At 49.9% G+C, this 115,343-nt stretch carries 90 protein-coding genes and 2 pseudogenes (2 of these 92 only partly in view); 32 read left to right on the forward strand and 60 right to left on the reverse strand.

Annotation, left to right across the window (positions count from 1 at the left end; all coding sequences use genetic code 11):
* Positions 1–2,101, reverse strand: partial view of an ATP-dependent RNA helicase HrpA gene (gene hrpA / locus SPK40_RS04210; RefSeq protein ID WP_248140354.1) — the 5' portion only. 1,823 nt of this gene lie to the left of the window's left edge; 2,101 of the gene's 3,924 nt are visible here — the first part of the coding sequence; its start codon is at positions 2,099–2,101; the stop codon falls past the left edge of the window.
* Positions 2,102–2,304: 203 nt separating this feature from the next.
* Between hrpA and SPK40_RS04215 the strand changes: the two genes are divergently transcribed.
* The 4 genes from SPK40_RS04215 (at position 2,305) to SPK40_RS04230 (ending at position 7,369) form a co-directional block, all read left to right on the forward strand.
* Positions 2,305–2,763, forward strand: coding sequence for a tellurite resistance TerB family protein (locus tag SPK40_RS04215; RefSeq protein ID WP_248140355.1), 459 nt, complete (start codon positions 2,305–2,307; stop codon positions 2,761–2,763).
* Between the two features lie 329 nt (positions 2,764–3,092).
* On the forward strand, positions 3,093–4,781 hold the full coding sequence (locus SPK40_RS04220; protein ID WP_248140356.1) for an NAD-dependent malic enzyme: 1,689 nt from the start codon (positions 3,093–3,095) through the stop codon (positions 4,779–4,781).
* A 173-nt stretch (positions 4,782–4,954) separates the two neighbouring features.
* On the forward strand, positions 4,955–5,692 hold the full coding sequence (locus SPK40_RS04225) for a SanA/YdcF family protein (protein ID WP_330959534.1): 738 nt from the start codon (positions 4,955–4,957) through the stop codon (positions 5,690–5,692).
* Between the two features lie 306 nt (positions 5,693–5,998).
* Positions 5,999–7,369 (forward strand): SLC13 family permease, encoded by a 1,371-nt coding sequence (locus SPK40_RS04230; protein ID WP_330959535.1) that lies wholly within the window; start codon positions 5,999–6,001, stop codon positions 7,367–7,369.
* Positions 7,370–7,512: 143 nt separating this feature from the next.
* On the opposite strand, the gene SPK40_RS04235 is transcribed toward SPK40_RS04230, so the two are convergent.
* Positions 7,513–8,487, reverse strand: a complete 975-nt coding sequence (locus SPK40_RS04235) for a Gfo/Idh/MocA family protein (RefSeq protein ID WP_330959536.1) — start codon at positions 8,485–8,487, stop codon at positions 7,513–7,515.
* A 248-nt stretch (positions 8,488–8,735) separates the two neighbouring features.
* Between SPK40_RS04235 and SPK40_RS04240 the strand changes: the two genes are divergently transcribed.
* On the forward strand, positions 8,736–9,818 hold the full coding sequence (locus SPK40_RS04240; protein WP_330959855.1) for a ketoacyl-ACP synthase III: 1,083 nt from the start codon (positions 8,736–8,738) through the stop codon (positions 9,816–9,818).
* Positions 9,819–9,895: 77 nt separating this feature from the next.
* Here SPK40_RS04240 and SPK40_RS04245 read toward each other — a convergent pair whose 3' ends face one another.
* The 5 genes from SPK40_RS04245 to SPK40_RS04265 all read right to left on the reverse strand — a co-directional run bounded on the left by SPK40_RS04245 (position 9,896) and on the right by SPK40_RS04265 (position 15,772).
* The gene (locus SPK40_RS04245; protein WP_330959537.1) at positions 9,896–11,155 is read right to left on the reverse strand and encodes a DEAD/DEAH box helicase; all 1,260 of its coding nucleotides are present in this window, start codon (positions 11,153–11,155) and stop codon (positions 9,896–9,898) included.
* Between the two features lie 103 nt (positions 11,156–11,258).
* Positions 11,259–12,173 (reverse strand): N-acetylglucosamine kinase, encoded by a 915-nt coding sequence (gene nagK / locus SPK40_RS04250; protein ID WP_330959538.1) that lies wholly within the window; start codon positions 12,171–12,173, stop codon positions 11,259–11,261.
* A gap of 139 nt (positions 12,174–12,312) precedes the next feature.
* A complete protein-coding gene (locus tag SPK40_RS04255) occupies positions 12,313–13,044 on the reverse strand; it encodes a tRNA-uridine aminocarboxypropyltransferase (protein ID WP_330959539.1) in 732 nt (243 codons plus the stop codon).
* Between the two features lie 67 nt (positions 13,045–13,111).
* The gene (locus SPK40_RS04260; protein ID WP_330959540.1) at positions 13,112–15,172 is read right to left on the reverse strand and encodes a methyl-accepting chemotaxis protein; all 2,061 of its coding nucleotides are present in this window, start codon (positions 15,170–15,172) and stop codon (positions 13,112–13,114) included.
* Between the two features lie 246 nt (positions 15,173–15,418).
* Positions 15,419–15,772, reverse strand: coding sequence for a DUF3802 family protein (locus tag SPK40_RS04265; protein ID WP_248141645.1), 354 nt, complete (start codon positions 15,770–15,772; stop codon positions 15,419–15,421).
* A 290-nt stretch (positions 15,773–16,062) separates the two neighbouring features.
* On the opposite strand from SPK40_RS04265, the gene SPK40_RS04270 reads away from it, so the two are divergent.
* Complete coding sequence (locus SPK40_RS04270) at positions 16,063–16,422, forward strand: glutaredoxin family protein (protein ID WP_330959541.1); 360 nt, start codon at positions 16,063–16,065, stop codon at positions 16,420–16,422.
* Positions 16,423–16,576: 154 nt separating this feature from the next.
* Positions 16,577–17,713, forward strand: coding sequence for a ParB/Srx family N-terminal domain-containing protein (locus tag SPK40_RS04275; protein ID WP_248140365.1), 1,137 nt, complete (start codon positions 16,577–16,579; stop codon positions 17,711–17,713).
* 33 nt (positions 17,714–17,746) lie between these two features.
* Here SPK40_RS04275 and SPK40_RS04280 read toward each other — a convergent pair whose 3' ends face one another.
* From SPK40_RS04280 to SPK40_RS04315, 8 genes are all read right to left on the reverse strand, one after another.
* Positions 17,747–18,118: a TonB-dependent receptor gene (locus tag SPK40_RS04280; protein WP_248140366.1), complete on the reverse strand. Its 372-nt coding sequence runs from the start codon at positions 18,116–18,118 to the stop codon at positions 17,747–17,749.
* Between the two features lie 197 nt (positions 18,119–18,315).
* On the reverse strand, positions 18,316–19,080 hold the full coding sequence (locus tag SPK40_RS04285; RefSeq protein ID WP_330959542.1) for a GNAT family N-acetyltransferase: 765 nt from the start codon (positions 19,078–19,080) through the stop codon (positions 18,316–18,318).
* Between the two features lie 64 nt (positions 19,081–19,144).
* Positions 19,145–19,783, reverse strand: coding sequence for an HAD family hydrolase (locus SPK40_RS04290; protein WP_248140368.1), 639 nt, complete (start codon positions 19,781–19,783; stop codon positions 19,145–19,147).
* 44 nt (positions 19,784–19,827) lie between these two features.
* Positions 19,828–20,202: an STAS/SEC14 domain-containing protein gene (locus tag SPK40_RS04295; RefSeq protein WP_330959543.1), complete on the reverse strand. Its 375-nt coding sequence runs from the start codon at positions 20,200–20,202 to the stop codon at positions 19,828–19,830.
* Positions 20,203–20,317: 115 nt separating this feature from the next.
* Positions 20,318–20,839, reverse strand: coding sequence for a GNAT family N-acetyltransferase (locus SPK40_RS04300; protein WP_330959544.1), 522 nt, complete (start codon positions 20,837–20,839; stop codon positions 20,318–20,320).
* A gap of 248 nt (positions 20,840–21,087) precedes the next feature.
* Entirely contained in the window at positions 21,088–21,684 is a 597-nt protein-coding gene (locus SPK40_RS04305) for a hypothetical protein (RefSeq protein WP_248140371.1), read from the reverse strand.
* A 230-nt stretch (positions 21,685–21,914) separates the two neighbouring features.
* On the reverse strand, positions 21,915–22,361 hold the full coding sequence (locus tag SPK40_RS04310) for a YaiI/YqxD family protein (protein WP_248140372.1): 447 nt from the start codon (positions 22,359–22,361) through the stop codon (positions 21,915–21,917).
* Positions 22,362–22,445: 84 nt separating this feature from the next.
* Positions 22,446–24,041, reverse strand: coding sequence for an ABC-F family ATPase (locus SPK40_RS04315; RefSeq protein WP_330959545.1), 1,596 nt, complete (start codon positions 24,039–24,041; stop codon positions 22,446–22,448).
* A 28-nt stretch (positions 24,042–24,069) separates the two neighbouring features.
* On the opposite strand from SPK40_RS04315, the gene SPK40_RS04320 reads away from it, so the two are divergent.
* Positions 24,070–24,288, forward strand: coding sequence for a hypothetical protein (locus SPK40_RS04320; RefSeq protein ID WP_330959546.1), 219 nt, complete (start codon positions 24,070–24,072; stop codon positions 24,286–24,288).
* Between the two features lie 360 nt (positions 24,289–24,648).
* Entirely contained in the window at positions 24,649–26,088 is a 1,440-nt protein-coding gene (locus tag SPK40_RS04325) for a glyceraldehyde-3-phosphate dehydrogenase (RefSeq protein ID WP_330959547.1), read from the forward strand.
* 164 nt (positions 26,089–26,252) lie between these two features.
* On the opposite strand, the gene SPK40_RS04330 is transcribed toward SPK40_RS04325, so the two are convergent.
* The 9 genes from SPK40_RS04330 to SPK40_RS04370 form a co-directional block, all read right to left on the reverse strand.
* A complete protein-coding gene (locus tag SPK40_RS04330; protein ID WP_330959548.1) occupies positions 26,253–26,453 on the reverse strand; it encodes a hypothetical protein in 201 nt (66 codons plus the stop codon).
* A gap of 58 nt (positions 26,454–26,511) precedes the next feature.
* A complete protein-coding gene (locus tag SPK40_RS04335) occupies positions 26,512–28,740 on the reverse strand; it encodes a TonB-dependent receptor (protein ID WP_248140132.1) in 2,229 nt (742 codons plus the stop codon).
* Positions 28,741–28,902: 162 nt separating this feature from the next.
* The gene (locus SPK40_RS04340) at positions 28,903–30,219 is read right to left on the reverse strand and encodes a lysine N(6)-hydroxylase/L-ornithine N(5)-oxygenase family protein (RefSeq protein WP_330959549.1); all 1,317 of its coding nucleotides are present in this window, start codon (positions 30,217–30,219) and stop codon (positions 28,903–28,905) included.
* A 10-nt stretch (positions 30,220–30,229) separates the two neighbouring features.
* A complete protein-coding gene (locus SPK40_RS04345) occupies positions 30,230–31,984 on the reverse strand; it encodes an IucA/IucC family protein (RefSeq protein WP_330959856.1) in 1,755 nt (584 codons plus the stop codon).
* On the reverse strand, positions 31,984–32,886 hold the full coding sequence (locus SPK40_RS04350) for a GNAT family N-acetyltransferase (protein ID WP_442957554.1): 903 nt from the start codon (positions 32,884–32,886) through the stop codon (positions 31,984–31,986). Before SPK40_RS04350 ends, SPK40_RS04345 begins: the two co-directional genes overlap by 1 nt.
* Before the next feature lie 19 nt (positions 32,887–32,905).
* Positions 32,906–34,696, reverse strand: a complete 1,791-nt coding sequence (locus tag SPK40_RS04355) for an IucA/IucC family protein (RefSeq protein ID WP_330959551.1) — start codon at positions 34,694–34,696, stop codon at positions 32,906–32,908.
* 196 nt (positions 34,697–34,892) lie between these two features.
* The gene (gene fhuB, locus SPK40_RS04360) at positions 34,893–36,896 is read right to left on the reverse strand and encodes a Fe(3+)-hydroxamate ABC transporter permease FhuB (RefSeq protein WP_330959552.1); all 2,004 of its coding nucleotides are present in this window, start codon (positions 36,894–36,896) and stop codon (positions 34,893–34,895) included.
* A complete protein-coding gene (locus SPK40_RS04365; protein ID WP_330959553.1) occupies positions 36,896–37,789 on the reverse strand; it encodes an ABC transporter substrate-binding protein in 894 nt (297 codons plus the stop codon). The genes fhuB and SPK40_RS04365 overlap by 1 nt, the downstream gene beginning before the upstream one ends.
* A 21-nt stretch (positions 37,790–37,810) precedes the next feature.
* Positions 37,811–38,578, reverse strand: coding sequence for an ABC transporter ATP-binding protein (locus tag SPK40_RS04370; RefSeq protein ID WP_330959857.1), 768 nt, complete (start codon positions 38,576–38,578; stop codon positions 37,811–37,813).
* A gap of 176 nt (positions 38,579–38,754) precedes the next feature.
* On the opposite strand from SPK40_RS04370, the gene SPK40_RS04375 reads away from it, so the two are divergent.
* Positions 38,755–39,981: an MFS transporter gene (locus tag SPK40_RS04375; protein WP_330959554.1), complete on the forward strand. Its 1,227-nt coding sequence runs from the start codon at positions 38,755–38,757 to the stop codon at positions 39,979–39,981.
* Between the two features lie 89 nt (positions 39,982–40,070).
* On the opposite strand, the gene SPK40_RS04380 is transcribed toward SPK40_RS04375, so the two are convergent.
* The 4 genes from SPK40_RS04380 to ppsA (SPK40_RS04395) form a co-directional block, all read right to left on the reverse strand.
* The gene (locus tag SPK40_RS04380) at positions 40,071–40,412 is read right to left on the reverse strand and encodes a hypothetical protein (protein ID WP_330959555.1); all 342 of its coding nucleotides are present in this window, start codon (positions 40,410–40,412) and stop codon (positions 40,071–40,073) included.
* A 19-nt stretch (positions 40,413–40,431) separates the two neighbouring features.
* Complete coding sequence (locus SPK40_RS04385) at positions 40,432–40,797, reverse strand: hypothetical protein (protein ID WP_330959556.1); 366 nt, start codon at positions 40,795–40,797, stop codon at positions 40,432–40,434.
* Positions 40,798–41,160: 363 nt separating this feature from the next.
* Positions 41,161–41,880 (reverse strand): hypothetical protein, encoded by a 720-nt coding sequence (locus SPK40_RS04390; RefSeq protein WP_330959557.1) that lies wholly within the window; start codon positions 41,878–41,880, stop codon positions 41,161–41,163.
* Between the two features lie 371 nt (positions 41,881–42,251).
* Entirely contained in the window at positions 42,252–44,615 is a 2,364-nt protein-coding gene (gene ppsA, locus SPK40_RS04395; protein ID WP_330959558.1) for a phosphoenolpyruvate synthase, read from the reverse strand.
* 220 nt (positions 44,616–44,835) lie between these two features.
* Between ppsA (SPK40_RS04395) and ppsR the strand changes: the two genes are divergently transcribed.
* Positions 44,836–45,669 carry a posphoenolpyruvate synthetase regulatory kinase/phosphorylase PpsR gene (gene ppsR / locus SPK40_RS04400; RefSeq protein WP_330959559.1) on the forward strand — a complete coding sequence of 278 codons (834 nt, stop codon included), beginning with the start codon at positions 44,836–44,838 and terminating at the stop codon, positions 45,667–45,669.
* Between the two features lie 281 nt (positions 45,670–45,950).
* Positions 45,951–46,697: a hypothetical protein gene (locus tag SPK40_RS04405; protein ID WP_248140112.1), complete on the forward strand. Its 747-nt coding sequence runs from the start codon at positions 45,951–45,953 to the stop codon at positions 46,695–46,697.
* A gap of 332 nt (positions 46,698–47,029) precedes the next feature.
* On the opposite strand, the gene fruA is transcribed toward SPK40_RS04405, so the two are convergent.
* Genes fruA through fruB form a run of 3 tightly spaced genes read right to left on the reverse strand, consistent with a single transcriptional unit; the run spans position 47,030 to position 50,938 of the window.
* Entirely contained in the window at positions 47,030–48,772 is a 1,743-nt protein-coding gene (fruA, locus tag SPK40_RS04410; RefSeq protein ID WP_330959560.1) for a PTS fructose transporter subunit IIBC, read from the reverse strand.
* A gap of 13 nt (positions 48,773–48,785) precedes the next feature.
* A complete protein-coding gene (gene pfkB, locus SPK40_RS04415; RefSeq protein WP_330959561.1) occupies positions 48,786–49,778 on the reverse strand; it encodes a 1-phosphofructokinase in 993 nt (330 codons plus the stop codon).
* A gap of 14 nt (positions 49,779–49,792) precedes the next feature.
* Positions 49,793–50,938 (reverse strand): fused PTS fructose transporter subunit IIA/HPr protein, encoded by a 1,146-nt coding sequence (gene fruB, locus SPK40_RS04420; RefSeq protein WP_330959562.1) that lies wholly within the window; start codon positions 50,936–50,938, stop codon positions 49,793–49,795.
* Between the two features lie 276 nt (positions 50,939–51,214).
* Here fruB and cra point away from each other — a divergent pair, with 276 nt between their 5' ends.
* The gene (cra, locus tag SPK40_RS04425; protein ID WP_248140104.1) at positions 51,215–52,201 is read left to right on the forward strand and encodes a catabolite repressor/activator; all 987 of its coding nucleotides are present in this window, start codon (positions 51,215–51,217) and stop codon (positions 52,199–52,201) included.
* A gap of 9 nt (positions 52,202–52,210) precedes the next feature.
* On the opposite strand, the gene SPK40_RS04430 is transcribed toward cra, so the two are convergent.
* The 3 genes from SPK40_RS04430 to SPK40_RS04440 are packed head-to-tail and all read right to left on the reverse strand — an operon-like array spanning position 52,211 to position 56,521.
* Entirely contained in the window at positions 52,211–53,404 is a 1,194-nt protein-coding gene (locus SPK40_RS04430; protein WP_330959563.1) for a lipocalin-like domain-containing protein, read from the reverse strand.
* Complete coding sequence (locus tag SPK40_RS04435; RefSeq protein WP_330959564.1) at positions 53,404–55,869, reverse strand: ABC transporter permease; 2,466 nt, start codon at positions 55,867–55,869, stop codon at positions 53,404–53,406. The genes SPK40_RS04430 and SPK40_RS04435 overlap by 1 nt, the downstream gene beginning before the upstream one ends.
* Positions 55,850–56,521, reverse strand: a complete 672-nt coding sequence (locus tag SPK40_RS04440; protein WP_330959565.1) for an ABC transporter ATP-binding protein — start codon at positions 56,519–56,521, stop codon at positions 55,850–55,852. Before SPK40_RS04440 ends, SPK40_RS04435 begins: the two co-directional genes overlap by 20 nt.
* 305 nt (positions 56,522–56,826) lie before the next feature.
* Here SPK40_RS04440 and acsA point away from each other — a divergent pair, with 305 nt between their 5' ends.
* The 5 genes from acsA (at position 56,827) to SPK40_RS04465 (ending at position 62,197) form a co-directional block, all read left to right on the forward strand.
* Positions 56,827–58,599 (forward strand): acetate--CoA ligase, encoded by a 1,773-nt coding sequence (acsA, locus tag SPK40_RS04445; RefSeq protein ID WP_330959566.1) that lies wholly within the window; start codon positions 56,827–56,829, stop codon positions 58,597–58,599.
* On the forward strand, positions 58,596–59,585 hold the full coding sequence (pdhA, locus tag SPK40_RS04450) for a pyruvate dehydrogenase (acetyl-transferring) E1 component subunit alpha (protein WP_330959567.1): 990 nt from the start codon (positions 58,596–58,598) through the stop codon (positions 59,583–59,585). Before acsA ends, pdhA begins: the two co-directional genes overlap by 4 nt.
* A 23-nt stretch (positions 59,586–59,608) precedes the next feature.
* Complete coding sequence (locus SPK40_RS04455; RefSeq protein WP_330959568.1) at positions 59,609–60,592, forward strand: alpha-ketoacid dehydrogenase subunit beta; 984 nt, start codon at positions 59,609–59,611, stop codon at positions 60,590–60,592.
* Positions 60,592–61,884: a dihydrolipoamide acetyltransferase family protein gene (locus SPK40_RS04460; RefSeq protein ID WP_330959569.1), complete on the forward strand. Its 1,293-nt coding sequence runs from the start codon at positions 60,592–60,594 to the stop codon at positions 61,882–61,884. The genes SPK40_RS04455 and SPK40_RS04460 overlap by 1 nt, the downstream gene beginning before the upstream one ends.
* A 67-nt stretch (positions 61,885–61,951) precedes the next feature.
* The gene (locus tag SPK40_RS04465; protein WP_248140088.1) at positions 61,952–62,197 is read left to right on the forward strand and encodes an acyl carrier protein; all 246 of its coding nucleotides are present in this window, start codon (positions 61,952–61,954) and stop codon (positions 62,195–62,197) included.
* Positions 62,198–62,226: 29 nt separating this feature from the next.
* Here SPK40_RS04465 and SPK40_RS04470 read toward each other — a convergent pair whose 3' ends face one another.
* On the reverse strand, positions 62,227–64,944 hold the full coding sequence (locus tag SPK40_RS04470; RefSeq protein ID WP_330959570.1) for a cation-transporting P-type ATPase: 2,718 nt from the start codon (positions 64,942–64,944) through the stop codon (positions 62,227–62,229).
* Positions 64,945–65,216: 272 nt separating this feature from the next.
* Between SPK40_RS04470 and ppsA (SPK40_RS04475) the strand changes: the two genes are divergently transcribed.
* The gene (ppsA, locus tag SPK40_RS04475; protein WP_330959571.1) at positions 65,217–67,679 is read left to right on the forward strand and encodes a phosphoenolpyruvate synthase; all 2,463 of its coding nucleotides are present in this window, start codon (positions 65,217–65,219) and stop codon (positions 67,677–67,679) included.
* Between the two features lie 46 nt (positions 67,680–67,725).
* Here the strand turns inward: ppsA (SPK40_RS04475) and SPK40_RS04480 are convergent, their stop codons facing one another.
* The 13 genes from SPK40_RS04480 to rsuA form a co-directional block, all read right to left on the reverse strand.
* The gene (locus SPK40_RS04480) at positions 67,726–68,577 is read right to left on the reverse strand and encodes an FAD/NAD(P)-binding protein (RefSeq protein WP_330959572.1); all 852 of its coding nucleotides are present in this window, start codon (positions 68,575–68,577) and stop codon (positions 67,726–67,728) included.
* Complete coding sequence (locus SPK40_RS04485; protein ID WP_330959573.1) at positions 68,567–69,616, reverse strand: 4Fe-4S dicluster domain-containing protein; 1,050 nt, start codon at positions 69,614–69,616, stop codon at positions 68,567–68,569. Before SPK40_RS04485 ends, SPK40_RS04480 begins: the two co-directional genes overlap by 11 nt.
* Before the next feature lies 1 nt (position 69,617).
* Positions 69,618–71,708 carry a formate dehydrogenase subunit alpha gene (gene fdhF / locus SPK40_RS04490; protein WP_330959574.1) on the reverse strand — a complete coding sequence of 697 codons (2,091 nt, stop codon included), beginning with the start codon at positions 71,706–71,708 and terminating at the stop codon, positions 69,618–69,620.
* Positions 71,709–71,828: 120 nt separating this feature from the next.
* Positions 71,829–72,665 carry a formate/nitrite transporter family protein gene (locus tag SPK40_RS04495; protein WP_330959575.1) on the reverse strand — a complete coding sequence of 279 codons (837 nt, stop codon included), beginning with the start codon at positions 72,663–72,665 and terminating at the stop codon, positions 71,829–71,831.
* A 350-nt stretch (positions 72,666–73,015) separates the two neighbouring features.
* The gene (locus SPK40_RS04500; protein ID WP_330959576.1) at positions 73,016–75,490 is read right to left on the reverse strand and encodes a DEAD/DEAH box helicase family protein; all 2,475 of its coding nucleotides are present in this window, start codon (positions 75,488–75,490) and stop codon (positions 73,016–73,018) included.
* Positions 75,483–76,151: a hypothetical protein gene (locus SPK40_RS04505; RefSeq protein WP_248140073.1), complete on the reverse strand. Its 669-nt coding sequence runs from the start codon at positions 76,149–76,151 to the stop codon at positions 75,483–75,485. The genes SPK40_RS04500 and SPK40_RS04505 overlap by 8 nt, the downstream gene beginning before the upstream one ends.
* Before the next feature lie 1,070 nt (positions 76,152–77,221).
* Positions 77,222–78,970, reverse strand: coding sequence for a GMC oxidoreductase (locus tag SPK40_RS04510; protein WP_330959577.1), 1,749 nt, complete (start codon positions 78,968–78,970; stop codon positions 77,222–77,224).
* Positions 78,971–79,241: 271 nt separating this feature from the next.
* Positions 79,242–80,168, reverse strand: coding sequence for a ribose-phosphate diphosphokinase (locus SPK40_RS04515; protein ID WP_330959578.1), 927 nt, complete (start codon positions 80,166–80,168; stop codon positions 79,242–79,244).
* Positions 80,165–81,673 (reverse strand): thymidine phosphorylase family protein, encoded by a 1,509-nt coding sequence (locus tag SPK40_RS04520; RefSeq protein WP_330959579.1) that lies wholly within the window; start codon positions 81,671–81,673, stop codon positions 80,165–80,167. Before SPK40_RS04520 ends, SPK40_RS04515 begins: the two co-directional genes overlap by 4 nt.
* Before the next feature lie 456 nt (positions 81,674–82,129).
* The gene (locus SPK40_RS04525) at positions 82,130–83,527 is read right to left on the reverse strand and encodes an MATE family efflux transporter (RefSeq protein WP_330959580.1); all 1,398 of its coding nucleotides are present in this window, start codon (positions 83,525–83,527) and stop codon (positions 82,130–82,132) included.
* A gap of 195 nt (positions 83,528–83,722) precedes the next feature.
* Positions 83,723–84,379 carry a DUF2913 family protein gene (locus SPK40_RS04530; RefSeq protein WP_330959581.1) on the reverse strand — a complete coding sequence of 219 codons (657 nt, stop codon included), beginning with the start codon at positions 84,377–84,379 and terminating at the stop codon, positions 83,723–83,725.
* Between the two features lie 32 nt (positions 84,380–84,411).
* Positions 84,412–85,602: a Bcr/CflA family multidrug efflux MFS transporter gene (locus SPK40_RS04535; protein ID WP_248140064.1), complete on the reverse strand. Its 1,191-nt coding sequence runs from the start codon at positions 85,600–85,602 to the stop codon at positions 84,412–84,414.
* Positions 85,603–85,944: 342 nt separating this feature from the next.
* Entirely contained in the window at positions 85,945–86,634 is a 690-nt protein-coding gene (gene rsuA, locus SPK40_RS04540) for a 16S rRNA pseudouridine(516) synthase RsuA (protein ID WP_248140062.1), read from the reverse strand.
* Positions 86,635–86,936: 302 nt separating this feature from the next.
* On the opposite strand from rsuA, the gene SPK40_RS04545 reads away from it, so the two are divergent.
* Both SPK40_RS04545 and SPK40_RS04550 read left to right on the forward strand, forming a co-directional pair.
* Positions 86,937–87,431 (forward strand): GNAT family N-acetyltransferase, encoded by a 495-nt coding sequence (locus SPK40_RS04545; RefSeq protein WP_248140060.1) that lies wholly within the window; start codon positions 86,937–86,939, stop codon positions 87,429–87,431.
* A 160-nt stretch (positions 87,432–87,591) separates the two neighbouring features.
* A complete protein-coding gene (locus tag SPK40_RS04550) occupies positions 87,592–89,361 on the forward strand; it encodes a DEAD/DEAH box helicase (RefSeq protein WP_330959582.1) in 1,770 nt (589 codons plus the stop codon).
* A gap of 32 nt (positions 89,362–89,393) precedes the next feature.
* On the opposite strand, the gene SPK40_RS04555 is transcribed toward SPK40_RS04550, so the two are convergent.
* Both SPK40_RS04555 and SPK40_RS04560 read right to left on the reverse strand, forming a co-directional pair.
* A complete protein-coding gene (locus SPK40_RS04555) occupies positions 89,394–90,347 on the reverse strand; it encodes an alpha/beta hydrolase (RefSeq protein ID WP_330959583.1) in 954 nt (317 codons plus the stop codon).
* Between the two features lie 152 nt (positions 90,348–90,499).
* Positions 90,500–90,946 carry a cupin domain-containing protein gene (locus SPK40_RS04560; protein WP_330959584.1) on the reverse strand — a complete coding sequence of 149 codons (447 nt, stop codon included), beginning with the start codon at positions 90,944–90,946 and terminating at the stop codon, positions 90,500–90,502.
* 569 nt (positions 90,947–91,515) lie between these two features.
* Between SPK40_RS04560 and SPK40_RS04565 the strand changes: the two genes are divergently transcribed.
* Both SPK40_RS04565 and SPK40_RS04570 read left to right on the forward strand, forming a co-directional pair.
* Positions 91,516–92,427 (forward strand): AraC family transcriptional regulator, encoded by a 912-nt coding sequence (locus SPK40_RS04565; RefSeq protein WP_330959585.1) that lies wholly within the window; start codon positions 91,516–91,518, stop codon positions 92,425–92,427.
* 275 nt (positions 92,428–92,702) lie between these two features.
* Positions 92,703–93,830 (forward strand): annotated as a pseudogene (locus SPK40_RS04570) (multidrug effflux MFS transporter).
* 109 nt (positions 93,831–93,939) lie between these two features.
* Here SPK40_RS04570 and SPK40_RS04575 read toward each other — a convergent pair.
* The 3 genes and pseudogenes from SPK40_RS04575 to SPK40_RS04585 form a co-directional block, all read right to left on the reverse strand.
* Positions 93,940–94,635, reverse strand: a pseudogene (locus SPK40_RS04575) (LysR substrate-binding domain-containing protein).
* Positions 94,636–94,668: 33 nt separating this feature from the next.
* Positions 94,669–94,833, reverse strand: coding sequence for a LysR family transcriptional regulator (locus SPK40_RS04580; protein ID WP_330959586.1), 165 nt, complete (start codon positions 94,831–94,833; stop codon positions 94,669–94,671).
* A gap of 256 nt (positions 94,834–95,089) precedes the next feature.
* Positions 95,090–97,138, reverse strand: a complete 2,049-nt coding sequence (locus SPK40_RS04585) for a TonB-dependent hemoglobin/transferrin/lactoferrin family receptor (RefSeq protein ID WP_330959587.1) — start codon at positions 97,136–97,138, stop codon at positions 95,090–95,092.
* Between the two features lie 343 nt (positions 97,139–97,481).
* On the opposite strand from SPK40_RS04585, the gene rplY reads away from it, so the two are divergent.
* A complete protein-coding gene (rplY, locus tag SPK40_RS04590; RefSeq protein ID WP_036752233.1) occupies positions 97,482–97,760 on the forward strand; it encodes a 50S ribosomal protein L25 in 279 nt (92 codons plus the stop codon).
* A 78-nt stretch (positions 97,761–97,838) separates the two neighbouring features.
* Here rplY and SPK40_RS04595 read toward each other — a convergent pair whose 3' ends face one another.
* Positions 97,839–98,090 (reverse strand): DUF1289 domain-containing protein, encoded by a 252-nt coding sequence (locus tag SPK40_RS04595; protein ID WP_330959588.1) that lies wholly within the window; start codon positions 98,088–98,090, stop codon positions 97,839–97,841.
* 422 nt (positions 98,091–98,512) lie between these two features.
* Between SPK40_RS04595 and SPK40_RS04600 the strand changes: the two genes are divergently transcribed.
* The 5 genes from SPK40_RS04600 (at position 98,513) to SPK40_RS04620 (ending at position 103,634) form a co-directional block, all read left to right on the forward strand.
* Positions 98,513–99,604 (forward strand): TRAP transporter substrate-binding protein, encoded by a 1,092-nt coding sequence (locus tag SPK40_RS04600; RefSeq protein WP_330959589.1) that lies wholly within the window; start codon positions 98,513–98,515, stop codon positions 99,602–99,604.
* A gap of 71 nt (positions 99,605–99,675) precedes the next feature.
* Entirely contained in the window at positions 99,676–100,200 is a 525-nt protein-coding gene (locus tag SPK40_RS04605; RefSeq protein ID WP_330959590.1) for a TRAP transporter small permease subunit, read from the forward strand.
* Positions 100,201–100,210: 10 nt separating this feature from the next.
* The gene (locus tag SPK40_RS04610) at positions 100,211–101,494 is read left to right on the forward strand and encodes a TRAP transporter large permease (protein WP_330959591.1); all 1,284 of its coding nucleotides are present in this window, start codon (positions 100,211–100,213) and stop codon (positions 101,492–101,494) included.
* A gap of 138 nt (positions 101,495–101,632) precedes the next feature.
* The gene (locus tag SPK40_RS04615; protein WP_330959592.1) at positions 101,633–103,021 is read left to right on the forward strand and encodes a cache domain-containing protein; all 1,389 of its coding nucleotides are present in this window, start codon (positions 101,633–101,635) and stop codon (positions 103,019–103,021) included.
* Complete coding sequence (locus SPK40_RS04620; RefSeq protein WP_330959593.1) at positions 102,993–103,634, forward strand: response regulator transcription factor; 642 nt, start codon at positions 102,993–102,995, stop codon at positions 103,632–103,634. Before SPK40_RS04615 ends, SPK40_RS04620 begins: the two co-directional genes overlap by 29 nt.
* Here the strand turns inward: SPK40_RS04620 and SPK40_RS04625 are convergent.
* Positions 103,631–106,033, reverse strand: coding sequence for a DNA polymerase II (locus SPK40_RS04625; RefSeq protein WP_330959594.1), 2,403 nt, complete (start codon positions 106,031–106,033; stop codon positions 103,631–103,633). The two genes, SPK40_RS04620 and SPK40_RS04625, sit on opposite strands and share 4 nt — an antisense overlap.
* A 19-nt stretch (positions 106,034–106,052) precedes the next feature.
* A complete protein-coding gene (locus SPK40_RS04630) occupies positions 106,053–106,826 on the reverse strand; it encodes a nucleotidyltransferase domain-containing protein (protein ID WP_248140033.1) in 774 nt (257 codons plus the stop codon).
* 200 nt (positions 106,827–107,026) lie between these two features.
* Here SPK40_RS04630 and SPK40_RS04635 point away from each other — a divergent pair, with 200 nt between their 5' ends.
* Positions 107,027–107,353, forward strand: a complete 327-nt coding sequence (locus SPK40_RS04635) for an HI1450 family dsDNA-mimic protein (RefSeq protein WP_248140031.1) — start codon at positions 107,027–107,029, stop codon at positions 107,351–107,353.
* 87 nt (positions 107,354–107,440) lie between these two features.
* Here the strand turns inward: SPK40_RS04635 and emrD are convergent, their stop codons facing one another.
* The 4 genes from emrD to SPK40_RS04655 form a co-directional block, all read right to left on the reverse strand.
* On the reverse strand, positions 107,441–108,649 hold the full coding sequence (gene emrD, locus SPK40_RS04640; RefSeq protein ID WP_330959595.1) for a multidrug efflux MFS transporter EmrD: 1,209 nt from the start codon (positions 108,647–108,649) through the stop codon (positions 107,441–107,443).
* A 301-nt stretch (positions 108,650–108,950) separates the two neighbouring features.
* Positions 108,951–109,550: a GTP cyclohydrolase II gene (locus SPK40_RS04645; protein WP_248140027.1), complete on the reverse strand. Its 600-nt coding sequence runs from the start codon at positions 109,548–109,550 to the stop codon at positions 108,951–108,953.
* A 281-nt stretch (positions 109,551–109,831) separates the two neighbouring features.
* On the reverse strand, positions 109,832–111,127 hold the full coding sequence (locus SPK40_RS04650; protein WP_330959596.1) for an alpha/beta fold hydrolase: 1,296 nt from the start codon (positions 111,125–111,127) through the stop codon (positions 109,832–109,834).
* A gap of 366 nt (positions 111,128–111,493) precedes the next feature.
* Positions 111,494–112,696, reverse strand: coding sequence for a patatin-like phospholipase family protein (locus tag SPK40_RS04655; protein WP_330959597.1), 1,203 nt, complete (start codon positions 112,694–112,696; stop codon positions 111,494–111,496).
* A 360-nt stretch (positions 112,697–113,056) separates the two neighbouring features.
* Here SPK40_RS04655 and SPK40_RS04660 point away from each other — a divergent pair, with 360 nt between their 5' ends.
* Positions 113,057–113,683 carry a hypothetical protein gene (locus tag SPK40_RS04660; protein ID WP_330959598.1) on the forward strand — a complete coding sequence of 209 codons (627 nt, stop codon included), beginning with the start codon at positions 113,057–113,059 and terminating at the stop codon, positions 113,681–113,683.
* Between the two features lie 385 nt (positions 113,684–114,068).
* A protein-coding gene (locus SPK40_RS04665; protein WP_330959599.1) for a sodium-dependent transporter crosses the window boundary here: on the forward strand, positions 114,069–115,343 show its 5' portion. Its footprint extends 207 nt past the window's final position; the window shows 1,275 of its 1,482 coding nt (coding positions 1–1,275); it begins with the start codon at positions 114,069–114,071; its stop codon lies off the right edge, out of view.

Consider the following 115,343-nt stretch of genomic DNA (forward strand, 5'->3'; position numbering starts at 1 on the left):
TCCATTCCGGCTGAATTTTGGCTGCAATACGTCCCCAGAGTTTCGAGGTTTCAACCAGCTCTGCCACCATGACCCATTTCGGCTGTTTCTTAAAAATGCCTGAGCCGGGGAAGATATTGAACCGGGCATTCCGCGCGCCCTGATACTCATTCTTCTCCTGATCTTTCTGACCGATATGCGACAGCATCCCCGCCAGCAGCGCCGTATGTACAGCCGGGTAACTGGCTGGTTCATCGTTATGACGCAATTTCAGCTCACGGACCACCTGGTGAACCTGGAAGTAGATATCCTGCCACTCACGGACCCGTAAATAATTCAGATAATCACTTTTACACTGCTTACGGAACTGATTGCCCGACAAGGCTTTTTGCTGTTCTTTCAGGTAATCCCACAGGTTCACAAAGGTCAGAAAATCCGAATCTTTGTCATAAAAACGGCGGTGTTTTTCATCCGATGCCTGTTGTTTTTCCAGAGGACGTTCGCGAGGATCCTGAATCGACAGCGCAGATGCAATAATCATCACTTCCTGCAAAGCACCATGCTTCGGCGCTTCCAGAACCATTCGTGCCAGACGCGGGTCAATCGGCAGCTTTGCCAGCTGACGGCCAACTTCCGTTAAACGCTTCCGCGGATCTTTGGCATTTGCATTGATAGCGCCCAGCTCTTCCAGCAGACGTACGCCATCCTGAATGTTGCGGTTATCTGGCGGCTCAACAAATGGAAAAGCCTGAATATCACCCAGCCCGATGGCTGTCATCTGCAGAATAACGGATGCCAGATTGGTCCGGAGAATTTCCGGATCCGTAAATTCCGGACGGGACAGAAAGTCTTCTTCAGAGTACAGACGGATACAGACACCCGCTGCAACCCGGCCACACCGGCCTTTACGCTGGTTTGCACTGGCTTGCGAGACTGGCTCAATCGGCAATCGCTGAACTTTGGTGCGGTAGCTGTACCGGCTGATCCGGGCTGTACCCGGGTCAATTACATACCTGATGCCCGGAACGGTCAGTGATGTTTCAGCCACGTTGGTCGACAAGACAATCCGGCGGCCGCTGTGTGACTGGAACACCCGGTTTTGCTCGCTGGCAGACAGTCGTGCGTACAACGGAACAATTTCAGTATGTTTCAGGTTTCGTTTGCTCAGTGCATCGGCAGTATCACGAATTTCCCGCTCACCGTTCATGAAGATCAGGATATCGCCCATGCCTTCATCACACAGCTCATCCACAGCATCAAAGATTGCCTGCAGTTGGTCGCGATCGCTGTCGTCACTGTCATCCATCACCGGACGGTATCGGACTTCAACCGGATAAGTCCGGCCAGAAACTTCAATAATCGGCGCATTACTGAAATGCTTCGAAAAACGTTCCGGATCGATCGTCGCCGAGGTAATGATCACTTTCAGATCCGGGCGTTTTGGCAGCAGATTCTTCAGATAGCCCAGAATGAAATCGATGTTCAGGCTGCGTTCGTGGGCTTCATCAATAATGATGGTGTCGTACTGATTCAGATACTTATCATTCTGAATTTCTGCCAGCAAGATACCATCGGTCATCAGCTTGACCTGAGTTTTATCAGAAACCTGATCGTTAAACCGAACCTTATAACCAACGGTTGAGCCCATTTCACAGCCCAGTTCCTCAGCAATACGGTTGGCAACGGAACGGGCCGCCAGGCGTCTTGGCTGCGTATGACCAATGGTACCAGTCGTCCCCAGACCCAATTCCAGACAGATTTTCGGCAACTGCGTGGTTTTACCCGAACCCGTTTCACCGGCCACAATCACGACCTGATGGTCACGGATGGCTTTCGCGATGTCGTCTTTTTTCTGACTGACCGGCAATTGTTCCGGATAAGTAATCGCCGGACAGCTGTTCCGGCGGATCTCAACGGACTGCATTGAACGTGCAATGTCCATCGCAATTTCATCGAACACGGCATGTCGGGCCTGTTCGTTCTTAATTTTTGCCGCGCCCTGCACTCGTTTGAGCAGACGGAAGCGATCCCGGATCAGGCAATCTCGAATGGCGGCTTTCAATGTTTTTTCACTGTTGCGAACTTCTGTTCGCTCAGATTGAGGCGTTGTAGACTGAGTCAAGTGAATTCCTGCTTGTATCAGTAAGTCGTTCAGGTAAGGAAAACAAGAAGTAACCTGAACATGCTCTTCGTAAAACTGGCGCGATTCTACCACAGACTTCTGTATTCATCAGGCCAGCATCAACATGAAACTCAACAATCTCTTGCTTTTCTTCTGACAGGGCTGCAATGATAAATAGGTAAGTAACTAAAAGGAAAATGGCTATGTTCCAGCAATTGCGTATTCTTTTTCGCCAGATCATGAATGATGGCAGTGATGATGGTGCTGTTGATACACCAGCCCTCCATCTTGCAATCGCGTCGTTGCTCTGTGAAGTTGCCAATGCGGACCATAACCGGGATCCCAACGAAGAGACTGCAAAAATCCACCTGCTGATGAAATTGCTCGAAACAGATGATATTCAGGCCAGGACATTGCTGCATGAAGCGCAGACCCGAAGCGAACAGTCGGTCTCGGTGTATGAGTTCACCAGCAAGCTACGTTCTTTATCCGCAGACGATCGCTATCGTCTGATTGAAGCCATGTGGCAGGTCGCTTTCGCAGACGGTATTTTGGATCCGCTGGAAGAAGCCGTTATCAGGCAGGTTTCAGAGCTGATTTACGTTGACCACGCAACGTTTATCAAAGCCAAATTCTCTGCCCAGGCTGGCGCCTCAGAATAGTCCCGCATTATTCTGTTGATGCGACAGAAGCAAACTGAACGGGTGAAGGCAGAGTATATTTCTGACAATCACCCCAATAACCAACTGCAACGACACCAATCGACCTGAAAACAGCAAATTACCCCACCCAAGAAACAAATATCGAACTTTTATCCTACGATATGGACATTTTTGTGCTGAACTTTGATTTGTTCAACAAAAGTTGAAAATGTTGATCATTTTAACAATATTTTTGAATTTTCTCTTTGAATATAGTGGTTGTTAGGACTACGATGTGCCACTCAATAAAAAGAAATGCCAAAATTTCAGCCGAAAACAGAGTCTATTACATGAAAGACGATAAAAGACCCCTATATATCCCCTACGCCGGTCCGGCCCTGCTAGAAACTCCTCTCCTGAATAAAGGAAGTGCGTTCTCAGTCGAAGAAAGAATGTTCTTCAACCTGGAAGGCCTGCTGCCAGAAGCCATTGAAAGTATTGAAGAACAAACAGAGCGTGCTTACCAGCAATACCTGAAGTTTGATAATGATATGGATAAGCATATCTATCTGCGAAACATTCAGGATACCAATGAGACCCTGTTTTATCGACTGGTTGAAAATCATATCACTGAGATGATGCCAATCATCTACACCCCGACTGTTGGCGCCGCTTGTGAGAATTTCTCCAACATTTACCGCCGTGGTCGTGGTCTCTTTATCTCCTATCCGAACCGTGATCGCATTGAAGATATGCTCAACAATGCATCCCGCCACAACGTAAAAGTGATCGTGGTGACCGACGGCGAACGAATCCTTGGTCTGGGTGATCAGGGCATTGGCGGTATGGGTATTCCGATTGGTAAGCTGTCTCTGTATACCGCCTGTGGCGGGATCAGCCCGGCCTATACCCTGCCAGTTGTTCTGGATGTGGGTACGAACAATCCGCAGCGCCTGTCTGACCCGATGTACATGGGCTGGCGTCATACCCGGATTACCGGCAAAGAATACGATGACTTTGTTGATGAATTTATCCAGGCAGTGAAACGCCGCTGGCCAGATGCGCTGATCCAGTTTGAGGATTTCGCACAAAAGAATGCGATGCCATTGCTGGAACGCTACAAAAACAAAGTCTGCTGCTTCAATGATGACATTCAGGGAACGGCTGCCGTCACTGTCGGCTCTCTGCTGGCTGCATGTAAAGCGGCTGGCAGCAAACTGTCTGAACAACGTGTCACCTTCTTGGGTGCGGGTTCAGCAGGCTGCGGGATTGCAGAAGCCATCATTGCACAAATGGTGTCTGAAGGAATTTCTGAGAAACAGGCGCGCAGTCAGGTCTTCATGGTAGATCGCTGGGGCTTACTGCTGGACGACATGCCAAATCTGGTCAATTTCCAGAAGAAACTGGTTCAGACCCGTCAGAGTGTAAGCGAGTGGGAAACCGATGACAGTAACATCTCCCTGCTTGATGTTATGCGTAATGGCAAACCAAACATTCTGATTGGCGTATCTGGTGTACCAGGCCTGTTCAGTGAAGATGTGATTCGTGAAATGCACAAACACTGTGAGCGTCCGATCATTTTCCCGCTGTCGAACCCGACCAGCCGTGTGGAAGCCATGCCTGCCGATATCATCCGCTGGACAGACGGACAGGCGCTGGTGGCAACTGGTTCTCCATTCGAGCCTGTCGTCTATAACGGCAAAACCTACCCGATTGCCCAATGTAATAACAGTTACATCTTCCCGGGGATCGGACTGGGTGTGCTGGCTGTCGGCGCACGCCGCGTCACCGATGAAATGCTGATGGAAAGTAGCCGTGCGCTGGCTGAGTGTTCACCGCTGGCAATTAACGGCACTGGCGCATTGCTGCCACCACTGGAAGATATCCAGAATGTATCTCGCCATATTGCATTTTCCGTGGCGAAGAAAGCGGTTGCACAAGGTAAAGCGCCGAAGAATACAGATGAGCGTATCAGAGAAAAGATTGAAACGAACTTCTGGGAATCCGGCTACCGTCGTTACAAACGGACATCATTCTGATAAATATGCTGCACGTTTGATGAAAAACCCGCCAATGGCGGGTTTTTTGTTGAATCGCTCACCAATCCAGCGAAATCGCCATCATGTATGACCAGATTTTTACACAACATTATCAACGGATTAAGGTACACTTAATGAAATAAATTGAGGTGATTTATGCATTTTAGACCATTATGAAGCTGCGTTCAGTTCTGCGATTTGCAGCCATCTTTCTCATCGTTCTCTTTGGATTGTTTCTGGTACTCGACCGTTGGGTAGCAGCGACAACAGCTGATCGTATCTACACAGAAACAGCGGAAGTGCCTGCACGGACCGTTGGTCTGGTTCTGGGAACCAGTAAATACATTGCCCACAACCTCAACCCTTATTACAACTTCAGAATGGATGCTGCTGTCCGGCTGTATCGGGAAAAGAAGATCCAAATCCTGTTGCTCAGCGGCGATAATGCACACCGCTCATACAATGAGCCCTGGACCATGAAACGTGACCTGCTGAAAGCCGATATTCCTGATGAAGCCATCGTCCTCGACTATGCTGGTTTCCGGACACTGGACTCTGTCATTCGCGCCAAAGATGTCTTTGAAGCCAGCAGCCTTACCTTCATCACCCAACAGTTCCATTGCGAGCGAGCCCTGTTTATTGCCGCCCACAAAAATATTGATGCTATCTGTCTCGCGGTCCCTCAGCCCCGCGGACTGGCTGGTTTTAAGATCAGACTCAGAGAAGTATTTGCCAGAGTGAAAGCCTGGCTGGACCTTTACATTCTGGACGAACAGCCCCGTTTCCCGGGTCCGAAGGAACCTATTTTCAGTCAGCCATCTTTTGCTGAACCTCAGCAAGAGCCGGCGTCACCCGAGCCAGTCCTGCCGCCGCTCCGGCAAGAGCCAGTCCCACCCGGTCAGCAACAGTAAGCGACGGAAATCGCTCAGGCTCAAGACGTTACACTTTTCGGCATGACCTGAAACAGGCAGAACCTGTCTAGCTTTCATCCAACCGGCAGCACCCCATAACTACAGTTTTGACAATAGTGGGTGGATTCCCACACATTCAAAAAACACCACGTCACAAAAGCTGCCTCTTCTCACCTGAGCGCCCACAAACGCGTTAACAAACGATTAAAAAAATGCAACATTTCACACCGACGACACAAAGTGATCACAAATTCGCTTCGTGAATAACCGACATATGATAACAACAGTCAATCTGAAGGAACCTCTATGACAGCCTTAGCACTCACACTGAAACAGTGGCTGTTTGATCGAAACAGCCTGATTCTGCTCGCAGATATCGCCCTCTTTTTTGTTCTGCTCAATACACTGCCCGTTGATAAAAACGTCGCAACAGGTTTGAGTATTCTCGCCTTTGTCGCCGTGTTATGGCTGACAGAAGCCGTCCACGTCAGCATTACCGCTTTGCTTGTTCCCCTTTTGGCGATTGGTTTTGGCGTGTTCAACACCTCTGTTGCACTGGGTAACTTTGCCAACCCGATTATTTTCCTGTTTCTGGGTGGTTTTGCACTGGCTGCAGCACTGCGAAGCCAGGAACTGGATAAAGCCATTGCAGATAAAGTTCTGCTCATGGCAAAAGGTAAAATGTCTGTCGCTGTTTTCATGTTATTTGGTGTCACAGCCGGTCTGTCGATGTGGATCAGTAACACCGCAACGGCTGCAATGATGCTGCCGCTGGTGCTGGGTGTTCTGGCAAAAGTGGATGCCAAAAGCCAGCGCAATACCTATGTATTCGTCCTGCTGGGTGTGGCATATTGCGCAAGTATTGGCGGTATCGCAACACTGGTCGGCAGCCCGCCGAACGCGATTGCCGCAGCAGAAGCCGGTCTGAGCTTTACTGACTGGATGATGTTCGGCCTGCCAGTCACCATTGTTATGTTGCCACTGGCCGTCACGGTTCTTTACTTCCTGCTGAAACCGGATCTGAACCACACCTTCGAACTGGACCACAAACCCGTGGCGTGGACGAATGGTAAAAAAATTACGCTGGCAATTTTCATTCTGACCGTTTGTCTGTGGATTTTCAGTAAGCCAATCAATGCCATGCTGGGCGGACTCAGCAGTTTTGATACGCTGATCGCGCTGTTTGCTATTGCGCTGTTAGGTGCCTCACGGGTCGTGGAATGGAAACAAATCGAGAAAACCACAGACTGGGGTGTACTGCTGCTGTTCGGGGGTGGTATCTGCCTGAGCAATGTACTCAAACAAACGGGAACCAGTGTCTTCATGGCGAACAGCCTGAGCGGCTTCCTTGATCAGGCCGGTATGCTGTATTCCATTCTGGTGATTGCTGCTTTCGTCATTTTCCTGACCGAATTTGCCAGTAACACAGCCAGTGCGGCGCTGTTAGTCCCAGTATTCGCATCAGTCGCAGAAGCGCTCGGTGTATCTCCGGTTCTTCTCTCTGTCCTGATTGGTGTGGCTGCTTCTTGTGCCTTCATGCTGCCGGTTGCAACGCCGCCAAATGCCATTGTGTTCGGTTCAGGCCACATCAAACAGAAAGAAATGATGCGCGCCGGTGTTTACCTGAACATCGTCTCCATTGCATTCCTGACCGCCGTGGCTTACTTCTTCTGGTAACCACTTCGCATAGCATCATCACAAGATCCCCTGCCGTTTCGACGCAATCACATCGAATCGTCAGGGGATTCATACTCATGCTTTTAACAATCTCTTCGATTTCCGGTGGCCAGACGGCCACCTTTTTTAACGCCTGATTTCTATTAATCCGCTGGATAACGAACACCAATGATATCCCGGGCTTTCGTCATCACACTGTGAACAATACGGCTGCGCTCCAGTCCTGAATGCGCGTACATTTCATCTTCGATTAACTGGGCAAATGCCGCGGCTTCATACTGCATGGTATTTTTTGCCTGATATCGTGACAACGTCACCTCCGGTTCATCTTTCCGGTAAATTACGACCTTTTTGCAATCCGCGATCGCATCAATCACCAGAGTGCCCTGCTCGCCCTGAAGCTCACAAGGGAGCATACTGTCGCTGACCTTCGAGTGACTGATCACCGCATCAAAGTCGCCATAGTGCAAAACAAGTGTGCCATGCGCGTCCACTCCGGAGTCCAGTAATGTTCCCTGAGCGGTAAAACTCATCGGCTCGCCAAACAATGCAATCGCCACGCTCAATGGGTACACCCCAATATCCATCAGAGAACCATTCGAAAATTCAGGGTTAAAGGTGTTCGGATTTTCACCATTGAGGTATTTGTCATAACGGGATGAATACTGACAAAAATTAAAATAGGCTTTCCGCAGACGGCCGATTTTATTCAGACTGTTACGAATCACTTCAAAATTGGGAATATAGGTTGTTTTCAGTGCTTCAAACAGAACGACATTGTGTGCTTTCGCCAGTGCAATCAGTTTGTCCACTTCTTCAATATTCGAAGCCATCGGCTTTTCAACAATGACATGCTTCCCGGCCCGGATAAACAGCTCTGCCTGCGCGGCATGCAGTGAATTGGGGCTGGCAATATAGACGGCATCAATCAAATCACTGTTTGCCATGTCTTCAAGCTGGTCAAAGCAATGTCTGATGCCATGTTTTCTGGCAAAGTGCTCGGCATGCTCTATTGTTCTTGAATAAACAGCTGTCGGATTCAATTTTCCGGTTTGCAGCACAGCCTCAATAAAGCGGTCTGTGATCCAGTTTGTGCCAATGGTGCCCACGCGTATCATGACTTCAAGGTTCCTGCTGACAATTTTATTCATTTCATTATGCATGGAAGACACTGCGCGTAAACGCCAACGCTTTGATAATGAGCACAAATCTCTGGCCTGATTGCTTGGAGTCACCCAGTGCTTGGAGTAAGATAACAAACTGCATGTAAACTCTTTCGACGATGTTCCTGCATTTTAGCGCAGAGAAGACACCCGAATTCATAATCAGGCTTATCAATTGCCTGAAATCATAATCAAAACAGAGAATCGCTATGTACCACGCTGAAATTACCGGTTGGGGCAAGTGCCTCCCTCCCGCAGTACTGACCAATGATGAACTCAGTCAGTTTGTCGATACCACTGATGAATGGATTCAGACCCGTACCGGTATCCAGGAACGTCGAATCAGTCATGTTGACACGTCCAAAATGGCCGAAGTTGCAGCGACACACGCACTGGCGGCAGCTGGCCTGACTGGCAGTGACCTGGATTTGATCATCATTGCGACCTGTTCTCCGGATACCTTACTGCCAAACATTGCCTCTAAAGTCGCGCGCGAACTGGGAGCTCAACAAGCTGCAGCATTTGACATAAACGCTGCATGCACCGGCTTTCTGTACAGTCTGGAAACCGCAACACGTCTGATTCAGCTGGGAAATTACCGTCATGCGCTGGTCATTGGTGCTGAGCGTCTGTCCTGGCTGATTGACTGGAGTAAACGTGATACTGCCGTGCTCTTTGGTGATGGTGCCGGTGCGGTCGTCCTGAGCCGGACTGAAGAAAACACTGGTCTTCAGGAGTCGCAACTGGGCTGTGATTCTGAAGGGCGTGATGTACTGGCGATTCCAGATTTCGGGACATCTATGGATCGTTTTGATCCGGATCCGGGACACTTTACATTTAACTTTGTCGGCCGTGAAATTTTCCGCCGGGCTGTCCGCGGCATGGGCTCAGCCGCCAGCACTGTCCTGGAGCGTGCAGGACTAAGTAAAGAAGACATTGATGTTGTGATTCCTCATCAGGCGAATAAACGCATTATTGAAGCGCTCTGCGATCATACCGGCATTCCGTTAGAGAAAGCTTTTGTGAACATTCACCGTTACGGCAATACCTCTGCGGCCACCGTGCCGATTGCGTTGTGCGAAGCCGTCGAGCAAGGGTTCATCAAACCAGGCAATACGATCCTGTCTGCAGCTTTTGGTGCGGGCCTGACCTGGGGTGCCAGCATTATCCGCTGGGGCCAACGTGTCACACCAATCGCCCAGTCTGACGCGGCACTGCCGCCTTGCGAGCAAAGCGCCAGAGAAATCATGCAAAACGCAATTGATCATTGTACCGGTGTGAAATAAATCTGTTTCCGCCTCTTATAAAAAAGCCACTCAAATCTGAGTGGCTTTTTTCATGTTTCATATCAGCATGGCACAGCTTAACGTCTTGCTGAGCGCTTGCCCCTGCCCTGATGGACTTTGAGCTGCTTCTTCATGCGACGCTTATCTGCCGAGCGTCCTTTCGGGGCATGCTCAGGCGGTGCAATCGAGGGATCCGGTTCATAGCCTGCCAGCCATTCCTGAGGCAAACGGGTATCCAGCAAATCTTCAATGGCTTTCAGCGCCCATTCTTCATCCAGACTCATCAGCGACACTGCCAGACCTTCACTGCCCGCACGGCCTGTTCGCCCGATACGATGCACGTAATCCTCTGCCTGAAACGGCAGATCGAAGTTCACGACATATGACAGCTGCTCAATGTCCAGTCCGCGCGCTGCAACATCTGTCGCAATCAGTGCACGGATCTGGCCTGATTTGAAATCATCCAACGCCCGCTGTCTGGCCCCCTGGCTTTTATCACCATTGATCGATGCCGCTTTGATGCCGTCCAGTTTCAGCTCTTTAACCAGCGCATCGGAGCCTTGCTTGGTTTTGGTAAACACCAGTACCTGATCCCAGTTCCGGGAACCAATCAGATAGGCCAGCAACTCAGCTTTACGATGCTTATCAACCGGATAAACAATCTGCTTCACGGTTTCTGCCGTGGTGTTGGCTGGTGTCACTTCTATGACTTCAGGTTCTTTCATCATCCGGTAAGCCAGTTCTTTCACGGCTTTCGAGAACGTCGCAGAAAACAGCAATGTCTGACGCGGTGCTTTCATCCGTTTCAGAATCCGCTGAATCTCTTCCTTGAAGCCCATATCCAGCATGCGATCCGCTTCATCGAACACCAGATAGTTCACCTGACTGAGATCAAGGTTGCCCACATGCGCGTGATCCAGCAACCGTCCCGGTGTGGCAACCACTATATCCGGTCTTGCTCTCAGTGCTTTGGTCTGCACACTCATGCTGGTCCCGCCGTAGACGGCTACAGATGTCAGCGATAAATCATCGGCATAAGCGGCCAGATTATCCTGAACCTGCTGAGCCAGTTCCCGGGTCGGGGTCAGAATTAATGCCCGGACAGGTGCGGCATGGTTATCACGCTGTGGCAACTCAGACTGAATCAGCATTTGTTGCAGCAAAGGCAAACCATAAGCGGCGGTTTTTCCTGTGCCAGTCTGTGCAGCCGCCAGCACATCTTTACCTGCAAGCACCGCAGGAATCGCCAGTTGCTGCACCGGCGTCGGCTCGGAAAACCCTTGCTTTGCAATTGCAGATAAAATTTCAGCCTGAAGCCCTAACCCGGAAAACGCCATATTGCCGCCCTGAATACGAAAAAGCAGGGATTTTATCCCTGCTGGTTCAACTTGCCAATAAAAAAGCACCCGCCCGGGTGCTTTCAACCTTTACGAACTGCGATCAGGCTGTTTTGATATTCAGGAATGCCGCACCGCGAACACCACCAGCATCACCGTGTTTGGCTTTGATGATTTTCGGTACACGTGCCACAGACAGCAGATGTTTTGGCAGGCGCTTCGGCAAAGCTTCATACAAGTAATCAAAGTTCGACAGACCGCCACCCAGCACAACCACGTGCGGATCAAGGCCGGTCAGCAAGCCGCCCAGACAAATCGCAAGTAATTCGACAAACCGTTCCACGTGCTCAACGGCTTTCGCTTCGCCTTGTCGGAAATGCTCAATGATCTCAATTGCCGGAACTTTTTCACCATAATAATGGGCATAGAGCTGTTCAAAACCACGGCCTGACAGGTAATTATCGATACAGCCTTTATTATCGCAACCACAGGTGAACAACGGTGCTTTCTCACCCAAATGGAACCAGGCATCAATAGGCAGACGGGTATGGCCCAGCTCGCCGGCCACATGATTCTTCCCGGAGAACACTTTGCCATTGAAAACGAGCCCACCGCCGAATCCTGTTCCCAGAATCAGCCCCAGCACGGATGGCTCATCACGCAGCGCTTCATCCCATGCCTCTGACAAAGCAAAACAGTTAGCATCGTTATCAATACTGACGCTTCGACCAAGACGGTTTTCCAGGTCCCGACGTAAATGACGGCCTTTGGCCGCAGGAATGTTCGACGTCAGCACCGTGCCATCTTCCGCATCTTCCATGCCGGGAATGCCGATACCAATCTGACCTTCACAGTCAAAGGTTTGATCTGATTTTTTGATCAGCGCCACCAGCGTATCAATCAACGCTTCGTAATCATCGCCAGGCGTTGCAACACGCTCTGTTGCAACACGTTCCAATTGTTCGTTGAAAGCACCAAATTCAATTTTGGTTCCCCCAACATCGAAGCCGTAATACATTGTTGTCTCCATTATTTTACGCTGTGAAAATTATCCATACATCCGGGTCTACAGACTGTGATAGATGCCTTATTTAGTTATCAATCAATCAGCGTCAGCGCACATTTAGTGAAAGCAAGTCCTGAAAGCACGGGCAAAATCACTCCACTGCCATTTCCGGCTGAAATTCCTGTTGTAACTGCCGGATAGCTGAATCCTCGGGTAACGGACGATTCAGCTTACCCGCCAGATAACTTTCCCGGAACACATCAAACCAGAGGTCCAGAATTCTGGCATTCTCCTGCTCACCAAAAACATCGACGATACGGGCCGCCACCTCTGCCGTCCCCAACTGATTATCTTTCACCGCTTCACGAACCTGATAACGGGACCGCGACTCCGGAGAAATTGACAGCATTGGGAATTGATTGAGATACGGACTTTTCCGGAACATCTTTTTGGCTTCCGCCCAGCTCCCGTCCAGCAGAATAAACAATGGACGTTTTCCTGGTGCCAGCGTCACTTCTTTTGCCACACGTTCAGGCTCGCCATACTCTGCCGGAAAAATCACGTATGGCTGCCACTGCGGATCAGCCAGGACTTCAAGCATGGCCGGATCAGGCTCAGTGCGAGACCAAATGTAGGCAAATGTATCAGGAAACAGATCGGCAATCAGACGGCCAGTATTGCTGGGCTTCAGTACTTCGTCATCGTACATGATCAGCATGAAGGCAGCTTCAGATTCAAGCTGAGGCTTGAGCTCACAAATACACAGGTGCTCTCGGAGCATACAGAATTTACAGCGTGCGACCTTACCGCCCCGGGCCAGAAATGGACGAGTCGAACGCGCCAGGCGTGCGTCATAGAGGCTATGTACAGCGTGTATACGCATTGCAATATTATCCGGAAATAAAAAACGCCAGCATTCTACTGGCGTTGCTTATCCGGTGACAAGGCACTCAGAAAGGTTTCTGCGGTTGATCTTCCTGAATCTGATAACGGGTGAGCATCTGCCGTTGCTCACGGGCAATCGCGGCCACTTTGCCGGCTTCTTCAACCAGCGTCGACAATTGCTGGTTATTCAGATTCGCCTGAGCCGCAACGCCCTCTACACTGCGGCCAACTTCGACAGAGGCATTTTCCTGTTGCTGCGTTGCCGCGGAGATCGTAATGACCTTGTCGGTGATTCGGGCAATCGCGCCCTGAATGCTGTGAATTGCAGACTCGACTTCTCCACTCAGCGAAATCGAAGCCGTCATTTCACTCCGGCTTTCCTGCATGGCCGTATTTGCATCCCGGGCAGCCCGGTGCAGCTCTTCAATAGTCAGACGAATCGACTCCGTTTGCTGACTGGTCTGACTGGCCAGTTTGCGAACTTCATCCGCCACCACGGCAAAACCACGGCCCTGATCGCCCGCCCGGGCTGCTTCAATAGCAGCGTTCAATGCCAAAAGGTTGGTGTTATTCGCAATCGCGCTGATCAGTTCGACCACTTCCGTGATTTTATTCACGTGCTCGTCCAGTGAAGACATGCAGGCTTCATTGCGCGCAAACTGAGCATCCAGCGCCTGCAAGCGATCGGTACTGCGGCTGATAATCGCCACGCCATCTTGTGCCAGCGTATTTGCCGCTTCCGCTTCCGCTTCCGACTCTGTTGTACTGAGAGCGATTTCCTTGATGGACGCTTCCAGCTCAGTAATCGCCGCCGCAATGGCACTTAACTGATCACTTTGCTGGCTCAGGGCCTGGCGCGACTGTGCTGAGGCCGTCTGACTGCGTTCCGCTGCCTGCATCAGCGTCTGGCTGTTATGATTCAGCTGAGACATCGCATGGCTGTTCGTTCGGTTCGACTGATTCAGCAGACAGGCTAACTCTGCAAATTCGCGCGGTGCGTTCTCATCGGCAACGGCCGTCAAATCTCCCTGACTGTTTGCTTTCACCACATCATCCAGTCGCTGCAGTGACCGGTGCACGGTTTTACTCACCCAGACCCCACTGGCAACAGCAATCAGCAAACCAGCGACACTCAGCATGACAAAAATCAGTTTGGCATTTTCTCCCGCAGTCAGAACACCCTGTTCGCTTTGCTGCATCATCCGGGCTGCACCATCCTCCAGCGTATTCAACTGCTGCATGATTTGGCTGACCTGAGCTTTCGCCTGTCCTGCTTTCTGCGATTGTTCCTCAATCAGCCTGAGGGTTTGAAGCTTTAACGCAACCATACCCTGTTCTGAAAACAATCCCTGTACCATTTCGAACGGCACCGTCAGGCTGGCATATTCCGAGATTTCCGGGTTGACGCGATTGAGTTCTTTCCAGGCAAATTGCATCCCGGATAAGTTCGTACGTTTCAGATCCTTCGCAAGGTTTTCTGCTTTCGACAGATCATTCTCGAAGAGTAAAGCAACCATGTTGGTTCCCATCTCCTGCGAATGATTGATAAAATTCGTCACATGCCCCATGGCCGACTGATCACCGGCATACAAGCCAATGCTGATCCGGCTCATTTCGGAGCGGACCGATGTGATCGCGTAGTTCATGGTCGCTTTATCAGTTTCTAATTTCGACTGGTTGGTAAGAATTTGTTGCTGGGTCTGATAAACCGAATCGACCAGCAGATGAAATGCAGCCAGATCCTTCCTGAAATCTTTTACATTATCAGACAGCCATTCAATGCTGTTTTCCGTTGCCAGGTTTTCCAGTTGAGCCACTGCGTCTTCAACTTTCTGTTCATGAGAATTCAAAGATGCCAAAGCGGTATCCAGATTTTCCAGCGAAGTACTGTTCATCAACTCTGTAAGACTTTGCGCAGCAGCCAGCGAACCTTTCACCATTTCTGCATTTAATGTTGCAACTGGTAATGCCTGCTGGCTCAGCAGCCCAAACTGGGCTGAAACACGATTCAGACCCTGATTTCCGAAAAAAGACAGCAATCCGCCGATGATCACCAACAGCAGAAAAACTGACTGAATTAAAAACACGACAGACAGCCTTGTCTGATGTGAACGTTTTCTTGTCATGATGAACCTTTGTCGATGTCAGAATTGCTGGCTGTTCGCTTCTGGTGCATCACACGGTATCGGCCAGACAATTGTGATCTTATTCTCATTTATTCCCGTCGATAAAATACGCAGGGAATATGACAAATTCATGTCAACTGACAAAAAAGTACAATAAGCACGGATAGTTAGGACTTTGATAAAACAGAAAAAAGCAGCACTTGGCTGCTTTTTTGATACGTTTCTTAACAAATACGAGGAAAGATTTCAGGCGATTGAAGTTTGCTCACTGATGACACTGTCAAACAGGTTTTTCACCAGACTGATATAGTCTTCCAGGAATGTAATCTGCTCAATACCCGGATGCTTGAGCCACAAGCCCCCCAAAATTTCTGTCATATCTTCCAGAACAGCATCCGCTTCCTGCATCAACTTGAACCGAAAATCTGGTTTCAGATCCGGGTTCTGGCCAAAAACAGCCATGAGGTTGGTAGCGATCAGATCCGTGACAACATTTTCTACGGTTTCTTCACACACATCCGTACCTGACGCTTCAAACACACTCAGGTGCTCCGTAAAGTACTCGATTAATGCGTGATAACCTTCAGACTCAACAACCATATTCTTTGCTTTGTTCATCCAACACTACCCCGGATCATAGTGTCTCTTCTCCTTTTTTCAAGCTTGCTGATGTCAACTGTGCACAAGTTAACTATTTTAATTATCAGTAAGAAAAGGCTAATTTAGCTGGCACAGAAATCATCAACAGAACGAGTAATTTCCCGTCCAATTCGCCAATACTTTGACACTCTCCGGCAGGTTTTCCCGACTCATTTACCCGGATGACGTAGCCGTGCGCATTGAGATACAATCCCGGCTTCAAAATCAGAACCACAGAGAAGTACAACACGATGAAAATGATTCGCTGGATTCTTGGCCGAGTGATCCTGTTACTCAATGCCCTCTTTTCCCCAAAAGCAATGAAACGAACACAAGCTGAGCAACAGTCCGTCAATCTGGCTGTGGAACAGCTTCACCTGTATCAGTTTGACGCCTGTCCGTTTTGCGTCAAAGTCCGCCGTCAGGCAAAACGGCTGGCTTTACCGCTGCAAACCCGTGATGCCAAAAAGCCTGAATTTGAACAGGAACTGGTCAATGGCGGCGGTAAACGAAAAGTGCCTTGCCTGCGTATCGAAAAAGAAGATGGCCAGATTGAATGGATGTATGAATCAAACGATATTATCCGCTATCTGGAACAACGCTTCGCCTGAACCTATTTATCCCGGCTCCTGGCCGGGATGAACTGCCACAGTTTTGACATCAGTCTGATACGTCCCCACCCGAACTTCAGTATTATTTCTTATACATTCAACCATTAGCAGTTTGCTACACTCAATTTGCCACGATGACTAGTAAGGAGTCCCCATGCGATTACATCGTATAGCCTGCTTCTTCGCCCTTTTTCTGAGTTCTGCGATCACGACGCCGACTTTCGCAGCACAGGATGAAAAAGCCGTATCAGAAACTTCCTCCCAGGCTGCAAGCGATGACAACGCAGAAAAAAGCATCAAGGTGGGCGATGTTCTGACCGTGAAACTCGACGAAATTCTGCCAACACAGCCGGTTCTGGCCTACGACAGAATTTTTGCCAGTCTGGGACGCTATGAGGCACGTCCTGCGCAGCTTTATGATGACCTTTGTTTGACCAATGGCGGACAAGGCATACAAAGCTGGGATGATAATTCCAAACCCACAGATCTGGAGAGCTATCACTGTAAGAAACCGTTCGGCAGTCAGGAAGATGCCCTGCCGACCGTGCTGGTCGCGCCAGACGGAAAAACACTTTATCTGCTTTCCGGCCATCATATTCTCTCGACCTTCTGGGATATGCCCAATGGTGGAACCAGTGTTCCGGTGCTGGTCAAAGTGACACATAATCTGGCCGGGGATGATATTGATGAGAAATGGGATGCCATGAAACAAGCCGGGCAAATCTGGCTCTATAATACGCGCGGTGAACAAATCAAGCCTTCTGATCTTCCCCAGTACCTTGGAATGAAACAGCTAAAGCATGATAAATATCTGTCACTGGTGTTTTTCCTGCGCAATATTGCCTATAACGACCCAGATAAAGACTATCCGACCGTCAACCCGCTGATCCGGCCGATGTCGATCCCATACCTTCAGTATTACTGGGCACAGTATTTACAGAAGAAAATGAAAATTTCTCAGTATGATCTCAACGATCCTGAAGAATATGCCGAAGCGTTAAAGAAAGCAGCAGACATCATCGTGAATACGCCGGCTGATGAAGATATTGCTTCCTCGGGAAAAACGGCCAAAGCACTGGGTAAATTTGATGAAGTGAACACGAAAGTTCTGGAATCCCTGCTCTCCCGGCCATCATCCAGCTGGGGTTACGCCATGGCTTACCGCTTAAGGGTGAAAGAAGAATCCACACCTAAGCGTGTACTGGAAGAGCAAAAAGCAAAAGAAGCTGCAGAAAAAGCGAAAAAGGAAAAAGCTGCTGGCACTCAAAAGAACCCCACAGAGAGTCAGTGACAATCCGATAAGGCGAAGCATTCTTCGCCTTTTTCATTTTCCTGAAGTCAGGAACAACACTGTCATTAAGATCATCCCGATTAATACCGCAACAGAGGCAAGTGCAAGCACAGGATCAATGACTTCTATTGCAATGAAGTTCCCGTACAAAAGAAACAGACCCACCACCAATACCAGAACCCCAACCTGGTGAATCAGAAACTGAATTTTGGCTAATCTGCCGGATCCATTCGTCAGCCATAACCGGTGGCATAAACCGTAAATGAAAGAAACCACGAAGGCTGCAAGCATGATATGGGCATGAGTCACCATCTGACCATGATTATTGGATGCTGCCATATAAATCCCCAGACTCATGCCCAAAATTGCGTATATCAAACCTGAAATCACATATTTTCTGTCCATCTTACCTCCGCCTATTCACCACAAGACGTACTCAGAAGCGCTCTGTTTTCCTGATACAGCTTAGATAGAAAACAGGACGCAGGCTGACTAATTTTTGATTCAAATATCAACCAAACAGCTGGAACACAGACTTGGTTTCTCAGGACAGAAGCTTCAGAACGAGCGGTTAAAGCTTTCCTCAGAGATGATGGGCTAAGTTAAGGCTGGTAAATATAAGGCACCGTTTCAGCAATCAGAGAAAAGCCATATTTTTCAACAATTGGCTTGCTCATTGGAGACGCATCGATCGTTAAATATCGTTTTCCTCTTTTTTTTGCATCCTGAATCCGTTTTTGCAGTAAAGCGGTGTAGTAACCTTTACCCCGGCATACTTCCAGGGTGCTTCCACCCCAAATACCAGCAAACGGGCTATCGTCATTAAAGATAATCCAGGCGGAGCTGACAGGAACACCCTGCTCATAAATGACATATATAGAAACGGTATCAGGTTGCGTCTGCTTCAGATAATGCAGGTTCGCCAAATGATGGCTCTGATCAGTTTTCCAGACCTTTTCCTGGACGGCCATTGCATCCTGAATCCCTTCAAGATCATGCACTTCTGTAATGATATTTTGTGCACTATCCGCCACATTCACGGCAGCCAGATCCAATACCATGAAAGCCTCTGAGGTTTCACGCTGAAATCCATGCGCAATCAGGTGTTCACCGATATTCGCAGGCGTATCCGTGCTGTAAGTCTTCCATTCAAACTGAGCTGAATACTGTGAAAAATAAGCGACTTCCCTCTGAATGACGGTATCCAGTTCAGTTTCCGGTAAATCATAAAAAGAAATAAACCCACCCTGACCGGTATCGGAACGAAATCTGACCACACCATGAGATGAGGATTTGATAAACCCCGGTATCTCAATATCAATCCGCTCGCACTGATTGTAAACCGACATCACTTCCTTTGAATCCATAGCAACTTCCGTCATGCTTTTCTCTGAAAATGTTCACGCCAACCACCCCATTGAATGTATCGAGTCAGGAGGCAATAAAGCGGAGTAACTTATCCATGTCGTGATAATCATTAATCATCTGGGCATGTTTTACTTTTTGCCCGACAATCACCAAATTCACCCCCAGTTCCTGACAGGCTTTCAGATCCCATACCGCGTCACCAAAATAGGTCAGTGGTAAATCGTCTTTATCCCCTGCTTTTTCTCTGGCCATCAGCATGATCTGCGTGCGGGCATAATGATCATTTGAAGAAGCCAGATGCAGATTCTCTGTGTAAAAACCGGCAGATTGCAATTTCAGTAATGCGGTTTCCCCCCAGCCGCCCGTGGCGACGGACACCAGAAACCGCTCGTCTGCCAGCAAATGATGAAAGAATGCTTTCGCCCCACTCACTTCCTGCGCCGGACGATGATTCAGGCGAGACTGAACGTTTTGAATGAATTCCACCTTCACTCGCTTTTCCAGGCTGATTAATTCTTCTTCCGGTGCCTGATTTGCAATAAATGTACGCAGAATACCCCGGTCTGTGATATGCGGATAGTTCTCCCATCTGCGGTTCAAATCCAGCCCGGTGACCGTTTTCACAGCCATCAGAAAGCAGTGCTCATCGAACTCACAAGACTGAATCAAAGTTCCGTCTACATCAAACATCACATGATACATACAAACAACAATTATCCTTATTTCACGCTGCATTCCGCGCTTGTTTATTCCGGGGCATATTCTAACCAGGTTACAGCGTCCTCCCGCTGATCCCGGCTGAATGCTTTAATCGTTAACCCGGGCATCAATGTGCCTTCCAGCTCACTGATTTTTTTGACCCAATTCTGATCAGACAACACTGCAGCCCGATCGAATTTTCGGATGAACCCCATCATGGCAGGAATTCGGGACAGTTCGACACCAATGGCACCCAGGGAAGGCAAATGGTAATCCACAACATCAAACAACATTTTACCGTGTTCAATTTCAGCAGATTTGTCCAGAAGCTCATCCAGTGCCAGCCCCATCGTCTGGGAATCCAGCTTGCCGCTCATTGCAATGTCCAGCCGATCATTCCCGACCTTTTCCACACTAAACATGCTGCACCTTTCTGTGGCTGTGAATTCAGTAAGTATGATTCATCACCACAAATCAGGCTATCGCTGACGCGTGAAAAACAAATTCCAGCCGATACAACGGCTTCAGGCTCAGGAATCAGACCTGCCGTTGTGAATACCATTGTTTTGCCAGCAAACCAAATAATGCCGAGTCGGAAACCCGGCCATCGACAATCCATCTCTCCGGTAAATATCCTTCTTGCTCAAAGCCAAGTTTTTCTAGCAATCTGGCCGAGCCAATATTTTCCGGATCAATCTCTGCTTCAATCCGATTCAGTTGCATTGCCTCAAATCCGAAATGCAGTAACGCTGAAACAGCCTCAGAGACGACCCCTTTCCCCCAGGAGGATTGTGCAACACCGAAACCCACTTCTGCTCGGCGAGACGTGGGGTGGATATTAAATAACATGCATTTTCCCAGCAAATGATGATCCGATTTATCACAAATACCAAAGACCAGTTTTTCCGGTTCATCTAAAGAAGCTTTCGATGCCAAGATATAGTCATGCGCTTCTTCAATAGACTGCCATGGACTGCCATCCCAGTATTTCATAACTTCAGGGTCTGAAAAAATATCAAACAAAGGACCCGCATCACTCATGGTCAGCGGACGCAGCACCAATCTTTCCGTTGTTAACTGAAGCATTCCCTATGTCCTTCGCTCTATTTCTCTGTAAGGTGGTTTCTTACGGCTCAAAAATGAAACCTGTTGTATATCACAGAAGTATATTCAGCCTCAATTATTTGGTTCAAAAATTAAAGCTTAGCGAGAAATAAAAATATTGATGCTGCTGAAGTACAAAAAAACCGGAAGAGAAGATGTTGATCAACATTTCTCTTCCGGTTCTCGAAAATTAAAAGGCAATTTTAGAAAGTAAAGCCCAGATTCAGACCAAACCCACTGCCGTCATATGAAAGATCAGTGTCTTTTACTTCATAATCAATCTGGGTATAACGAGCGCCTATTACGAAAGCATTGTCATTTTCCAGAGGAACCCGGTATTCATAATGGACAATAAAGCCAAGGCTATCTTCAAACTCAACCGTACCATTTGAGCCAAAGCCATAACTATTTACATCCCACTCGTATTCAACACCCGTGTGGTAAGTTGCGCCAACACCAAACTGGTGCCGCCCGTACCCTTTTAACAGCAATAAATCCAACGGAAAACGGTCGAACGTGATATCACCATTTGACGCACTGGCACTGGAAAATTTATAGCCAATGGTTCCACGTAATTTCAGTTCATCTTGCAAAAAGTAATCTACGCCACCAAAAATTGACAGGCCTTCACCTGTTTTTACCTTGGTTGAATCACCATTGGTATAATAAGCTTCAACCAGGGTCTCACCACCAAAGTCGTAACCGGCTCCAATGATAAAATCTACTTTTGCCATGGATTGACTGGAAACCATGAACGCAGACATGCCGAGAGCGGCAATGAAAATATTTTTCTTGAGCATTGATAACCACATTTAAATCATGAAAAAGATATAACCTGCTTGAAGTGCGCTTTCCATAATATCCAGCATAAAATCCAGATACACCGCAACCACAAGCCCCGCTATTCTATCAAGAAACGAATATTTCAATCGTAGTCATGATTAAAAATGTGGGTGTGCTCAAACATGCATAAAATACATTCAACATTCAGGCGCAAGTTATTTGCAACCTGAATAAATCTTGTGAGCTATTATTTGTTTTTCGCAAGAAAACTATCAAGCTTGTTTGCGAACTGCTGACGGTCGGCCTGACTGATCGGTGCCGGGCCGCCAGTCTGAATACCACTGCTGCGCATGGTTTCCATAAAATCCCGCATTTGCAACCGCTGTTTAATTGTATCTTTTGTATACATTTCACCGCGCGGATTTAACGCATGTGCTCCTTTGGTGATAATCTCATCTGCCAGTGGAATATCTGCTGTAATGACCAAATCCCCCGGCTCGGTGTGCTGAACAATATGATTGTCAGCGACATCAAAGCCAGACATCACCTGAATCGCCCGAATATGAGGCGATGGCGGCACACGAATCGCATGATTTGCCACAAGCGTCGTACTGACGCCAACACGGTTTGCTGCCCGAAAAATGATCTCTTTAATCACATTCGGGCAGGCATCTGCATCAACCCATATTTTCATGTCAAATCCTTACATTTTTTGTCTTGATTTGTCAGCATAGAAAAAAGCCGCCAACGCTGGCGGCTTTTTCATAATATCTTTTACTCAGCTCTCGATGCCTTGCTTGCGCAGGTACTCATCGTAAGTCCCGTGGAAGTCATTCACGCCTTCCTTGGTAATTTCGATAATACGGGTTGCAATCGAGGAAACAAACTGACGGTCATGAGAAACAAACATCAGTGTGCCTCGATAGTTTTCCAGAGCCAGGTTCAACGATTCAATAGATTCCATATCCATGTGGTTGGTTGGTTCGTCCATCAGCAGGATGTTTGGTTTTTGCATGATCAGTTTACCAAACAGCATACGACCCTGCTCACCACCTGAAATCACACGAACAGACTTTTTAATGTCGTTCTGGGAAAACAGCATACGGCCCAAAATACCGCGAACCGTCTGCTCATCATCCCCTTCATTCTTCCACTGGCTCATCCAGTCCAGCAGGTTGATGTCCATATTGAAGTCAGCAGAATGATCCTGTGCGTAGAAACCGATGTTGGCATTCTCAGACCATTTCACCATGCCAGCCATTGGCGCCATCGCACTTGCCAGTGTATTCAGGAAAGTAGACTTACCGATACCATTCTCACCGATGATCGCAATACGCTCACCGACTTCAACCATCAGGTTAACACCATTGATCAAAATGTTCTCGCCGTAGCCTTGTTTCAGACCTTCCACTTCCAGTGCATTCCGGAACAGTTCTTTTTCCTGCTCGAAACGAATGAATGGGTTCTGACGGCTTGAAGCTTTTACTTCTTCCAGCTGAATCTTATCAATTTGTTTCAGACGGGAAGTCGCCTGTTTCGCTTTCGAGGCGTTTGCAGAGAAACGGCTGACGAAAGTATTCAGTTCAGCAATCTGAGCTTTCTTCTTCGCATTGTCTGCCAGCAGACGCTCACGCGCCTGAGTTGCTGCGACCATGTACTCATCGTAGTTACCCGGGAACGTACGCAGTGCACCGTAATCCAGATCCGCCATGTGAGTACACACAGTATTCAGGAAGTGGCGGTCGTGCGAAATGATAATCATGGTGCAGTTACGCTGCATCAGGACCTGCTCTAACCAACGAATCGTGTTGATGTCCAGGTTGTTCGTCGGTTCGTCAAGCAGCATGATTTCCGGGTCAGCAAACAGGACCTGAGCCAGCAGAACACGAACTTTCAGGCCTGGTGCGACTTCACTCATCAGACCAAAATGCAGATGCTCCGGAATCCCCAGACCCAGCAGCAGTTCACCCGCACGTGCTTCCGCGGAGTAACCGTCCATTTCTGCGAATTCAGTTTCCAGGTCAGCAACACGCATACCGTCTTCTTCTGACATTTCTGGCAGCGAGTAAATACGGTCACGCTCGGCTTTGATTTCCCACAGCTCTTTGTGACCCATAATGACGGTATCAACCACTGTGAATTCTTCAAATGCGAACTGATCCTGACCCAGCTTTGCCATGCGCTCGTTCTGATCTTTATTGACCACACCAGCCGAAGGCTCCAGCTCTCCACTCAGAATTTTCATGAACGTCGACTTACCGCAACCATTCGCGCCAATCAGACCGTAACGGTTACCCTCGCCGAATTTGACGGAGATGTTTTCAAACAGTGGCTTATCGCCAAACTGCATGGTGATGTTCGCTGTTGTGATCAAAATAGGTTCCTACAACAAAAAATCAGACATGAAAAAAGCTGCCAGATCGCCGGCAGCTTTTTGTTGGAATATTGGCGCCATCTTAACAGATGACGTGAGTTTTATCACGCTTTGTCTTCTTCAACTGAATCTTCCGGTGATGACCCAAAAGAACCAAAAACGAAACCAACTGAATATGAGCCGCTTGAAACGCTTCTTTTCCGTCTACATGGTGAAAAACCACCCAGGCAAACGATACCTTCAGTGAATTTTGCGACAATTTTCCCTTGTCTTGCAGGCTGCGACTGAAACAAGCTCATTTTTTTGTAAAAGAACTAACTTTTGTAAAGGATTGAGCGAGTGAAACCAATTTTTCTTGTTTTATTACAATCATCCTAATAATCCGCTAAAAATAAGTAATTTCTGACATCACAGTTTTTTCAGCATATCCCACTGCGTTAATGATAAAGATCACAAGTTACAAAAGATCAGGATCACAATTACAAGCAATTAATTTTACTAGGATAATAATGTAACGACCGTTACAATCCCTGCCCATAAAAACGATAACAGTTCACAGGATAAATCCCTGTTTTTCTTCCCTATATGTGAAAGGTCCTAAGTAAAGATGAGTCCGGAAAAATACCTCCTCGACTGGCAAACCAGCCAAACAAATGCTGAATCCATCTCACCAATTCTTGGCCAGCTATACCGGCAAAAAGGCGTCGAAGTTCTGTTGTTCGGTCGTCAGATCGTCAATGCTTCTGTCATTGAACTGATTAAAGCCCACCGTATCGGTAAACGTTACACAGAAACAGAAATCTCGCCTTCCCTGACTCTGCCAATCATTGAAAAACTCAACCATCTGGACCTGTCCCCTTGCCGTATTGATGTTGGCCAACTGGCGAGCACTTACTGGAAAGAACACCAGGATGAAAATGGCCTGGATGATTTTCTGCAAGCGGCTCTGGCTGACTCACTGAGCAGCACAGAATCTTTGCAGTCACGCGATGTCGTGCTGTACGGTTTTGGCCGTATCGGCCGCCTGCTGGCGCGTCTGCTGATTGAAAAAAGCGGTGCAGGATATCCGCTGCGCTTACGTGCCATTGTGGTTCGCGGCGGTAAAAACGGTGACTTGGAAAAACGTGCCAGCCTGCTGCGTCGTGATTCAGTTCACGGCCAGTTCAACGGCAGCATCACCGTGGATGAAGAGCGCAAAGCGATCATTGTCAATGGTAACTACATTCAGGTTATCTATGCGAACAGCCCTGCAGAAGTGGATTACACCACTTACGGCATCAATAATGCGCTGATTGTTGATAACACCGGTATCTGGCGTGATGCTGCAGGCTTGAGCCAGCATCTGAAATGCCCGGGAGCTGCGAAAGTGCTGCTGACGGCGCCTGGCAAAGGTGAAATCAAGAACATCGTCTTTGGTGTGAATGAAACTGACATCCTGAGCGAAGATACAATTATCTCTGCGGCAAGCTGTACCACCAACGCAATTACCCCTGTCCTGAAAGCAGTCAATGACAAGTACGGCGTTCTGAACGGCCACATCGAAACCGTTCACTCTTACACCAATGACCAGAACCTGATTGACAACTTTCACTCCGGCGAGCGTCGCGGCCGTTCTGCGTCACTGAACATGGTTCTGACCTCAACAGGCGCAGCAAAAGCCGTTGCGAAAGCACTGCCTGCGCTGGCTGGTAAACTGACGGGTAACGCGATTCGCGTGCCGACCCCGAACGTTTCGATGGCTGTTGCAAACCTGAACCTGAACACTGATGTGTCTGCAGAAGAACTCAATATCTATCTGCGCAATGTTGCTCTGAATTCTGCCCTGTCAGGTCAGATTGATTACACTCAGTCCACTGAGATTGTCTCCAGCGATATCGTCGGTTCCCGCCATGCTGGTGTTGTAGACGGTGCTGCAACTATTGCTCAGGACAAGCGCTGCGTACTTTACATCTGGTATGACAATGAATTCGGTTACAGCTGCCAGGTCGTTCACTGTATGGAACAAATGATGGGTGTTCGCTATCAGACCTTCCCTGCACTGAAATAACGTATTCTACCTATAATAATTATTTCTCTTGCTGAACATTTGCCGCCCGGGATGAACTCACCCAGGCGGTTTTTTTATTCCTGTTTAAAAGAAACACTGCCTGATTACCCTGAAAAATCTGCCAAGATCTTTCTATATCTGCTGTCCTATTTAATCTGAGCTGTTCAAGCTGAGCTACCATCAAGAATATTTTCAATGTCTGGATTTCTTCCCTGTAAACCAGCATTTTCTGCAAGTATAAAATGCAGTGATGCTGGTTTGTAGCGAGAGACCAGCCACTGAATATCACCGCAACAAACCACCAGCTCGATTGATGAAAGAGAAAGAGCCTCAGCTTTACTGCTTTTTTGAAAATAGAAATACAAAAAAACCGCCCGGCATAACCGGGCGGTTCATTATTAAGACCTTCAAGTCGAACTGGCCTTAGAACTTCACCTGATAGTTCACAGTGTAAGTACGGCCACGGCCTTTGTAATCAAAGATTTCAGCTGGGCCATAGCTGGCATACAAACCTGATGCACGCTGTCCCCAAATCGTACTGTATTCACGATCCAACAGATTCTGAATACCAAAACCCAGGCTACCGACAGGCAACTGATAACTACCAACCAGATCCAGGGTGGTGTAACCGTAAATTTCTTTGCCTGCGTCATCCTTCAAATTAAATGTTGTCTGGCTTTGCAGTTTCAGTGCATAGCTATCTTCGAACCAAGCCAGCCATGCACCTGCTTTCGAAGAGCTCGCATAGTTAATGGATTGTTTTACCCAATCGTCATTCGCATTCTGCACTTCAGATTTAACCAGGTGTCCATTCACACCCGCTTGCCAAGCATCACTCAACCAGTAAGAAGCCTGACCTTCCCAACCATAGACACGCGTCTTATCATCAGAAATTTCAATATTCAGCGTCTTCTTATTGGCGCTGACTTTCTTATCAGATTGTGAGTAATAAACGGCTGTCTGGATATTCAGGTCGCCGCTGTCATGACGATAACCGACTTCATAACTGTTGGTTTTAATCCCAGACAACCTGGAATCATCCACATTGATGCTGCCAGTCAGATTGTAATGACCATTGGCATCAGGGCCAGAATACGTGCCGACACCGTAATATTTTGCTGGATCAGACAGATCAAAGCCCTGTGCGAAGTTAGCCCAAACCTGATCCGTATCAGTCAGGTGATAGATAGTGCCTAAGTTCAACAAGCCAATATCGTAATCTGTTTCACCGCCGGGAACCGGATCAGCAGAAGTACCCGTGCCATGCGCAATAGCAACCTGCGTACCGGTAGCAACAAAGTCATCTACTTTATTCTTCATATACTGGAAGCGATAACCACCTTCCACACTCCAGTTTTCGGTGATTGCATAATCCGCCTGAACGAAACCAGCAATAGAAGACACTTCGGTGCCCGGATAACGGCCAATCATAGACGCTTTCTTGTTCACCAGACCGCCAGAGTTATAGCTCGTCTGACGATCGAACAGCATCTGATTACTATCTAGCTTGTCGATGTAACCGTCGACACCATAAGTTAGCGTCAGGTTTTCCAGCGACTTGATCATCGCCGCACGCAGACTGATCACGTCCGTTTCCTGCTCAGATGCCGCTAAATAGGTACTATAGATGAAAGGAATAAAGCTCAAAGTTTCATGACGGTATGATGCCTGAACCAGTAACTCGTGGCCCAGGAAATCCGAATGAATGTAGTCTGCATTGAGCATCCAGCGTTCTGTTGAACCTTGGCGATCCGACTCAAACCCGTCCCGGACTTCAATCAGGCTCTTATCACCAGGATTACCGGTAATATTTTTATTTACACCAGCCAGATCCTGACCAAAGTAAATACCATACGGGCTGTCTTGCTCGCTGCTGTAGTATTGCGCCAGCAGATTGATGGTCTGAGTGTCTGTCGGCGTGATAGACAATGTACCCAATACATCAATGACTTCATTAAACTGAACAGAACCCTGAGTAATGTCCGGCACAACGATATCGCCATTCGCGTCGTAATAACCTTGGGTTTCGCCATAAACCACAGAGGCACGACCTTTCACCAGATCATTGCCACCGCTAACTGACTGAGCCAGTTTGTAATCGAAATCATCACTGCTGTTAAAGCCAGATGTGGTGTTGACATAACTTTCAAATTGCAATTCAGTGCTGTCTGCTTTCTTCGTGACGATGTTAATCACACCGCCCGTCGCGCCTGCACCATAGATTGACGTTGCACCTGAAAGAATTTCGATGCGATCAATATTGAACGGATCGATAGAATCTAACTGACGGCTGATCAGACGGGAAGAGTTCAGAGAAACACCGTCAATCATGACCAGCATCGGACGACCACGCAGGTTTTGTCCGTAGTTAGTCCGGCCCTGGCTGCTGACATCCATTGACGGCACGGCTGCGGCAAGAATCTCACCCAGGTTTTTACCGCCCCGATATTCCTGTTCGATTTGCGCGCTGTCGACATACCAGACAGTGCCCGGAATATCGCTGATCGCTTTTGGTGCGCGGCTGGATACCACGACCATTTTCTCTTCGGTTGTCTTGTAGTCTTGAGCAAATACTGAACTGGAAACAAACGCTGAAGCAGCCACCGCAGCGGCCACTGTCGTCAATTGAAACATCCCTTTTTTCACTGCCATTGTAATCACTTTATATTTTTAGATAAGGTTTAAACAAATAAGTTTGATAATAATACTCATTTGCCACTTTATTTCCATATCTGACGTTAAAAAAGTTCAATTTATTTGTATGTTTTTAAGGCCTTATCTTTTATATGGTTATCAATAAGGCCTAAGCGTTTCTTAAGACGCTTTGGCATACTCAGTCACCAGGCTTTCTGTCACCCACTCAATCATGCCCTTGTCGCTGCCGATATCGAATACCGGTTTCTGGCAAAGCTGGTTGATGATTCGTGCGCTTCGCCACGCCATCAAACTCAGTTGAGGTTCTGCAATACCGTGGCTGTGCATACCGGCATTCACAGCAAAAATCTTGTTTTTCGCGCTGCCTTCCCACTTCAGTTCAAAGTTTTCCGTCATGCCATAGCGGCCATTTTCATCCAGTTCCAGCAGCGGCATGATGGATTTCAGGCACTGCGGGTATGGCGCACTAAAACCGGTAGCCAGAATGATAATGTCGGCTTCGTGCATTTCTGCCTGCTGACTCAGGGCATTCAATGCCTGAACAGAGAAACCACCCGCATGACTCTCCAGTGCACTCATGGAACGATGCGGCAGCAGACGCACCCACTTATCTTCTTTCAGAACATCAAATCTGTGGTAAAGCTCGCGGTAAATCGACAGTAACGCAGCTTGCGTAATGCCATCTGACGTCAGTTTTTGTGCGTCAATTTCTGACCGCTTCACAGAAGTATCTAATCCCACGAAAGTCTCGACGTACTCCGGCGTGAAAAACTCATTGGTGAAAGCAGCTTCATCCAGCGGCTGGAAGTTTGAGCGGCGAGACAGCCAATCCAGGCTTTTCACTTTGCCCCACTTACCGTTCAGGACATTCAGGAAGATATCGGCGCCACTCTGACCACCGCCGACAATCATCACGCGTTTGCCGGTAAAGTCGCGTTCGCGCAAACCCATTTCCGCAGCATGGAACACTTTGTCACTGATGTGTGGCTTCGCGCATTCAGGAATCGATGGCACTTTCCCGGTACCAATACACAGGTTTTTTGCCAGATACGATCCCTGACTGGTCTGAATTTCGAACGCTTCTCCGGTGTACTCAATGTGCTCTACGCGAGAATCGAATTGAACATTCGACAATTGATGGGCTGCCCAGGCCAGGTAATCAGAGAACTCATGACGGCTGATACAATTCAGTTCGGCAGACAGGAAACGGTAAAACTTCTTCTGACTCACAAGATATGACAGGAAAGAATACGGACTTTGCGGATTCACCGCAGTCACCAGATCTTTCAGGAACATGGTCTGCATATTGGTGTTTTCCAGCAGCAGTCCCGGATGCCATGAGAATGATTCACGACCTTCGAAAAAGCAGGTATTCAGATGCGTATTTGTCTCCAGCAGTGCCGCGACACTCAGGTTAAACGGCCCGACACCCACACCCGCCAGATCCAGACATTCTTTGTGATTATTCAGTTCCATGGTTCATTCCTTATTGTTCTTGGGCCAAAAATAGAGGGTTATCCAGCATGTCATCCATGTCCGGCAACATACGGGAAGCACTGCTGTCGGTGCTGTGTCTGAACTTTGCCAGATTCAGACCGATACGCAGGATACGCGGCTTAAACAGATCCAGTCGTTCAAACCGTTCTGCAAGTTCTGGGTGCTGGTTGATATGAGACTGAATCCGGTCACCCAGCAAGCGATAGAATTGCTGCTCGGTGAAACCAAGTTTTTCTACCAGTGGAGAGATAAACCGCAGCACAGTCACAAAGTGGCCTGTCTGAAGATCGTGAATAATCAGTTCTTCCGGCAGACGAACGGTGGCGGCTTTCACTTGCGGATGCAGTGATGCCTGCTCCGGCAATTCCCTTTCCACCAAGCGCATATCACCCTGGAAATCTTTCAGCAGAATGCGTTTCGGGGCATGATTTTCCATCACAATCGTAATGTTCTGACCATGCGCAATCAGCGAAACACCATATTTGGTCAGTAAGTGGTAGAACGGGATCACCACAGCATCAAACAGACGGGTCAGCCATGCTTCCGCAGAGAGTCCGGACGCCGCAATGTACTCACCAATCAGCGGATTCCCCTGTGAATCCGACTCCATCAGGGCTGCCATCAGAATGGCTGACTCGTTTTCTTTGAGTTTGGAAGCCAGCGATTCACGCCAGATCACACCCAGCAGTTCATGGTAACGGTAAGGCGCTTTTTCCAGTTGCCGGTAATCCGCCTGAGCGGCATAAGCCGATGCCGGTTCCTGCAATACTTCAGCACCTTTGCTGACCAGTAGCGGATCCGTTTGGAAGACCTGATCAATCCAGTCAGACGCCAGTGGCCCCGCCAGAATATAACGCCCCGGAATCCCGCGATAACAGGAAGTATTCATGATGGTTAGTGGCAATTTGATGTCATACCCCTGAGGGCGGGATACATTGCTCAGCGTCCGAATCGAGAGCTGCGGCAGGAAATAATCCCCGAACTCCCCCAAATAAAGCAGCGCTTTCTCCGCGATTTCACGAATAAACAGCAGAGAGAGCTTCTGAGACCATTGCCACGGGTGAACCGGGATCAGGGTATAGTCCTGCGGATTCACTTCAAACGCACTGAATGCCTGAGCCAGTTTTTCCTGCTCAACTTCAGTCATGGCTGAATCAATCAACTGCTCCCAGCGCGTCGTTTCATTGGTCGACTGCTGTAAAACAGACTGATGAACAGCCACCCAGCCCAGTTGAAATGCACGCTGTGATTCTGGCGCGTACAAATCCAGATCGTCGCTACCCCATCCTCTGCGGCCTTTATTGAAGGCGAATTTCGGATGACCGTTGAAATAAGTCTGCTGCAATTCACAACTCAGATTTGCCAGATCCTTGGCGGTCATGGCCTGCTTTTTCACGGCCAGTTTGCAATCACCCAGTAAAGTCGCATTCAGATCTTCAAAGTGTTCCGCCATGGCTTCATCCGGCATATTCAGCAATTGCTGAATATCCATCATGAACTGAGTTGCCAGTACCGGTTCGGTTGCAGGGAAACGGGTGACCGATTCAGGTTCAATAACAATCTGTCCCCAGATATTCGCTTTCCCCCGGAATTGGTAGCTGACACCTTCATCCAGATTCAGCACAAAGCCCTGTGCCGTCTCTTCAAAGCGGAATGCCTGCTCGTATGCAAATTCACTGATCATTTTCGCCACAATCGCCCGGTTCGCCTGCGGCCAGTGTTGTTGTAGTGCCTGCTGAATCATCACCACTGCTCTCCAAAGAATGCGCCGCGCTCCAGCATCAGAAGTGCCGAACGTTTGTGCGGGAAGTTGAACTCAAACAGCTTCCGGTAGCCGACGGCCTCAATACGGTTAAACAAGCGCTGGTTATCCGCACGGGGCTCCAGAACAATTCGGGTTGTACGCACATCATCAATGAACAGGTAATGGCTGATCGCACGCATCCAGCAGTTGAAAAAGCGCGGACCACGGAACTGTTCCTCACCCACAAGCAGGTGAATGCCCCGGTCATACGGCTGCACATCATAGTAAGGTGCCAGCCGGTCTTCGCTCACCCAGTAGGCTTCGATATAACCAAAGGCTTCTCCATTGAACTCACCAATCAGCGGAATAATATGCGGATCGTTCAGGCGCGATTGTGCGAACTCAGCCAGTTTTTCTTTGCTCCATGCCTGCTCCCAGAAGTGTGCAACCCGCGGATCATTCATCCAGCGGACAAACACATCCAAATCTCTTTCCATATCAAAGACCCGGAAAGACACTTCTGCATCGGCCTGATGGTCAAACCGCTTATAAACCGTCCCGGCCGGCATTTCGGGACGCATCGGATGGTGGCGATGCTGATTGTTCGACTGCACTTCAACAAACGGGAACCGGCTCGAAGGTGTATGCAGATGCCATTGCTCCGGCATCTGATAAAACACCGATTTGTACAGTAGATTGCCTTCACACAACGGCAGGATCGCCGACAACTGAGCCTGCAAATCCTGCGGTGCTTCCAGCAGGAAACGATCACGTTCCGGCTGGTGACTGAACTCAGCGTCCAGATCGTTCATCAGTTGTGCTAATGCCTGAGGATTCTCCAGATCATGCGCCGACAATGTCAGCTGCAGGCTGTGCAATTTCTCCTGTCCTAGTTCTTCCATGACCTGAAATGTTTTTGCCTTAAACATGGATCGCTTCCTTTACGTTGATCAGTGGGTTTGGCAGGTCAAAATAAATCACCGCCGGATCCGGAATAGAGTTTTCATTGAAATTCTGCAGATAGCAGAAGAAGTTCCCTTTACAGCACAGGCCTTCATCATTCAGAACATAATCAAGACAGGCAGAATCGCGAACACCCCCTGCTTTCAGCGCTTCTAGTTGTTCGCGCAGAATGGCAACCAGTGCCATTTCGTCCACACCGGTACCGGCACAGATCGAACCAATCACGTTAAAGGTTGAATTGATGATCAGGTAGTAAGCGAAATAACGGCGGACTTTATCCTGATTCCAGTAGTTTTCGATATCCTGTCTGGTTTTATTGATCGAAACATCGTTCAGGGAATCAGCAAATCGCTCAAACGCCAGATCGGTATAGCCAGTTCCCTGACAATCGCGGTAATACATACCCACCGGGAAACCGTTTTTCAGTTGCATCACGATATTCTGCTGATGCGCCAGAAACACCACACCGTAGTTTGCCTGAAGGTCAAACAGTGAAACGACACTGTGCTGACAGTAAGCGCTGAACCAGTCTTTGGCTGCCCGCTCTAAACTGATGCCCTGGCCTGCAGCATAATCAGACACACGTTTTGCCAGCAGACTTTGTCCGCCAAACGGGTTCTGCTGTGCCAGTGTTGCCAGCACCACAGCCTCTTCATCGGCCTTGGCAGCCAGCGGGTTATCGCGGAAAGCAACCAGAGATTCATCAATGGCTTTGCCGTTTTTGTCCACCAGTCCCAGATAAGCCGGTTCCTGCATCAGCTGAAACCCCTGGCCGTTGCCCAGCACCTGCTGAATGTCTGTATCAGCAAACAGCTGATTCAGGCGGGTACCGCGAATCACTTCTTTCACCGACAGGTTGCGGATGGAGTTGGTCAGTTTGACGCTCAGGGAGAACTTCAGCATATAAGGCAATGCTGGCGCGTACAGAGATCGCGTAGAAGACGTCGGGTACCAGTCACTGCCAGCTTCACCCAGATCCTTGATCAGACCCTGTTCAAGATATTCGATCACATCAGGATACTGACTGAACACCTGCCACTGCCACGGGTGAGCCGGTAAAAGCACCTGATTTTCAGTTAGCTGGGAGACCAGCGCATTATCGAAAGCCGAATCTGCCTGCAGCAACTCTGCCATACGTTCAATCACAGTTTTATCTGCAGAACTGCCGGACACCAGAATTGATTTATCAACGGCCAGCCACCGCAGCGGGAAATGACTGCCAAATTCAGGAGAAAACTTCTTCGCATCTTCAGCGCTGAACTGTTCACGGCTTTTCGGTGCCGGATGGAATGAATGACCGATCAGCAATCCCTGCTCAGCCTGCTGGAAATTCAGCGCCTGATTAAACAGCGTTTCACCATACGGGCTCTGACTGACTGCACTGTAGGTGTTGAAATGACTTTCAAGCACACGATTCGTGAAAATCTGTTTCTGCTCTTCCGTCACCAGGCCTGCCAGAGACGGCTCTTCAAGAATGCGGGTAACCAGCTCCGGGTAGCTGAATGTGACTGACGTATCGCCCTCCAGAAAGGCAGGGAACTGATACTCGTGAACACCCAGAGAAGAAAAGTAACGCAATGGAATACGAATCCGTTCCTGATTCGCAAACGGGATCAGATAGCTGGTCCCCTGCTCGTCTTTCTCAAACTGAATCGCCGGACATTCCCGGGCAAGGGCATTGAAAAAACACGCCGCTGCAACATCATGTTGACCCGCTGGCGTAACAAAAGCGTGGTTCTGCGTTTCCATAGTTAACTCATTGCATCTGATAATTGCGTCAAATGCTAATGATTCTCATAAACATAATCAATAGCCTTTTGTTAATTCTTCTTTAAATAGTGAATATTTGATGTAAGTCAGTGGTGTGATTCCGTTACATTGCATAAAAAAAAGCCAGCGACAAAATCGCTGGCTGAAAAATTTATGCGCAGATATGGCCTGCCGGTTACTTTCTCATCAGATACAGGAAATAACCGCCGCCGATGACAGACGCTAACAATCCTGCGGGAAATTGCCACGGAAACCAGAGGTTTCGTCCAATCCAGTCCGCAATCACCATCAGGCACCCGCCAAGCAGTGATGCGACGATCAACTGCCTGCGTGCTGAGTACTGATTCAGCGTGCGCGCCATATGTGGCGCAAGCAAGCCGACGAAGCTCAGCGGACCAATCACAATTGTGCAGAGGGTCGTCAGGGCTGCAACCAACAGCAACAGGGCTTGTCGGACCCGCCTGCAATCCAAACCGACACTGGTGGCACTGACTTCACCTAACCCAATCAGATCAATCCACCGACTGAGTGACAGGGTCACAATCAACAAGATCCCGACACCGACGGCCAACAGCCCCACATCCTGCACTGACACCAGATATGTGGAACCAGAAAGCCAGGTCAACAGCGCCCGGACGTTGTCCTGTCCTGAAGACATCGCTATCCGCAAAAAGGCATCCAGACCCGCACTAAGTGCGATTCCCGTCAGCAAGGTCTGTGTCGGTGCAAACTGATGTTTCTTGCCCATCAGCCAGATCACCCCGGTCGCAAGCATGGCACCTGCCGTCCCCAGCAACACCTGCTCATGGCGCTCTACGGAAACACCCAGCAATGCGCCAATCACTAATGCCAGCGCCGCACCTGAGCTGATCCCCAAGACTTCCGGGCTGGCCATCGGATTGGTTGTAACACGCTGAATCATCGTTCCGGCCAGTGCCAGCCCAATCCCGGCAAGCAGAGCGACCAGCACCCGGGGAAAACGGTATTCCCAGATATGCACAGACAGCGAAAAAGCCCAGCCCTGCTGACTTTGACCCACCGTCACCGCCAGGACGAAACAAACCAGCACGACCACAGTTAAAGGCCAAACCGTTTTTCTGAAGTTACGATGATGATAATGCGGTACGCCTTCTTCCCGGGCACGCAGCTCTGATTGCAGGGTCTTTCGCCTCAAGAGCCAGAGTAAAAAAGGCGCGCCAATCAGCGCCGTCATCGCCCCGGTCGGCAGCATTTCCCCGCCAACGCCGGAAAATGGCTGGATCAGTAAATCGGCAAACAACAGCATCAATGCACCAACCAGCCCGCTGTTCAGCAGATGCCGGTACAACTTGCGTGTCCCCATCATGCGGGCAATCGCCGGCGCAACAATCCCGACAAAACCAATCAATCCGACTTCACTCACCACACTGGCTGTCATGAAGATAGCCAACCCGAGGCAAAGCACCTTGATTTGTTTCACATTCACGCCCAGCGATTTGGCAACGCCCTCACCAAGCTGCAAAGATGCAAGCGGGCGCTGCAACAACAGCAAAACGGCCAGCGGTATCAGCGTCATCGGTAGTAATGCCTGAACGGTTGCCCAGCCATTCTGATTCAATGTTCCCGCCCCCCAGACAAAAACTGAAGACAGCTTCTGCTCATGCAACAGCAGCAACATCGTATTGATGGAACCGAAGAACAGGCTGATGACCATGCCCGCCAGCACCATATGTACCGGAGCAAACCCGCGTTTTGCCGAGAGCAGAAACACAAGTGCCGTTGCAAAAGCACCCCCCAGAAATGCAGGAACGAAAGACGACACCGAGACAGACGCTGGTAACAGCAATATCCCCAGCACCATCCCCAGTTCAGCACCGGAAGCCACCCCCAGTGTGGTGGGCGATGCGATTGGGTTGCGCAGAACGAACTGCATCACAGCCCCCGCAATCGCCAGAGAAAAACCACAGAGAATCGCCACAGTCAGACGCGGCAGATAAGTCAGATGCACAATCAGATGCTGATAATTCGCCGGATCATAGTGGAACAAGGTCTGCCAGAGCAGCGGCAGCCCCTGCGCATAGGGAACCGTCCAATTGATCAGAGAACCCACGACGGCAATCAGGATTGCAAAAATGAAAAACGACCGGGCTGTCTGGCCCGATCGTGCGAAAGGATTGATTGATGAAACTTGGGACTGCATTAGTTCTGTATCAGTTGCTGGGTAATATGATCGCTGAAACGCTGAGCGGAAATCAGGCCGCCAAAGGTCCAGATAGCCGGTAATTCATAAACTGAATCCGAACGGGTAAAAGCCATCGCCTGCCAGAGGGGTGAAGTCGTCAGTTTCTGGCGTTCTTCGGCCTTTAGCGGGCCAAAGATCATCACGTTACTGGACTGGTGTTCCGCCATTTTTTCAATGCCTGCCGTCGTGAAGCCCCATAAGTTGGTCGGTTCACGCCAGTCATTTTTCAGCCCCATGGCAGCGATCGTGTCCTGAGCCAGAGAGCCTTCACTATGAATGCGCAACGTTTTATCGTTAATAAAACGCACAAACATCAAGGGATTCCGTCCAGTAGCAGATGCCAGCACTTTTTCACCATTTTGTTTCAGGCGCGCTGTCGTTGCTTCAATCACGGCTTTCGCTTGAGCTTCCTGATTCAGCACCTGACCTAACTGCTCGGTCACCGACACCGCATTTGCCATTGGTGTCTTGCTCTCGCTGTAAATGGAATACACCAGGGTTGGCGCAATGGCGCTGAGCTGCTGATAAACCGGGCCCATGTGTTTACTGATCAGAATCAGATCCGGCTTCATTTCCGCCAGCAATTCAAGATTCGGCTCCCGGCGGGAGCCGACATTCACCGCAGATTCAGGAAGCTTGGGCTCGCCAACCCAGGTACGATATCCGTCCTCGTCCGCAACCCCTTCCGGCGTTACCCCCAGGCTCAACACGGTTTCTGTGAGTGCCCAGTCCAGCGCGACCACTTTCTTCGGGGTTTCTGTCAGTTCCGTTTCGCCCAGCTCATGCTTCACTATCATTGCCTGACCCGGCAAGGCCAGTGCGGCCAAAAGAAATGCGATCAGTTTCTTCACAATCTTTCCCTGTACTTGTTGTTATGGAATGTAGCTGATTGGCTGACCCGTTTGCGGATGAGCGAACAACGCCAGTTCCATACCATAAATATTTTTGAGGACCTCTGGAGTCATCATGGATTCTGGTGTGCCTTGTGCAATCACCTTACCTGAATGCAAGGCAATCAGATGATCACTGAATTTGGCCGCCATGTTGACGTCATGCAGCACCATAATGACCGTCAGCCCTAAACTTTCATTCAGTTCTCGGATCAAATGCAGCAGTTCATACTGATGCGCCACATCCAGTGCTGAAGTCGGTTCGTCCAGCAAAATACACTGGCTCTGCTGAGCAAGCAGCATCGCGACCCAGGCTCTTTGTCGCTCACCGCCAGAGAGTGTCGCCACAAAGCGATCGGCAAATGGGGTCAGACCGACCCGATCAATGGCCTCATCCACCAGGTCATAATCTTCCCGGCTGTAGCGGCCAAAAGCGCCCTTCCAGGGATAACGACCGAAACAAACGAGCTCCCGGACAGTCACGCCATCGGTGATCGGCGGATGTTGTGGCAGATAAGCCACATTGAGCGCGAAAGCTTTACTGTCGAGTTGATGAACCGGCTGATCATTCAGCAAAACCTGACCGGACGCAGGCACATTCTGTCGGCTGAGCAGCTTCATCAGGGTGGACTTGCCGCAGCCGTTATGGCCAAGCAAAGTCGTGACTTTTCCGGTTTCGAACATCAGTGAAGTGGGATGGAGAATCCTTTTCCCTTCCACATCAAAGGCGACATCAATGAGTTGGTACATGAATGCGGTAATGTGTTGCACAACAAAGTGCACGAACTGTACCACAGCCTACTGTGAATGATAATAGTTTTCACAATCATTATTTCGATGTAGGATACCCGTCACTTCTTTTAGTGAGAACACGAATAGTTCTCTTTTGTTTCATAAATCTCTGATTTTCCAGCCAGGAAGGGACCATGACCCACGATGCCAGCCGTACGCCACATCGACTTCATCTGACACTGATCGGACTCATCGCAGCCTTGATGGGCATCGGGCAAAACGGCCTGCTTGTTTCACTCCCCTTTCTCGTTGAACACTCAGCATTTGGCTTACCCACCTGGTCGATCGTGATTGCAATCGGCAGTTTCCTCTTTCTGCCCGCTGCGCCGTTCTGGGGCAGTTTCAGTGACCGGAACGGGCCAAAAACCGTTGTTCTTCAGGCACTGGCTGGGATGGCGGTCAGCTTCCTGTTGCTGCTGGTCTTCACTGCCCTCAGCAACGAATTCAGTGAACAGACTTATCTGTGGCTTGCCGGGCTTGTCGTTGCCCGTATCATTTATGGTTGTACCGTGGCTGGTATGGTGCCCGCCAGTCAGCACTGGGCAATTTTACTCTGCGGCAGCCAGAATCGCCTGCAGGCCATTACGTCAGTCAGTATCGGGTTGAGCACAGGCCGTTTGGTTGGCCCGCTACTGGCAATGGGCGCTCTGAAACTTCATACCTACGCCCCGCTGATGCTAATGGTCGCATTTCCGGTCATTGCTTTACTTGGTGCCTGCTGGCTGCCGAAACCAGCTTTCACTCCGAAAACAGATCAGACAACAACGCAACAGAAAACCCGCAAATTGCCTGACCTCACCCTAGTGCCGTTTCTCCTGACAGGATTACTGCTCTGCGCCGTTGTGGCATTACTGCAATACAGTCTGTCGCCCCTGATTGGTTCAATTACCGCATGGACCACAGATGAGATCAGTCAGGCCATTGGTTTATTACTGACGTTGAGCGCCGCATTTACCCTGCTGACACAGGTGCTGGTGATCAAAAAGAAAAAGCTGGACATCGAATCGATGTATCGTTTGGGCGGTATTGCCTTGCTGATCGGGTTTGTGCTTTTCCTCAACACCTCATTCTGGATCTTTACCATCGCTATGGTCGCCTCGGCTATTGGCGCAGCCTTACTGGTACCCGCCTACACCTCCATGGCAACCCAGACCAACCCGGATCAATCAGGTAAAATCGCCGGTTTGATTTCGATGTCACATACCCTGGGTTATGGTCTGGCCTCTCTGCTGGCGAGTACTGTGGTGATTTCTCCACAACTCCCGGTTTGGGTCTGTCTCGGGTTTTCAGTTTTGGTGGCCGGGATTGCGTTGACCCGGCGGAAGGATAAAGCCGTGGTGGATGTGGTTGAGGAGGGGTGACATAAAATAATTGAATGAAGGTACTTTTTATTTTCAATGGTTAATAAGCCCGCACTTGCGGGCTTACTTATAAAAATCATGAATCACTATTAGTCAAAGCTGATTGTTACTCGCTCAATGTCAACGTAATTGATATCACCTGTATAATCATCTTTTGAATCGGAGAATGTATCAGATGACAATTGTACTAAAATATCTTCGCCATCACTCAAATAATCTTCCGACCTAACATTTTTATCTGTATATATAGAGCGAATATCAAATGTTGAAGCTGTTTTTGCTTTAGCCATCTTAGTCAAGTACTTAATAAGAATTGGATCATCTTTATCTGAACCGACCAAAATATCTGTTTCTTTATCAGAATGATTCGCCAAAATTGGTTTAGGTAAGATATTAAAATTAACAACAGTCTTTCCATTGATCGATTCCAATTTAGCAGTTCCTAATTCCTCAACAACATATATAAGAAGAAGTCGAACTTTTTTCTTTGATTGCAGATTTATAGGCATCATAATTTATATTAGCTTTCCCATTAGTGAAAACAGCTGAAACAATAAAGTCATCAGTCTGTGTCAACTTCAAAGGATTTTCGATCTCAAATGCAACTTCAACTAAAAATACTTGCTGATCATTCAAAAACTCAGGAACTTCATTATAAAATTCAACCTGAACATTAATCCCTTCCGGCTTAACCACTTCCTCAGTCACACTTTCTTTCACGGATTCTTCAACCGCTTTTTTATCACTGTCATTCCAGTCACAACCAAATAAGCCCAGCGATGCCAACATGACGACGGATAATTTCTTTTTAAACATCTTTCTCTCTCGAAATGCAATTATTAAATGAAATCAGCAGGATCCACCTGTTGATGCACATAGGGTTTCACTGAGCAGATTGCATATCAATCTAGAGCTTTAACTCTATGCATAAGGATCACACCGCTTAGACAACAAGTGTGATACTGATGAGAGGTTTTGAAGATAAATTATTGATAATAAATATAAAGTGATGAATATTCACACAACTCTGATGCCTTGCTCTATGCAAAATTTTTTACAGTTAAAGTCCAGCCATGCTACCTCATGACCTTGATGACTTTTAAAACACCCTATGCATGATAAGCCTGTAAGCAAATAAGCCCGTATTTTCGGGCTTATTTTCACAATCACAAATTTAAATTAATCGAAACTGAAAGTAAAACGCTCGATATCAGCGTAATTAGCATCTTGTTGATAATCATCTTTCGGATCAAAGATGCTGTTAGAGTTCAACTGTACCACTGCGTCACCATTGATGAGATAATCTTCAGAACCTACTCGTGATGAATAATCTCTATAGCTTACTCCTGCATTCATCGCTGGCGCTTGTTTTGCTGCAGCTACTCTCGTCAGGTATTCATTCAGGGCTCGATCATCTTTATTAGAACCGATCAAAACATCCGTTTCTTTATCCTTCTCTGTTGCTAAAACTGGCTGTGGTAAAATATTGATGCTCACAACAGATTTACCATCAATCGTTTCTAACTTTGCCGTCCCCAGTTGTTCTACAACATAGTTTGAAGAAGAATCACCTTTCTTTTCTCTTATCGATGAATACTGATCAATACCAAACTCTATGCTAGATTTTTCGTTTGTAAATTTAGCAGTAATAGTAAAATCTTTTTCCGTTTCAATGAATCCTGAATTATCAATGTCAAAACCAAACCCAACCACCAGCTCTTGACGTTCAGTCAACAACTCCGGAACTTGATTATAGAGCTCCACCTGAACATTCAACCCTGCCGGTTTAACAACTTCCTCAGTCACATTCTCTTCAACCGCTTTTTTATCGTTGTCCGAGCCACAACCAAACAGACCCAGTGATGCCAACATGACGACGGATAATTTCTTTTTAAACATCTTTCTCTCTCGAAATGCAATTATTGAATGAAATCAGCAAGATCCGCCTGCTGATGCACATAGGGTTTCACTGAGCAGATTGCATATCAATCTAGTGTTTTTACTCTATGCATGCGGATCACATTGCTTAATCAACAAGTGTGATATCGAGGGAAAGATGAAATGATAAGTGATTGATAAGTAAAAGTAATATGATGAAAGATTGAACGCTCAGGATGCCTGTTATCACAAGCATCGAAACTATTCATATAGAACGATGTATATCGAAACAATGCACATAGAAACCATGCATTCAACGATGACTTGAGTGACAAAAAAGCCCGCGACTGGCGCGGGCTTTGATTCTTTATTTCAGCTTAGCTGACTTGTGCTTATTTCTTACCCAAGTGCAGCCAGGTTTCAACCACGGTATCCGGATTCAGGGAAACAGAGTCAATGCCCTGCTCCATCAGCCAGTCAGCCAGATCGTCATGGTCGGACGGGCCCTGACCACAGATGCCGACGTACTTCCCGGCTTTACGCGCTGCTTTAATGGCCATCGACAGCATGGCTTTCACCGCTTCGTTGCGCTCATCAAACATATGGGCGATTTCACCGGAGTCACGGTCCAGACCCAGCGTCAGCTGCGTCATATCGTTTGAACCAATGGAGAAACCATCGAAGTACTTCAGGAACTCTTCCGCCAGAATTGCGTTTGATGGCAGCTCGCACATCATGATGACTTTCAGGCCATTCTCGCCGCGACGCAGGTCGAATTTCGCCAGCAGGTCAATCACAGATGCCGCTTCGCTCACGGTGCGTACGAACGGAATCATGATTTCGACGTTGCGCAGACCCATGATGTTGCGAACACGTTTAATGGCTTCACATTCCAGAGCAAAACAGTCCTGGAACTGAGGCGACACGTAACGGGATGCACCACGGAAACCAATCATCGGGTTTTCTTCAACCGGTTCGAAATTCAAGCCGCCAACCAGATTGCGGTATTCGTTCGATTTGAAATCTGACATCCGAACGATCACGCGCTTCGGCCAGAATGCTGCAGCCAGCGTTGAGATCCCTTCGGTCAGTTTCTGAATGTAGAACTCAACCGGATCCGAGTAGCCCGCAATACGACGGTCAATTTCGGCTTTCAGCTCATCCGACTGCGCATCGTAATTCAGCAGTGCTTTCGGGTGAATACCGATCATCTTGTTGATGATGAATTCCAGACGCGCCAGGCCAACACCTTCATTTGGAATACAGGCAAAGTCGAATGCACGATCCGGGTTACCCACGTTCATCATCACTTTCAGCGGCAGTTCCGGCAGGTTATCGACTTCTGAACGACGGATTTCAAAATCCAGTTCGCCTTCGTAGATATAACCGGTTTCACCCTGTGCACAAGAAACGGTGACGGTTTGGCCATCCTTCAACAGTGACGTTGCATTGCCACAACCCACCACCGCCGGAATACCCAGCTCACGCGCGATGATCGCAGCGTGGCAGGTACGGCCACCGCGGTTGGTCACAATCGCAGCGGCTTTCTTCATCACAGGTTCCCAATCCGGGTCGGTCATGTCTGCCACCAGCACATCGCCAGGCTGAACCTGATCCATCTCGTCCAGATCGTTCACCACGCGAACCACACCAGTGCCGATGCGCTGGCCGATTGCACGACCTTCAACCAGAGACTTGCCCTGACCGTTCAGATGGAAGCGCTCCATCACGTTGGCGTCATCACGGGAACGCACAGTTTCCGGACGCGCCTGAACGATCAGCAGCTCACCCGTGATCCCATCTTTCGCCCACTCGATGTCCATCGGACGACCGTAGTGTTTTTCGATGATCATGGCTTGTTTTGCCAGTGATTCAATTTCGTCGTCAGTCAGCGAGAAGCTGTTTTGCTCAGCTGATGTGGTGTCCTGAATCACAACCTGAGTGCCCAGTTCCTTGCCTTCGCCGTAGATCATTTTCTGCATTTTCGAGCCGAGAGTACGGCGAACAACAGCAGGGTTTCCGGCTACCAGCGTTGGTTTGTGCACATAAAATTCGTCCGGGTTGACTGCGCCCTGCACGACCATTTCACCCAGACCCACAGATGAGGTGATGAAGACAACCTGATCGAAACCAGATTCGGTATCCAGGGTGAACATGACGCCAGAAGACGCTTTGTCAGAACGCACCATGCGCTGAATACCGGCAGACAGTGCAACACCTTTATGGTCAAAGCCCTGATGCACGCGGTAAGAAATAGCACGGTCGTTGAAAAGAGAAGCAAAAACGTGTTTCACAGCTTCGATGACAGAGTCGATGCCGCGCACGTTGAGGAAAGTTTCCTGCTGACCGGCGAAAGAGGCATCCGGCAGATCTTCTGCAGTTGCTGAAGAACGAACTGCAACAGACAGCATGTCGTCGCCTTCACCCAACTCCACGTAGCATTTGCGAATTTCCTGCTCCAGTTCAGCTGGCAGCGGAGCTTCGTAAACCCATTTACGAATCGTTTCACCCGCCTGTTTCAGCGCATTCACATCATCAACATCCAGCGTATCCAGCAGATCGTAAATGCGATCATTCAGGTGATTGGCTTCCAGGAACTGGTTGAATGCATAAGATGTTGTTGCGTAACCATTCGGTACTTTCACGCCTGCATTCGCGAGGTTAGCGACCATTTCGCCCAGCGATGCGTTCTTACCACCAACTTTATCAACATCATTCATCGATAAAGCGTCATACCAAACAACATTCTGTTGCACGGGAAGTCTCCTTGTATTGGATCAGCTGTATTGTGTGGGCAAACTCTCAACGAAAACGATTGCTTTAGCATTCAAAAAAAACTTGCTTCAGAATAGATTCCGTTCGAGACAAACTACTGGCAAAAGCTTGCTCAGCAGAACACTTACCCTGTAGGGTTATAGTTATAAATTGTTTGTCAGCCCCAATCGTTACAGGATCATTTAAAGGACTCAACTTATTATGCGCCGCAAATCTGATTTTCGTGATGTATTTTACGTTTCTGACGGCACAGCGATTACTTCTGAAACACTTGGTCATGCTGTACTGGGTCAATTCGATCTGGAGATTCGTCAAACGACCCTCCCTTTTGTAGAAACGATTGAACGCGCCCAGCAAGTAAAAGACAAAATTGATGCCGCCTACCGGGAATCCGGCATTGAACCGCTGGTGTTTTTTTCCATTGTGCTGCCCGACGTCAAAGCGGTCATCAACCAAAGCCAGGCAAAACTTTACGATGTGCTGGACGCACTGGTACAGCCGCTCAGCCAGGATCTGAACATGATGCCGAATGCCATGCTGGGTCGTTCGCACAGTATCAGCCGCGATGCGGCAAGCTACCAGGATCGGATTGCTGCGATCGAGTATACACTCGCCCATGACGATGGAATCTCTCTGAATAACTTGGAAAAGGCAGATATTATTCTGCTGGGTGTTTCCCGTTGCGGTAAAACACCAACCAGTCTTTATCTCGCGATGCAGTTCGGGATCCGGGCAGTGAACTATCCCTTCATTGCAGATGACATGAACAGCCTGAAACTGCCGAAAGAAATCGAACCTTACCGTTACAAAACCTACGGCCTGACCATTGATACCGAACGTCTGGTTACCATTCGTAATGAGCGGTATGCCAACAGTCAGTATGCCAGTGAAGATCAATGTGAGAGCGAGCTTGCTAAAGTAGAAGCCATGTTCCGCCGGGAAGCCATCCCCTATCTCAATACCACTTCGCTGTCAGTTGAAGAAATTTCAACCCGCTTACTGGACATCAGCGGTCTCAAACGCCGCATGTGTTAACAAAGTTATATTGATAATGTTATAAAATTAACGAAGCCATAGACTGCAACTATGGTTTCGTGATTCTCTTTGTTCGTTCGCCATTCCCTATCCACCCACCAAACATCTGCTTTTTCTCTTGCCGCTTGGGCTTGTCTCAGCTTTGAGAGCCAAAAAACCTCAAGAATTGAACTAATTAATGAAAACTTTTCTGACACCACTGAAATCCTCAAAAAAGCGCCATTCGTTGAAATATGCTTACTAATAAAAGAATAAATTAATCCCATTAGAGGTGGCAGACGATGAAGCCATTTTGGTGTTTCACTTTAAGTCTGGGGATTGCGCTCACAGTTTCAGCTTGTGGTGGTTCTGGCGGTTCGGGCAATGATGCAACCGGCAGCAGCAGCCAGCTGGATAAGCAGGCAAGACTGACATTTGTGAATACTGCGCGCGATCAGATTGATGTTTTTGTGAAAAATGGTTCTGATTCCGCGATTGCGGAGCTGTTCACGCAAGCCAATCTGAAACTTGGCCCGGTCAGTAACGAGTCCCATCGCGAGTATACCCATCAATGGGGCGGCAGTTCTGCTCTGGATATCAGCATCGGAATCTGGGACAGCAAATACCGGCTTGATGAAGAACCGGCACAAACCAATACCCTGCTGAACAGCGGTGAAGACTGGTGGGCTGTGGTCTGGCTCAACGGAGAAACCACCAACAGTTTTCAGGTAACATCCGTCCGCCGGGACCATGATGACGTCCCTGCCGACCAATACCGGTTCAGGGTCTTTTCGAACACAGATATTAAAATTGACTATGAATCCGCGACGGCTTCTGGTGCAACGAATGTCACGGCAGGCAAGGTTTCATCACCCATTTTGATGGCGAGCTGTAATGATCAATTTGAAATTTCGGCGACCAAAGGAGAAGCCGGAACCGGTCTTGAGCCCGTGCAGCTGGATTTGTGCGGCATACCGGATTTACAACCCGGCGATGCCTACCTGCTGATTACCAGTGATGATGAAATTCTCTATGCAGTTCAAGAATAAAGCGCAAAGCAGTCATCGCAGGGGGTATCAAGAGTCTATACAACAACATCAATGCATCACCGATGACATTGAGTGAATAATAATAATTGGGAAACATTGCGCATTCGCCTGACCGGCGACGTTTCATCGCACGGAGAGCCTACACAAAATAACGCGGTTGGTGTGCAAAGCTGTTCTGGATTGCGTTTTATTTGGGGATAACAGAATAGCAACGCAAGCATATCAAGCCCACAGATTCAGTAGGCAGCGGTGGCAAGCCCCGGGCATTCAATGCCCGGGGCTCTTTTCTTTTCAAATCTTGCAGCAACAGGTAGTTTAGTTTGCCGATTTCTTTATGCTGTCGCTAACTGTGCTTCTTCCGCCCGTTTCAGGAAAGCATAAGTTACGCCGGTCAGAATCGTCCCTGCTGCGATGGCAACCAGGTACATCAGCACAGGTGTGATCGCATTCGGGATAAAGAGGACGAACAGACCGCCGTGGGGCGCCATCAGTTTTGCACCAAACAGCATCGATAATGCTCCTGTCAGCGCACCACCAGCCATACAGCTTGGAATCACCCGCATCGGATCACGTGCTGCAAACGGAATGGCACCCTCTGAAATGAAGCACAATCCCAGCACAAATGAAGCTTTACCCGCTTCCTGTTCAGGCAGACTGAACTTGCGCTTCGCCAGAAAAGTTGCCAGTCCCATCCCCAGCGCAGGCACCATGCCCGCAGCCATGACCGCAGCCATCGGACCATATGTTTGCGATGCCAGTAAGCCGACACCAAAAGTGTACGCCGCTTTGTTCACCGGGCCGCCTAAATCAAAGCACATCATGCAGCCCAGCAAAATTCCCAGCAGCACCGCGTTCGCAGATCCCATGTTATTCAGAAATTCTGTTAAACCTGTCATCGCCGCTGAAACCGGACCACCGACAATATAAATCATAACCAGACCAGTGATCAGACTGGCGATCAGCGGAATAATCAGAATCGGCTTTAACGCTTCCATGGATGACGGCAAACTTACCTGTTCCGCCACCAGTTTGGCACTGTAACCCGCCAGGAAACCAGCAACGATCCCGCCAAGAAAACCAGCTCCGGTCGAACTGGCCAGCATACCGCCAATCAGACCCGGTGCCAGACCCGGACGGTCGGCAATCGAATAAGCAATATAACCCGCCAGCACCGGAATCATCAGGGCAAAGGCCGAACCACCACCGATTTTCATCAGCGCTGCAGCCAGTGTGCCTTCTTCTTTAAATGCTTCGATACCAAAGACAAACGACAATGCGATTGCCAGACCGCCGGCAACCACAAGCGGCAGCATATGGGAGACCCCGGTCATCAGGTGTTTATAGGGTCCGGCTTTTTCTTCTTTCGCGGGTTGTTCCGATGATGAACCAGACGCTTTGCCCTGATACACAGCAGCCGAGGCAAATGCGTGATCGATTTCATGCCGGGTTTTCTTCAGCGCAGCCCCTGTACTGGTTTTGTATAATTTTTTGCCCTGAAAACGATTCAGATCGACCTCGATATCCGCGGCGATAATCACCAGATCGGCTGCAGAAATATCCGCTTCAGTCAGCTGATTTTTTGCACCCACGGAGCCACGGGTTTCAACCTTGATGTCATATCCCTGACGTTTGGCTTCTTCTTCCAGCGCTTCTGCAGCCATAAACGTATGCGCAACACCGGTCGGACAAGCCGTAATGGCGACAATCCGTTGTGTGGCGGACGCTGAAATCGCGGTATCAGCTGAAGCGACGACAGGTGCCTCTTCCAGCACAGTTGCACTGGCAACTGCCTGTTCAAGAAAGCCTTTGGGATCGGCCAGACAGGCGGCCATTCTGCCCTGGTACAGTTTTTTACCCACAAACCGGTTCAGATCGACCGGGCAATCGGCAACCACCACCACAGCATCGGCCTGCGCAACCATTGCATCAGACAATGCCTGTACCGGAAGGATACTGGACAGACACTCAATCTCTGCCTGCCAGTTCAGGTCTTTTGCGGCTTGTTCCATCAGTCCCGCCGCAATCACTGTGTTTGCGATCCCGCTTGGGCAAGCGGTCAGTATTGCTATCTTCATGTCGTCACCTTTGTCATTCAACGTTCACGTTTTGGCCAACAGGCTGCTCGTTAAAAATCCGAACACTTTCCAGCGTTTGCTGCAGCACAGCCGCATCCGGTACGCCCACCCCAATCTGGGTGACTGCCAGCGCAGACAGAGCCGTTGCAAACTTCAGTGTTTCTTGTTTATTCCAGCGATTGAGTTCTCCCCAGCACAAACCAGCCACCAGGGTATCCCCCGCACCGACTGTACTGACGACCGTCATTTTTGGCGGCTGCGACTGCAACCAGCCCAATTCATCCAGCCACATCACCCCGTCTGCACCCAGGGACACCACAACATTGCGGATATCCTGCCGGTGAATGATTTCTGCAGCGGCCTGTAACTGAGACGGGGTTTCCAGCGCTTTTCCGCAAAGCGCAGACAACTCTTCATCATTGGGTTTCACCAGCCAGGGGGAAGCAAGGACGCCTGCTTTCAGCGCGTCATTACTGCTGTCAAAAAATACTTTTTTTTCCTTTGATTTCAGTCCTTTAATCCATTGCGCACAGGTCTCCGGACTCAAACCAACCGGCAGGCTTCCGGCAATCACGAATACCTCGTGCTGCTCAGCCAGTTCGAACAGTTTTTGCCCCATGGACGCAACATCATCTTCTGTCACCACGACACCCGGAAAATTGATGTCACTGACACGACCGCTGGCTTCAACCAGCTTGACGTTGATCCGGCTTGAACCCTGTACGCGGACAAAAGCATCTTCAATGCCAAACTGAGCAAAAAGCTCACAGAAGGGATCCTGATTCTCCGTGCCCAATAGTCCCGTCACGGTTACTGCGGCGCCAAGTTCAGCCAGAACCCGGGCCACATTGACCCCCTTTCCGGCCGGATGCAGAGAGCTTTGCGCGATCAGATTGACTGTGCCCGGCTCCAGCAAAGCAAGGTTGCCGGTTAAATCCAGCGCCGGATTCAAATTCACGGCCACGACTTTGGGCTTCGCTGCGATATTTGTTGTCTGGATGTTCATTGATTTGCCCTCTCTTATTTGCCTTCACCCAGCCCCGCCGCAATAGCATCACCAATCGCGTTCAGCGCCTGAGTTGCATCCGCACCGTCTGCAGTGAACTCCAGCTCATGACCGTGTTTCACGCCCAGCGCAATCACTTTCATCAGGCTTTTCGCGTTCACAGCAGCCCCGTCCCCCTGAAGATTGCGAACCTGTATCGCCGACTCAAATTTCTTGGCGACGCTCACCAGCATGGCACCCGGACGGGCATGCAGACCATGCGCGTTGCGAATTTGATACACCGCGGAATTTGCATCCTCACCCGCCTGAACCCCGGATTCATTGACTTCAGATTCAATCAGGAGGGAAGGCAGTTTCGCAGCTTCGGTTTCAAACAAGACTTGCAGCTGCTGCTGATACAGCCATTTCGAAATCAGCTTCAGCGGCTTTTGATAAGTGCCGTTTCCAGCAGCAATCATCAGCAGACCTTTCACTGGCTTGTCCTGATGCGCTGCATCTTGTGACGGCGTCACAAATGACAATGTGGTGCGCGAAACATCCTGACTGCTTTTTGCCAGCCACAAACCCTGCCCCAGATACGACGGGTCACTGGCAATCACATCAGCCACGAATCCATGGCCCGCGGCCTGGCGATTTTTAATCAAACCTGCTGCGACCGCTGTCAGCTGAAGTAAATCAGTCGCCGGAAAATTCAGCGCAATCAACCCGGCATCAAAATCCGCTTCAAGCTGAGTTTCGCCATTCAGCAAGGCAATCAGGGCATCTTCACTGCTGCACTGCTGAATTTGTTCAGCAACCCCATCGGCCGACAGCACCTTGGTCAGTTGCTTCAGAATGCCGAGATGTTCATCAGACTTCGCCGCAATCCCAATCGCCAGATACACAATGTTACCGTCTCCCCAATCGACCCCCTGAGGGAAATGGTGGATTTTCACTCCGGTCTGATTGACCAGATCACGGGTATCGGTTGTGCCATGAGGAATCGCAATGCCGCTGCCCAGAAATGTGGAATTCTGGGCTTCACGGGCCAGCATACCTTTGACATAGCCTTCGGCCACCAGCCCCTGTCGGGTCAGTTCGCCCGCCAGGGCAGAAATTGCAGCGGTTTTATCATTGGCTGACTGATTCAGCGCAATGTCTTGTCGCGTTAGTGACAACATCGGTTCACTCCCCTCGTTTGCTGACCGGCTCTGTTGACCGGATTTACTGAGTGCTTCGCTTGAATCCACCGGAAGCTGAAACGATTCAGCAAGCCGGGAAATAAAAAGTTTCAGCGATGTACCAGTGAGTATAGAATAAGCTTGAATACAGTGCTGAAACCTTTCAGCTATCATGCTGGATCGATTCAGCAAGAATTGCAAACAATGGACTTTCGAGCCGGTTTCAATCTATGATCCAAACCACACTTTCCCTGATTTTTCGAGTAAATACACAAGATGAAGCTAGATGAAATTGCCCGGCTGGCGGGGGTTTCCAAGACCACGGCAAGCTACGTGATCAATGGTAAAGCCAGTCAGTACCGGATCAGCGAGAAAACCCAGCAGAAAGTGATGGCTGTAGTCGAAGAACACAATTTCAGGCCGGATCACGCCGCCAGTGCCCTTCGGGCAGGCAGCTCCCGTTCTCTGGGCCTGATCATTCCGGATCTGGAAAACAGCAGTTATGCCAAATTGGCAAAGCTGCTCGAAAGAGATGCCCGTAAAGCTGGCTATCAGCTGATGATCAGCTGCTCCGATGATGAACCGGAGACAGAAATGAAAGTGGCCCAGACGTTAGTCGCCCGCCGGATTGATGCGCTGATCGTTGCCAGCAGCCTGCCTGCTGACCATCCCTTCTATCGCGAGATACAGACTGCCGGCGTGCCGGTGATCGCCATTGACCGGGGACTGGATGATGAGTTCTTTGCCTGCGTGATCAGCGAAGATCACGACGGTGCTTATGCACTGACCAAACAACTGATTCAACCACACACTCAATCCATCGGTCTGATCGGCGCCGTGCCCGAACTGGGCATTTCTCAGCAACGTGAGCTGGGGTTCAAAGCCGCCATCCGGGATCTGGGCAACACAGCGCTCTCGGCGAAAACCCTGTATGGCGAGCACTTCAGTCCGGAAGAAGGACAGCGCCTGTTACAACAGTGGATTCAGGAAGATGCCGTCCCCGACAGCATTCTGATCACCTCTTACACCCTGTTTGAAGGCATGCTGGACTGCTTGCTGTCTCACCCGGAGCTCATGAAAACCACTCAGCTGGCGACCTTTGGTGATCACCGCCTGCTGGATTTTCTGCCGATGCGGATTCATTCTCTGCCCCAGCAGTTCGAAGACATTGCCGACAGTGCACTGGAACTCGCCCTGAATGCCACGGCAGGACGTTACCGCGCCGGTGTGGAAGTGATTCCGCGCCAGTTAAAAGTGCGTTAAGTTTTTTCATCAGTAGCCCGTCAGTTCCATGAACCCCTGCCCGGTGTGACTGCCGGTTACCGTCACCGGGCCTTCCCAATAGGGAAAAAGAAACGGCAGCAGCTGATCGTCGCGCCGGGCCTGAACATCCAGCTCGATGTGTTGTTCGGGCACCACCAGATGCCAGCGCACCGGAAATTCACGTTCAGTCTGGTTGTCGGTTCCCGGCGTTTCAGCGCCTTGGATTTCAGTTCCTTGGCTTGCACTTCGTAATGTTGCCATTCGTATTGGTGTCATGCGGGCTTTTCCTTGAGTGATCCGGATGCTTCGGCCATCCGGCCAGCTCAGACTGCCAAACACAAAAGACGGATGTTTGCGACTGCGTAGCTGATAGAGCATCAGTGCTCTGCCATCGTCCAGATGAATTGAAAACCAGTCCCAGCCCTGCTGGTGTTCAGACATCGCCTGGCTGCTCCACTCGCGATCGAACCATCCTTCCCCTTTCACTTTGTACAGCTCGCCATCCAGGCGAATCTCACCATCGATGTTCAGGAAAGGCATACTGTAGTAGTAAGAAGCCAGCCGCGGATCTGCCGGATCCTTCTGGCTGTAACCGGCTTCCCCTTGCAGGACCCGATTGCCAAAGCTGTGCATTTTCAGCATCACATCCATATTGTGATCACGGAAAGTTAAAGTCCCCGGGAATGGCGATGCCGCCTGTCTTTTCCCCTGTTCTTGCCCCTGCCACCGCCAGTTATCGAGCCACAAGGTGAATGGTTCTGCCGTCACACCCGCCTGCCCGATACCGCCGCGTGCAAAGCGTTCCGCCTGCCAGCGTTTCTGCGCCGTCGTGACCACAGCATGGGCCATAAAACGCTGCGGACTCTGCCACCCCGTCGCCTGGACATCGCCCTGATTCGGCCGGGCTGACGTCCGGAACAACGTCCATTGCACTGCGATCCACTGGCCGGAATCAGACATCAGATTGGCCGTCAGGTACCACCATTCCGTCCGGAAGCCGGGATGGCTGAGATGATCCTGAGGGAAAATCAGCGGCTTCCCTGGGGTCACCTGCTCAAACCCGGCATCGTTCTGCTGAGACAGTATGACCAGTGAATTGTTTTCCCGGGAATCAGGCTCACAGCCGAACAATAACAGGATCAACAGGAACAGGCTCAGCAACCCGAACATATAACGCCTCAGCCAGATTCTCAGTCTCGGCATCAGAATGCCTCCCGCAACGATAACATGGCAGAGCGTCTCACCAGCCGCCAGACGGGCCACGCGCCAGCCAGCAGGAGAGCTGCCAGTGCGGTGCCAAGCGAAAACAGATACTGCAAAGGGAAGAAGCGAACCGGCATGGTCCAGCCAAAGGAATATTTCAGCACCACATCAATCAGCAACTGGGCCAGGAGCAAACCCAGCGGCAAAGCAATCAGCGCTGTCATGGCACCAATCGCCAGCAGCTGTCCACCCCCCAGTAATGCCAGTTCTTTGCCGGTCATGCCCATACAACGCAGTAAGGCAAACTGCCGTTGCCGGGAAATTTCACCTGCAATCGTGGCAATGAACAAACCGCCCACAGCAACGAACAACGTCAGTTTGCCCAGCGTTGCTGTCACAATAAAGGTCCGGTCAAACACCGCCATGGCCTGATTCATGATCTGATTGTTATCACGCACCTGACTGGCCTTCAGACCGAAGCGGCCAACAATGTGATTCATCACGCTCTGAATCTCTTTCTCGTTATGGAGATGAATTGCCAAACTGACTTTCCCCTCCCGTTGAAAAAGGGTGTGCCACACAGGCTCAGCCACCACAATCTGCCCATAAGGGTTACCGTAATCGTAATACACGCCTGCGAGACGCCAGCCCTGCCCCAGTCTTGGTGGTAAATCGACGGTCTGGCCGGGCACCCACTGATTTCTCAGTGCAAGCGATTCGCTGGCAAGAAAGATTTTATCCGGTCCCTGACGGTGCAGTAACGACCAGTAATCATCCAGTGCCGCTTTGACTGGCAGGGCCTGTTTTTCTCCAGCCGATGACCCGATACTGAAGACCTGTAACGGTTGTTCGTAACGGTCCCCGGTGATTTCCTGACGCCATCGCCACCACACGGCTTTGACCTGTGGTTGTTTGACTGCCCAGCGGGCAATTGAAGCGGCCTGATGTGTGGACGGCTGAATATAAAGATCAGCGGCCAGCCGTTGCCCGAGCCAGTTTTGCGTTGCCAGCCGAAAACTGCCCACCATGGTATCCATCCCGATCGTGGCAGCCAGTGCCAGCATAAATGCCATGGCTGCGACGCCCCGGTAACTCAGACTGGCTGCAGCATCACTGAAAAACCAGCGGACCCGTGGTGAACGAATCCATTTCGCCAGCCCTTTAAACACGGCCCATAACAGAAATGGCATCAACAGTCCGGCCGCCGCCAGCAGACAGCCGATCAACGCAAACCCGGCGAACTGGTTGTGTTCCAGAAAATAAATCATCACGGCAGCCATGATGAACAATGCTGCCATCAATGCCTGCCAGATGAACTCACGCCAGCTGCCTCTGACCATCGTCATATGTGCCGTCAGCCGGGCCGGTTGTGTGCGGATCAGCCGCACCAGTGGCCAGCCGCAGGCCAGCACAGTGCCGCCAAGGGCAATCACCAGACTGAGCGCCCCCCATTGCCAGTGCCATCCAGTCGTTAACGCAATATTGGCCTGATAAAGGTCGCTGAGCGTTGCTGCGACCGACGGCAACAGCTTTTGCGCCAGAAACAACCCCAGTACATTCCCGCCCACCACACCAATCACCAGCCAGAGCATCAGCTCAACACACAAGGCTTTCGCCAGTTGCGATCCGGATACGCCGTTCTGGCAAAGCAGACCGACCAGAAACTGACGCTGCGTGAGTGACAGCGACATGGCCTGATAAAAGATAAACAGGCCCACGATGAAAGCCAGCATGCCCATGGCAAATAAGTTGAGATGAAAGGCCCGGGTCAGAGGTTCCAGATGCGCATGATCATTTTCGGTCAGGATCAGCCCGCCCGGCAGCAACTGACTGATGTCCTGTTGCTCATCCTGCCTTAACTGACCGCAGAACACGGCGGTAAACCCAGAGCGGGGAAACAACTGCCGCACCAGCCCCATGTCGGCCAGCAGACGTGCGCCATGAATCCGGTCATCATTGACAATCGCCAGCTGACCGACCTCACGCCCCGTATTCAGCGTGAGCCGCTGACCGTTGGTTAACTGTTTGATTTGTGCCAGTTGACGGCTGATCCAAATCTGCCCCGGCGTCTGACTCAAAGCGACAGACTGAGCCGATTCGCTGCGCGACGAAGCAAACGGCATCATGACAAAAGGATCAATGCCCACCAGCGTCAGGGGACCGGCTTCGGCTGTCTCGATGCGGTGCATTTCATAGGGCACGCATTGGGTATAGCCCATTCGCCGCAGTTGAATATACAGCCCCTGCGGCACTGTCATCCCGGCCTGCTGATGGCGAATGGCATACCGGAACGGCGTTTTGAACAGCATTTCTCCGGCCCGGTAACTTGTTCTGGCCTGCTGGTTGACCGCCAGTACTCCCACCAGCAGTGCAATCCCCATGACCAGTCCGAGCAGGAGCAGCACCATCTGCAAAGGATGACGCCGGTAATGGCCCCAGAGTGCATTAAAGACCGGGTTGCGCATTCAGCACGCCCCCTTTCAGCATCACCCGGCCATTCATGTAAGACGCCACCTGATGACTGTGCGTCACCAGTAGCAATGAACAATTCAATTGTCTGGTCAGGCCCGTCAGCAGCCGCATCACCGCCTGTGCATTCCGCTCATCCAGGCTGCCGGTCGGTTCATCAGCCAGCAGAATATCCGGCTCCATATACAATGCACGGGCAATCGCTGCCCGTTGCTGCTGTCCGCCTGACATCTCTTCCGGATATCGCTTGAGTAAGGGTTTCAGATCCAGTGCCGACACAATATTGCGCCAGAGCTCCTGCTGATCCGGCAGTCCCTTCAGCTGACGGCAAAACTGAATATTGTCCTGTGTGGTTAAGGTGGGCAGTAAATTAAACTGCTGAAAAATCAGCCCGATATGATGCCGACGGAAAGCCGTCCGGGCCCGTTCTGAGATTGCATGCAGCGGGGTGTCCGCCAGCCAGATTTCGCCCTGATCGACCCGATCCAACCCGGCAATCAGATTCAGCAGTGTACTCTTGCCGGAACCGCTCTCGCCCATCAGCGCCACCTGTTCTCCCCGGTCGAGCGTCAGCGCAGCTCCCTGAAGTACGGAGTGAAACTCGTTGCCATCCTGATACCCTTTACAGAGATCAACAAGTCGTAGCATGCCCGCCTCCGTGGATGAAACAAAGATCGCCCTTTAGAACAAAGCTGCGGCTTATCAGCCTGAAATCCATGTATTTTCAGATAATTATTTTAGAACAGAAGGTTCAGGAAATAAGTGTAGTCCATCGCCTGATGCTCCGGCGGGCGATTGGGTCCGTAACATCTGTGCCCAGGACACTGATTCACAGCTTGTCTCACAGGCTCGACCGCATCCTCACGTTGAAGCCAACTATCCTTATACAGCAACTTCGGTATTCCAGATGAAATGACATCGACGCCGCCAGGCTTTATCAGGGGAAAGCAGAGATGGCTGTTCCGATTATCAAAAAACCAGCAAATGCCGCGGCTGCCAATCTGGCCGACTATCAGCAATGCTGCAACGAATTTACCGATTTCTGTTCGGACAATGCCGCTTCAGGTGGACCGCAATTGAAAACGCTGCCGGGCGGCGGGCTGAATATCTGTTATCAGGCGCTAGACAGCCACTTGAACAGCCCGGTGGCAGACAAGCTGGCCATCCGATGGATCAGCAAAAATGATGAGATTCTTGATTACAGTTACCGCGATCTGTGTCAGCTCACCAGCCGTTTTGCCAGCGTTCTTCACACGTTAAATTTACCAACCGGCGCGCGTATTTTCAGTTTGCTCGGTCGCCGGCCTGAACTTTATATCGCCGCGCTAGGCACCTTAAAAGCAGGCTGTGTTTTTACCCCGCTGTTCTCGGCCTTCGGCCCCGAGCCGATTCAATCCCGGATGGACATCGGGGAAGCCCAGCTTCTGCTGACCACCCGCAGCCTGTACCGGAAAAAAGTAAAATCGTGGCGGCAATCCCTGCCAAGTCTGAAAGCGGTCATCCTGATTGATGGCGAACCGGATGACGAACCAGACTGTCATTTATGGTCCGAGCTTATGCAGCAGGCCGACCCTGACTTCCCTTGTGCAGAAACCCAACCTGAAGACATGGCGCTGCTGCACTTTACCAGCGGGACAACCGGTCAGCCCAAAGGGGTCATCCACGTCCATCAGGCGGTGGCCTATCATCAGTTATCCGCCTTTTGGGCGCTGGATCTGAAACCCTCAGACACCTTCTGGTGCACCGCCGATCCGGGCTGGGTCACCGGTACTTCTTACGGCATCATCGCGCCGCTGTGTTTAGGCGTCACGATGATCATCGATGAAGCCGAATTTGACGTCGAGCGCTGGTATCGCCTGCTCCAGCAACAGCAGGTGACCGTCTGGTATACCGCGCCGACAGCCATCCGGATGCTGATGAAAGCCGGGCTGGCGATCAGGAATCAGTACGATCTGTCCGCGCTGCGCTTTATTGCCAGTGTCGGGGAACCGCTTAATCCTGAAGCAGTTATTTGGGGACAGACCGCCTTCTCGATGCCTTTTCACGACAACTGGTGGCAAACCGAAACCGGCGGCATCATGATTGCCAACCTAGCCAGTCAGGACATCAAACCCGGTTCCATGGGGCGCCCTCTGCCCGGGATTCAGGCCGCCATCATCGGCCACCAGGACGATGGCACCAGCCAGATCATTTCCGCACCAATGCAGGTCGGTGAACTGGCACTGAAACCCGGCTGGCCCGCCATGTTTCGCGGTTACCTGCATCAGGAAGAAAAATACCGCCACTGCTTTGCCAACGGCTGGTACCTCAGCGGCGATTTAGCCATGAGAGATGAAGACGGCTACTTCTGGTTTGTCGGACGCAAGGATGATCTCATCAAGTCATCCGGACATCTGATTGGCCCGTTCGAAGTAGAAAGTGCCCTGATGGAGCATGAAGCCGTGGCTGAAGCCGGAGTAATTGGCAAACCCGATCCGGTTGCCGGTGAAATCGTCAAAGCCTTTGTCACCCTCAAACCCGGGTTTACGCCCGATGAAACCCTGCAAAAAACCTTACTTGGTTTTGCCCGCCAGCATCTGGGGGCGACCGTTGCGCCCAAAGAGATTGTTTTTCGTCGCAACCTGCCGAAAACCCGCAGCGGTAAAATCATGCGCAGGCTGCTCAAAGCCCGTGAACTCGGCTTGCCCGAAGGTGATCTTTCAACTCTGGAGAGCGACGAACAATGACCAGCAGACTCCATATCAACCGCGCCCACTTACTGCGTCAGCTCAAACAGATGTTGCGGATCCGACGCTTTGAGGAAAAATGTGCCGAACTGTATGCGCTGGAAAAAATTCGCGGCTTTCTGCATCTCTATATCGGTGAAGAAGCCATTGCGGTCGGGGTCATGAGTGTGCTCAGTGCCGATGATCAGGTCGTTGCGACCTACAGAGAACACGGCCACGCGCTGGCCCGCGGCGTCAGTATGGGCAGTGTTCTGTCAGAAATGTATGGCCGGACCACAGGATGCAGTCGCGGACGCGGCGGATCCATGCACCTGTTTGACCGCGCAACGCATTTTTACGGCGGAAATGCCATTGTCGGCGGTGGCCTGCCGCTGGCAACCGGGCTGGCACTGGCAAACAAAAAAATGCAGCGCACCGCCCTGACCGCCTGCTTTTTCGGTGAGGGTGCCGTTGCCGAGGGTGAGTTTCATGAAAGCCTGAATCTGGCAGCGTTGTGGCAGTTACCGGTGCTGTTTATCTGTGAGAACAACAACTATGCCATGGGCACCGCACTGACCCTGTCTGAATCGGAAACCAATATCGCCAGAAAGGCCGACAGTTACGGCATCGCCGCCGCACAGGTAGATGGCATGAATGTGGTGGATGTGGAAGCCGCCACCCTTGAAGCAACTGAGTACATCCACACACAACAGAAACCTTATCTGCTTGAATGCAAAACCTATCGTTTTCGGGGCCACTCCAGCTTCGACAGCCAGCTCTACCGTGCAAAAGAAGAAGTGGCGCTGTGGGAAGAAAAAGGCCCGGTCAGACAACTGGTGCAATGGATGAGAAACAACAGTCATTTGCTGGACAGTGAACTGGATGACATCGAAAAAGACGTTGACAAAGAAATTCAGGCTGCGGTCCGTTTTGCTGAAGCCGGTGAGTGGGAACCGGTGGAAGATTTGTCCCGGGATGTCTACAGCCCCCGGCAGACCCACCGTTAAGTCGATTTACGGGAAGGACATTTATGGCTTCAGAAACCATGAGCTACCGCGAAGCATTACGTGCCGGTCTGGAAGAAACGCTGAATCAGGATCCCCGGGTCTTTCTGATGGGCGAAGATGTCGGACGTTATGGCGGCTGTTATGCCGTCAGCAAAGGGCTGCTGGCCCAGTTTGGAGCCGAACGCATCATCGATACCCCGCTGTGCGAGTCCGGCTTTGTCGGCGTCGGCATCGGTGCCGCGCTGGGTGGTATGCGTCCGATCGTTGAAGTCATGACGGTCAATTTCAGCCTGCTGGCGATGGATCAGATCGTTAATACCGCGGCTACGCTGCGCCATATGTCCGGCGGTCAGTTCCATGTCCCCTTAGTGATCCGCATGGCCTGTGGTGCAGGCAGGCAGCTGGCGGCCCAGCATTCACACAGCTGGGAGAACTTTTATGCCCATATTCCCGGTCTCAAAGTTCTGAGCCCGGCCACGCACAGCGACGCCCGGTACATGCTGGGACAGGCACTGGCCGATCCGGATCCGGTCCTGATTTTCGAACACGTCATGCTGCTCAATGAACCCGGCACCGTGCCGGACAAACCGGATGCCCCGATGGAAACCGCGCTGATCCGCCGTCCGGGAACGGATATCAGTCTGATCACCTACGGGGGCAACCTGCCGAAAGCACTGACGGCTGCCGAACAGCTGCAACAGGACGGCATTTCTGCGGAAGTGGTTGATCTGCGCTGCCTGCGACCGCTGGACAAGCCGACGCTGCTGAACAGCGTCCGCAAAACACACCGGGCGGTTCTCATCGATGAAGGCTGGCAGACCGGCAGTCTGGCCGGAGAAATCAGTGCCATCATCATGGAAGATGGATTCTGGTCTCTGGATGCGCCAGTCAGACGGGTGTGCAGCGCGGAAGTGCCCATCCCCTACCCCCGCCACCTCGAACAGGCCGCACTGCCTCAGGTCGAACAGATTGTCACCACGGCAAAAGCCGTGATGGAAGGTCGCTGATGGCTCGCCAGTCCTTCGACATTGTGATGCCATCTCTGGGGGCAGACATGCGCGACGGCACGCTCACGGAGTGGCTGGTTGCTGAAGGCGAGCACGTCAGCAAAGGCGACAGTATCGCCGTGATCGAAACCAACAAGGGTGCCATTGAGATGGAAAGCTATTATTCCGGCACCATCAGCCGTCTTCTGGTCCAGCCGATGCTGACCCTGCCGGTCGGCGCGATTCTGGGGACAATCAATGCAGATTCAAATACCGAAACAGATGCCGAGGAAAATGCAGACGCTGACATTGTGACAGACAATGAGCAGCCGGTGTCTCAATCCACATCGCCCCCGATACACAATGAACCGCCGATTGTCCCGGTCGTCTCAACGGCTCCGGCAACTGAAACCAGCGTTCGCGCTTTGACATCACAGCGCCTGGCTTCACCGATTGTCAGAGCGCTGGCGCAGCAACAACAGCTGGACCTCCAGGGCATCTCCGGATCAGGCCCTCAAGGGGCTATTTTACTGAAGGATATACAAACGCTTCTTCAGGACCAGTCCGCTGCTCTCAGCCCATCGGAGGCAGCGACAGCAGCGCCTTCATCAAAAGCAGAGCCCCCCAAAACAGCCACCAGCTGCCGTGATTCAAACGCGATGCGGGAAGCCATTGCTGCCGCCATGGAGAAATCCAAACGTGAAATCCCGCACTACTACCTGAGCCATGAAATCGATCTCAGTGTCGCACAACAATGGCTGAGCCAGGAAAATGCCGGACGAGACCCCGACGATCGCTTGCTGCTCACAGTCCTGCTCATCAAAGCCGTCGCAATCCTGCTGCCGCGTTTCCCGGCCCTGAACGGGCACTATCTGGACGGCCGATTTGAACCGGCCCCGGCCATTCACATCGGTACGGTGATCAGTCTGCGAGAAGGCGGCCTGATGGTGCCCGCCATGCACCATGCGGACCAGCTTTCGCTCAATGACACCATGCTGGCGCTCCGGGATATCAGCCAGCGTAGCCGGACCGGCCGCCTGCGCAGCTCTGAACTGACCGATGCCACCATCACACTCACCCATATCGGGGATCGGGGATCAGACAGCGTCTTCGGCGTGATCTATCCGCCACAGGTCGCCATCCTCGGTTTTGGCCGGTTACGCCAGTCCCCGCTCGTCAAACAGGGGCAGATCAACATTTGTGACACGATGACGGTCACGCTCAGCGCAGATCACAGAGTCAGCGATGGTATCCAGGGCGCGAAGTTCCTCCACGCGTTATCCCAGCAATTACAGCAACCCGAGCTGTTATGAATGAAGCCGCTATAAATCAGTTATCCATAAAACAGTGATCCATCAAACAGCGATAAACGGAGCTGCAATGAATCAAGACGACATCAGAGCCTTAGTGATCACCGCAATACAAAGTGTGGCACCGGAAATCACAGCGGAAGACATTGAACCGGATGAGGATTTACGCGACACCTGCGATCTCGATTCAATGGACTACCTCAATCTGCTCAGCGCGTTGAAAAAAAGCTGCGGTGTCAATATTCCGGAAACGGACTATCCCAAGGTCAGGACCTTCACGGGGATGGTCGATTATCTGAATAAGCATCTGACCTGATGGCACGACTGATGGCACTGATGATTGGATCATGGCACCTGATGTCCGGTGTGCATCTCGCGCAACAACAAGCGGAGCCGCTTTTCGATTTCGATGATCGCAAAAAACACGATGCCAACCACCACGATCATCACCCCGTCCCAAAACGGCACGGCGACGGTCGCAAACAGTGCCTGTAAAGGCGGCAGATAAGTGATGGCGAATTGCGCAGCAGTGACGCAAATCACCGTCAGCCAGACGACCTGAGTGCCGACGATCAGCTCCCACTTCAGTGACGTCCCGTAGATATTACGGATAAAAAACAGATGGAAGATTTCCATCACGACTAAAGTATTCACGGCTATGGTTCGTGCCAGTTCAATCGAATAAGACTGATCGATTGCATAGGCGTAAATGCCGAACACCCCGCCCAGCAGTAACACCGAAACAAAAATGATCCGCCAGGCCAGTTCGCCGGTCAGCAGCGGTTCGTCCCGGCGGCGGGGCAAACGCTGCATGCTCTTGTGTTCCGTCGGTTCAAAGGCCAGCGCTATCCCAAGTGTGATCGCGGTAATCAGATTGATCCAGAGAATCTGAATCGGAGTGATCGGGAGCGTCATCCCAAAGAGCAGTGCCACCACAATGGTCAGCGCTTCCCCGGCATTGGTCGGCAAGGTCCAGCTGATCACTTTTTTGATATTGTCGTAAACGGTCCGCCCTTCCCGGACCGCCGCAACGATAGATACAAAGTTATCATCCGCCAGCACAAGGTCCGCGGCTTCTTTTGCCGCTTCACTGCCTTTCAGCCCCATGGCTATCCCCGCATCCGCCCGCTTGAGCGCCGGTGCATCATTCACCCCATCGCCCGTCATCGCAATCGTCATCCCGTGAGATTGCAATGCCATCACCAGACGCAGCTTATGTTCCGGACTGGTGCGGGCGAAAACATCGGTTTCAACCACAGTCGCAGCCAGCGTTGGATCGTCCATCTCATCCAGATCAGCGCCCGTCAGCACCCGCTCAGTATTTTGCAGAGCGAGCTGTTTCGCGATCGCCACGGCGGTGCCTTGGTGGTCGCCGGTGATCATTTTCACGCGAATGCCAGCCGCATGGCATTCGCGGATCGCGTCAATGGCTTCGGGACGCGGCGGGTCGATCAATCCGGCCATGCCAATCAGTGTCAGATCCTGCGCCACATCCGTCAATTCAAGCACCGTATGCTCAGGCGGCATCGGTTTGACCGCAAACGCCAGGACGCGCTGCCCCAGCGCCGCAATCTCTTCGGCCTTTTCATACCAGTAACCCAAGTTAATCGGTTCGATGTCTCCGGCGACCGTTCGCTGAAAAACACACATCGAAAAAATCTGTTCAGGCGCCCCCTTCACTGCGATAAACGCATGATTTTCGTGGTCGTGATTCAGGGTCGCCATGAACCGATGCTTGGCATCAAACGGAATCACGTCTGTCCGCACCCATCCGGCCAGTTCTTCTTCAATCGCCAGACCCAGCTTACCGGTCAGCGTCAGCAAAGCGCCCTCCATCGGGTCACCCACAATTTCCCACACGCCTTCGTGATGATGCAGCGATGCGTCATTGCACAAGGCCGCTACTCGGCCAATTTCCGCTAAAATGGCATGCTCACTGGCGCTGACAGCAACATCATTGAGCCGGATTTCCCCTTTGGGTTCATACCCGGCACCGTCCAGTGAGAACGCATGAGATGCAGTGACCACGGACGCCACCATCATCTCGTTACAGGTCAGCGTGCCTGTTTTATCCGTGCAAATCACAGACACGGCGCCCAGCGTTTCAATGGCGGGCAAACGCCGGACAATGGCATTGCGTCTTGCCATCGCCTGCACGCCCACCGCCAGGGTGATGGTCAGGACTGCCGGAAGCCCTTCCGGAATCGCCGCAACGGAGAGGCCCACCACGGCCATGAACATCTCAGTAAAATCGAAATGGGCGACAAAATATCCGAAGACCAGCAGCACCACGGCAATCAATAAGATCAACGCCGTCAACCACCGCGCAAATATATCCATCTGCCGAAGCAAAGGTGTGGTCAGTGTTTCAACTGTCGACAGCATGCCGCTAATCCTGCCGATTTCTGTCCCTGCACCCGTTGTTACAACGACACCCAACCCCTGCCCCCGGGTCACCAGCGTGCCGCTGTACGCCATACATGCCCGATCACCGAGGGTTGTATGCACCGCAACAGGCTGCACACTTTTCCTCACCGGCACAGATTCGCCGGTCAGGATTGATTCCTGAACCTGGAGTCCGTTCACCTGCAACAGCCGCAGATCAGCCGGAACTTTATCGCCGGCTTCAAGCAAGACGAGATCACCGGGCACCAGCAACTCACCGGCAATCTGGTGACGAGTCCCTGCCCGGATCACCGAGGCTTTCAGCGCGAGCATATGCCGGATAGCATCCATGGCCGCTTCGGCTTTCCCTTCCTGAATAAAGCCGATGATTGCATTGACAATCACAACCGCCAGAATCACCAGCGTATCGGACCCATGTCCCAGCAGTGCGGTCATGGCCGCACAACCCAGCAGCACGTAGATGAGGATATTGTGAAACTGCCGCAGAAAACGAATCAGCCGGTGCTCCTTCGGCGGATCCGGCAACCGGTTCGGTCCGCAGGTTTGCAAACGCGTAGCCGCTTCTTCAGCAGACAGGCCGTCCTGACTGGCATGCAGCGCATGAAGCACATCTTCTGATGTCATTTCATGCCATGTTTTTTCTGTTCGGTTTTGCATGATCGAATGACACCCCTCCTTTCAATTCAGAGCTGTAGACCTCAAATCTGATCAGTTCAAAAAAGCAATCGGTGCATTTCCCGGAAAAACCCTCATGACTCTTCCGGATAAGCATAGACAGCAAAATCCGTCCTACCTGTCATTCTTTCCGGCCTGTGATGTCCGACAAAACCGGACCGACTTTTCTGGCTGCACAACAATTCACTTCTAAAATAAATTGAGTCCCGCCTCTGAGTTTTAAATGACTTCAGAGTCAGCGAAAGGAGAACTGTATGACTTCTGATCCTCAGCGCCCTGCCAGTCCGATCATCTATTGGTATCACCAGTTACGCACCACCGACATCCCCTGTGTTGGCGGTAAGAATGCCAGTCTGGGAGAAATGATCAGCCAGTTGAAAGATGCCGGTATCCGGGTTCCATCCGGGTTCGCCACCAGTGCCCAGCTCTTTCGTGACTTTCTGCATCAGAATCAGCTGGATAAGCCGATCGCCCGGCTGCTGGCAGCGCTGGATGACGGTTCGGCCACGCTGGCTGACACCGGCGCTGCGATCAGGCACTTAATCTCACAGGGCACCTTTATGGACGCCCAACAAGATGCGATTGCCGATGCCTATCAGCAGCTGTGTGACGAATTGGGTCACAACAATGTCAGCGTTGCAGTCAGAAGTTCTGCAACCGCAGAAGATCTGCCGGATGCCAGCTTTGCCGGTCAGCAGGAAAGCTACCTGAACATCCGTGGCCGGGAGCAGGTACTGCACGCCTGTAAGCAGTGTTTCGCCTCACTCTATACCGACCGGGCCATTGTCTACCGTCAGGAAAAAGGCTTTGCTCACCAGCAGGTGGCGCTGTCTGTCGGGGTGCAGCAGATGATCGAATCTCAGGCAGCGGGCGTGATGTTCAGTTTAGATACGGAAAATGGATTTCCGGATGTGGTGATGATCAGCGGTGCCTGGGGACTTGGCGAAACCATTGTTCAGGGCAGCGTGACCCCGGACCGTTTTATGGTGTACAAACCTTTGCTGGAAATCGCCGGGAAGCGACCCATTATCGAAAAACAACCCGGCAATAAGCAGCAAAAAATGGTGTATGCGACGGACGTTCTGTCTGAAGACTCTCCTCAGAGCACGCCTGAAAAGCTCCCCTTCACCGGCAGACAAACCGTCACGCTGCCGACGACCGAACAGGAACGCTGCTCACTGGTCCTTTCTGATGAGGAGATCCTGCAACTGGCCCGCTGGGCGGTGCTCATTGAACGTCATTACGGCTGCCCTATGGACATGGAATGGGCGAAGGACGTTCAGGGGCTGTATCTCGTTCAGGCCCGCCCGGAAACCGTCGAATCTCAGAAAGAACAGGCGGTGCTGGTCAATTACCGTCTGAAAGAAACATCCACCCTGCTGCTGGAAGGTGCCAGTGTCGGAAGTGCCATTGCCACAGGCCCCGTTTTTCAGATCAATGATCCGCACAATACCGAGGCGTTTCCGGATGGCGCCATTCTGGTGACCGAAAGAACGGATCCGGACTGGGTGCCCCTGATGCGCAAAGCCGCCGGGATCATTACAGACACCGGCGGCCCCACCAGCCACGCGGCCATTGTCAGCCGTGAGCTGAAAGTCCCGGCGATTGTGGGCACTGAACATGCGACCCAAGCCCTGACCCAAGGTCAATCGGTCACCTTAAGTTGCGCGGGCGGCGCTGTCGGGAAAGTGTATGAAGGCATCCTCAAGTACGAGACTCAGCAAGTGAATCTGGATGAGATCCCGCGCACCCGAACCGCCGTGATGATTAACGCAGCGATGCCTGACAGTGTCTTTCGCTGGTGGCAGCTGCCGGTTGCCGGGATCGGACTGACCCGGATCGAATTTATCATCTCCAGTCAGATTCGCGTTCACCCGATGGCGTTGATCCACCCTGAGAAAGTGGCCGATCCATCGGTTCGCGAGTCCATCAGCCACCTGACCCGGAACTATGCCCATCAGCCGGACTACTTTGTCGACCTTCTGGCACTGGGCGTGGGTAAAATTGCGGCCTCACAATACCCGAAACCAGTCATCGTGCGCATGTCAGACTTTAAATCCAATGAGTACCGGGGGCTGCTGGGCGGTGAGTTTTTTGAACTCAACGAAGAGAACCCGATGCTGGGACTGCGCGGTGCGTCACGGTATTACCACCCGCTGTACCGGGAAGCCTTCAAGCTGGAATGCCAGGCCATCGTCAAAGCCAGGCAAGCGATGGGGTTTGACAACATCATTGTGATGATTCCGTTTTGCCGCACCACCGGTGAAGCCGACAAGGTGCTGGACGTCATGGCTGAAGCGGGCCTGAAACGCGGCGAAAATGGCCTGCAAGTCTATGTGATGTGTGAGATTCCCTCGAATGTCATTCTGGCCGCCCGCTTTGCACAGCGCTTCGATGGGTTTTCAATCGGCAGTAACGATCTCACACAACTGGTGCTGGGAATCGACCGGGATTCAGCCGAGCTGAAACCCTTATTTGATGCCAGAGACGATGCCGTGAAAGAGATGATCGCTGAAGTGATCACCGTGGCACACCAATATGGCTGTAAGGTCGGAATTTGCGGACAGGCCCCCTCAGATCATCCTGAATTCGCTGAATTTCTGGTCAATTGCGGAATAGATTCGATTTCCCTGAACCCGGACTCGGTCGCCAAAGGCTGCGAGCAAGTCGCACTGGCAGAACTCAAGTACCAGATCAACACGGCCGGTTACGAGTAACCGGCACCTGAGAGCGCCAGCATAACTTTGTGATGGGCTTGATTCATCATGGACTCTGGGGGATGTAGGCTTGCAGTACATCCCAGCGGAAAGTCGGACCATCAGAACAGATATACTTGTCTTTCAGATAACAATGCCCGCAGGTTCGAACCCCGCAGTGCATACGGCGCTCAATGGACAAATAAATTCCCTGTTCAGAAACCCCGCTGGTCACCAGATGTTTTGCCGCCGCAAACATCATGGCTTGCGGCCCGGCCAGCAGCACCACATCCGGACCCTGTTGAAACTGACCAAGTACCATCGGCAGGAGATCGACCGGCGTGCCACTGAATTCATTCTGACCCGGCTCAAGATCGCCGTCTTCAATGGCGTTAAACACCGGGATCGCCTGCTGCCACTGCCTGCGCTCCGGCGTCAGCATTCTCGCCTGACGACTGCGGGCACCATACACCACCATCAGCTGTGCGTAATTTTTCTGCGCGACTAGCTGGTTCACCACACCAACCAAAGGCGCCAGACCACAACCGCCACCGACCACCAGAATGCTTTTGTTGATCACCTGATCCATCGGCCAGCCCTCGCCATACGGCCCTCTGGCACCCAGAATCTGCCCCGGTTCCAACTGGAACAGCGCTGACGTGACCTGCCCCATTTTCCGGACCAGTGCGCGAAAATACCCTTGCTGGTCAGGCACCTGTGTGAATGTGAAAGGCGCTTCCCCGACCGCAGGCAGACAAAGCATGAAGAACTGTCCGGTTTTGGCCTGCATCCAATCATGATGTACAGCAGTTGCCCCGGGATCAGTATTGAACAATTGAAACCGGAAATGACGGGCATGCTCACCATCATCGTAAAAGTCAATCAAACGGATGGCCGTTGGCGCCAGGTTATGCATCATTGACAATCCTTTTCATGATCGAATGAACACCAATCACGCCCGGGCAAGTCTGCTCACAACGCCCGCACCCCACACAGCCATACCGGCCAAATTCCGGCAAAAAGTCGTTGCTGAATTTGTGATACCAGAAACGCTTCACCCGCTCACCGGCCTGCGCCGAGGGATTGTGGAAACTGGCTTCACGCTGAAAGCCTTCGTATAAACAGGAATCCCAGAACCGAACCTGCCGGGCTTTTGGTGTCCTCGATGAATGTGTAGCCTGACAGCCGGAAGCATCGTCTGTCGCAAGCGCTGTCTGCTGCGTGCCGTAACAGGAACAGGTCGGACAGAGTGTGGTGCAGCCGGAACAGGCAATGCACTGAATCGCCACCTGTTGCCAGAATTCAGCCGACGGCTGATCGCGATTAAGCTTTTCAATGCCTTCCAGAATATAGGTCTGATCTTCAAACTGTTGCTCGCAATGGCTCAGATTATCCCAGCGCAAATGCTTGTCCTGATCCGCAGCCGGCGTCAGTGTCAGCCCTTGCAGTGATGCCTTGCCAGCGTCCGTCACCGCGATCAGCAGCCATTGTCCGTGTTCAAGCGGATGTAAAATCAGGTCCGCCGTGGTATCTCTGACACCCGGTCCGGCATTCACCAGATGGCAGAAGCCCTGTGCACACGGGTGAACACAATCCACGCCCACCAGTAAGGCTTGCTGCCGCCGCGCCTGATAATAAGGATCCTGTTCGAAAAAAATGTCCTGATAATGAATCGCCATCAGGTCGCAGCTTTGAACGCCGAATAACACAAAGGGCTCGGGTGCCGGAATCGTTTCGCGGAAAAACTGACCATCGAACACATACAGACTTTCCTGCTCAGCAAAGAAGAATCCTTTCGCCGAACTGAGGGGTTGCTGCGACGTCAGCGCAGGAAACGGCCCTTGCGGGACATGCTGCCAGAAGGCCTCACCTTCACTTTCCACCACTTGATAGAACTGCCGAGCCCGGGACAGGTGCACTTGCAGCGCCTGTAATGATTCCAGCACATACTGCTGCATCTTATGGTTCCTCCCGTAACTGGTCGATATCCCGGGGTTCCTGACCCGGCGGTAACGGCGACACTGACACTGCGCATGCCTTCAGTTCAGGCATTTTCGTGACAGGATCCTGCGCGGTATTCGTCAGCTGATTCGAAGGCGCTTCCCTGAAGTGATACGGCATGGCGACCAGCCCCGGCGGCACATCCTCGGTGATCATGGCCCGCGTCTCAACATATCCCCGGCGCGAGCGAATACCCACCGGCGAATAACGCTGAATATTCAGCGTCCGGGCGTCTTCCGGGTTGATAAATAAGAGTCCGGCCGGTATTTCCCGCTCCAGCAAAGGTGATTTCCGGGTCATCGAGCCGCAGCCATAATGGAAATGAAGCCGGTTGGTGGTCAGCAGCAACGGGTATTGTTCATCCGCAGGTTCATCAATTTCAATCTGATGCACCGGAATCAACCGAGCTTTGCCAATCGGAAATGTGGTCTGATGCAAAATCGCGGTCCCTTCAGGCGCGCCGGAATGACAAGGCCACTGTAAGCCGTGCGCACGCATGATGCCCGGATAAGACATCCCCTGATAAGACGGCGTCAGTGAGGCCATTTCATCAAACACGGCTTCACTGTCTGACCAGTTCAGCGCATCGCTGCCTAGCTTCGCGGCCAGTGCTTGGAGCCACTGCCAGTCACCCATGGCTGAACCCGGCGCTTGCAGCGCCTGTGCCACGTGCTGGACCCGTCGCTCACAGTTGGTGAACGTCCCTTCTTTTTCCGCGAAAGACGCCGCTGGCAAAATGAAGTCGGCCAGTTTAGCGGTTTCTGTCATCGTCAGTTCCGCAACCACCAGCAAATCCATCTCTTTCATTGCCGCACGGACATGATTCTGATCCGGATCGGTCACGACCGGATCTTCTCCGAAAATGATCAGGGCCCGAAAATCACCCGCCAGTGTCGCTTTGGTCATCCCCAGCGACGTGAGACCGGGCGTGGTTGCGACATCTGTTCCCCAGGCCTGGGCAAATTCCTGTTGCACTGCCAGATCATCGGCCGCCTGGTAGCCAGGATAGACATTCGGCAGGCATCCCATGTCGCAGGCACCCTGCACATTATTCTGCCCCCGCAACGGATTGATTCCGGTCCCGGGACGGCCGATCTGTCCGCAAACCAGCGCCAGATTCGACAACGCAATCACATTCTGGGTACCGCTGACAAACTGGGTAATCCCCATCCCGTACAGGATCATGGTACTTTTGGCCTGTCCGTAAAGCATCGCGGTTTGACGGATCACATCAGCACTGACGCCGGTACAGGATTCAACCGACTCCGGCGTGATGGTTGCGACATTCCGGGCCAGCGCGTCAAATCCCTCACACCGCTGGCTGATAAAAGACTGATTGTGGAGATTCTGTTTGAGGATGACATGGAGCATCGCATTGATAAGCGCAATATTACTGCCCGGTTTGAGCTGCACATGAATATCCGCCACTTTCGCCAGCCGGGTAACACGGGGATCAATCACCACCAGCTTCGCCCCTCGTTGCTTCGCTTCAAAAATCTGTCCGCCAAAGACACTGTGATTTTCTGTCGGATCTGCGCCGATCACCACGATCAGCTCGGTTTCAAAAATATCTTGGGTGCTGTTGGACATCGCGCCGGAACCCAGCGTTTGCTTGAGTCCGGCCACTGTGGGACTGTGACAAATCCGGGCGCAATGGTCGATGTTGTTGGTTTTCAGGACGGCACGGGCAAACTTCTGGGCAGCATAGTTATCTTCGTTGGTGGCGCGGGCGCTGCTGATCACACCCACCGACTCAGGGCCGGATTCAGCCAGAATGTCCTGTAAGGTCTCGCTGATAGTGCCCAGTGCCTCATCCCAGCTCACCGGATAAAAACGATCATGAATACGTTTTAAAGGCTCGGTAATCCGGTTATCCGGCCGGATGGCATAAGCTGTACTCCAGCCCTTTTCACACAACTTACCGCGACTGACAGGATGACTGCGTTGCGGTTCAACGCCCGCCAGATTTCCCTGCGCGTCAACTTTCAGATTGATCCCGCAGCCGACGCCGCAAAAAGGACAGACAGTTTTCACGATTGAAGAAGCCATGGTCATGCACAATCCAACAGCGGGTTCTGGCATTCAGTATAGCAATCCCGGTCCGTGTGACTTGAGGTGGTCGGCCATTTCTCTGTCTCAACTTTTGGCTTTCGCGTATAGCCAGATGAATTAAGGCTTTTCAGCGCCTGAAGCGGGTTTTCTCAGGTAAATCACATAATACACCAGACCAACCAGCACACTTCCCCCGACCAGATTACCCAGAATGACCGGGATCAGATTCCCGATAAACCCCAGCCAGGTAACTGAATCTGTCCCTGTAGCCGTATCCGAAAAGGTCTGAATCAGCATCGCCAGCGGAATGAAGAACATGTTCGCAATACTGTGCTCAAACCCGGCCGCAACAAAGGCAGAGATCGGAAAAACAATTGCAATCGCTTTATCCACCACACTCCGTCCGGCCATGGCCATCCAGATCGCCATGCAGACCAGAATATTGCACAGCACCCCGCGGAAAAAAGCGGTCCAAAATGGCAAGCTGCATTTGGCCGCCGCAATCTGAAGATACCGCTCCGCAATCTCCCCCTGATTCAGCGCGGTGTGCCCTGAGAAATACACCAACACCGCCAGCCCTGCGGCTCCGACAAAGTTCGAACCACACACCACCAGCCAGTTTTTCAGCAACTCAGCCGACGTGATTTTTTGATCCGCCCAGGCCATCGCGAGCAAGTTATTCCCGGTAAACAACTCAGCCCCGGCCACCACCACCAGCAACAAGCCCAGAGAAAATGCCACGCCTCCCAGCATCTGACTGGTGCCGAACCCCAGATTCGCATCCGACTTGATCAGCACAAAATACAGCGCGCCTAAGCCAATAAACGCCCCTGCCAGCACCCCCAGCATCACCATCGACAACAGTGGCAAACGCGCTTTCATCACGCCGACATTGTCCACCTTTTCAGCGATTTGCTTCGGTGAAAACGCATCAAACCCAAAAAGATCAGCCATGGTTCACTCCGGTCAAAGGCGTTTGGTCAAACAGGGTCAACGGAAATACAAAGATGACTTATCCGCCTGAAACTGAGGTGGTTTCAGGCGAAATATCTGGGGTAAGTGTAGTACAGGGGAGGGTTACACCTATGGCAGCAGTGTTAATATGATACAAAAGCACTACTCTAAGTTAACTGCGGTTTACATCTCAGACAGTGCCGTTCAATATGTGGAGCTATGACTTACGCTGACACAGAACTATGAACACCCTCAGTATTTAAGCTGGTTTATCATTTCAACTCGAGGAGCGGTTACTAACAAATTTATAAGAGGTTAACACCATAATAGCCAACCTCTTATTAATAAAACTATATATCTATAAATTTACTTATTTCAAACTTTATAAGATCATCCTGAGATTTTATATAGTTAACAAAATTTCCATTGTATTCCACCAATCCATGATCATTGATAGATAAATTTTCCATCTGCCTGTCTCGATCCAGCTTATTTATCAAAGAACCACTAAAACCCAACTTAACAAATTCAGAGTTAGATTTATTTGTAGTTCCATAAATATAAAGCTCATATTCTTCTTCAGGAATAAGATTTAAGTCATACATCACATTAATAAAATTATTTAGTGTATATGAAACAAAGTCGCTCTCTATTTTTATTTTAACTAAAGCAATATTAGCAAGCTCTTTGTTTGATTTGGTAGCAAGATCTAAATATACAGACTTTCCAACTTTACCATCATAATTTATTTTTCCAACCTCTCCATAAGAATCCCCAATATAAAATTCTCTTCCTTGCGGCAAGTACTTAATAGTTTGAAAATAACCAATGGTATCTGATATATGTTCTTTTAAACTTAGTCGATGGAGATTCCCAGTAAACATTTTGTAGAAATCTCTCGCTTTGTCATGCTGTAAACGCAGAAAGTCCTTTTTAAAAATATAGCTTTCCAAACCTTGAATAAAGAACAAATAAACCTTATCTATAATATGAGACTCATCCCATTCAGGGTGTTGTGATATGCTGTCAACTTTATTCGACAGTCTATCGATCATTTCTCCAGAACTAAAGTAAACAGATAGAATGTCAGACTCAAGCAGAATTCTTTTAACTCGGTTTTTGATATCTAACTCACTGGTTACAAGAAAATCTTCCGTTTCTTTAACCTCTTGATATTCAGCCAATTTTTTTTCTAGAGTTAGAACTCTTTCTATTTTAGAACCTTCCTTAGCCTTTTCAAGATCCAGTTTCATTTTATCTATATCAAAATTTACTAAAAGTGGATTTTCTAGATTATCTTTAAACACTCCACTTTTTAGCTTTCTAATTTGATTCTCCATATTTCCACCTCTACGGTTGAAATCTTCAGAGTTAACAAAATGAACACTAGGTTGAAGTTTGTCTAGAGACTTCCTTTCATCATCAAATACTTCATTTAATCGATTAACCCTGCCAATAAGATTGGTGAGAGACTTACCATCGAGTGAATTAGTATTCATTATATACATATTATCAACAGGTAAATTAACACCTTCTAGTATAACAGAATTAGCAACTACATATTTGACTTCTTTATTTTCAGAAAATTTAAACTCCAAATATTCCTTTATTAAATCAGGTAATTTCCCATGGAGATAAACCAACCCTTTCTTGATATATTCAACACAATAAAAATCTTTATGAACATTCATTGAGATTACATCTGAAAGCTCCATCAAACTAGGGGAGCCAATGTGTTCTAGCTTTGAATCAAGAAGTATGGATAGCTCTTCTACTCTCTTAGGAGCTCGAAGGTACAAGAAATTTTTTTCCTTACTATTTTCAATTATATAGTTAAGGTAATTATCACTACGCCCTGACTCAAAGAAAACATCTAAGAAGCGATTATACTTCCTGACTTCACCTGACTCTTTATATTCGTATATATCAGCCTCTTTAATATTACTAATAATTTTCTTTTCAAATATTTCTTGTTCACTTTCAACTTTAAGATTATTAGAGTCAGAAATTAACGGTGAAAGGTAGTAATTTACTGAATTGCGATTTCTTTTCCTATTTCTTCTAATAAGTCTAGTTAAGAGTAAGCTTCTAGAATCATAGCTAAATAAGTTATGAGCTTCATCAATAATTAACAAGTCAAATGAAATGCTTTCATCTTTTAAAAGTCTTAATGCTCTTTCTTGTGTGAATATCGAAATAAAACTATCTGAACCATCATACATCTCATCGTGGAATATGATATTTCTATTAGAGAAATTGTTTTTTATTAGTTTGTAAGTCTGTATTAAAAGTGACTTAGTTGGAACAATGATAGCTACCTTACTAAGATTTTTCTCTCTTATAATCTCTGTAATAAGAGAGCTTTTACCAAAAGATGTTGGTGCAATATAACAATTTTCCTCAACGTCACTATTGACCAGTTGTAATCTAGAGCTTCTTTGTTCATATGTTTCAATAATACTATTGTATTCAAACTTACTTAATTGATATAAAAGACTAAATTCAGAAGAGAGACTACCGCTATAAAGATTGTGCTTTGTAATATAATTTGATATTGGGTATAAGCCAAAATTAGAACTTACATCCAGTAATGGTTCGTATTCATGATTATTAATTGCACTTTTCAACACAATAAAATAAGCTAATTCAAAATATAAATGCTTACGATTATCCTTATGATACTCTTCAATAAAAAGCACTGCACAACTAAGCAAATACTCTATTTCCTCAGCATTCAAAGGAGTGTTTAATGACATTTTTTTCATTGAAGAGAAAAACTTATCATCATCTTTAAGCCAACTAAACGAAATTGCCAAATTATTCACCCAAATATTCTTTAAACAGTTCTAAACTCTTTTTTGATATACATATTGCATCTAATGTTACACAGTCATATTTCTTTAAAAAATCATGACTTAATAATATTTTTGAATTTTCATCATCATTCCAAACAGAGTTTAAAAAAATTGTAGAGCAAGGGATTATTTTGTAATCTTTTATATCTGTATACTTACCCATATCATACAGATCCCTAAGTTTTGCTATCTTTTTTCTTATTCCTTTCTCCGTACACACATCCAAATGACTAGCATGGTTATAAGCATTTCTCCAAGGGTTGTTCTTTCCCTTCTCGCTCTTACCCGACACATAATTTTTCAAATCTGTATATGCTGTGTGTAATTTTTTTCTATGACTAATGTCCTTTGTTAAGATCGTACCGGATTTACTTTCGACTAAAAATGTTTCAGAGTTTTTTGAAAATAAACCATCAAAACCTTTCTTTATTGAGTTTTCTTCTAAATTGAGAAATAGAAACTCTTGCTTGAAGCTAAGTTGATTCAAGTAAAGATGAACAAAGAACTCAGCAACAGCTCCCATTTGTGTTTCTTCGTTTTTTGTTTCAAGAAACTTTGCCAGCCTTTTCTTAACTAAGCTAATCTCGCTATCCGAATCACCTTCACAAATCGAAACAAAATACTTATCCAATAGTTTCGTTATATCTTCTGTTATCGATTCAATTTCTATGACGTGCAACGATCTTGAAGAATCAAGCTGTATACATTCTGAGTTCAACATCTAAGCCTTAACCACCTTATTGCCAACAATATCAATAAGTTAAAGTAACAATTGTTCAAAATATACCCTGCGCTTAAAAAAAACACAAATAGTTTAAGGTTTTAGATCGTTTGGACGCATAGCCGTCCAAGCCAAGGGAGGCGCGGAGTCAGGTCTTATCTTTTGTCCAACTGCAAGTTACGAAACTAGCAGATGGACTGTACGCTCAAGTCGTAACATATGAATAATAAAATCCCTATCCCACACTCGGCTTGTAGTTCATCCCACTACACCCGCGCAATCATACAATCTCTGAAGATAGCGAGGGGTTTAGATCCTATATTTCGCATAGATCCCCAACCCAAGACATGTGACTCAGACCCGGCTACACCGACACACTCATCCTGGACGTTTACCATCAGAAGATACTCTAATCGTCACTCAGCGAGCTTAGAGCAGCTATATTTGCTTGCTGAAAGAATTACTTCGTTTAGGGAATACAATCTAGCGAAGCAAGGAGTTTCAATAGTTACTTAGTTGGTGATTGATTAAACAGATATCAATCACCATAAGCCAGAGCGTGATTACTTGTTAATGAATATCCCCAAGGCATTTACAACACAAACCTCAAAGCCAACGATCGCAAAACAACTTTTCGACTATCCATCAAAACGATCAGTTACCCCATATCAAGCAAACCAAAACCCCATAGCACCGTAAAGTCACCATGGTTCTTCACGCTCAAAGCCTTTGGCGGTACTAGCTTGCAACTTTGCACTAACCGAAGTTTGTTGGATTGATTAGGATTCCCTCGCACACAGAATCGACATGCGATGAACCATATATGGACCATGGAGAGATTCTAAGGTGCATAAAGTGAGTCTATTAGAACGAGAAAAGCGCCGATAACATAAAAGGAACAATGATATAAGATACTGATTAAATTAAAAAAGCCCCGACTTATGCCAAGGCTTTGTCATATGAATAGTTGCAGTGGTCAACTACTTCCCGGACAACTTATCTGCCAGATCCTGCGCTAGTGCGACCATGGTGAGTGTCGGGTTCCAGGAGCCGCCCTGTGGCCAGAGTGCGCCACCGGTGACGTACACATTGTTGGCGCCTTTGAACCGGTAGTTCAAATCAACCGGGGCGTCTGGCTGAGTACCAATGTGAAGGGTCGAACTTTCATGGACCGGGGCATCAACACGAATGGCGGTTGAACCGGGACGCGCCGAAGTCCAGTCCCCTTCATCCGGAGCGCCATGCCAGTATTGCACCGCTTCTTTGCCTTTCGGGGAGAGCACAGTTTCCAGAACACCGAAGGTGGCCTCGTCCATTGCGGTCCAGGTTTCTTTGTCTTTCCCGTTTTCTTCAATCTGAAGCAGCGAGTTGGTGGTGATGTTGCGATCCTCCGGATTGCCTTTGAACCAGCTGCCCGGATTGGTGTAATCCAGTTCGCCCAGCACGGCACAAACAAACACCACATAGTCTTTGGAGGACAACAATTGCGCCATCGAGGCTGTCGCCACCACATCCGGCATATACCGCATCGCTGTGGCTGAATTCACAATCGGGTTCTCATCCGACAGTGCCGACAACTGAATATGATATTGCTGTTCAAAACTGTTGTTCGCAACACCGGCCACATAGCAGGCCCCCAGCTCCAGATTGCCCCAGTCACCGTTTGGATCCAGATCCGCCTTCGGCACGCGCGCAACAATTGAGCTGATGAAATGTGCAGAGAAACGATCGCCCAGTCCTGGATAATCCGGGAATGAATTTCGCAACAAGGTCGTTGGCGGCAATGTACCCATAGCGAGGATCAACTGTGCCGACCCCAGCGGTAAAACACCTCGGGAAGTTTGCAGCGCTGTGGCTTGTGGCATGCCATCTACTGATTGCTGAATAATCTGCTCAACAATGCAATCTGTCACGATATCCAGTTTTGCGCCCGTTCCGGCCTTACTGCGCGCGGCCTGAACTTCAGCCAGTTCCAGAAGACTTCCCGGTGTCGAGAACTTCTGGAAATCGATACCGTTCACCCTTTCAGATGCCGAAGCCAGCGGTGCAGCTTCCGTGCGGTAAATACCGTTCACTGAAGTACTGGACTGTTCAAGTAACTGCTGAATCGTCCGTTGCAGCTCACCGTACACCGGGCGGTTATCCGCAATAAAAGCCTGCTCAGCTTTACTGCGGCCCGCATCAATCTGATCAGCCGGTTGGACTCTGAGCAGGGTTTCAGCCGAGTCGAAATTCCTTCTGGCCGCATCAATTGTTTCCTGCGGCCACCCGGAAAACTCCTGATCATTGGGTCTCGGACACCAGGCACTCCACAAGGTAGAACGCCCGCCAAAGAAGGGCACCATGCCATGTTGCCAGTGAATGGTTCCGGCCTTTCCCAGCTGATTTTTGGCCGACATTGTCCAGGGGAATGTTTCCGACAATCCGCCTAAAGTATTTTTAAACGGCAGTGGCAGATTCTGGAAATGCTCAGGTAAAAAGAACGGGCCACGTTCGATCATCAATATCCGGGCGAAGGGATTATTCTTCAGGGCACGCTCAGCGAAAGCCAACGCACAGAAACCCGTGCCGATCACGACAAAATCATAATCATTTTCTTCCCGGGCCTGTTTCCATTCGGCATTCGACAGGAAAAAGACATGATCCATCACTTTTTGTCCGGTCGGGCTCTGTGGCCCCGGCGTCGGATATCCGTATTGCAGTTTATTACTTGCGGCAGCTGTTCCCATGGAGAAAGTCCTTCTTTGAATTGTCAGTCAATCACAGATGACGAATGACAGGTGAACAGAAATGTCATGACGATAAATGCAGCCAGCAAAGCATGCCGACAGTGCATCATGAATAGACAAGGAATCTGAAGAAGGACAATTTAAATGCGCAAGCCGGACTTCGGTTTCATGAAAATGAAACCTTGGTTCTATCGCCAGGAAATACGTGAATAAAAAGTTACACCGAAGCGTGAGGCCGGTATTCGTTTTGGCTGTCTCTGTTGAAATCGTCTCAGCCCGTATTTTTTGTCCGTTGCAACAGCGCAATCACAGCAGGAAGCAACTGCGGGGTGATATCAATCGCGTTCGTCGGGTGCGGAACGGTATTGGTTGTCACCAACTGACTGAGCCCGGCGACAATCAGTGCTTTGTCTGAATCATCGGCAAAAATACCATGGACTGCGACGCACTGAATCTTGTCGATTCCGCGGGACTGAAGCGCCTGTACACACTGCAAAATTGTCTGACCGCTGGAAATCACATCATCAATAATGACAGCAGTTCTGTCCCTGTATACTTCGATATCCGGCAAAATCACTTCGACATGCCTATCGCCGAAACGGTGCTTTTCGCCAATCACATAAGGATGCTGACTGAGCCCGGCGATGCTCGAGACCCATTGCTCACTTTCACTGTCCGGACCAACCAGCAGTAGATTGTTCTTTGTCGTCAGCCACTGTGCAAGCACGGGTGCGCCCTGCACCACCCGACTGGGCACTGTATAAATTTCGTCTAAGGCATGATAACGGTGCAGATGCGGATCAACCGTCACCAGCCAGTCAATATGCCGGGACAAAGACTGCGCGAATATCCGCGATGTGATGGCCTCGCCGTCTGCAAACCGGCAATCCTGCCGCATGTAGCTCAGATAGGGCGCGATCAATCCGACCTCAGACGCCCCGAGTTCACGCAGTGTTTCCAGCAAAAAGATCAGCGGTAAATACTTTTCATCCGGATGCGACAAATCAGCAACGACGACACAACGCCTGTTTTCAACGGTTGAACATACCCGCAGATAAAACTCACCGTCGGGAAACTGCCGGGATTCAAGATGACCTGGCTGTGCATCCAATGCAGCGGTCAGCGGTTCAAGTAGCGGATGTGGTTGCAGGGAAAACACCCATGGTGCTTCTGCATTCGGCGTTACTCTGTCACTCATTTCGCGGCCTCGATGGTAAAAATTTCCGACTGACGATAATACGACATGGCGTATTGCTGCTCTCCGGCGGTATCCGAATATAAGGTAAACAACGGATCACCATGTTCCACCCTGTCGCCTACCCGTTTATGCAGTCGCACCCCGGCTGCAGGTGTGGCTGGTGCCCCGGCCAGTTTTGCCAGACGGGAGAGTTGCCGGTTATCAATCGCAACCAATCTTCCCTTCACATGCGCCGTTTCCGTATGTTGAAAATGAGCTTGCGGCTGAGTTTTCATCCCGCCTTGCGCAGCCAAAATTCGCTGAAACTGCTGCCAGGCTTTGCCTTCATCCAGAATCGATGTTGCCCTTGTGAGCCCCGCTTCGTAGTCCTCATCAAAAGCAATCGAAAACAGATGTGCCGCCAGAAATAAAGCGCGTTCTCTCAGGTCTTGCGGTGCGGTGTCGCTGCACTGTAACACCGCCAGTACATCACGCGCTTCCTCGACCGGACCGATTCCTGCTCCCACCGGCTGGCTGCCATCGGTGATCAGACAACGGATGTGAATGCCGCAAGCTTCTCCGACTCGGGTAAATAATGAAACCAGCCGATCCGCATCTTGCTGAGAGCGGACTTTAGCTGTGGGACCCACAGGAATATCAATCACAACATGGGTCGAACCAGCGGCTATTTTTTTCGACAGTACAGAAGCAATCAGCTGCCCTTCCCCATCCAAATCCAGTACACGTTCAATACGAATGAGCAGATCGTCCGCCGGACTCAGATTAACCGCCCCTCCCCACGCCAGACAGGCATGCGTTTTTGCGACTACGCGCTGAATGTCCGCCAGATCGAGATTCACGGTGGTCAGCGCCTCCATCGTATCGGCCGTCCCTGCCGGGGATGTAATCGCGCGTGAAGACGTTTTCGGAATCGTCAGCCCCGCCGCACTGATAACAGAAACCACCAGCGGTGAGGTCCGGTTGCCCGGCAAGCCGCCAATGCAGTGCTTATCAAAGACTTTGGTCTGACCCGGCCAGTACAGCCGCTTGCCGCATGTCACCATGGCCTGCGTCAGGCCGATAATTTCATCGACATCAAGGCGGCTCCCTGCGCACACACTCAGAAAACTGGCGATTTCTATATCCGAATAACGGTGAGCGCTGATGTCTTCAACGACATCCTGAATCTCCTGATGACTGAGTTTATGACCAAAAATCTTTTTCCTGACCGCTGCAAGTGAGGTATTCACCGGCGCATGACTGACTTGGATCGCAACACCATCAATCGCATTCAGGCGATGCATAGCGATTTTAGATAAACCGGCACTTTTCGGGGGCAGTACCTTATCGTCCACCACGTTCAGGGTGGCGATGATGCTGTTTTTGCCATGAGTCAGCAGAACCCGGCTACTGGCCGTAAAACCTTCTGCTCGGCAGATATGACAATCGCTCCGCATATACGCCACCGGCTCCTGGTGCGTATCGATCCCCATATCGATCACATAAAGCTCATGCGTCTGACTCATGATTTTCCCCTGTTCAATACTGACTCTGGATTGATGTTGAAATGGCCAGTGGTGACGGATGACGCCATTTTCAGGAAGCCTTGTTTTCAGGAAGCACTGCTGCTTTCCCTGAGGTCTATAGGCTCAGTATAGGCCGCAACCCCAAAAACACTTCAAACCGCTGTTTCTTCAGCACAAACTCTGACCCATCACACTCAGAATTCACTGAATCCATGTCGCCAGTATTCAATAGACGATAAATCAAAAAAAGGACAATAAAGTGCGCGTCACACAACAGTGAAATGTCTGAAATGGAAAGCTGATTCTGCCGGCAGGAAATATGTGAATGAAAAATTACACGCGAATGTGAAACCTGCGATGACTTCAAGGCGCTGCATGCAGAATTAAAACCCCCAAAAACAAAACAACCTGCATCATGCAGGCTGTTTTCGCTTCATTCATGAACATGACAGGATGTCAGGCTGGCGTACTTTGACTCTCGTTTGCCACCAGGTTATTCATCCAGGCTTTGGAACGAATCCGAATCACTGAACCGATAATTTTCACGCACTCTTCCAGCATCAGCATGGCGTATATCCACTCCAGGGGCAGTTTCAGGACCAATGCACAAAATGCCGTCAGCGGAATCCCGATCACCCATTGCGCCGCCAGATCCTGATAAAAACAAAACCGCATGTCACCGCCAGCCCGCAGGACACCGACAATCATCGTCATCGGCAGACTTTTCACAATCATCCCGGCACAGAAAATCAGGAAGAAGTTTTCCGTCAGCGCCCGGGTCTCCGGGGTCATTGCAGCAAACAGGTTTAAAATCGGATCGCGGATCAGCAGCATCAATCCTGCAATCACCACAGCACAGGCCAGATTGATGACCGATACAGCCCAAGCCTGACGGTACGCTGCCTCCATCTGGTTTCCGCCAAGCTGATTTCCAATCAGCACTGCTGAAGCGTTGGAAATACCGATCAGCATCGCCAGCGCCAGCGATTCAATCGGGGTCATGACCGACAATGCGACCAGACCATCCACACCCGACTGACCGATAATCACATGGTACATAAAAATACCACCTGACCATGCCAGTGCATTCAGAGTTGTAGGCAACGACAATTTCAGAAAACGTTTGATCAGGGCGGCATTCATGACTTCCGGATAAACGGACCATTCGAATGCAACAATATGCTTTTTCAGGTGCAGATAACCAAACAGCAGCGCAATTTCGACCAGCCCGCTGATGGCTGTTGCCCAGGCTGCACCAGCGATGCCGTAAGCTGGCATCCCCAGATGACCGAAAATCAGGACCCAGTTCAAAAACAGATTCAGGGCAATCCCCACGGCACTGAAGAAAGTACTGATACTGGGCTGGTGCATGGCTCTCAGCCCTACAGACACACTGCTGCCCCATGACACGGCAAACAGACTGATGGCTGTAATTTGCAGATATTCAGCCCCCCGTTGGATGACTTCCGCATCATGCGTCGCCAGACCAATCACCTGCTCTGGCATCAACCCGAAAATCAGCGCGGCACACACAGCCACAATCGTTGTCATGAGCATAGTCAGTGCCACACTCTGTTTCATGCCATGCTGATTTCCGGCGCCCCAGTACTGGGCGGCCAGCATTGCGCCGCCGGTAGTCACACCAAACAGCATGATTGTCACGACAAAAAGTGCTCTGCCCGCAATACCGATTGCTGCAACATCCAGCTCATTGAGCTGACCCAGCATCAGAATGTCCACCAGACTCCGGCTGGAAAACAACATGATTTGCAAAGCAATCGGAAAAGCGATTGCCATCAGGCGACGAACAAAGGCGCCGTCGATAAACGCTGGCGCGGAGGAAGAGATTCTCATGATGGATAACCGGTCGGAAAATGCTGAAAACGGAAACAATTTTATGTTGAACTGTTGAAATCACAAGCTAAAACGCACTGATTTACTTGCTTTTTTTCAATATCATCAAACAACTCACTCTTCTTTGAAACTGAATTGAAACATCCTGTTGGCCCATAAAAAAATACAGCCTTTCGGCTGCATTTTTCTCAATCATCAATCCCGGGACAAGGTGGGCAATTCCGGCAGATGACTACCAGCATTTGCCGGCTGCAGAATATATTCACCATGGTATTTCACTAAAGATTTATAATCGGTCACTTTATACAGCAACAATCCGTTCTCATAAGCCAGATCGATACATTGCTGGCTGTCCCCCCGGACATACACCGACAGCGGCTTGATCAGCACACCCTCTTCACTGAATGCCGCCTTTGCCTGTGTTGCACAAACCACCAGAGAAGCCTGACCATCGGTATGATGCGTCACTTTGCGGTTCACTTCATAACCCGTTGTGACCATCCACCCGGCAGCTTCCAGCGCCTGATAAAACGCATGCACACCATCGGAGTCCACCGGACGATTCAGCCCGATTTCAGTCTGAACACCAGACAGGGTCCATCGGATATGCTCAAATTTCTGTTTCAGTTGCGCCTGTTTACCCAGACTGCGGGCCTGTTGCTGCCAGGCAAGCAGCGTTTTCGCAACACAGTGATCATATCGCTGCTGCTTAATCACTCTGGTAATCCAGGCACTTAAAAAATGTGTTTCACTCACCGGGTTATTCGGTGTTTTTCCGGCAGCGACAGAGCCATCTAATTCAGACAGACCATCACTCACCAGTTGGTGCAGCTCTTGATAAAACTCAGCCATATATTTCTTTTCTTGACGATTACTTACGACAATCAGGCATCTTTCGACAGCGCCCAGTAGAACAGTGACGAAAGCACCGCACAGGCGGCGGTCGTCCCAGCCAGTGGCCATGCAGATGTGTCCGGCATCATTGCTACAATACCGCCCACAACCGTACCGGTTCCGAAGCGCATTGTACCAGCCAGAGACGATGCCGTACCTGCCATATGCGGATATTTGGCTAATAAACAGGCCATTGAGTTACTGGCAACTGTAGAGATCGCACCGACAAAGAGCATCACAGGTACAACAACGCCCCACAGCCCCAGCTCAAAGACCTGACCGGCAATCAACCCGACCCCAGCAATCAGCTGTACATTCAGACCCAGGCGAAGCATAAAATGCGAGCCCATTTTACGGACCAGTTTGCCATTGAGTGTGGTCATCACAATCAGACAGACCACATTCAGGCCAAACAGATAGCCGAAATTTTCAGTGCTGACATGATAAAGATCGATGTAAACGAATGAACCGACGGTCAGGAAGACAAACATCCCTGCAAACGAGAACCCGCTGCTGACAACCAGACCCAATGCCGGAGCAGATGTTAACATCCTCGCGTAGTTTCTGAGCGTGGAACCGAGATGAAACGGCAGACGTTTCTCAGGCGCCAGAGTTTCCGGAATCATCTTCATCACCGCCAGAATCACAATGACCGAGAACAGCGCAAGTGACCAGAAGATTGAACGCCAGCCCAGCCAGACCGACAGATAACCACCGATCAAGGGTGCTGCCAAAGGTGCTACCGTCATCACCAGCGTCACAAAAGACATGGTTCGGGCAAACTCTTCACGTTCAAACATGTCTCTGACGAGCGCCTGAATAATCACCGCGGCCGATGCTCCCGCGAAACCCTGTGCGGCACGAATCCAGGTCAGTTCAGTAATGTCATGACTCACGGCACTGACCACTGCCGCCAGCGCGAACAGCACAACGCCAATAATCAAAACAGGACGACGACCATAACTGTCTGATAAGGGGCCATGAATCAACTGGCCGATAGCAAAACCTGCCGTATAAGCCGTGAGCGTGACCTGCACAGCACTTGGAGTGACAGCCAAATCTTTCGCAATGGTTGGCATTGCGGGTAAATACATATCGATGGCTAGCGGCGTTAATGCTGCGATTGCACCGAGAATCAAAATTAAGGAAAAACTCAGACCAGGACTGTCAGATTTACTCATAAACCACTTATTAGTAGATAAAGGGGAAAGAAAGTGATTGTACGACAATTTTCGCTGCGCGAATCTTTCCTGACAGGAAATGATAACTTTCTTTTTTAGGTATACTAGCAAAAAATTGTGACTCACATCGGCAGACAGGTCAAAACTGAGCCACCGAAAACCACAGTTATTGCCTGAGAGTGAAGTTTTACAATTTGTGAATCAACGGTGCAATCTGCGGCAAGTAATCGGGAAAACTGAGCCTTTCCTGACAACTCCGCCCCGCTGCATACAAAAACGGCGCTGATATCTGTTTGATCGTCAGCGCCGTCTTTTTTTTTATTCCGATTATTCGCACTTCTGTCAGAAGCTGGCGATTTCCTCTTCGGTTAAAGGCCGGTATTCGCCGGGCTCCAGCGCTTCGTCCAGCTCAACAGTGCCAATTTTTTCACGGTGCAGCGCCTCAACTTTGTTGCCAATCGCCGCAAACATCCGCTTCACCTGATGGTATTTGCCTTCTGAAATCGTGATCAGCGCTTCTCGCTCGCCCAGAATTTCCAGTTTTGCCGGGCGCGTCAGTTCTTTTTCGCCGCGAAGCTGAACCCCTTCCGCAAACTCGGTGACCGCAGATTCCGGGATCGGATCAGCCGTTTCCACGTAGTACACTTTCTCACACACATGACGCGGAGACGTGATCCGGTGAGACCACTGACCATCATCTGTCAGCAACACCAGGCCGGTGGTATCGGCATCCAGACGACCGGCCACATGCAGTTTCTCAGGGCTGACTTCGTCGAGCAGTATAAAAACTGTCGGATTAAAATCGTCGACGTGTGAGCAAACATACCCCTGAGGCTTATTCAGCATGAAATACTTCGGGCCCGTCATATGCAGCGAACGGCCATCAAATTCAACATCACAGTCTGGGGTGATTTTCACCGCCCCATTCCGGACAACGTCGCCATTCACTTCAATTCTTTTATCTTTTAATAACTTACCGGCTTCTTTGCGCGTAATTCCCAAGGCCGTACTCAAAAACTTATCAAGCCGCATGGCTGGCTCCAAGTGTTGCAAAACCGCCATTATATACCCAAGTCACCTGAAGATACTCAATTCTGAAAGATTTGTACGATAGATACCTGTCCTCAGCCTTCCCTGAAGGGGTATCACTAATTGCAACCCCTGATCACAAATTTTTACATCGCATTATCTGAACTGCCACTAAGCTCAAAAAGTAGAACATTTATCCATTTTCACGGTCTTCACTTATAGACAGAAGACATGGGTTATCCGTATAAACACCTGAAGCGAATTACGACCATGTCATGACAACACCGAACAACTAAGGTTGACTTATGAACATCTCACTTGTAGCGCCTGGCCTGTCTTCTGCAGACATGTTGCTTACACTTGTTGGGGAACTCTTTGAATATGAAGTCCTGCCGCAAAAGCGCGAGCAAACGACACAGGCAGTTCACCAAATACTCAACAATCCGGAACTGGGCCAGGTTTGGTTCATTGAAGTGAACGACAATGGCAATCAAATGATTGCCGGTCATATCATCCTGAGCTACAGCTTCAGCCTTGAATACGGCGGCCGGATTGCACTCATCGACCAGTTCTACCTGAGACCCGAATGGCGTCAGCAAGGGATCGGGACTGAGCTGATGCCGCAAATTGAAGCCCATTGTGCTGAAGCGGGCGTACATGCACTGACACTCGAAGTCAATATCGGGAACAAAGGAGCCCGCAGTTTCTACGAGAAACACGATTTTATCCCGCGGCGCCAGTTCTGCATGATGACCAAAACCATCAAACCAACGAAACTACCGCTGAACATGGCTTCGTGAACATAACTTCATGAAGCTTCATCAATGTCGCTTCATGAACACAACCATTCGCAGGGCCCGCAATTCCGGGCCCTGATTATTACAACCGCCCCGATACTTGTTTCCCACAGTTCAAAGCCGTTAAACTCCCCCGGCGCTGTTCATCAACCGAATCAAATTCATGTATACACTTCGCCCATATCAGCAGGACTGTGTGAAAGCCACGGTTCACTACTTTCGTCAGCACAGCACGCCTGCCGTCCTGACCTTGCCCACCGGTGCCGGTAAAAGTCTGGTGATCGCAGAATTAGCCCGAATTGCGCGCGGTCGGGTGCTGGTGCTGACCCACGTCAAAGAGCTGGTTGAACAGAACCACGCAAAATACGAAAGCTACGGTTTAAAAGCTTCAATTTTTTCTGCAGGATTGAGTCGTAAAGAAACCGATCAGCAAGTGGTTTTTGCGTCGGTCCAGTCGATGGTCAACAGTCTTGACCAGTTTGACGCAGAATTCTCCCTGCTGGTCATCGATGAATGTCACCGGGTGCCGGACGATGAAAACAGTGCCTATCAGCGGGTGATCAAACACTTGCAGTCAATCAACACAGGGATCAAGATTCTGGGGCTGACCGCAACGCCCTATCGTCTGGGCATGGGCTGGATTTACAAATATCACACCCGGGGTCAGGTTCGTACCGAGCAGGAGCGATTTTTCCGGGACTGCATCTTTGAACTGCCTATCCGTTACCTGCTGGACGAAGGGTTCCTGACAGAACCCAAAATCATGGATATGGCCGTGATCGGCTATGACTTCTCCGGCCTGAAACCGGCCAGTAACGGCCACTACCGGGAATCGGATCTGGATGCTGTGATTGCGAAATCTTCCCGGGCAACCCCGATGATTATTGAACAGGTGATTGATTACGCCAAAGACCGGAAAGGCGTGATGATCTTCGCCTCGACGGTCAACCATGCCAAAGAAATCATGGGTTATCTGGCGGAAGAAAACGCGGCACTGGTTGTCGGAGACACGCCGCTGGAAGAACGGGATCGCATCATCAATGCATTTAAAAATCAGCAAATTCAGTATCTGGTCAATGTGTCGGTTCTCACCACGGGGTTTGATGCACCGCATGTCGATTTGATTGCGATTCTTCGTCCGACGGAATCAATCAGTCTGTACCAGCAAATTGTGGGTCGCGGTCTGCGCCTTGCTGAAGGCAAAACAGATTGCCTGGTTCTGGAGTATGCCGGGAACTGCTACGACCTGTATCAACCGGAAGTCGGTGATCCCAAACCGGACAGCAACAGCGAAGTGATCATGGTGCCCTGCCCGGCCTGCGGCTTCAAAAACAGCTTCTGGGGCAAACTCGACCCGGCTGGCTTTTTGATTGAACACTATGGCCGTCGCTGTCAGGGTTACTTTGAGGACGATGACGGCGAACGGGAGGAATGCGGCTACCGCTTTCGGGCCAAATTCTGTGAAGAATGCGGTGCAGACAACGACATTGCAGCGCGACGCTGCCATCAGTGCGATGCTGTCATGGTCGATCCGGATAAAAAACTCAGGGATGCATTAAAGCTGAAGGACGCCATGATCATGAAATGCACGGAGATGAAGCTGGAAGCCGGAAAAAACCAGTACGGTAAGCCTCAGTTGAAAGTGACCTATTTCAGTGAAGACGATGGTCATATCAGTGAAACCTGGCAACTGACGAACAAAACCCAGAAAACCGAATTCCTGAAGAAGTTCATCAATCCGCATCTGGTTGACCGCCATCGTCCGTTTACTGAGACGGCCCCGACCAAGGTTGCAGGCAATGAACACCGGCTGCGTCCGCCGGAAATCATTATTGCCCGTAAAAGCGGTCGCTTCTGGGCCATCAGGGATAAGTTGTTTGATCTTGACCAGTATCAAAACATCAATGCAAACAAAGTGTCATCAATCAAGTGAATCGCCAGCATCAAGCTGGCGCAGACGCTGACTTAGTGGAATGCCCCATTGAAGAAACGTTCGAGTTTGTCGAAAGGAATCAGATCCGTTTTGTCATACAGATCAACATGATTTGCGCCAGGAATCACCAGCAGCTCTTTTGCCTCACCTGCCATTTCAAAAGCATCTTCACTGAAATATCGTGAGTGTGCATGTTCGCCAATCACGAACAGAATTGGACGCGGCGAGATCCACTGCAGGTGATTCAAAAGCGCGAAATTGATGAACGACGGCGCGCTGCTCATCGTAAACTGAGTGATTGAGTTGTGATGGTAGCCACGCGGACGTGAATAAAACGCACCAAATTCGCGGCCGATTTCATCGGTTTTACTGCCAATATCCATCGGTGCACCCCGCGGTGTCATCGCAGGGGCAGCACCGGTAAATTCTGCATAACGCTGTTCGGCAATCATATCCAGCCAGCCGTTTCGCTCTTCATCAGTCAGCGCATCATGAAAGCCTTTCGCATGGTAGCGGGAAATATCATACATACTGACGGTCACAACGGCTTTGATACGGCGGTCCACCTGAGCTGCACTCAAACCAAAGCTGCCACTGCCACAAATGCCAATCACACCAATTTTGTGGCGGTCAACAAACGGACGAGTCCCGATAAAATCGACGGCTGCACTGAAATCTTCCACAAACAGATCCGGAGAAGAGAGGTGGCGAACTTCACCGCCACTGTAACCATTAAACGACGGGTCAAAGGTCAGAACCGTAAAACCGCGCTGTGCCATTTCATTGGCGTAAACACCAGGCCCCTGCTCTTTCACGCCACCGTAAGGTGCCCCAACAATCAAAGCTGGCAAGGTTGCCAGATCGCTTACAGATTTTGGCCGATAAAGATCCGCTGAAATCGTCACGCCATAACGGTTTTTATAGGACACTGACTCGCGTGTCACCGCATCACTTAACGTGAAAATATAATTATCGATCGCTGGCATAAGATGCGCCTGAATGAAGTGATTGAAGAATTTCAGGCAACAGAAATCCCAAAAGCCCGGTTTCAGACTTCCAAGTGAATACCTGATATTGATGAAAAATTAATACTGAGAATATCCAAGGCAGTCGCTCACGAATATTCCCGATAAACGCTTTAGTTCAGTGCGTTATATTCTTCGTCTGACACGGGTTCACACCATTCATTGCTGGCACCTTCCGCCGGAATTTCAATCGCGACATGCGCAAACCAACTGTCTTTCGCCGCGCCGTGCCAGTGTTTGGTGCCCGGTGCAATATGAACAACATCACCAGGATGAAGCGCACGGGCCGCTTTACCCGCTTCCTGGTACCAGCCACGGCCGCCCGTCACGAGCAATATCTGTCCTCCTAGATGATGAATATGCCAGAAGTTGCGACAGCCCGGCTCAAACGTGACGTTCGCTACGATCAGCCCCGGCTTATTCAGCAGAGCCAGATAGCTGGTGCCGGTAAAATAATCCGCGTAGTCAACGTTCTCTTCACCAAAATCAAAAATACCATGACCTTTAAATACGCCCGCTTTCAGCTCTTCCGGGATCAAATTTTTTATTTCATGACTCATCATCAGCTCCAAAAATTCTCTTTTGTGGCATTTGCAATTCAAATGGGAAAACAGGCTGAATTCAGCACCGTATTCAGGACGTCGGCTGCATTTAAGGCAACGTAATCATGCGCTTATCGCTGGCTGTTGACGCCTGACAAACTTGCCTGTGCAATCCAGCCAGTTTAGCTGTAGTGACCTGCTCTCACTCCTCCCAGCTCAGGACTTCACTTTGGAAAATGTCACTAAACCATAAAACAAATTTACGCCCGAAGTGCGAAATGCCGTTAGCCTATTCAACGCTAATTCTTGCCCATTTTTCCAATTCACTTTTTATCCGGGGAAATTAGGACAATGTACCGGACAGACTGACATCGCCAAGAAAAAACAACCAATGCACTGATAAATATAGTCTTTTTGTTCGAACTCATTCAGATTTTCGCATTAATGACGGTGCACATATCAGCGGTCACGCAGACTGAAAGCAAAATCGTATCTTGCCTGATATTCTTTACATACACCGAGATAATGTTATAACGACAGCATCTTGCAGCAACGACATGACCGCTTGAGTCACATGTGGAGCCTCAATGGACCATTCAAATTCCATGGCAACAGCAACCCTGACCTTCGCCCGGCAAATCGAGCAATGGACCCGGAATACCAATCAGTTTGATACGGCTATTCCGGGTGTTCGTCTGAGTTACTGGAAAACACCGACTCCACCAACAAGCTATACACACAAATCCAGTATTTGCCTGATTGCACAGGGTAAAAAGCGGGTGATACTCGGTGAGGACAGCTTTGTTTATGATGCGAACCACTTCCTGATTTCCTCAGTCGATCTCCCGATCATCGCCAACATCATGGAAGCCAGTCCGGACACGCCTTATCTTGGCCTGGTGATGGAACTCGACCTTCAAGAGATCTCACAACTGATCGTCGACAGTGAACTGTCATTTAACTCAGATAAAGAAGCGCACAAAGGGATTGCTGTCGGTGAACTGTCCAAGCCTCTGCTGGATGCATTTGTTCGTTTGTTGGCACTGCTCGATGAGCCGGCAAGCATCAAAATTCTCGCTCCGGTGATCAAACGAGAAATCTTCTATCGCTTACTGACTTCCGAACAAGGCGGACGTTTGAATCAAATCGTCACCGCAGGCAGTCACAGTCATCAGATTTCAAAAGCCATCGACTGGCTGAAAAACAACTTTGTGAAACCACTGAGCGTAAGTGAACTGGCCTCATACACCGGGATGAGTAAATCAGCGTTTTACACTCACTTTCGTGCCATGACGTCCATGACGCCGCTGCAATTTCAAAAGAAACTGCGTTTAAGTGAAGCGCGTCGATTGATGCTGACTGAAAATCTCGACGCCATGGCGACAACCTTCCGCGTTGGATACGAAAGTCCATCCCAATTCAGCCGTGAATACAGCCGCCTGTTCGGTGCACCGCCTTCAAAAGACATTAAGGCGCTGCGTGAGGCAGATATCTCCTGAAGTGAGCCTGTCGGGCAATGCGATGGGCTGATTGTTCGTCAGGTACCCTCACGCTGACTGCCGCATACCCTCAACACGTTCATACGATTCATGAGTTTTTTTCATAAACTCATTATGTTTAAGCCGATTATTCAATGAATCGTTCTTTGCTAATCTCTTCTTTACCTTCCCGTTTGAACAACTTTTATGTGGACGCTATGAACAGCACAGTTTCTCTTTCAGAAAGTCCCTCGGTGGCCTCTGGCATTCTTTTCATGTAGATTCTCGGGGCATTCATGGCGTTTACGTCATTGTCTACAGACATTTATCTCCCGGCCATGCCAACAATGGCAACGGAATTACAGGGCGATGCAGAACTCACCGTCACGGGCTTTCTGATTGGCTTTGCGATTGCTCAGCTTGTCTGGGGGCCAATCAGCGATCACATCGGGCGCCGTATTCCGCTCTTTATCGGGATGGTGTTATTTGTGATTGGCTCAGTCGGCTGCGCGCTGTCCCAAAGCATTGAACAGATCGTTTTCTGACGCGTCTTTCAGGCGCTCAGTGCGTGTACCGGGCCGATGCTTGCCCGCGCGATGATTCGTGATCTATTCACCAGCAGTAAAGCAGCGCACATGCTGTCGACTTTGGTGATTATCATGGCAGTCGCACCCATCATCGGGCCGCTACTCGGTGGTCAGATGATCAAATTCAGCACCTGGCACGCCATCTTCTGGCTGCTTGCTGTGATTGGAACCCTGATGTTTTTCTCGCTGTTCCTGCTGCCGGAAACCCTCAGTCACGACAAGCGAGCGAAGGCCTCACTCGGCTCAGCCTTTGGCAACTATGTTGAGTTATTCAAAAATCGACCCTTTATGTGCTACACCCTGAGCCTGACCTTTTACTATATGGCAGCGTACGCGTTTGTTACCGGCTCTCCATTTGTTTACATCGATTATTACGGCGTCGAACATCAACACTACGGCTGGCTGTTCGCGGTGAATATTCTCGGTTTGATGGGGTTGAGCTTTGTAAACCGTCGTCTGGTGCACCGTTTTCGCCTTGAGAGCTTGCTCAAAGCGACCACACTGGTTGCCACTCTGAGTATTGCGGTCATGGTGGTCACAGTGAAAGCGGAGATGGGCGGGATCTGGATGATCGTCGTGCCGATATTTGTCTTCTTTTCCATGAACGGCATCATTGCCGCTTCATCAACGGCTGCGGCTCAGGATGAAGTCGAGAGCCATGCAGGCTCAGCATCAGCCGTGATCGGCGCGCTGCAATACGGCAGCGGCATCATTTTCACTCTGTTACTGGCCCATTTTCGGGACGGTACGCCGTGGACCATGACTTGGATTATCGCGCTGTTTACTACGATCAGCGCCCTGCTGCTCTTGACCAAACGCTCCCGCAACCGGGCATGACATCCTCCACTTGGTCGCGACACACCTCGCGCGCGGCCAAGGATCAGCGAGCAACCTGAGCCAGAACCGGGGGTGAGCATCAATTCTGACATCCGATTCACTGCGTTCATCATTCCCGCGGGTAGCGAAGTGCCTCAACCAGCAGCTTAAAGGCCGGAGATGAGAGCTGACGATTGGCGTAGTAAAGGTAGTAGCCGTCAAAGGGTGCGCACCAGTCATCCAGCACACGTTCCCGTCGGTCGCTGTCGAGATGAGTTTGCACGAGATCTTCCGGTATGTAGGTCACCCCAAGGCCAGCCAACGACGCTTCGAGACGCCCCTGTGAGCTGGTCATGACCACCTGGCCTTTGACGTTCACATTGATGACTTTACTGCCTTTCTCGAATTCCCACGCATATACCCCGCCGTAGGTTGGCAAACGAATGTTGATACAGTTGTGATTGACCAGTTCACCCGGCGTTTGCGGTTTACCGGACTTTTTCCAGTATTCCGGCGTAGCAACCACCGCCATTCACAATTGCGGAGAAATGGGAACTGAGATCATGTCCTGATCAAGACTTTCCCCTAAACGAATGCCCACATCAAAGCGTTCAGACACAATATTGACCAGACCATAATTAACGCTGATTTCAACGTTGATTTCCGGATATTCGAGCAGCAGTTCGGGAACTTTAGGCCATAAAATGGTATTCACTACGTGCTCAGCAGCCGTGATGCGAATGGTTCCGGCGGGACGCAGCTTAAACTCGTTGATCAGCTCCAGCTCCTGATCAATTTCAGAAAGCTTTGGCGCAATGGCGTTCATCAACCGTTCACCCGCTTCGGTTGGCGATACACTTCACGTTGTGCGATTCAGTAACCGGACATCCAGCCGCTGCTCTAAACCCCGAACGGCGTGACTTAACGCGGACTGAGACACACCCAGCAGCCCGGCCGCCTTTGTCAAACTGCCTTCACGAGCGACGGTTACAAACGCCAGCAGATCGTTATCGTTTTTATTCATATTGGTAATGAACTTAATGAAATTGAGAGGGCGGTAAAGGATTTCCCCAACCATTCTAACGAAGCATTTCGTCCCCATAATCATAGAAAGCCAAACAACCTTATGAAATGAATTCATCAATTACCGTAAAACTTCAAGCGCCGTAAAAACTGTGATGCCACCTTAGTTGAACCGGGTCATCAGCGCACAAAGGAAACGAAATCAAAAAAGCCGCACGAGAGTGCGGCTTTGAATCACAAACAGATATTCTTATATTTTAGAAAGTGTATTGCGCCGACAGTCGGAAAGAACGCCCTGGCTGATAGACCTGATTCCATGCAATGCGATAGTTTTCATCAAACGCATTCGCAACGGTGAAATCGACTTTCAGGCCATCCAGACTCGACATCGGCTCCCAGCTCGCATAGAAATCCGCCGTTTGATAACCCTGATAAGTCTCACCTTCTTTCACACGGTCCTGATCGCTGACAAACATCACCCGTGTACCAACGTTGGTATCAATTTGCCAGAAACCATATTCAAGCTGAGCGACCCATTTGTCAGCCGGGACATTCTCCAGCCATGAGCCATCCGCTTTATCTTTACCGCGTGTCTGGCCATAAGACAGACCCGCCGTCAGATTTTCAATCTGATAAACCGCCGACAGTTCATAACCTTTCAGTTCTGCACGATCCACGTTGACAGAACGGCTCGTCCCGGCACAGCCAATCCCTGAGCCACTTCCCATGATACAACCCATCATTGCCTGATTGCCGGGTACGTCTACTTCCAGATTGATGAAATCTTTCACCTCATTGCGGAAAACCGCAGCTGTCAGGCTCAGCTTGTCTTCAGCCAGCAGGTTTTCGAAATCAAATTGACCTTTCAACTCAATATTCTTCGCTTTCTCGGGTTTCAAATCCGAGTTTGGAATGAAGGTGTTCGTAACCGGCCCAATCCCCGGAATGCTGAACATCGTAAAGTGAGTGCCGTCGGTAAAGAGTTCTGTGGTGCTCGGTGCACGGAATGCCTCATCATATCGCAAAGACCACTGCATCCAGGAAGCGGCCTGCCAGCTGATACCGGCAGAAGGTGACAGCGCGGATTCGTCGTTGTCCTGATAACCATCCGCTTCAGAGGTAAAGGTGTCGTAACGTAAGCCGGCATCCAGGCCAATGCTGTTCGTCAGTGCATAATTCACATAAGCGAAAGCACCCAGTGTTGTGGTTTCAGCACCGTCCGGGGGTGTCGGACGTCCTTGCTCTCCTTCGCCTCGTTTGGCATTCAGTTTATCCTGATAGCCGTCAAGCCCGGTATAAAGCTGAACATCCCCTGCCTTCGACAGGTTCGTCACGTTAAAGCCGAGCGTGGTGATCTTACTCAGGTCTTTCCCGTTCCCCGTGGTGGCGGTTTCAGAGATCTCGGACAGATTATGGTAAACACTGACGTCCAGATTGATCAGCTCGCTCGACGGGTTCAGGTTGTAACTCAGGGTGATATTCTGATCCTTCGTATCACGATCAATCAGTGTGTCAGCCGCAGCAGGATCGGTCGAGCCCACAACCGGCGGGTGTCCGTCTCGATCAGAATAGCGCAGACTGAGACCAAGGCGATTGGCTGCATTTGCCTGCCAGTTCAGTTTCGCCAGACCTGTCGTATCTTTCGACTCAGTCCCGTACAGTTTGTGACCGTTACCCTGCTCCATTGCACCCGTGTCACGTGTGCTTCCGGCCAGCAGCCAATCGATGCGGTCAGACTGACTGGCAATCGCAGCAGCGTTTGTCCAGACATCCCCATTGTCCTGATAACCGGTTTTAATTCGGCCACCCAGCCCCTGACCATCAACAATATCCGCAGCATTGATCGTATTTTGAATCACCACGCCGCCAATTGCGCCGGAGCCATACAGGGAACTGATCGGGCCCTTGATCACTTTCACTTCGCTGAGCAAAGACGGATCCAGGAAATAGGAAGGTCTGTGGTCAAAGCTGAAGTTCTGGCGGTTGCCATCAACGACCTGCAGGATTTTATTATCCTGTAAGCCACGAATGTTCACCGACTGATTTCCCGGTACATTGCCGCCGACCACAGAAACATTGGGTTCAAATTTCAGTGCATCTGCGACTGACGTCGGCTGGATTTCAGCCAGCTTTTTCTGGTCAACCACGTCAATCGAACGTGTTTTCTCTTGTTGTGTGGCTTCCAGCCGCGATGCGGTCACAACAATCGTTTCGTCAGCCGCCGACGTTTTTTCCTGAGCATGCAATGTAGGTGAAAGTGCCAGCAAAACAGCGCTGGCAATCAGTGACAACTTTTTATGATTCATATTCCCTGCTATCAATTCTTTTATCAGTGAGATGATTTTCTGGAACGGATTATACAAAAGCAAATGATAATTACTATCAATATCATTGTTATCCGGATCACAGATTCAACCGGAAATAAGATCTATTCGCATTTATTGATATCTTTCAACAAGGAGGGTCTTGAGGGGCCTACCGTACAGATCGCTGAACGATTGCTGGCTTTTTAACACCTCAGAAAGCGCTTGAAAGAAATATGCTTGTCAGTTTGATGGATGGGTGCTAGTATCCGCGCTCGATTTGACGGTATTCAGTAAGGTCGCATTACGGAATACCTTTTCATTCACTCAATTAAGAGTAAATATCATGAAATTTGAAGCACAAGTACGTTCTGACCTGGGTAAAGGTGCGAGCCGCCGCCTGCGTCACGCTAACAAGTTCCCTGCAATCATCTACGGTGGTGAAGAAGCGCCAGTTTCTATCGAACTGAACCACGATGACGTGATCAACCAAATGGACAAAGCTGCGTTCTACGAAGCAATCACTCTGGTTATCGACGGTAAAGAAGTGAACGTTAAGCCACAAGACATCCAGCGTCACCCATTCAAGCCAAAAGTTCAGCACATGGACTTCATCCGCATCTAATTGCGGTCTGGCTGAAAACGCTGAAGAAAAAGCGCCTCTCAAGGCGCTTTTTTTGTATCTCGGATCCTGATACAGCCATCAGAACAAACTTTGTTGCGGATTGTCAGCTTCCTGGGCAACTCCCGCTTCCAGTTCCCGCTTCCGTCTGAGCAATCGCTGATACCGCTGCTTACACAGTTTAATGACATGGCGTTTCTGGTCATTGTTCATTTCCTGCCAGTGGAATCGCTCTTCCCGGCTTCGCAGACACCCTTTGCAGTATCCCCGATTATTGGCCTGGCAAACACCAATACACGGACTGGGGATCGTAAAGAAATCTAACTGCTCCATTCCCAGCCCCCAATCTTTGATTCTGATCAATAAATATACACTGAGATAGTAACGAGTTCATGGTTTGAATACCAGTACGCTTTCCCACCGATCTGTCGCTGATTCAACCTATGAGCACAGCGTTTCATCAGTGAGCCACTTCACAGTCATTACAAATAATTAACAAAATCACGAACAGCCCGTCATACGTAATCACCGCATCAGCTGGCTGGCCTGACATACTTTTCTTCTTTGAAAAACAGATCCTTATCAGTGCGATACCGATGATATACGTAAAAGTACTTAATACCTTGGTCTTACAAATCCTGTCGGGGCATCTTTAACCCTCCGTGTTATTGCGCTTGTTCACGCCTATCCTTTGTTTAATGCTTTGAATGCATAGGGTTTATCCCGCTATCACAATAAAAATGAGGACGTGAAACATGAGTCTGGTAAAACGCACTGTACGCAACGCGCTGGTTGCCGCCAGCACCGTTGCGGTTTTACTTTCCAGTACCGCCGCTTATTCCGCAGAAAAAGTCTATCGCCTGAAACTGGCTGAAACCTGGGGTGCAAACTTCCCGATTTTCGGGGATACCACCAAAGCGATGGCGGCAATGGCTGAGAAAATGTCCAATGGCCGCCTGCAGATCCGGATTGATTCCGCGAACAAACACAAAGCGCCGTTCGGTGTGTTTGATATGGTCAAAGCCGGTCAGTATGACATCGGCCACTCCGCTTCTTATTACTGGAAAGGCAAAGTACCGAACACCCTTTATTTCTCCACGATGCCATTCGGTATGGTTGCCGCTGAACAGTACGCCTGGTTCTACCACGGCGGTGGTATGGAACTGATGGAAAAGGTATACGGCCCGCACAATCTGCTGTCGTTCCCCGGCGGAAACACGGGCGTTCAGATGGGAGGATGGTTCCAGAAAGAAATCAAATCCGTTGATGACCTGAAAGGTCTGAAAATGCGTATTCCTGGTTTTGCGGGTGAAGTTCTGGCCAAACTGGGAGCCAGCCCGACCAATATCGCCCCCGGTGAGCTCTATACAGCACTGGAGCGTCGTACCATTGATGCGCTGGAGTGGGTCGGCCCGGGCCTGGACTTGCGAATGGGTTTTCACAAAATCGCCCCTTATTACTACACCGGCTGGCATGAACCGGCTACAGAGCTGCAATTCTTAATCAACAAACGCTCTTGGGAGCGCCTGCCAGAAGATCTTCAGGAAATTCTGCGCGTTGCGATGCGCCTGTCTGCCTACGATATGTATATTCTGAACACCCACGCCAGTGCAGAAAACTGGTCAACCATGAAAAAAGAATATCCGAATATCAAGGTGATGCACTTCCCGGATGATGTCATGGCGGCAATCCGCAAAGCCAATGACGAGCTGCTGGCTGAGCAGGCAGCAAAAGATCCGCTGGCGAAAGAAATCCTGGAATCACAAGCGGCTTATCTGAAGAAAGCCCGTGAATGGACCCTGATTGCCGATAAAGCTTACCTCGACAGTCAGGCTCAGCAGGAATAATACGAGTCGATGCGCCGGAAGTTCCGGCGCATTTCTCTTTTTCAGATATGTTGCCTCGCAACGGAGTCCTTATGCGAAGCCTGTTAGCCTTTGAGAAAATCATCAACCGGTTTTCCGATCTGCTTGGCTGGATTGCCAGCACCTTATTTATCATTCTGATGTTCAACGTCTTTTATGATGTGATCATGCGTTATGTCTTTAATTCCGTTTCTATCGCAATGCAGGAAATGGAATGGCATTTATTCTCCGCGGTTTTCTTGCTGGGTGTTCCCTTTGCACTCAAAGCCGGCGGACACGTGCGTGTGGATGTGTTCTACGAGCGCTTCAGTCCGAAAACCTGCGCCATCATCGATTTGCTGGGCTCTGTTTTCTTTCTGCTGCCTTTTTGTCTGATGGTGTTCTGGTACGGCATTGATTTTGCCAAAGAGTCCTATGCGCTCGGTGAATCCAGTGGCGACCCGGGCGGCCTGCCCTATCGATGGCTGATCAAAAGCATGATTCCCGTTTCTTTCCTGTTCATGGCGATCTCGGGGATCGGGATGATCCTCCACAACATCAACCGCCTGGTTAACCCAAGCCTGTCCCACGCAAAATAAGGAGTGTTCCGTGGTTGGTATTATTATGTTCGTCGTCGCCCTGTTTGCACTTCTGCTGGGCTTTCCTGTGGCATTTACTTTTGGCGGGATTGCCCTGCTGTTCGGGATCTGGGCTGAAGGTCCTGAAATCTTTGCCTTCATGCCTTTTCGGATCATGAGTATCATGCAAAACACGGTCTTAATGGCCGTACCGCTTTTTGTGTTCATGGGCCTTGTTTTGCAGAAAACCCGCCTTGCCGAACAATTGCTGGAATCCATGGGGAAACTCTTTGGCAGCGTGCGCGGTGGTCTGGCGATTTCCACGGTATTGGTTGGCTCCTTGCTGGCAGCCTCAACCGGGGTTGTCGGCGCTTCTGTCGTTGCCATGGGTCTGATTTCTCTGCCGGTCATGATGAAATATCAGTACAGCAAAGGACTGGCAACCGGAACCATCTGTGCTTCAGGGACACTGGGACAAATCATTCCGCCATCGATTGTGCTGATCCTGTTAGGCGATGTGCTGGGTATTCCGGTCGGTGATCTGTTTCAGGCAGCGATCTGGCCCGGGATTGCGCTGGTCTTGGCGTATATTGTTTACATCGTGATATACAGCTGGCTGAATCCGGAAGCTGCACGTCCGATGGACAGAGATCCCAACCAGTCCCGCCAGCAGGAAATCTTCATTGCCCTGAAAGCGGTACTGCCACCGCTGGCGCTCATTATCGTGGTGCTGGGCTCCATCTTTGCAGGTATTGCAACCCCGACTGAATCTGCAGCGCTGGGTGGCATGGGTGCAGTCGTTCTTTCCGTCCTTTATCGCCAGTTTTCCTGGCGCATGCTGTACGACAGCGCATTCGAAACCGTTAAAGTCACCGCCATGGTCTTTGGTATCTTGCTGGGCGCGACCGCCTTCTCCATGGCCTTTACCTATACCGGCGGGGATTACTTGGTCGAAGAATGGATGATGGCTTTGCCGGGTGAGCAATGGAGCTTCCTGATCCTCACCATGCTGATCATTCTGATCCTGGGCTTCTTTATCGATTTTGTTGAAATCTGTTTTATCGTCGTGCCGATTCTGGCACCCATCGCCGATACCATGGGCATCAACATGCTCTGGTTCGCGATTCTGATTGCGATGAACCTGCAAACATCGTTCCTGACGCCGCCATTTGGTTTCAGTCTGTTCTATCTGAAAGGCGTGGCACCTGAAGGCATATCGACCCGGGACATCTACAAAGGCGTATTGCCCTTTATTTCAATTCAGATCCTGATTTTAGCGACAGTGTTGCTCTTCCCGGGCTTCTACGGCCTGTAACCCTCCATGAAAACAGACAAATATAGAGCTGGCTGGCACTTTTCTCACAAAGTGCCACCTTTTTTCTTTGTTCCTGTATACAAATTGTTAACATTCAGGGCATCCCGAAAACCGCTGACCAAGCAGGTGCTGGTAACCATGCCACTGAAAGTGAAGCTGATTCTTCTCACGCTCCTCCCCTTACTGCTGATCAGTGCTGCCATCAGCTGGATCGCGATTCATCAGGCACAATCTCTTGGTCAGAAAGAAATCGCGACGTTTCGGGCAAACCTGATTGCCGCAAAAGAGCAGGCTCTGAAAGATACGGTGGATCTGGCACTCGACAGCATCCACCATCTCTATCACAACGCCGGACCCGATGATGAAAAAGCCAAGACCGAAGTCAAACGGATACTGAACGATCTCCGCTACGGCGACGATGGCTACTTTTTCGTCTACCACGAAAACGGAACCAATCTGGCGCACCCGGTTCTGCCTGAACTGGTCGGCAAAAACCTGTTGGATCTGCAAGATAAGAATGGGGATTACCTGATTCGGGCACTGATCAACACTGCCAAATCAGGCGGAGGTTTTCATCAGTACCTGTGGCATAAACCATCAAGCGATCAGGTTGTCACCAAACTCAGCTATGCCGCCTGGCTGCCTAAATGGCACTGGATAGTGGGCACAGGGCTCTACATTGAAGATGTTGCCCACCAGATGACACGGGTTGAACAAAGCGTACAGGCCAATATCCGGACGACGTTCATTTCCGTGATCGTGCTGGTTGCCATCACGACTTTACTCATTCTGATCACAACCCTTGCGATTAACCTGCATGAACACCGGCTGGCCGACAGTCGGCTGAAGGAGCTGGCTCATAAAACCGTGATGTTTCAGGAAGAGGAAAAAAAGCACGTTGCCCGGGAACTGCATGACGGCGTCAATCAGCTGCTGGTATCAGGAAAGTGCCACCTTGAGTTACTGAAAGACAAAATGACTCAGTCTGATGTTGAGCAGGCTTTAAGTCACCGGGCTTTAAGTGAAAACGCTATTTTGCAGGCAATTTCCGAATTAAGACGAATTTCACACAATTTACGGCCCAGTTCATTGGATGATATTGGGCTGGCCGCTGCACTGGAGCATCTGCTGAATGACTTTTCTGCATCGACTGGCATTCAGGTCAGTCACGCTCTGGAACTCGGGTCACTGACATTACCCACAGATGTGATGACAACGTTGTATCGTGTGGCTCAGGAGTCTCTGGTGAATATCAGTAAGCATGCCCGCTCAGACCGGATTGAGATGACATTATCCGTAATTCAGAAAAACCTGCAGTTTATCATCCGGGATCATGGTGTGGGTTTTCATGTTCAACAAGCCATGAATGGCAAGGGCATTGGTCTTCGTAATATGCGGGAGCGACTGGAATTTCTGGGCGGTGAACTGGATATCAGCAGTGAACCCGGTGAAGGCACGGAAATTCTGGTCAACCTTCCGCTTCAGGGAATAGAAAATTATGGCAAAGATCCAGGTGTTACTGGTTGATGATCACCAGGTGGTCATGGAAGGCTTTAAAGCCAGGCTGGACAACGAAACCAACATTGAAGTCGTGGCAACCGCTGTAAACGGCGCCGAAGCCCTGAAACAGGCTGCCCGGCACCGGCCTGATGTCGTTCTGATGGATATCAGCATGCCGGAAATGAACGGTATTGAAGCGACCCGTTTCTTCCGGCGCGATTATCCGGACATTAAAGTGCTGATCCTGACCATGCACGATAACCGGGAGTATATTCTTCAGGTAATGCAGGCCGGGGCCAGCGGTTACATTCTCAAAGAAGTCTCCGCGGAAGAAATGGTCCAGGCAATTGAAGCCGTTCATCAGGGAGGCAGTTATTTTTGTCGTCTGGTGGCTGAAACGTTGTTTTCTGCGCCCATCGAACAGTCAGCGCCTGCCGCAATGGCAGTCACAGCGCTCAGCCGCCGGGAAGAAACCATTCTCAGGCTGGTTGCTTTAGGTAAAAGCAGTAAGAAGATCGCTCAGGAACTGGGGATCAGTACCCGTACGGTAGAAACCCATCGCCAGAATATCAAACACAAACTCAACATGAGTTCTACGGCTGAACTGACTGCATATGCGGTCAAAGAAAATCTGATTTAGAACAGCCCCAGTTGCGGGGCAATGATGTCATCAAAATGCCGGCCGATAAAAGGCAGAATCCCGTCCGCGATTGGTTTGAGCTGTTTCTCAATGTAATGGTCATAATCAATGGGACTTTGTCTGGCTTCCACGGGTTCAGGACCGTGCGTTGTGATCACATATTCAATCCATCCGCCGGTTTGATACTGAAGCGGTCGGCCCAGTTGCTGATTCACTTCATCGGCCCGGCGTGCAGCACGCACATGAGGCGGGACATTCTTTTGATACTCAGATAAGTGACGTCGTAACCTTTTACGGTAAATCAGCTTGTCATCAAACAGTCCCTGCCCGGCCTGCTCAACATACTGGCGTACATATTCTTCGACATCTTCCTGGTGAAAAACCTTACGGTACAGCGTCTGCTGAAATTCCTGCGCCAGCGGCGTCCAGTCGGTGCGAACCGTTTCCAGTCCCTTAAATACCATTTCTTCCACACCATCCCGGATCACAAGACCGGCATACCGTTTTTTGCTGCCGGTTTCCTGTCCCCGGATCGTTGGCATCAGAAATTTGTGGTAATGCGTTTCATATTCCAGTTCCAGCGCTGATTCCAGGTGATAGGTCTCTTTGAGATACGCGGTCCACCATTGATTCATCTCCGCCACCAGCCTGTGACCAATCACATCCGCTTCTTCACCACTGTGTGCTTTCTTCAGCGACACAAAGGTTGAGTCCGTATCTCCATAAATCACCTCAAACCCTTGTTCCTCGATACGCTCACGGGTCATTTTCATGATCTCATGACCCCGCATGGTGATTGAAGAAGCCAGACGATGATCGAAAAATCGGCAACCGGAAGAACCCAGAACGCCATAGAAAGAATTCATGATGATTTTGATGGCCTGAGAAAATGCTTTTTCACCGTCACGTTTCGCCTGATCCCGGGCCGCCCAGAGTGCTTCAATCATCTCCGGCAGGAAATGTTTCTCACGATGGAAACGACCGCCCCGGAAACCGGCAATCGCCTGATCATCCGCCTTGCCTTCTTCCAGCAGCAAGCCTTCAACCAGCCCCATCGGATCGATACGGAAGGTGCGGATAATGGAGGGATACAGCGATTTAAAGTCCAGCACCAGTACGGAATCATACAGGCCCGGTTTGGAATCCATCACATAGCCGCCGGGGCTCGCAATCCAGTTTTCACTTTCCAGATTCGGCGCCACATACCCGGCACGATGCAGTTGAGGCAGATACAAATTGGTAAACGCGGCAACAGAGCCTCCGACTCTGTCGAGCTCCACCCCGGTCAGACGGCTTCGTTCTATCGCAAACGCCAGCAAATGGGTTTTCTCAAATATCCGGGTGACCAGTTTGCAGTCCTGCAAGTTGTAACGAGCCAGCGAAACTTTGTCTTCACGGAACATCTGATTGATTTCAGCCATTCTGTCGTACACATTATGAATGGCTTTCCCTTCACCCAGCAGCTCCTGAGACACAGATTCCAGCGACCAGGAACGAAAGTTATACGTTGCAGTCTTCAGAGTATCAATGCCATCCATCACGACTCTGCCCGGAATCGAGATAAAGCCTGAATTCGGATTCTGACTGGACTGTCGCCAGTGCGGGGTCTGCTGACCGCGGCCGATACGAAACGGCAGTTTGTGCCACTCAGCTCGCTTCATCAGAAGACGGAAATCAAAATCAATCACACTCCAGCCGATGATCACATCCGGATCATACTGCGTAAACCAATCCTGAAGCGCAAGCAGTAAGGCCTTTTCATCACTGACCCACTGAATCCAAGCCAGCGCAGATTCATCCGGGCTCGCGGGCTGACCCACCATGATCACCCTACTGTCCGAGTCACTGTGCAGACCGACGGAATACAAAATGCCTTTTTCGGAACACTCGATATCCAGCGACACCACTGACAGCGAAGGCTGATAATCCGCCGCTTTGGCTTTCACCTGATGAAATTCCCGATACCCGTTTCTGGTGGTCATCTGACCCGTAAAGGCAATACCTCCCCGGATAAAGCGTTCCATTAAATAGCGATCGGCCAGACGAATATCATCTTCGTAGACCCGGATGCCTTCCGCAGCCAGCAAAGTTCCCACCTGCAAACTGGCACTGATCGTCGGGGTATAGCAGGCCGACATGGTCTGATGCTGAAAATTCTGCATCTCCAGGGTTCGCCAGGTGACCATCACACCCTGTTGCGCAAGAATCTCCTGTGCCCGTGGCTGATCCGTGGCTGAAATGAAACAAACCGGTTTGTCCCCTTCCACAATCAGCTGACAAGGGCCCTGCTCTGTCTTTACCCAGAGTGTAATTTGCGTTTGTCCACGGACATCTCTGCTTTGACGGGTCAGTACGAAACCTGCATCTTGCTGGCTCTGGCGGGTAAAACTTGAATTCATCTGCGTTCTGTCTGTTGGATCAACCGATCTTACGTTCAATTTTCTGCCACTCTTCGGCCAGCCATAGACCAAAATGCTGCATCAAAAAGAGCGTCGCTTTTTTAGGGACCTGGGTGCGATTTGCCAGCATGGCTGCCCGCTCTGCATCCAGAGCTTTGTCCGGATAAACTTTCAGAAAGCAGGCCGTCGCGTCTTTCAATGACAGTGCCAGTGTTTTTTCCCGGTGCATGACCAGCGTGAACCCGGTCCACAGCATTTTCTTTCCGATATATTCACAGTAGTCAAGATAATGGGCCATCACGCGGGTTTTCGTAATTTTCTGCCGGTACTCAGTGAGTATGGGTTCGAGCGGACCATTGAAGGATTTTGCCGCATCCCAGCTGGGTTCAAAATCACCAAAACTGTCTGATAAATCCTGTCCGCTGATACAGATGCAGCAGTGCCGGAGCCAGATGCCCCACTGAAATATCCCTTCCAGAGACAACACTTCACTGCGCAATGCCTGTCTGATATCAATTCGGGTCACGGCTTTATGCCGTCTGGCAATGTGCCAGCTCAGGCTGTGTAACCGGCTGCTTTCCTGCTCAGTCAGCGGCCGTTCAAGAACCAGTGTCAAATTCAAATCAGATTTGCCTGGAACAGCTTCCCGCCGGGCCACACTGCCCGACAGATACACACTGTGCAAAACGCCTTTAAACAGCACTTTGAGATGCTGGAGCATTTCATGAAGGCAAGGCTGAAACACCGGTTGAAACGGTTGACGATTATCAAGAATGGGAAGAAGAGAAGCCAAAAATCTGTTTCCTGAATCACAACTCAATCTGCCAGCATCATAGCATGAAAGTCGTTCAGGGATGGGGATATAGCGATTCAACCGCTGAAATCAGCAGCGCCTTCACGGTTCTGTCCGCAGATCAATCTTTCTCGCAGATAGCCTTTCCCCCGGGGAGCTTGTTATACTGCGCGTTCCAATGAACTAAGATTGACCGATACATGAATAATTCAGAACTGATTTCATACGACGATGTCATCGAAGCCGCTTACGATATTTTTCTCGAAATGGCGCAAGACAGCCTCGAACCCGCCGATGTCCTGCTGTTTACAGCACAATTTGATGACCGTGGTGCAGCCGAAGTTGTCGAAACCGGCAGTGACTGGCCAGAACACGTCGGCTTCCCCGTTGAAGGCGAAGAATATGCTGAAGTACGCATCGGTCTGGTCAATGAAGCAAATGACGAACTGGATGACGTGTTCGCCCGTTTGCTCATCAGCCGCGACCCGGATCATAAGTTCTGCCACATTTTGTGGAAACGCGACTGAGTCCGAAACAAATCATACAAAAACGGCGCTGATTTCAGCGCCGTTTTTATTTCAGTCAGAGTCCGGGAATTCTCCGGACAGGCAGAGTTACACCAGAACCGGGGTTTCTTCCTGTGGGCTGCGTCTCACCCAAATGAGGCTGGCCACTGCAACCATCACCATTGCCACCATAATCGCACCCAGGCTGAACTGATCTTTTGCACTCAGCATGGATGCCACCAATGCTGCGATACCAGCGCCCAGGTTTTGCAAACCGCCGAGCACCGCTCCCGCCGTACCCGCATGGTACGGGAATGGCTCAACCGCAGCAGTCGTGGTTACCGGAAAAATCACACCCGAGCCAATAAAATACAGGAACGCACCGCCAATCAGGGAACTGACTGTCACCATACCTGCCAAACCCGGCAACAGAATGGTCAGAGCCCCGAAGCCCAGTGCGGCAAGTCCCAGATACAGCACGCGTTGCTGACCCATACGGTTGACCAGCTGTGAAGACAGCCAGGAGCCAAGCATATATCCCGGCAAAGGCAGCACAAACAACCAGCTGACCGTGGTTGGATCTAATTTCAAAACGTTACCGAGTAAAACACCCGCTGCCGCTTCAAAGACAGCTAATCCTGCAAAGGTTGCAACCAGACAAAGCACATACCCCTGAAACTTACGATTTCCAAGCACATATTTATAGCTGGTCGTCACACGCTCAACCCGACGCTTTTCCTTTGGCAGTGTCTCGGTGAACTGGCTCAGGACGATCAACGTCACCGCCGCTCCCAGAACCAGTAGGAACAGGTAACTGGCAGACCAGCCAAAAGATTCGGATAAATATCCGCCCAGCACCGGAGCAATCAGCGGGGAGAAAATAACCCCCATACTGACCAGACTGTTGACCCGGTGCAGTTCTGCCCCTTCATAACAGTCACGGGTCACGGTCCGGCACATCGCTCCGCCACAACCAGTGCCCATTCCCTGAATAAAACTTGCCAGCAGGAACACCTCAAAACTCGGCGCAAAGAGCGCCATTAAAGTGCCTGCGATAAAAATGCTCATGCCTGCCAGCATCACTGGCTTGCGTCCGATCCGATCCGACAATGGCCCGTATACAAACTGAGATAAACCATAAGGAATCAGGTAAGCCGCCATGACAGCCTGCAAGAATGCCGGTTTCACCGTGAAGGCCGCTGCCATTTGAGGAATAGCCGGCACGTACATGGTTTGGGTCATTTGCCCGACCGCGGCCAGAATGATAATTAGGAACAGTATTTTTGCCACACCGGCAGAATAAGATTGCCCGTTCACAACCTCACTCCTTACATGAATTCGAAGAGATAATGATAAATACAGGTCATCATAAAACGGCTGGGCTGAAAGAAGATTGAGAGATGGATTCAGAAATCACCATCGTCCATGAGCGCCGTTATGACAACATTTCGAGCGGGATATTATAGGCAGCCCGGCAGAACGACAAGTAAATACTGAGTTTGTCAGCACGATAGTTTATTATGATTAGGATTAGAAAAAGTAATCCAAAATCAGTAATTTTCAGGATAAAAAAAGCGAGCTCAGAAGCTCGCTGTTCACAACGTGGTCATCATCAGAGTCAGTCAAAATGGAAACGGTGTTTACCGCGGCTTGCTTTGGCACGCAGGTAATTTTCATTCCCCTCTTTCAGGTGCGCTTTCGTTCCCACCACTTCAGTGATCGAAATACCTAAAGCTTCCAGATCCTGAATTTTTTTCGGGTTATTGGTGATCAGCCGAATCGATTCAACACCGAGCGCTTTCAGCATTTGTGCAGCTTCCGTGAAATCACGCAAGTCATCGCCAAAACCCAGGTGATTATTCGCTTCATACGTATTCATGCCCTGACTCTGCAGCAGATAGGCATCAATCTTGTTATACAGCCCGATACCACGCCCTTCCTGGCGCAGATATAGCAGAATACCGCCTTCTTCAGCCATGCGTTCAATGGTTTCATCTAACTGCTCACCGCAGTCACAACGGGAAGAATGAAAAACATCTCCGGTCAGGCATTCTGAGTGCATTCTGACCAACGGTGTCGCGTTCTGTTTGTCCGCATTTCGAAAGACGAGAGCAACGTGCTCTTTACCGGAAGCAAGGCCTTCAAAAGAGAGAATATCGGCAGGGATATGGCTGTTTACACCGACTTTAAAGGGGACTCTGGCCCTTACATTTACCATCTTGTTCTATTACCTCTCACACAATCATGGTCTGGCGACGGATGATTGCTCAGTTATCTACCGACTCAGCTCATCACACAACTGACTTCAATGCGCTGCTGGTATGGATGTGTACTGATAATATCTAAAATTATGACACTAAAACAGTCATCACCCATGACTTCTGTCGTCAGTCAACGACAATCAATTGTTATAACATAACAAAATCATCAAAGACAACGTCAATCTCCGTTGATACAAGGGCATCAATACCAGCCTGCCCTTGCCTGCCAGGTCAGCTGTTAACGATGAGGCGAATCCTGTATTTCCTGAGTCATACGAATCAGGGTATCGAGAATCCGCTCGCCATCAGCGCGCAGACCGTTGTGCTCATATTCATTGGTCATCCAGGCCCGGCTGTTCGGCATGTTTGCCAGAACCTGGCGACTGTAATCAAATTCTACATACATGTCTTCGACGTAAACCGCTGCGGCTAGCGGCACTTTGTTTGCGGCCAGTTGGCTAGCATCATATAAAGCAGGCCAGTCCGACTTCTCAGCAAGCATGTTGGCGGCTTCCTGCAGAGGCTTCAGGGTTTCCAGCTGCTCAAACATCCACGGATAAACCATTTCACCGGTAAAACAGAAATCCCGGCCAGACTGATAATGGCACTGCGGAAATTCATCCCGTACCCGATGCGCCGACCAGCGTGACGCTTCATGCTGGCAATAAATAGATTCATGAAGAATCGCATAGATCGGATTGGTCTGATAAGACTGCTCAGCCAACATGGCATTGAGGAAACTGTAACTCAGCTCAGACTGCCCGTTTACATCAACAAAGGCATTTTCCAGCTGATAATACAGATCTAAATCACCGCCGCTGCGGCCCAAATGAATCCCAATCAGCTGAAACTGTTCAACCGTAAACCGCTGACCATTGGGCAGCCTGACCTCGTTCTCCAGCAAATGATCTGCAATCCGGTTACACAGCACCTGTACATCAGGAAAACGTCGGAAAAACGCAGCGTTTTTATCTAACAGGCGACGATATGTTGCCCTGTAGACCACATCGGCATGACCTGAAACCGGTGGGATCCCCCCGGTCACATACGCCCTTGTCAGACTTTCCGGATAATAAGACAGATAATGCAGCGTACAAAAACCGCCAAAGCTCTGGCCTAACAGCGACCACTGCTTTACGCCCAAAGCTTCACGGATGGCTTCCGCATCGCGCACAATATTATCAGCACGAAAATGACTGAGGTATTCTGCCTGCTCCAGCGCCGTCAGATCCGACAATGTTTGTGCATGAACCGGCTGACTTTGCCCTGTACCACGCTGATCCAAAAGCAACACACGGTATGTTTTCAAAGCCCGTTTCAGCCACCCGCTCTCGGCATCCGGGCGCGGAGATGGAAAACCCGGCCCACCTTGCAGGTAAACCAGCCAGGGTAAATCTGAGTGCTGCTTATCTCGGGCAACCACTTCCCGGGCAAACACCTGAATGCGGGCACCATTGGGTTGCTGATAGTTCAGCGGCAACTGAAAAAAATGCGGCTGACAATACATATCGCCGATAAAGAAACCTTGTTGCATTGATCCTCCATGATTTGGGATGAGAGTAACGAGCGCACTGTATCAGATTTCACTAAATATTGTCATTTCAGACACATCTGGTGTGGTCATGCAGCGAGTTGACTTCATATCATGCTTTCAGAATGGGAGTTTACCGATCGAATCTTTTGCAAAAAGATACGATGATAATGAGATCAGAAATTCAAACTATCTGTCCGCACTGCTATACGATGACTTTTCCATCATTATTGAATTTCCGCGTCGTAGATTCCGGCCGTATTGAAAAAGAAATGTCCTGCCTGCAACTTCAGCATACTGACCCATGCCCTTCTATTCGTGATTGAAGGACATGGGTCGTGTCATGCGTTCCCGGATGTGGCGCAAAACTTACCTGACACTTGTGTGCCGGTTGAGGAGATCAGCAAAACACTCAAGAAATTCGCGACCAACCTGACGGCCTTGCTGATAATCCAGATCAAGGTCCTGACGGCTGCTGAGCAATGCTTTACTTTGCAGGTTTTTTTCCGGAGCCAGCTGAATCACCTTTAACGATTCCGGCGGATGAATCAGAAATTCATTGTCGGCTTTATAGCTCTGATAATACTTATTGAGCATATCGAGCACTTCCGAACGTTTACCGGTCAGTGACAGGAAACGCTCCACGTTCAGTCCGCTCAGCCACTTGCGGTAACCATTCACCACTTTCTTATCCTCAGAAAGCTCCTGATTCAGCGCATCAGCTGCCTGAATCCCCGCCTGCTCTTTGTCCCGCCAAATGCTTTTCCAGAGCTCAAAGTGGTCCGTGAAATCCTGACGTATCGCCTTCACTTTATCCAGAGACTCATTCAGGCTGAAACGCTCTATATATTCCGGCAGTGCCTGTTCAATCCGTTCTCGCCAGTCATCAAATACCCCGGGTGTTTGCTGCGGCAGTTGCAATGGCTCAGTGCGGATGACAATCACCAGTTCCGCGCCCCGCTTCCATGCTTCCTGCACAGGCACTGCAGCACTGACTCCACCATCAACCCACTCCAGATCGTGTAAGTTCACCGGCAAGTTATACAGTAAAGGAATCGCACAGGTCGCCCGCAGCACATCGCGCCAGTTCTCCTGGTACATTGGCAGGTAAATATCCTGCAAGGTATCTTTGCGAGTCGCGCAGGCCAGCGCCTGGCGATAAGTTAACACCCGACGGGCAGTCGCAATGTCGAGGGGCGTATGTCCGTCCTGTTCAATTTGACTGAAAGCCCAGTCCAGATTCATCGGTTTTTGCTGGCTGAGATACTGATAAAGATTAAAAAACTCATTCTGAGTCGTCAGATTTGTGATGAAGTCATGGCCAAACTTATGCTGACGGCTGATATATGACGAAAGGTTTAAAGCACCGGCAGAGGTGCCAATATAAAGTTCAAACGGGTCAAAACCCGCTTCGAGAAATGCATCAAAGACGCCTGCTGTAAAAATACCCCGTTGACCGCCGCCCTGAACAACGACAGCAATTTTTCGCTTTTTTACGCCTGTTAACTGTGCGGCAAAAGTTTCAACCAGGTTGAGATCTAAATCTCCGAGGCTAAAAGGCAAGTGATTCATATGTCTTACTCACTCTGCAAAAACATAAACTCCCCTCTATTCTCTTATTTAAGCGCAAAGCTCGGCAGTAAGAGTCAAAAAATAGACAGAGTGATGATATCGATTAATGCGTGATTGCCGTCAATCCGAATCCGAAAAGGACTATCATAATGATGAATGCGACGGCTAAAGCAATTTTAAATTCAGGGGTTAGATGATTCATATAAACTCCAAATTTACTGCCGCTACGGAGGCCACATTTCGCCACCCTAACGGCAACTGTTTTAAAAATTGTAGCCTCGCCTTGAACCTTTGACCATTTAGAAAACATGGTTTTAGGGTGATAATCACAATTCTCCCAACTGGCATAAGGATGAATCAATGTATTTATATAACAAATACTTACTACCTTTAATTGTCATTTTCAGCCAGCTTTATCTCCCAGCGGCTCAAGCCAATACGAGTCAACCTGTTTACATCACGCCCTACTGGGGCTACACATTTCCTGACAACATTGATGCTAAAGGAGGAATCAAAATCTCTCCTGAGAAATCAGACCTTATCGGCATCACAATTGAAAGCGACTACGGAAAACAAAGAGATTTCAACGGCCGGATTGGCTTCACAACCCAACACCTGAAAACAAGCACCAAAAATTTCAGCGGCGACGACAGCTTCACCTTTTTTCATTTCCAGGCCAGCAGCCATTACCGCATCGTCTCAAAGCTGACCAGTTTTATCGGCCTGAGCCTTGGCGGCACCCTGACGGATGCCAGCTGGTCAAACCAAGATGTTTTACTCTCTGGTGGCGGATTCTTCGGTTCCGACTTCTTTATTAACCCAAATATCAGAATTCGTTTGGAAGCTCGATGGCTGGCAAGTCGTGTTGATGGAAAAACAAGCACCCGGTGCAAGACCGACTCAGGCACGCAGGACTGTGAAATCAATATAGATAATGACTGGCTCAGCTTTTACCAGACCAATCTTGGGATCAGTTTTGTATTTTGAGTAAAAACACTAAAGATTATTGTGTATGAACTTGATAGTGACAATGTTGCAAAAGTCTAATTTTTGACTATTTGTTAGTCATAGGTACCAATTTGTTAAATAAAATAAAATACTCAATAAGAAGACGCGCATAGTTAAATCTTCTATACATTTCCTTAACATCTTACGATTCTCACAAAACGGAGGAAAATACCCACAATAAAGGCTGAGTAATGCCAATAGCACAAAAGTTACTGTCTATTGCGCTAGTAAGTATCAGTGGTTAATCTCAACTCAACTGCGTGGGGTTTCAATCCAAATTCTGCGCAACAGGAAGTAAATACTTAGAATAAAAAACTTAAATAGTGCTGTTTCATAGAGAATAGCAGTACATAAGGAGATACTTATGAAACGCGAACAATGGGGAACCCGAGCCGGTTTTATCCTGGCTGCTGTGGGTTCTGCTATCGGGTTGGGGAATATCTGGCGTTTCCCATATATGGCTTATGAGAATGGTGGTGGCGCATTTTTTATTCCTTACCTTTTCGCCATGCTGACCGCCGGGATTCCATTCATGATCATGGAATTCAGCCTGGGTCATAAACTGCGTGGTGCCGCGCCAAGGGCATTTGCCAAGCTGGGAGGCAAACTTGAGTGGCTGGGCTGGTTCCAGGTATTTATTGCCGCTGTCATTGCAGTTTACTACGTCGCTGTGATTGGCTGGGCCATTTCGTATATGGGCTTTGCCTTTACACAAAGCTGGGGAACTGACACCAATGCATTCTTCTTCAGTGAATACCTGAAACTGGGAGACAACTCACCAAGCAAACTGGGAAGTTTGCAACTGCATATTGCCATCCCAATGGTCATCGCATGGGGGATTGCTTTCGCTGCCATCTTTACCGGTGTGAAAGGCGGGATTGAGCGCGCCAGTAAAATCATGATGCCGCTGCTGTTCATCATGGTGCTGGCACTGATTGCGCGAGTCATTTTCCTTGAAGGTGCAATGGATGGTCTGAATTACCTGTTCCGTCCTGATTTCACCAAGATTCTGGACGCCAAAGTGTGGTCTGCTGCTTACGGACAGATCTTCTTTACCCTGAGTGTCGGCTTCGCCATCATGATTGCCTACTCCAGCTATCTGCCAGAGAAATCTGACATCAGTAACAACGCTTTTATGACCGTACTGATCAACTGCGGATTCTCTATGGTTGCGGGTATCCTGATCTTCTCCGTCCTAGGCTACATGGCACAAGAACAGTCAAAACCACTGACTGAGGTTGTGTCTGCCGGTGTTGGTCTGGCATTTGTAACCATTCCTGCAGCAATTAACCTGCTGCCTGCACCATACATTCTGGGCCCGGTTTTCTTCTTGGCTTTGGTTGTAGCCGGTCTGAGTTCACACATCTCGATTCTGGAAGCTGTCACTTCTGCAGTCATCGACAAGATGAAATGGTCTCGTAAAAAAGCCTCTACCGCTGTCTGCGGACTGGGCTTCCTGATTTCAATGGCCTTTGCAACAAACGGGGGTTTGCTGCTGCTTGACCTGGTGGACTACTTCATTAATAACGTTGCCCTGCTGGCAAGCTGCCTGGTGGAGCTGCTGGTGATTGGCTGGCTGCTGAAAGTGTCTGATATCCGAGCTTACGTTAACAAGATTTCTGAGTTTTCTATTGGTATC

This window comes from Photobacterium sp. 53610, from assembly GCF_036409375.1.
Taxonomy (GTDB): Bacteria; Pseudomonadota; Gammaproteobacteria; order Enterobacterales; family Vibrionaceae; genus Photobacterium.

What these genes read in the sequence shown, in the direction of transcription:
- SPK40_RS04215 (WP_248140355.1), top strand. Translation starts at nt 2,305, where the DNA reads ATGTTCCAGCAATTGCGTATTCTTTTTCGCCAGATCATGAATGATGGC.
- SPK40_RS04220 (WP_248140356.1), top strand. Translation starts at nt 3,093, where the DNA reads ATGAAAGACGATAAAAGACCCCTATATATCCCCTACGCCGGTCCGGCC.
- SPK40_RS04225 (WP_330959534.1), top strand. Translation starts at nt 4,955, where the DNA reads ATGAAGCTGCGTTCAGTTCTGCGATTTGCAGCCATCTTTCTCATCGTT.
- SPK40_RS04230 (WP_330959535.1), top strand. Translation starts at nt 5,999, where the DNA reads ATGACAGCCTTAGCACTCACACTGAAACAGTGGCTGTTTGATCGAAAC.
- SPK40_RS04235 (WP_330959536.1), bottom strand. Translation starts at nt 8,487, where the DNA reads ATGATACGCGTGGGCACCATTGGCACAAACTGGATCACAGACCGCTTT.
- SPK40_RS04245 (WP_330959537.1), bottom strand. Translation starts at nt 11,155, where the DNA reads ATGGCGTTTTCCGGGTTAGGGCTTCAGGCTGAAATTTTATCTGCAATT.
- nagK (WP_330959538.1), bottom strand. Translation starts at nt 12,173, where the DNA reads ATGTATTACGGCTTCGATGTTGGGGGAACCAAAATTGAATTTGGTGCT.
- SPK40_RS04255 (WP_330959539.1), bottom strand. Translation starts at nt 13,044, where the DNA reads ATGCGTATACACGCTGTACATAGCCTCTATGACGCACGCCTGGCGCGT.
- SPK40_RS04260 (WP_330959540.1), bottom strand. Translation starts at nt 15,172, where the DNA reads ATGACAAGAAAACGTTCACATCAGACAAGGCTGTCTGTCGTGTTTTTA.
- SPK40_RS04265 (WP_248141645.1), bottom strand. Translation starts at nt 15,772, where the DNA reads ATGGTTGTTGAGTCTGAAGGTTATCACGCATTAATCGAGTACTTTACG.
- SPK40_RS04270 (WP_330959541.1), top strand. Translation starts at nt 16,063, where the DNA reads ATGAAAATGATTCGCTGGATTCTTGGCCGAGTGATCCTGTTACTCAAT.
- SPK40_RS04275 (WP_248140365.1), top strand. Translation starts at nt 16,577, where the DNA reads ATGCGATTACATCGTATAGCCTGCTTCTTCGCCCTTTTTCTGAGTTCT.
- SPK40_RS04280 (WP_248140366.1), bottom strand. Translation starts at nt 18,118, where the DNA reads ATGGACAGAAAATATGTGATTTCAGGTTTGATATACGCAATTTTGGGC.
- SPK40_RS04285 (WP_330959542.1), bottom strand. Translation starts at nt 19,080, where the DNA reads ATGGATTCAAAGGAAGTGATGTCGGTTTACAATCAGTGCGAGCGGATT.
- SPK40_RS04290 (WP_248140368.1), bottom strand. Translation starts at nt 19,783, where the DNA reads ATGTATCATGTGATGTTTGATGTAGACGGAACTTTGATTCAGTCTTGT.
- SPK40_RS04295 (WP_330959543.1), bottom strand. Translation starts at nt 20,202, where the DNA reads ATGTTTAGTGTGGAAAAGGTCGGGAATGATCGGCTGGACATTGCAATG.
- SPK40_RS04305 (WP_248140371.1), bottom strand. Translation starts at nt 21,684, where the DNA reads ATGCTCAAGAAAAATATTTTCATTGCCGCTCTCGGCATGTCTGCGTTC.
- SPK40_RS04310 (WP_248140372.1), bottom strand. Translation starts at nt 22,361, where the DNA reads ATGAAAATATGGGTTGATGCAGATGCCTGCCCGAATGTGATTAAAGAG.
- SPK40_RS04320 (WP_330959546.1), top strand. Translation starts at nt 24,070, where the DNA reads ATGAAAAAAGCTGCCAGATCGCCGGCAGCTTTTTGTTGGAATATTGGC.
- SPK40_RS04325 (WP_330959547.1), top strand. Translation starts at nt 24,649, where the DNA reads ATGAGTCCGGAAAAATACCTCCTCGACTGGCAAACCAGCCAAACAAAT.
- SPK40_RS04335 (WP_248140132.1), bottom strand. Translation starts at nt 28,740, where the DNA reads ATGGCAGTGAAAAAAGGGATGTTTCAATTGACGACAGTGGCCGCTGCG.
- SPK40_RS04340 (WP_330959549.1), bottom strand. Translation starts at nt 30,219, where the DNA reads ATGGAACTGAATAATCACAAAGAATGTCTGGATCTGGCGGGTGTGGGT.
- SPK40_RS04345 (WP_330959856.1), bottom strand. Translation starts at nt 31,984, where the DNA reads ATGATTCAGCAGGCACTACAACAACACTGGCCGCAGGCGAACCGGGCG.
- SPK40_RS04350 (WP_442957554.1), bottom strand. Translation starts at nt 32,886, where the DNA reads ATGGAAGAACTAGGACAGGAGAAATTGCACAGCCTGCAGCTGACATTG.
- SPK40_RS04355 (WP_330959551.1), bottom strand. Translation starts at nt 34,696, where the DNA reads ATGGAAACGCAGAACCACGCTTTTGTTACGCCAGCGGGTCAACATGAT.
- fhuB (WP_330959552.1), bottom strand. Translation starts at nt 36,896, where the DNA reads ATGCAGTCCCAAGTTTCATCAATCAATCCTTTCGCACGATCGGGCCAG.
- SPK40_RS04370 (WP_330959857.1), bottom strand. Translation starts at nt 38,578, where the DNA reads ATGTACCAACTCATTGATGTCGCCTTTGATGTGGAAGGGAAAAGGATT.
- SPK40_RS04375 (WP_330959554.1), top strand. Translation starts at nt 38,755, where the DNA reads ATGACCCACGATGCCAGCCGTACGCCACATCGACTTCATCTGACACTG.
- SPK40_RS04385 (WP_330959556.1), bottom strand. Translation starts at nt 40,797, where the DNA reads ATGTTTAAAAAGAAATTATCCGTCGTCATGTTGGCATCGCTGGGCTTA.
- SPK40_RS04390 (WP_330959557.1), bottom strand. Translation starts at nt 41,880, where the DNA reads ATGTTTAAAAAGAAATTATCCGTCGTCATGTTGGCATCACTGGGTCTG.
- ppsR (WP_330959559.1), top strand. Translation starts at nt 44,836, where the DNA reads ATGCGCCGCAAATCTGATTTTCGTGATGTATTTTACGTTTCTGACGGC.
- SPK40_RS04405 (WP_248140112.1), top strand. Translation starts at nt 45,951, where the DNA reads ATGAAGCCATTTTGGTGTTTCACTTTAAGTCTGGGGATTGCGCTCACA.
- fruA (WP_330959560.1), bottom strand. Translation starts at nt 48,772, where the DNA reads ATGAAGATAGCAATACTGACCGCTTGCCCAAGCGGGATCGCAAACACA.
- pfkB (WP_330959561.1), bottom strand. Translation starts at nt 49,778, where the DNA reads ATGAACATCCAGACAACAAATATCGCAGCGAAGCCCAAAGTCGTGGCC.
- fruB (WP_330959562.1), bottom strand. Translation starts at nt 50,938, where the DNA reads ATGTTGTCACTAACGCGACAAGACATTGCGCTGAATCAGTCAGCCAAT.
- cra (WP_248140104.1), top strand. Translation starts at nt 51,215, where the DNA reads ATGAAGCTAGATGAAATTGCCCGGCTGGCGGGGGTTTCCAAGACCACG.
- SPK40_RS04430 (WP_330959563.1), bottom strand. Translation starts at nt 53,404, where the DNA reads ATGCCGAGACTGAGAATCTGGCTGAGGCGTTATATGTTCGGGTTGCTG.
- SPK40_RS04435 (WP_330959564.1), bottom strand. Translation starts at nt 55,869, where the DNA reads ATGCGCAACCCGGTCTTTAATGCACTCTGGGGCCATTACCGGCGTCAT.
- SPK40_RS04440 (WP_330959565.1), bottom strand. Translation starts at nt 56,521, where the DNA reads ATGCTACGACTTGTTGATCTCTGTAAAGGGTATCAGGATGGCAACGAG.
- acsA (WP_330959566.1), top strand. Translation starts at nt 56,827, where the DNA reads ATGGCTGTTCCGATTATCAAAAAACCAGCAAATGCCGCGGCTGCCAAT.
- pdhA (WP_330959567.1), top strand. Translation starts at nt 58,596, where the DNA reads ATGACCAGCAGACTCCATATCAACCGCGCCCACTTACTGCGTCAGCTC.
- SPK40_RS04455 (WP_330959568.1), top strand. Translation starts at nt 59,609, where the DNA reads ATGGCTTCAGAAACCATGAGCTACCGCGAAGCATTACGTGCCGGTCTG.
- SPK40_RS04460 (WP_330959569.1), top strand. Translation starts at nt 60,592, where the DNA reads ATGGCTCGCCAGTCCTTCGACATTGTGATGCCATCTCTGGGGGCAGAC.
- SPK40_RS04465 (WP_248140088.1), top strand. Translation starts at nt 61,952, where the DNA reads ATGAATCAAGACGACATCAGAGCCTTAGTGATCACCGCAATACAAAGT.
- SPK40_RS04470 (WP_330959570.1), bottom strand. Translation starts at nt 64,944, where the DNA reads ATGCAAAACCGAACAGAAAAAACATGGCATGAAATGACATCAGAAGAT.
- ppsA (WP_330959571.1), top strand. Translation starts at nt 65,217, where the DNA reads ATGACTTCTGATCCTCAGCGCCCTGCCAGTCCGATCATCTATTGGTAT.
- SPK40_RS04480 (WP_330959572.1), bottom strand. Translation starts at nt 68,577, where the DNA reads ATGATGCATAACCTGGCGCCAACGGCCATCCGTTTGATTGACTTTTAC.
- SPK40_RS04485 (WP_330959573.1), bottom strand. Translation starts at nt 69,616, where the DNA reads ATGCAGCAGTATGTGCTGGAATCATTACAGGCGCTGCAAGTGCACCTG.
- fdhF (WP_330959574.1), bottom strand. Translation starts at nt 71,708, where the DNA reads ATGGCTTCTTCAATCGTGAAAACTGTCTGTCCTTTTTGCGGCGTCGGC.
- SPK40_RS04495 (WP_330959575.1), bottom strand. Translation starts at nt 72,665, where the DNA reads ATGGCTGATCTTTTTGGGTTTGATGCGTTTTCACCGAAGCAAATCGCT.
- SPK40_RS04510 (WP_330959577.1), bottom strand. Translation starts at nt 78,970, where the DNA reads ATGGGAACAGCTGCCGCAAGTAATAAACTGCAATACGGATATCCGACG.
- SPK40_RS04515 (WP_330959578.1), bottom strand. Translation starts at nt 80,168, where the DNA reads ATGAGTGACAGAGTAACGCCGAATGCAGAAGCACCATGGGTGTTTTCC.
- SPK40_RS04520 (WP_330959579.1), bottom strand. Translation starts at nt 81,673, where the DNA reads ATGAGTCAGACGCATGAGCTTTATGTGATCGATATGGGGATCGATACG.
- SPK40_RS04525 (WP_330959580.1), bottom strand. Translation starts at nt 83,527, where the DNA reads ATGAGAATCTCTTCCTCCGCGCCAGCGTTTATCGACGGCGCCTTTGTT.
- SPK40_RS04530 (WP_330959581.1), bottom strand. Translation starts at nt 84,379, where the DNA reads ATGGCTGAGTTTTATCAAGAGCTGCACCAACTGGTGAGTGATGGTCTG.
- SPK40_RS04535 (WP_248140064.1), bottom strand. Translation starts at nt 85,602, where the DNA reads ATGAGTAAATCTGACAGTCCTGGTCTGAGTTTTTCCTTAATTTTGATT.
- rsuA (WP_248140062.1), bottom strand. Translation starts at nt 86,634, where the DNA reads ATGCGGCTTGATAAGTTTTTGAGTACGGCCTTGGGAATTACGCGCAAA.
- SPK40_RS04545 (WP_248140060.1), top strand. Translation starts at nt 86,937, where the DNA reads ATGAACATCTCACTTGTAGCGCCTGGCCTGTCTTCTGCAGACATGTTG.
- SPK40_RS04550 (WP_330959582.1), top strand. Translation starts at nt 87,592, where the DNA reads ATGTATACACTTCGCCCATATCAGCAGGACTGTGTGAAAGCCACGGTT.
- SPK40_RS04555 (WP_330959583.1), bottom strand. Translation starts at nt 90,347, where the DNA reads ATGCCAGCGATCGATAATTATATTTTCACGTTAAGTGATGCGGTGACA.
- SPK40_RS04560 (WP_330959584.1), bottom strand. Translation starts at nt 90,946, where the DNA reads ATGAGTCATGAAATAAAAAATTTGATCCCGGAAGAGCTGAAAGCGGGC.
- SPK40_RS04565 (WP_330959585.1), top strand. Translation starts at nt 91,516, where the DNA reads ATGGACCATTCAAATTCCATGGCAACAGCAACCCTGACCTTCGCCCGG.
- SPK40_RS04580 (WP_330959586.1), bottom strand. Translation starts at nt 94,833, where the DNA reads ATGAATAAAAACGATAACGATCTGCTGGCGTTTGTAACCGTCGCTCGT.
- SPK40_RS04585 (WP_330959587.1), bottom strand. Translation starts at nt 97,138, where the DNA reads ATGAATCATAAAAAGTTGTCACTGATTGCCAGCGCTGTTTTGCTGGCA.
- rplY (WP_036752233.1), top strand. Translation starts at nt 97,482, where the DNA reads ATGAAATTTGAAGCACAAGTACGTTCTGACCTGGGTAAAGGTGCGAGC.
- SPK40_RS04595 (WP_330959588.1), bottom strand. Translation starts at nt 98,090, where the DNA reads ATGGAGCAGTTAGATTTCTTTACGATCCCCAGTCCGTGTATTGGTGTT.
- SPK40_RS04600 (WP_330959589.1), top strand. Translation starts at nt 98,513, where the DNA reads ATGAGTCTGGTAAAACGCACTGTACGCAACGCGCTGGTTGCCGCCAGC.
- SPK40_RS04605 (WP_330959590.1), top strand. Translation starts at nt 99,676, where the DNA reads ATGCGAAGCCTGTTAGCCTTTGAGAAAATCATCAACCGGTTTTCCGAT.
- SPK40_RS04615 (WP_330959592.1), top strand. Translation starts at nt 101,633, where the DNA reads ATGCCACTGAAAGTGAAGCTGATTCTTCTCACGCTCCTCCCCTTACTG.
- SPK40_RS04620 (WP_330959593.1), top strand. Translation starts at nt 102,993, where the DNA reads ATGGCAAAGATCCAGGTGTTACTGGTTGATGATCACCAGGTGGTCATG.
- SPK40_RS04625 (WP_330959594.1), bottom strand. Translation starts at nt 106,033, where the DNA reads ATGAATTCAAGTTTTACCCGCCAGAGCCAGCAAGATGCAGGTTTCGTA.
- SPK40_RS04635 (WP_248140031.1), top strand. Translation starts at nt 107,027, where the DNA reads ATGAATAATTCAGAACTGATTTCATACGACGATGTCATCGAAGCCGCT.
- SPK40_RS04645 (WP_248140027.1), bottom strand. Translation starts at nt 109,550, where the DNA reads ATGGTAAATGTAAGGGCCAGAGTCCCCTTTAAAGTCGGTGTAAACAGC.
- SPK40_RS04650 (WP_330959596.1), bottom strand. Translation starts at nt 111,127, where the DNA reads ATGCAACAAGGTTTCTTTATCGGCGATATGTATTGTCAGCCGCATTTT.
- SPK40_RS04655 (WP_330959597.1), bottom strand. Translation starts at nt 112,696, where the DNA reads ATGAATCACTTGCCTTTTAGCCTCGGAGATTTAGATCTCAACCTGGTT.
- SPK40_RS04660 (WP_330959598.1), top strand. Translation starts at nt 113,057, where the DNA reads ATGTATTTATATAACAAATACTTACTACCTTTAATTGTCATTTTCAGC.